Origin of the sequence: Ktedonobacter racemifer DSM 44963, assembly GCF_000178855.1 — a bacterium.
GTDB lineage: Bacteria > Chloroflexota > Ktedonobacteria > Ktedonobacterales > Ktedonobacteraceae > Ktedonobacter > Ktedonobacter racemifer.
This window is the reverse complement of sequence record NZ_ADVG01000002.1, coordinates 2,479,694-2,595,036: the sequence shown is the minus strand read 5'-3', so window position 1 is coordinate 2,595,036 and position 115,343 is coordinate 2,479,694. Positions and strand designations below refer to the sequence as shown.

Genomic DNA, 115,343 nt, shown 5'->3' with positions numbered 1-115,343 from the left:
AGTCAAACCGTCGCGCGTTAACGGGCGCGATCCCGAAGGAACAGCTACTGCGCCTGACTTATCTTTTCTTACTGGCGGTTCACTGCCTGGCTCAGGGGTGTCATTAAGTAGGACCAACTGTGATGCTTGCAGCCATGGCATCGCTCTCTGTGTGTTGGGGTTGCTACTTAATATATCCCATTCATCGCCTGTATACGATTAATGTTTGTTCTATATAGCATAACATGGCTTTGATGGCTCTGTCAAGCTTTTTGACTTTTCGTGCCTGCGGTGCTCATATGGTAAGAAGTATGGGCGTAGATTGTGCGCGTATGCGCACAATCTACGCCCATACTTCTTACCATGTAAAGGGAATTTATCTCTCCAATTCTACTATGGTGTCGACGCTGCTACTCTTCATAGAAGAATCTTCGTTGCGTTGGAGCAGGCGGAAGCTGCGCAGGAAGAAGAAGAGGATGGGACTCAAGAGCAGGCTTGCGGCTGTCAGGGCGGCGCGGATAGAGACGCGCTCGCCGATGTAGCCTACTGCTGGGCCACCGCCGATTTGCCCAATGGCATCGATCATGCCTGTGGCTGAAAAGATGGTGGCGCGTACCCGTGAGTCGCTGTTCTGCGTGACCCAGGTGTTATAGAGCGGGCGGCTCGCGGTACGCATGACGCCGACGCCCCATACTGCGATGAGGGCCAGGTAGAAGTTGCCAGCCAGGGCGAAACTAAGCATGCTTATGAGCAGTAGTGCATTGATGATAGTTAGAGCGCGTAACAGGGAAGGCGCATGATTCAGGTTCAGGCGGCGATTGACCAGCTCAGTTGTGGCGATGCCCAGGAGTGAGCTGACCGCGCTGATGATGCCGAACCAGATGACGGGTGTCAGGCCCCACAGGATCGGAAAGGTGAAGTCCTGTAGAAAGTGTACCTGGTTCAGGCGATCAAAGCCCTCACTGGAGAGGCCCATGAAGAGGGTTGCGCCAAAGATGCTGACCAGCATGGGCTTGAGGCTGACCATGTGCCGGGCGTCTGTGAGCTGGCGTCCCATGGATTGCCAGGAGTTGCGCTCCTCGCGGGGCGTCGGCGTAAAGCCATCCTCGCGCATGATGAAGGGGAGAACCAGTCCCAGGAGCGTGATTAGCAGGGCGCCTGTAACGACGGGGACGTTGAGGCGCAGGCTACCCAGGGCGACGCTGATAGGAATGCCAATCAGACCCATAATCTGGCCTATCTGCGAGCCACGGGTAAAGATGCGGCCGGCATGTTCCTCGCCGACCTCGTCGACAACCCAGGCCTCCTGGGCGCCATCGATGCAGGTTGCGCCAATCCCCCAGAGGATATTTCCCAGCAGGACAGCCGCGAAGGTGGGTACCAGGCCCTCAAGCAGGAAGCCCACTCCCGTCAGGATATAGCCAATGACGACCGAGAGGCGACGGCTATACACATCGGCGATGACGCCGGTAGGAATCTGGGCCAGAAAGCAGGCGGTTTCCAGCGTGGTCCCAACCAGAACGAGCTGTAAGGGATTGAGATGGACGACCTCGGCCTGGTAAATGAGGTTAAGGGTAAACATAATACTACGGGCCAGGGAATCGATCCCGACCATAAGCAGGTATACAGTATAAGCATTGAGCTTCCGGCTCATTGAATACATATGCTCTATTTCTCCTTAATGCCTCTCAGAAACTTGAGCGCGCTTGTCCCCGAATGGGGGAAGCGCTAGCCACGAGAGTGGTGTTAGTTTCTGCATGAGGAGCTAGTGCAAAGAAGCAGACAAAAAACAGCCGGGCGCCATCCTCATGGGTGCCTTTTATAAATGGGCATAAAAAGACCATGAGCGTAGCACTCTGGCTATTCAAGCTAGCTTGCACGTAGGGATGAGTAATAGAGCAGGAATGACTCGCGGGGAGCGTTTACCTGGTGGTGAGTGTGGAGTTTGTTGCCATACATGCATACCCACAACACTCATGCTCATCGCTTACGCGGCCATGTGAGGCTACGGCGCCGAAGAGAGAGAATGTGGTGGCTGACATGTATGACTCCTTTTCTTATGTGAAGAAGATGTATGTATAGCCCAACTATATCATGGCGATCTTGAAAAAGCAAGCGAAATAGAGTAAGAATGATGATATGGTGTTTGGGCATTCGCCCAAACACCATATCATCATTCTTACTCTAGCCAACGCGGGCTGGTTGTGGCGCGGCATTCCATGCCTGTTGTGGTTGCTGTTGGGGCTGTGCCTCTTTGGGTGTGCCCTCGCTGTTTTGTGTGCGCAACCTCCTGGTGACAAAGAGGAGGAAGGCGATCATCAGCGCGGAGAGCACAACATAGACGGGTACAATCGCCCACTCAGGGCTGAGTGAGAAGGTGCCAAGCTGGAAATTGTCCCTGGGGAAGAAGGGCAGCAGCTCCAGCCCGGTTGAGCCGTTCCAGATCGCGTGCTGGAGCACGGCGTATGCGCCACACCCGATGCCTAGCAGGATGCGATTGTATTTCTTCGTGGAGTTTTTATGCGTGAGATAGTACCAGCCTAGCGAGACCATGCCTGCGCCAAAGCCATGCAGCAGGCAGGCGCTACTGCGCAGGAGCGCGACCTGGAGCCAGTCCTGGTAGCCTGTGCTGATATACATCACGGTCTCCACCAGGCCGAAGCCGATACCGCAGCCCATGCCCATAACAAAGGCCTCGGCGGCGCTACGCATGCGTCCGATCATTGTGATCGCGGCCAGGGGCTTGACTCCCTCTTCAATCAAGGGGGCGATTACAGACAGGGTGACCAGCAGGGCGATGATACTGCGAGGATCACTGGGAAGCTGATTAGTATTGTTTAGAATACTACTGGAGGTTCCCAGGACGAGCCTGACTATCACTTCGAGTAGTAGCTCCAGTACCGAGGCTAGCACGATTGAGATGGTGGCGCCGCTGACCATGGCAACGATAAAGCGTCTCCAGGTCGTGGGCCAGGGAGCCGTCTTCGGTTTGTGAATGTGGCGAATGGCCAGGGATACCACGGTAAACGCGGGAAAGATACCCGCCAGGGCGATCAAGAAGAGCGTCAGGGGGATACTGGCGGTCGAGACGCCGGCAATAGACATCACGACCGCGATGCCGATCAAGACCGCGTAGAGAGCCAGGAAGATCCAGAACTGTGGTAGCTTAAAGGCCCATGACTGTTTGCGCAGCAGGGCCATAATGCTGTGATAGCCGCAGGCCGCGCCGCCGATGATGCCCGCGAAGGCCAGGGCCGTGAACAGGCTGAGCGATGCGAAGCGCTGATCAGCGGGCAGGGTGGAGGTCGCCGTCTCTAATGTCGAGGTAAGTACCAGTATGAGCACGCAGAAGAGTCCCCCCAGAAAGGCGAGGACCGATGCAATCAGCGTAATGATGCTTATGGTGAGCTGGTAGGTGCGTCCTGGCTCCTTGACCTCGGGCTGCGCATAGTAACCGTAGGGATAGCCATAGGGGTAGGGATAGCCATATGGCGCCTGCCCATAGTAGTAATGGGGTTGCGCGTAAGTAGCGTGAGTGTACGGATTATAAGATGCATGAGGGGCATAGGGTTGCTGTGCCCCATAGGTTCCATTATGAGCCGCCTGAGGCTGGTATGGCTGATGCACCTGTCCATTGGGTTGTCCAGCCTGCGCAGGAGGGAAGGGAGGCCGGTATGGCGCCCCTAGATAGCCTGAAACATGCTCCCGGTACACCGGCTCCTGGTAGCCATCACCTGGATAGTCGTTATAGTGATGAGAAGAGACCTGGACCGCGGGACGAGGTGTCTCCACCACCTGATTTTTGTTAAAGGGGTGTTGCTCAGGATTAGCCGCGGGCTGTGAGCCTGGTTGGCGTGGCTCATACGGCGGCATATTGCTAGAAGTAGGGCCAGAGACTGGCCTTGAGTCAGTTGGTGACTCGCGATATTCTGCGCCCACGATATTCAAGCCTTCTCTTTTGAACTATTTAGATATGTATATTTTTAGCGATTAATATTTAGTACGAATGGCTAGGGTTAACGGTTGCTACTAAGTATAACGGCTGGGGATCTCGACTGTCAAAGAAGAGGCTTCTATGTCCACTTTTTTCTGTTGCGGGAATCAACCGGCAAGCGTAGCTTCGACTGCGCCCTCTCCCAGAACATCTTCAAGCTTATGGTGCAGTTCTTCGCTGTAGTGCATGGTGTTGTCGCCGGGCGTCAGGCGTACCTGCCACTCTCCATTACTAACCAGAATCTCATAATGGTCGCGCCCTGGACGCTCCTGAATGAAGCGATAGATATCCTGCACCTTGAGCATGTCGTTTTCAATGGCGTGCTGGTCGTTGCCGCTGATCTGGATCGTGAGCCAGACCTGGTAGGGCTTGCGTGGAGTCTCCACCTCTTCAACTTCCAGGACCGCGACGGCGTCGCAGATGATTTCGGGTTCGTCGCGTCGTACCTGAACTCCCCCTTTAATGATCACGATGCTATGCTCTACCCAGCGCTCCCTGGTCTGGGCGTAGAGGCGCGGGAAGACGGTCACGCCGACTGTGCCATACATATCTTCTAGCTGGATGACGCACATATCGTCGCCCTTTTTGGTGGTAATGCGTCGAGCCTCTTTGATCATGCCTCCAACAATGACTTTCTGGCCATTGAGTTCATCTGTGATCTGTCCCAGGTGATGTGTGACGCCTTTGCTCGCCAGAATGTCACTCAGGTGCGTCAGGGGGTGTTGCGTAATGTAGACGCCGATCAGCTCGCGCTCCCAATCCAGCAACTGCTGCATGGGAATTTCCTCAACATTGGTAGCCAGGCTAAAGGCCAGGTCGCCTCCATGCTCTTCAATATCGCCAAAGAGGCTGAGCAGGCCATGCTCCTGGGCCTCGCGCTCGCCCTTACCATACTGCATGGCGCGCTCCAGCGAGGCCAGCAGGATGTGGCGCTGGCCTCGCCCAAGTGAATCCAATGCCCCAGCCTTGGCGAGCGTTTCGAGGGCACCCTTGCCGACCGATTGAGGATTGACGCGGGTACAGAAGTCCGCCAGGGATTTAAAGGGTCCTTTGGCCTGGCGGGCTTCAATGATGGCGTCAATCGGGGCGTCGCCAATGCCCTTGATCGCCAGCAGGCCAAAGCGCACACCGCCCTCTTCAACGGTAAAGCCCTTGCTGCTCTTGTTTACATCTGGACCCAGGATTTTGACTCCCATGCGCTTGCATTCGGCAATGGCGTTGGCGATCTTCCTGGCGTCCGCGGCCTCGGTCGTCATCGTGGCGGCCATAAACTCGGCGGTATAGTTGGCCTTGAGGTAGGCCGTAGAGAAGGCTACAACGGCATAGCTGGCGGCATGAGCCTTGTTAAAGCCATAGCCGCCAAAGGGTTTGATCTGCTCAAATAGCTCCTCGGCGATCTTAGGCGACATGCCATTATGGATACAGCCCTGAATAAAGTCGCCCTTATAGCCCTCGACCTCGTGCATGATCTTCTTGCTCAAGGCCTTGCGGAACTTGTTGACCTTGCCCCAGGAGAAGCCAGCCAGGTTGACGGCGATGAGGAGCACCTGGTCCTGGTAAACGATAATGCCGTACGATTCCTCCAGCCAGGTTTTGAGCCGCTCATCAAGATACTGCACGGCTCGACGTCCATGCTTGGCATCAATGAAGTACGGAATGCTTTCCATAGGACCGGGCCGGTAGAGGGCGATCATGGCCATAATATCTTCGACACTGGTGGGCTTGAGCTGTTTGATATACTCGCGCATCTTCGCGCCCTCAAGCTGAAAGATGCCGGTTGTCTCGCCTGCGGACAGCAGCTCAAAGGCCTTAGCGCGCTTACGATCCTGTTTTGGGTCGCCCGTGAGATCAAGGGGCAGCTTCTCCATGTCGATCTCTTCGCCGCGTGCCTCTTTGATAAACTTGAGCGTGTTATCGACGATGGTCAGGTTAGAGAGGCCCAGGAAGTCGAACTTGACCAGCCCCAGCTCCTCAAGATGCGACTGCTCAAACTGGGTAATAAAGCCCTTGCTGGCATCGCGGAAGTCACGCAGTTGCAGGGGAGCAAATAGCTCCAGCGGCTCCGAGGAGATGATGACACCCGCGGCGTGGATGCCGGTATTGCGCACGGCACCTTCCAGCTCCAGCGCCTGGTCGATGATCTCGCGCGCCTCCGGGTTCTGTTCATAGGTAGAGGTCAGGTCACGCACGCTCTCCAGCGAGCCGCGCAGGGTGATGCGGGGGCCAGTAGGGATGAGGCGCGTAATGCGGTCGCCAACGTCCTGCCGTCCCATGGCGCGCGCAACGTCTTTGACTGACTGCTTAGCCGCCATGGTGTTAAAGGTGACCATCTGCGCCACGTGGTCCACTCCATACTTCTGCGCGACGTAGTTGATAACTTCTTCACGGCGATCATCCGGGAAGTCCATGTCGATATCTGGCATATCCGCGCGCTCGGGGTTGAGGAAGCGCTCAAAGAGCAGTTGGTAACGCAGGGGATCGACGTTAGTGATGCCCAGCACATACGCTAGCAGGCTACCAGCCGCCGAGCCACGCGCGGAACAGCGAATGCCATGCGAGCGAGCATAGTTAACATAGTCCCAGACCACCAGGAAATAGGTCGCATAGCCCATCTGCATGATAATGCTGAACTCGTAGTCGAGCTGGCGCTTGATAGGCTCCGTTAGCTCGCCAAAGCGATACTTCACGCCTTCGAGGCAGAGGGCGTAGAGATAGTCATTGGCGGAGGCATACTGCGGTGGGATCTGCACCTGGGGAAGGCTGGCTTTATGAGCCAGGGGATCGACCTCGCATTGCTCGGCCAGGCGGACCGTATTACTCAAAGCGTCTGGAAGTTCGGGGAAGAGCTGGAGCATCTCCGCTGGACTCTTGAGATAGTACTCGCGACTATCAAATTTGAAGCGTTTCTGGGCATCGATCTGCCTGCCTGTCTGGATACAGAGGAGCACGTCATGGGACTGAGCGTCTTCGGCACGAATATAATGCAGATCATTGGTGGCGATCAAAGGGATGTGGAGGTCCTTGTGCATCTGGTAGAGCATCTGGTTGAGGCGCGCCTGGGGAGAGGGAGTATCGTTATCCCAGACGCCATGGTGTTCCTGAATCTCAAGATAGAGGTTCTCGGGTCCAAAGACATCCTGGTACCAGCGTGCAGCCTGCTGCGCCTCCTGCTGTTTACCCGCCAGGAGCAGCTTGGGAATTTCGGCTGAGAGGCAGCCCGAGGTGACGATCAGCCCCTCGGCATATTGTGCCAGGACCTTTTTATCGATGCGGGGGCGCAGATGATAGCCTTCGGTATTCGCAATCGTCGTCAGCTTCATCAGGTTGCGATACCCGGTATTGTTCTTCGCGATCAGGAGGAGGTGGTAATAGTCATCGCTAAAGCGCTTAGAGTGGTCCTGCATATCTTCCGTGAGATAGGCCTCGCAGCCAATAATTGGATGGACGCCACCCGCGCGACAGGCCTTGTAGAACTCAAGCGCCCCGTACATCGCTCCATGATCGGTGATCGCCAGGTGCTGCATACCTAGCTCTTTTGTCTGCTGTACCAGCTTTTTGATATGGCTCAAGCCATCGAGCAAAGAATACTCGGTATGCACGTGCAAGTGTGCGAAATCTGCCCCCATGGCGCCTCCTCCATGTGCGATTCATATGTGCCTGTGACGGGAAAATATTATACCGTCAATATATTTACTTTATAGAATACGAACATTTGTTCCGCCAGTCAAGAGCCTGTAAGATTGTACCAGTGTACGATATATGCGACCAGGTGTCTATGCATAACATAGTTGTGGGTGTGCTGTGTGCTGGCAGCCTGCAGGCTGCCAGCACACAGCACACCCACAACTATTTAAACACTATGGCGTCCCAGGGTGAAGTAGTGATAGCCTCCAAGCGTGCTAAAGAAGAGGAGTTGGGCATCCAGGAGCAGCGCCAGGGCAAGCGCGCTTCCCGCTGGGATGGGCGCGGCGCTAAAGACAGCGATAAGAATGACTTCACGCAGACCAAAGCCGCAGAGCGAGATAGGCAGGATTGAAACCAGGGTGACCAGGGGCACAGCCACGCAGTAGAAAGCAAGCGGTATATGTATGTCCAGAGCCAGGGCGCAGGTCTGACAGCTAAAGATGGCGCAGAGCCAGGAGAGCAGGCCATAACTAATGGCGAAGAGCAGGGCGCGTGGTCGATTGAGGTTGATACTGAGGGCATTGCCCAGGAGCAGCAGGGCGCGCACCGGGCGATACTCCAGCCATTTGCCAAAGATGATCTCCGGCAGTATCAGGGAGACGAGAAGCGCGCCACTGAAGAGCGCACCAATGCCAAGCGCAAGCAGGACAAACCACATGCTTATAGCGAAGGGAAAACGCTCAGGGCGTAACACCAGCACGGGTACTGCTATCACAAGCATGCCAAGAAAACTGGTGACATGACAAAGCACCGTCGCGCTCGCCACCCCGGTAGGGTTATCGGCGCATTTGCCAACATAGGTAGCCTTAAGCGTATCCCCATCCAGGCTAGTCGGGAGAAAATGGTAGAACGTCAGGCTGACCAGGTGAAGCTTGATAAGGTCCGCCAGGTCAAAGCGAATATGTTCGGCGCGCAACAGGCGATGCCATTGAAAGGCGTAGGCCACGCTACTCATGCCACCCAGGAGGAAAGCGATGCCCAGGAGACCGAGATTTAGCGCATGCAATGCTGTGAACAGAGATGTCCAGGGAACCATAATGAGCAGGTAGCCAAACAGCACCAGGCTCACACTCCCACGCAGGCCGATCATCAGCCAGCGCTTCCGTTGCTCATGCTGTAGCTGTTCTGTATCGGTTGTCACTTTGCTTGTGTCTGTCTGGGTACTCGCTACCTGAGATTGCCTGACCTGGGGGCGATGCGTGGCATACGCCATGGGTTGACGGGGTTCGGGGGCGCCCGATACTGTCACCTGTGTGATTGTCTGGGGGACGTGTTGAAAGGCGCCAAAGTCGCGCAGACTGCGAAAAGGCCGAAAAGGCATATCGGGGCCTGGGTCTGGTAGCGTCGTCATCTCTTACCCTCCCATCCACAAAGCACATCCTTCAATGTTACACGGCTCTCCCCGCTGCTAGAGGCCAGACGCGGAAGCTGTGACTAAAAACGGTTATTTGTCATATCGTTATGAATAAACATTTCTCCCTGGTATTTGCCGCTTTCAAGAAAAGAAACGGCATGAACACATTATAGTAACTCAGAGTAGATAAATGTACCAAAGTAAATCTCCATCAATCTTGTCGCTCTAAGCGAAATGGAGTATCATCTAACAAAAAAGCAGACCTTCTGGAGCTGATATGATTGGTGACAACCAGACAATGTACGCTTCCTATCCCCTGGTGGTAGGCGTTGACCTTGGAGGGACGCAGATTCGGGCGGCGGTATTGCAGGGGGCGACCCTGCTCTCGCGCGCGAATCTGCTTACCGGTGACAATGGTACCCCCGAACGTGTAATCCCACGCCTCTTCCAGGCGGTAGACCAGGCCTTAGCTGATGCTCGGCTCACGCCTGCCCAAATAGCGGGCATTGGCATTGCCGCGCCGGGGCCACTTAATAACCGCACTGGTGTCGTGATCTCACCCCCCAATCTGCCGGGCTGGACCGATATCCCCCTGCGGGACATCTTTGCCGAGCACTACCAGCTACCTATTTACCTGGAGAACGACGCGAACGCGGCTGGCCTGGGCGAGCATCTCTTTGGCGCAGGCCGTGGCAGCAATGAAATGGTCTATCTGACCATTAGTACTGGCATCGGTGGCGGCGTGATAACCAATGGCAAGATTCTGGAGGGGATCGCGGGAGCCGCGGGTGAACTGGGGCATATTACCGTTGACTGGCGTGGTGAGCCATGCGGATGTGGGAATGTTGGCTGCCTGGAGGGCCTGGCCTCGGGAACGGGCATCGCGCGCCGTGTCCTGGCTGCTATCGCCCGTGGCGAGGGTGAAGAACTCCTGAGATTCGCACGCCAGCAACAGCCTGGTCTGCACGTGGACGAAGAGCTACGTGTAGACGCGCGCCTGGTCGCGCAGGCCGCCACTGCTGGTGTGCCCCTGGCTCAGCAGATCCTGGGCGAGGCTTCAGAGGCGCTGGGTGTTGGCCTGGTCAACATCATTCATATTTTTAATCCCGAACTCATTGTCCTGGGTGGTGGGCTGATGCAGATGGGCGCGCAACTGCTGGCCCCCGCGCGTGCCATCGTCCAGCAGCGCGCGATGCAGGTGCCTCGCGAGATGGCGCGCATCGTACTCGCCGAACTGGGTCCCAACGTCGGCCTCGTCGGCGCAGGCGCCCTGATCTACTACAACCAGATGTAGTTAATCCCATAAACGTCACATTTATGGTTCTGCCAGCACATGGTAAAAGGCGCTCAAAACTCGGTAGGGACCGGCTTGGGGAGCGGCCCCGTGTAGCGGTTGCCTCTGGTAGAGCAACATGTCTGGACAGAATATGTCAGTGATGTATCACCAACGCGGTGCTTATGGGATAGGTGACGCTGCGCCTCCGTTTACCCCAAATGGGGGCGAGGGTTGCAGAAATGTGAATCACACTCAGCGCTGAAGAGTCACAGCAAAGATACAGAAAAATAGATTATACTAAACAGGAACATGGTTTACATGGAGTGTGGGAGGATGCACAAGCATTTTTATGGCCGCGAATAAAGAGAGACTCGATGTCGCCCTGGTGAGGCGGGGGCTGGTACCAAGCCGTGAGCGTGCGCGTGCACTGATCATGGCCGGCCAGGTCTTTGTAGGCGAGCGCATGGTTGACAAGGTGGGTTCGATGATACCGCTCGATGTAGAGTGTCGTCTCGCAGAGATCACGCCCGAAATGAAGTATGTCAGCCGTGGCGGACTGAAGCTGGAGAAGGCCCTGGACGCCTTTCATCTCGATCCAACTGGTCGCGTGGCGATAGACGTTGGCTCGTCAACTGGCGGCTTCACCCAGTGCTTGCTTGAACATGGAGCACAGCTTGTCTACGCGGTCGACGTTGGGCATGGCCAGTTGGCCTGGTCTCTGCGCAACGATCCACGCGTGGTCGTGATGGAGCGCACCAATATCCGGCACCTGGAATCACTCCCAGAGCCAATGCAGTGCGCCGTTATTGATGTCTCTTTTATCTCGCTACGCCTCGTGCTACCCGCGCTTGAACCCCTCTTAGCGCGTTCGCCCGAAACCTGGATCGCCTCGCTCGTCAAGCCGCAGTTTGAGGCTGGCAAGGCCGAGGTGGACCGAGGCAGTGGTATTATTAGCGATCCCGAGGTTCACCAACGTGTCCTGCGTGAATTGCAGGAATGGATTCCCCAGCATACAGCGCTACAAGTACTGGAGGTGAGTGATTCTCCAATTTTGGGACGCGATGGGAACCGTGAGTTCCTCTTTCATATACGCTTCCGCGCAGAAGTGTAAGCGCTATTTTATATACGCGTACAGACGCGTACATACGCGTACGGACGCGCAACCGCGTCTCGTAGCTTACCTCCAATCGCCTGGATGTCGTTTGCTTGCCATACGAGACGCGCCCGCGCGCCTGGTTGGCTATCTTTCGAAGATGAAAGAGGTGTGCCAATGCTCTACGCCAAGCCCGTACACGATCCCGCGACGCCACAGGTTATTGTTCCCGATCAGCTCAACGCGACCTCAGTCTTTCTGGATCGTCATCTTGTAGAGGGGCGCGGCGAGCGTCCCGCCATTTATTATGAGGGCCAGACCTATACTTACGCCCAGGTAAGCGAACTGGCGAACCGTGTGGGCAACGCGCTGCTCGACCTGGGAGTAGACCAGGAGCAACGTGTTGCCCTGCTCTTGCTCGATTCTCCTTACTTTGCCGCGGCCTTCTTTGGCGCGATCAAGATTGGTGCGGTCCCTGTTCCCATGAATACCCTGCTCCGCTCCGCTGACTATCTCTATATGCTGAACGATAGCCGGGCGCGTGTGCTCCTGGTTCATGCCTCGCTCTGGCCCACCATTCAGGCCTTACGCCCACAACTGGCCTTTCTGCGCCATATTGTGATCGTTGAAGAGAGTGGCACACAGAGCGCGCTTGATGCCCAGACGCATGCATTTGAGCCGTGGATTGCACGGACCTCGGCGAGCCTGGCGGCGGCAGCAACCAGCAAGGATGATAGCGCCTTCTGGCTCTATAGCTCGGGTAGCACAGGTTTCCCCAAGGGCTGTGTACACTTGCAGCATGATATGTTGTACTGTACCGAGTACTATGCCCGCGCCGTTCTGGGCATACATGAGCAGGATGTCACTTTCTCCGCTGCCAAGCTCTTCTTTGCCTATGGCCTGGGTAATGGTCTCTACTTCCCCTTTGGCGTTGGTGGCTCTGCTATCCACTATCCAGGGCGCGCCGTGGCGGAAGACATGTTCCGCGTGATTGAGCAGTATCGCCCAAGTATCTTCTTTGGCGTTCCCACTTTGTATGCCAGTATGCTGGCGCTACCTGAGGCCGCACGCCGCTTTGATTGTTCCTCGCTACGTGTCTGTGTCTCCGCCGGAGAGGCGCTGCCCGCCGATCTCCTGCGACGCTGGCAGGATGCCTTCCAGGTACCCATTCTCGATGGCATTGGCTCAACCGAGATTCTGCACATCTTTATCAGCAACCGCTTTGACGATATTCGCCCCGGCAGCACGGGCAAGCTTGTTCCAGGTTACCAGGCGCTCCTGGTCGATGAGCAGGGCCAGTCTGTACCCCAGGGGGATATCGGCAACCTCTTGATCAGTGGCGAGAGTATTGCCGCCTCGTACTGGAACAAACATGAGAAGACGAAGGATACAATCAATGGACACTGGATTTCTACTGGTGACAAATATTATCTCGATGAGGAGGGGTACTTTTGGTACTGTGGGCGCTCCGATGACATGCTCAAAGTGAGCGGGCAATGGGTCTCGCCAGTAGAGGTCGAGAACACTCTGATCGCTCATCCCATGGTGCTTGAAGCGGCGGTAGTAGCTGACTTAGATGAGGCGCAGCTCGTCAAGCCCAAGGCTTATGTGGTTCTCAAGCAGGGTATAGAGCCTTCGGAGTCCCTGGAAGAGGAGCTTAAGGAATTTGTGAAGGGGCGACTGGCACCCCACAAGTATCCCCGCTACATCGAGTTCCGCGCCGAGCTCCCTAAGACCGCGACAGGCAAAATCCAGCGCTTCTTATTGCGAGGCACTGGCGAAACGGTTCCGCTTGATATATAGCGTTACTAACGTATGCGCGATCAACCTTCATCTCTACCTACGTAGTGTCGATAGGGATAGAGAATGATAATAACCCATTTGGGGGCGTCGTGTCTTTTGTACCGATGCCCCTGGCGTGTTATCTGTATGTGTTCAGAACTCGTGAGCAAATAACGTCTATCCTTAGACACTAGGCGGAATGAAGGTAGAATATGGCGCAAGACCAGAGCGTGGAGAACAAAGCCCTCAAGGTGATTCTCGTCGTTGAAGATGACGAGGCCATTGGTGAGGTCATGAAAATGGCTCTCTCCGAGGAGCCACAATTTTATACCTTGCTTGCCACAACCCCGCATGAAGCGCTCAACCTGGCGCATAGTATTCAGGTTGATATGTTAATTATCGATTATCTATTGCGCGAAATGACTGGAATCGAACTCTATGACCGCCTTCATGCCATGAAAGATCTCTCTCATGTTCCTACAATCATCACCAGCGCGAGCCTGGGCCAGCGCACCGAGGAACTAGAGGAACGTCACCTCCTGGGGCTAGAGAAGCCTTTTGACATTGATACTCTGACAAATACCATCAACCAGTTATTAAGTCAATAAGCTGCCAATGGAAGCCAGGGCTTTTTAATTCTCATACATATGGGGTTGAGCATCCTTCGCGCCTGCGGTGCTCGGGATAAAGGGGATGTGTGTGGAAAACGGCTTTGCCGTTTTCCACACACATCCCCTTTATCCCGAGGCGAGCGTAGTGAGCCGAGGCTGGTGCCAGAGGAGAATTGGAAGGCTCTCCTGAGAGGTGAGAAACAGTGCTACAATGTGTGTGCAACCATTTTCGTATACTTCTATAGTGAAGGAGAACCCCTGTTTTGAAGGATATGCATGCGCCATGGAAGACGCTATCATCACGGCAGCTTTTAGATACCCCCTATTTGCGGGTGCGTAGCGAGTGCGTAGAGGTACCAGGCGGGCCAATCGTTGAAGACTATTACATCATTGAGAACTTTGGTTGGGCGGGCGTGGTACCCGTTACAGAGGATGGTCGCTTCTTGCTCAATCGCCAGTACAAGCATGGTATCGGCCAGGTGGTGCTAGAGTTTCCGGCAGGGGGAATCGATCCAGATGAGTATGAGAATCCGCTTATGACGGCGCACCGCGAGCTGATGGAGGAGACCGGCTATAGCGTCGCTGTCGCGGAGGATATGGAGTTCCTGGCTCATATGTATGCTAACCCTACGGGGGCGCGCACACGTGTCTGGTGGTACCTGGCGCGGAATATCCAGCAAACAGGAGTCCCCAAGCCTGACCCCTTGGAGGTCATTGAGAACCTGCTGGTCACGCCAGCGGAGCTACTTGAGCTTATTCATCGCGGAGAGTTTCTGGTACAGGGACAGATTGCGGCCGCGTATATGGCCCTGGAGCGTTTGGGATACCTCAAGCCCAGAGAGTAGACTGGAATGTGGCGTGAAGCGGAAAACGAAGCGTAGTATTCTGTTCAAGCTCAATTGAAAAGGAGAGGACGTGGGGAGTGCAGAGGGGCGTCAGCCCCTCTGCGTCCCTTTCCCCCGCCGCCGCAGGCGGCATGAATACCTTTCAAATGAAGTTTAACAGAGTAGTAGCAGTCAGTGCGTAGCTTAAAAAAGCTTTACATATTTCTTAAAGTTCTTTGATGTGCGTCTGCTATAGTAACACCATATTCTTCCAGGGAAACAGGTTGTAGAGAATGATGAAGATTCTCGTCATTGAAGATGAAGCAAATATTGCCCAGTTGCTCCGCCTCTATCTTGAACAGGCGGGCTATGCCGTCGTTACCGCTAACGATGGCATAGCTGGTATTGAACTCCATGCACGCGAGAAGCCAGATCTAGTGATTCTAGACCTGATGCTGCCTATGCTCGATGGCATGGAGGTATGTCGGCGTATTCGTACCTGGGCCAATACGCCTATCCTGATGCTCACTGCGCGCCAGGGCGAAGAGGACCGCATCGCAGGCCTGGATTCGGGCGCGGACGATTACCTGGTTAAGCCCTTCAGCCCCCGCGAGGTCATAAGCCGTGTCAAGGCCATCCTGCGCCGGGCTGGCCTCTATTCCAGTCCCGGTGTGGAGGGCGAGGGACATCACGCCGATGAGAAGAGCGCATCAGGCGAAGAGCTGAGCTATGGCCCCCTATTGATTAATATACCCGCGCGGCGCGTCACCGTCGGCCCGCAGGCGCTCTCGCTGACCGTCAAAGAGTTTGACCTTCTGGCGCTCATGGCGAAGGCTCCAGACCGGGTGTTCACACGCGAGACGCTCCTCAACCAGGTCTGGGGCTATAGCTACCTGGGAGATGGGCGTACGGTCGATGTCCACATTGGCACGCTGCGCAAGAAGCTAGAGTCTACGAAACAGGTGCAACAGGTCATTCAGACGGTCTGGGGCGTGGGATATAAGTTTGTTCCTCCAGGCATGGAGTCGTCCTCTTGAGGAGCCATGCCCACTCTAGCTGGGTATTTGGATGCAGGCAGGTAAGGTGAAGCATGAAGAGGCCTTTCGATATCACACAAGTTGGTCTACGCACCAAGCTTACGCTTAGTCTATTGCTTGTGACCATTGGCGCGATCCTGATTCTCTCCATCGTGATCTCGCTGGCGATACAAAGTTTTTATCGCGAGGCCCAGCACGACAACCTCCGTCAGAAGGCCATCTATTTTGCTGGCTATTACGAGAATAAATACCGCCAGCAGGGCTATACTTGGGGCAATAAATATGGCACCCTGGTCTCTAGTGAGCCTGAGATTCAGAAAATTGTGGATGCCAGTGGGCAGGATATTGTATGTTTCCAGCCTTACGGCTTCGTTTCTTGTAAAGATCCCACGCTCGGTAACGCTCTGCACAAATCGCTGAACGGACAGGAGGATGATGGCTACTTAAACGTCTCCACTGCCAAAGGCTCCTTTCTGTCAATCTATATCAGTGTTCCCATGAGGATTAATGGACAGATCATTGGTGCCCTGTTTATCTCTGATCCCAAAGCCGATTCGGACGCCCTAATCAATCGCATCAATAGTTCAATCGAGCTGACGGCGCTGATTGTGGGCAGCCTGGTCCTGCTCTTTAGCCTCCTGCTCACACGCAGCATGACGCGGCCCCTCAAATGGCTGACTCTCGCCGCGGAGCAGATGAAGCAGGGGAAATACGCCCAGCGTGTGCCCGTCCCCGCGGCCCAGGATGAACTGGGTCTCCTGGCTCAGACTTTCAATGAAATGGCCGATACCATTGAATCCGATGTCAATGAGTTACGGCGCCAGGAGCAGGCGCGCCGGGAGCTACTCGCCAATATCGCCCATGACCTGGCCACACCTCTGACAGCCATCCAGGGCTTTAGCGAGGCCCTGGCCGACGATATGATCCAGGATCCGGCTGCGCGCCAGGAGACCGCGCAACGTATTGGGCGAGAGGTACAGCGCTTGCGTCGTATGGTAGCAGACCTACAACAGATGACCTCCCTGGAGTCTGGTCGTACGCGGCTTGACCTGGCCCCACTCTCGCTCCATGAGCTCATAGCAGAGACCTTAGCGGTTATCGAGCCAGAGTGTGAGCACGCGGGCATTGTCGTCCATAACGAAACGCGGGACGATGTACCTCTGGTACAGGCCGATAGTGATCGCGTTACCCAGGTTTTGTTGAATTTATTGGATAACGCCCGCCGTCACACTCCAGTAGGGGGGACGATAACGGTTGGGGCGCACCCTGGAGAATCAGGGCAGTCTGTGGAGGTCTGGATCGAGGATACGGGTGTGGGCATTGACTCGGCAGACCTGCCGCACATCTTCGAGCGCTTCTATCGTGCCGACCGCTCGCGCACAGGTGCCACTGGTGGTAGCGGCCTGGGCCTCTCCATCGTGCGTGCGATCATCACCGCTCATGGGGGCAAGGTCTGGGCCAGGAGCACACCCGGCAAGGGAACACGTATCAGCTTCTCCCTCCCCATGGCCGAGAAAGTTCTCTTGCCCGCCCAGGTATAGCAGAGCAGAATCGGGTGCCGCTTGAAAAAAGAGATATGCCTGGCTGGTGGGCACAGCCCACCAGCCAGGCATATCTCTTTTTTTCCCAAGCGGAAAAATTCATTGGCAGAATGCTTGACTTCGTATATGACCTGTGGTAGTATTAATGGCGTCGCACGGGTGACTAGCTCAATGGCAGAGCATTCGACTCTTAATCGACAGGTTCAGGGTTCGACTCCCTGGTCACCCACCAGGAAACCCGCTTCTTACAAGAAGCGGGTTTTTTGTCGTTATCGAGGCTTTACTGAGCTTGTAGCTTGCGGCAGTATTGCGCGGCCTGGGCCAACCGGGTGTATGCCTGGCTGGTATTCTCACGCAGCGCGCAGATCAAATGAACCGCGCCCGCCTGCTGATAGTCGTACAGGGCCTGTCCAACCTCCTCAACCGTGCCCACAATAACGCGTTCACGATCAACTTCGGCCGGAACCTTTTCCCCTGCCGCCAGAATATGGACGAACACGCCAACGGTCACCCCTGGCTTGCCAGCCTCACGTCCCACCTTCTGGCGAGCCTCCTCAAGAGGTGCCAGACGTGGAGCAAGGGCTGCCACAGGGCCCAGCCAGCAAGTATTCCAGAGATCAGCGTGACGCGCCGTAAGCTCCAGCATACGCGGCCGCGAGGCGCCGATCAAAATAGGCGGCCCACCGGCGCGAATATTTCCGGGCGCCATCTCGCACTCTTTGGCGCTATAGTACTGACCCTCGAAATCGACCTTCCCCTCGCGCACCAGCGGAACAATAATGTTGAGCGCCTCCTCGAAGCGACCCGCCAGGTGGTCAAAAGGAAGGCCAAAGGCATCGAACTCAGGCTGATGCCAGCCTGCGCCCAGCCCCAGAATCAGGCGGCCTCTGCTGATAGCATCAAGCGTCACCGCCATCTTCGCCAGCAACGCGGGATTACGAAAAGCGGTGCATAGGACTAAAGTACCTAATTCGACACGCTTTGTCGCCTCGGCCAGCGCGCTCAAAAGTGTCCAACATTCCCAGATGCCACGCGTAGGTTCTCCCTGTGAGCGGAAGAGCAAATGATCATAGAACCAGATTGAATCCAGCCCCTCGTCCTCTGCCTGGAGCGCCAGGGCGCGGATCTCGTCGTACTCTACCTGCTGCCCTTCGCGCTCGGCGATAGGAAGTGCTACACCTATTTTCATGAAGATACTCCTTCTATCAGAATATATATTCATTCTAGCAGCAAGAGCAGCCATTGTGCGAATGAGAAAGGGGAGGTGCAGGAGGGTCTCCCTCCTGCCGGGGACTGGTGTGTCCCCAACTTATTTTTTCGGCAGCCCAGGGCATAAAACAGAGAAATCCCTTGTTGATACATAAAGAAATGTTGATAGATGCCTTGACATGTGGGAGAGAGATAGATAAAATATAAATAAAGCTTTATATGTTAAGGCTGGACCTCTCCTAGCCGATAATATAGTTTAGGAGGAGAGCTAGTTGATCGTAAGTGTTGATGAAAGAGAAGCAACTTCTCTGGAGAGCGATAGGCAGTTTATGGAAGACTGGCGCGATCTAAAAATGATGACGAAAGCTCTGGGTGGCGTCGCTCGACTCACCATCGTCTATCACCTGGCCCGCCAGCCTGAGATTTCGGTGACCGATCTGACCGCAATGCTCAACATTAGTCAGCCATTGGTCTCATGGCATCTGCGTAAACTGCGTCGTGCGGGCCTCATTCAGACGCGCCGTACGGGGCGCCAGGTGTATTGTTCTTTAAATCACTCGCGTTTTCAGCAGTGTCTTGAGCGCCTGGGACGGTTAGTAGATCCCTCTCAGATTCTAGAGGTTCTTCCCGTAGGGAGCGCTCTCATCGAGGCTGACGCGAGCATGAATGACTAGATGCATTTAAAAAACTCTACGTTTCGACAACATCATACAGATATGCCACCCTTGCTTCGGCATAACGTGCGTTTCCCAGAGCTTTTTCCGAGGTTGAGTATGTGCAGAAGAGGTAATTTTTTTAACAAAAATTACCTGAGTATTACAAAGTATTACAAAAACTTTGCGCATTTTACCTTGCCTTAAGAGGGAAACTTAACGCATTCATGGTATTGTCTGTAGTGAAATAGTCGGTACGTATGCACTTGTGATACGAAAGGTATAGAAGGAGCTACATGGTTACTCGTGATGGTTACAATGGCACTGGCAATGAGAGCAAAGCACTTAATAGCAACACGATCGCCTCGCTTGGGACCGCAGAGCTGGCGCGCCGCAAACAAATGACATTGCAGCAGGCGCAAGCCGCTGGCAAACATGGCAAAGCCGACGTCCACATGCATAGTACTTATAGCGATGGTAGCGCAACGATTGAGCAGATCCTCCAACATGTCGAGCATAACACCGATCTGGATGTCATCGCGATCACCGATCATGATGTGATTGAGGGATCGTTGCGTGCACGTGACCTCTGGCGCGAGGGATCATACCGCTTCGACTTTATTGTTGGCGAAGAGGTGACCACGAAAGAGGGGCACCTGCTGGGCCTCTTTATCGAGAAGCGCGTTCCCGCTGGTTTGAGCATGGAGCGGAGCATCGATCTAATTCACGAACAGGGTGGCCTGGCAATTATTGCGCACCCCCTGCATCGCTTCTTCCGCCATAGCTGTCAGCGTACCGTCATGGATCGCATCCACGCCGCGCAAGACGTCTGGTTCGACGGCGCGGAGACCTGGAACGCCAGCTTTTGTGGCATCTATGCCAATGGCGTCGCTATGAGCATCAATCGCCAGCGCTATGGCCTGCCCGAACTGGGCAATAGCGACGCGCACTCCTTGAGCGCCATCGCTAGCGGCGTAACCTGGTTTGAGGGAGAGAACGCGACCGACCTGCGCACGATGATCCTGGCGGGTCAGACGGCCCCTGGCGGCAAGCTCTGGAATGTAGGGGCGTACGCGCAATGGGTACGCTACCTGGTGAGCAAGCAAGGGCGTGAGGCCCGTCGCGAGCGCATCAATACCGATATCGCGCAAATCGCCTAGAATAATAAATAAGGGGTGTAGGCAGAGAAAAGGGCAGAGAACGCCCTTTTCTCTGCCTACACCCCTTATCCTTAACTACTGGTACTGCTCCCAAGTTTCTGCTATAATAAGCCGCTTATTGACTGTTGCTATAGAACTGCCCTGTCCACAGAGGTACAAACTTTTCTCCTAAGACTTTTTGGTGGTTAAACAAGATATGAAGGAGCGGATTTCTTCCCTCTATGCACCTGGCCGAAACGAGGAAGCGCGGAACCTGTCAGCCATGGCTGCTAGCCAGGTTCTCCCCAGCTATGCTGCATAGGAAATTTGTCTGCTTGACAACCATTTTTTAGCGAAAGCCCATCTTCTACCAAAAAGAGCTAGTCCCATCGGGGCGAAGTATGATACAATAGATATATGTTTAGTAGGCGCATACAGCAACGAGCCAGGCAACTGGTAATGTACATCGTACAACCCCTGGCCCGCTCGGGTGTCACCCCCAATATGTTGACTGGCATTGGACTAGTGCTGAGCATTCTTACCGCAGTAGTCATTGCGCAGGGATCACTGGTACTTGGGGGATGGCTGGTGCTGTTTGCGGGCATTTTTGACATGTTTGACGGGGCAATGGCTCGCGTCCAAAATGCCGCGACCACCTTTGGCGCTTTTCTCGATTCGACCATCGACCGCTATTCAGAGAGTATCATTCTCTTGGGATTGCTCATCTATGCGTTACAGCATCCCAATGTACATGACGTGGTCTGGCCTGCTCCCTTTGAGCAAGGCTGGATGGTGACTCTGATTTTTGTTTCTGTTGTCGGATCGCTGATGGTCAGTTACACAAAAGCGCGCGCCGAAGGCCTGGGCATCGAGTGCAAGGTCGGACTTCTGGCTCGCCCGGAACGTGTCATCCTACTGGCTTTAGGTCTTATTACTGGTACTGGTATCTGGGCGCTGGCCCTGCTCGCGGTACTCTCAAATGTAACCGCTATAGAGCGGATGCTCGCGGTCTGGCTGTCTGTTCGCCGGTCCGCACATGCTCAGGTCGCGCAATCGTCCCGACAGCAATCTCATGAGCAAAACGATACCAGTAAACCCGAACAGCGTCATTCGATACCTTATACAACCTTGAACACGGGGACGGACAAAAACGTTCAATCGAACCCTCGTCCCTTGCCCTCGAGCGTTTCGCCTCTCAATGAGGGCATAAAACACGAATGATTCTAACGGCATAGACTTTGCGAGATCGGATTAGAGTACAGAGAACACATGCGTGTATAACACGAGGCTATGTACACCTATGGTGAAGGCCTGCGTGCTTTGTTCGTAAAACATCATTCCATAGGGCAGGACTGCTAAGAGTTGATGGAGGGCGGAGACTTGACTACGATGATTCATCAGAAAAGATCTTCACTTCGCCCTGGTACCTTCTTATGCGAAAACCAACTCCCCATGCGGGGTACAGCGCCACTCGCGCCTGCCCCCGAATGGGGGTGACTAGCGCTCACACGCTCAGGTTTTCAAATAGGTAGTATATTCGCTTACGCACAATCGCATAAATGCTGATGACGCACCAGGTAGGTTGTGAAACTGCATCTGATTGATATACTTCTAGAGGCCTTTGTTGATAAGCATCTGCCTCAGGGCTGATAGGCTTATCTGGCCTTCCCATTAGAAGCCATCGTGCAGTGTTTCGCCCACATCCCTCGGTCGTGCTTCCTATGATGATTCCCTGTGCTCTGTCCGTAGTGACTGAGACTGGAGATCTTAGTGGCAACAAAACATTCTCATTCTGATGATCACAATGACGTTGATGCGAACATTGTAGAGCATCCGTCAGACCCCAACTCAACGGTTGAGTCGACCGCATCTGAAACCGCCACTTCTTCTGAGGCCGAGGCTGCGACAGGTCCCTCCTTTCCTGTCGTTGCTGACACTGTTTCTCAGGAGCAGCATGTTGAGGAGGAGGAGGCTCAGCAGCAGGCTGAAGAGCCTACAACTCCAGTAGCATCTTCCTCCACTGATACTGAGGCATCTTTGCCCACGTCGAGTGAGGTTTCTGCATCTGCACCATCCCCTGCGCTGAGCACTGCCTCGTCCGCACACGAGCAGGAAGAGGCTGCACCCGTTGCCGAGAAGGCCGAAAGCGTTGCCGATACCTCTCAGAAGGAGCTACCGACACTCTCAGAAACGGACACAAATCGTGCCGAGGTAACGCAACCGACTGATGCGGAGATCCCCGCTCAAGAGGAGACGGTCGAAGCCCCGCGCGCGACAGAAGAGCAGGCGCAGGAGGCACCCACGACGCCTGAGCAGGAGCCGTTGCCTGTAGTAGGCACCGTAGGCACCAGCGAGGCCGAGACGCCTGAATCCCAGCCCCCAACGGTGATTGAAGTAGATGTCCAGGCCATCGAGGAGAAATTGTCTCCATTTGGTCAGGAAAGCTTTGCCTCGCTACATGCGTCAAAGGAAGACGAGGTTCGTTCCTTTACCTCTTTCATTGAAGAATTTCGCCAGGCCGAGGCCCAGGCGCGCTTTGATGCCTCGCTGCGTGAGTCGCAGCTAGAGGCCTTCGCGCTGCTTTCACCCCTGGCAAAGCGCCAGGTGGAGCGTACGCAGACTGGGCAGGAGCAGGAAGAGAGCCAGGATATGGTGGCAGGAGAAGAGGCGACTGGCTCTACTCCCGTTGCCGAGCCTGAGCGTTTGGACGAGACGATTTCTAGTCCTGCTGATACGCAGGAGACAGTGCCTGAGCGCACGACGGAAGAGGTACCTACAAGCATGAGCGAGAGCGAAGAGAAGAAAAATGTGGAGTCAGAGAAGAGCGAAGAGGAGAGCGCCGCTCAGCCAGTAAAAGAGCGAGCGGTCTCACCTCTCTTGCGCCCGGCCTCGCGCATTCGCTTCCCTCGTCATAGCGCCCGCCACCTGCGCGAGGAGCGCGAAAAGGAGAAAGCCGCCTCAAATGAGGCTGAGGCTCCGGCCCAGCCAGAAGCCGAGGCCCAGCCAGAAGCTGCGCCCGCGCCTGCTGAGAGCACACCGCCACGTCCCGTGCGTCGTTATCGCTTTGACCGTCCCTCTGCCTCAAAAGCAGCAGCGGCTAAGCCGGCGCCTGCCACTAGTGGTGCGCCCAGTGCCACCAACGGGACGACCCCTTCAGCCCCAGCCGTGCGTGCCGAAGAGAGTTTAAAAGAGACCAAAGAGACCCCGGAGATCCGCGCGGTTGAAGCCGAAGCCCAGCCAGAAGTGGCGCCGAAAGCTGCGGAGACCGCAGCGGGTCGCGAAGGACAGACAATCAAGAAAGCTAATCAGGATTCTACTGCCTCCGAAATAGCGACGCCACCCGCCAAAGAGAATGGGCGTCGTCGGGGGCATGAGCGCCAGAAAGAAGTGACAAGCACTATGGCAACATCCCCTGTAGCGCCAAACTTGGATAATACACCAACATATACAACCCTGGCGGCGGCCGTCGAGGAGATCGCTCCTGAAGACCTGCCACCCCTGGAATATTCTGAATTGCAGAAGGCGGCATCTTCACGTCGTCGTCGTCGCCATCGCCCTACGACAGGTAGCACGAGCGTGCCGGTTACCCCGATGCCTTCAGAGCCAACACCCGCACCAGCGCTAGCGCAGCCAACCGCGCTAGCCCAACCAACCGCGCCCGCGCAGCCAACCGCGTCCGCGCGTGGACAGAACAATGAACTCGCGACACCAATGAGCCCATTGCCTCAGTCTCCTTCAGGGATGGCATATTCCATCGTGTCGGGCTACACGATCAACCAGATGAATCATGGCGGCGATCTGCCCGGCCCATTTATGGGACCTGATCCCTCGCCCGCCCGTGGCAGTGTCTTGAGCCGCGATGGGCGCACCATTGCCCGCGCCGAGACTCAGCGTGCGCCTTCCTACCCAGTCTCAACGCCCGGCTCGGGTCGTGGCCAGGAGGGTATGCCCAGCGCCGCCGCGTTTAATCACTTTACCAACTCGATTGTGCAGGCCTTGCAGTTGCAGTCAGACCGCCTGGTGACAGAGATGCGCCGTCAAGCGCAGGCTCCCACCAATGTTTCGGTCACCCTGCCTCCTTTCCCCTCGACCGAGCGCGTAGGCGTCTTCGTCGACGTGGCCAACCTGCTCTACTCAGCGCGTACCCTGCGCATGTCGGTTGACTTTGGCAAGCTGCTGGACTTTCTGCGCGGTAATCGCCGCCTGGTGCGTGCACAGGCCTATTGTCCCACCAGCCCCCAGGCCGGTGATGAGCAGATGTTCTTGCAGGCCGTGAAGGGTCTGGGCTATCGCATTACTACTAAGAACTACAAGACCTTCTCCAGCGGGGCGAAAAAGGCCGACCTGGACCTCGACCTGTGTATGGATGTCGTACGCCTGGTTGAGGGGCGCGCGGTCGACTGCATTGTGCTAGTCAGTGGTGACAGTGACTTTATGCCTATGCTCGACTACTGCTCCGATCATGGTGTGCGCGTTGAAGTGGCGGCCTTTGACGAGGCGATGTCTGCCACCCTGCGCCAGAGCTGCGATCTCTTTGTCAACCTCTCGTTGCTCGAAGAAATTCGCTCGTAGTAATCCCAGAGAAAATATGTTAAAATGGCAGCGGTTTTTAACCCTGCCATTTTTTTGTGCTGATTCAAGATGCATTTTTTTGCTTCACAGCAAGAAGAATGCTATACTACGAAACTGGCAGGCAGTAAAAAAGCATCCATGCTCTCTCAGACCTGTAGGGACCAGCTTTAGCGCGTCCGAATGCCATTCATGGCAGTGCGGCGCTAGCCGGGGCCTTTTATGGGCAACAGACAACTACTGCCAACATGTGCTTGGGAACGTTTTGGGCTGCGCCCACAGGCGATTAATCGCCTTCGGACGCGCTAAAGCTGGTCCCTACCAAGTATGGCGCAGTTCTCAATTTCCCAGCAGAGTCCTTTCTGAGCGCGAGTGTGGAAATAAGCAGGGGAGAGATGTCCTGGTACGGGTCATTTTTCACCCTTCAAAATCTGAGGAATACCAGTTCTATATCAGTGGATCTATATTTGACGATTTTTGTGATCGTACAAGCCACCTGTGATAACTGGTTGCTATGTTCACATTTTTTATATATTTCTCTATCTATAGAGGAGAAAGGACCCTATCGAATGCGTCGCCCGTATTTGCGTGGTAAGTATGGCTGGTTCGTCCAGATTACTCTGCTGCTCTCGCTCGTAGCCATGGTGCTCTCTGCTTGTGGTGGTAGCTCAAATGGTGGTAACAATTCTAATAGTGGTAACACCGCTGCCCCCATCAAGGTCTCCCTGGTAACCGACATCGGCGGCCTGAACGACAATGGTTTTAACCACCTCTCATATGTTGGTTATACCAAAGCCAGGAAAGAGTTGAACTTCGACGAGCGTGTCATCCAGTCGACATCACAGAACGACTATGTCTCAAACCTGACCCAGGCTGCCCAGGCTGCTGACCTCGTCTTCGCCGTTGGCTTCCTGATGCAGACCCCTATCTACCAGGTTGCCAAGCAGTTCCCCAACAAAAAGTTCGCCATCATTGATGGCTGTGCCACGGCTCCAGGTAAGTTTGACTGCACCAACCTGCCAAACGTTGCGCCGCTCTTCTTCAAAGAGCAGGAGGCGGGTTGTCTCGTAGGTGCGATGGCGGGCCAGATGGAGCTTGATGGCAAGAGCAAGCTGCCAAAGCTCTCCGGTTCAAATACCATTAGCGCGGTTGGTGGCCAGGCGATCCCCCCCGTGAACCACTACATCGCGGGCTACAAGTACTGCGCGCAGAAGGTTGATCCCCAGGTCAAAGTCGTGGTTGGCTTCTCCCAGGATTTCGCCAACGTTGCCAAGTGTAAAGACCTGGCTCTGACCCAGATCGACCAGCATAAGTCGGACATCGTCTTCCAGGTCGCTGGTGGTTGTGGTATCGGCGCACTGGACGCTGCCAACCAGAAGGGCGTATATGGTATTGGTGTCGACGCTGACCAGGGTTACCTGCACAGCAATGTCATCACCAGCGCTCTCAAGCGCGTTGATACCGCTGTCTACAGCACGATTGTCAACTTCTCGAAGAACCAGTACACCAACACTCCTCCCGTCTTCGACCTGAAGCAGGATGGTGTTGGGTATGCGACGCCTTCGAGCGATGTTCCTGCCGACGCCAAGGCCAAGGCCGACGAGTTCGCGCAGATGATCAAGAGCGGCACGCTGACGCCGCCTGCTGACATTCCTGCGGACAAATAAACACGATCAAACGCCAAAGTCGAAAGCGGTTACTCTACTCTGGGTGGCCGCTTTCGACTTTTTAGTGTAAATATGACAACATTGGCATAAGTTTGTTTATTATCAATTTTACTGTAGGCCTTATCAGGAAACCTTCGCGCGGAGCGCTAGCCACGAGAGTGGCGCGTGCCCCCGAAAGGGGGTTGGGTTTCGCATAAAAGGTAGGCTCAGGTAAACGTGTGTGCGAGTGAAGATAAAGAAGGGCGTAATCCCTGACTTCAGACGTACAGGCGTCTCTCATGGGTCAAAAATCCTTAGGCCGTCCTGGCACTAACCTCGAGTACTGTATCCATGGCATGAAGCTGCTTGACTACAGGCTGAGAGCATTCCTCAATAAAGGCTCCAAAGAGATTTTTCCATGCTGGCTCATCATTCCAGATTTCTTCGGGATGACATTGGGCCGCGAGCATAAAGCGATGATCAGGTATCTCCAATAACTCCGCCACACCATCCTCTGCCCGTCCACTGATGATGACCCCGGAACCAGGTTCTTTCACCGCCTGGTGATGCAGGCTATTGACGCCCAGATCATACTTGCCCAGGATAGTAGCCATGCGGCTCTCCTCCTGAACGTTGATGCGGTGGACGATCTGATTGCGCGGTAACTCCCAGTTGGGATGCTTCAAGCTCTGGGGATACTGCGCCTCCAGATCCTGGTAGAGGCTGCCACCCAGGGCCACATTTAACATCTGCATACCACGGCAAATACCAATTGTGGGAAGATTCTCCCGCACAACCCAGCGGACCAGCTCCAGCTCCAAATCATCGAGCTGCGGGTTGGTTTTTCCCAGCATGGGATGCGGCTCCTCATTATAGTGGCGCGGATGCAGGTCGATTCCACCTGAGAGTAACAAACCATCGAGGCGAGGCAGAAGCGTCTGGAGGCCCGCGAGATCGTCAAGAATTGGGATGAGAATAGGGACGCCACCCGCTGCTTCCACTGCCCGTATGTATGCTATGTTGTTGTAGAATATGGGCCGATCCGACTCAGCCCCCACGCCTGCATGACAAGGTATACCGATTAATGGACGCATTACCAGTTACTGCCTTTCTAAATGTGTTCAAACTCGTTCACATTGATGATTGCGGTGAAAAGATCCGCAAGAAAGATCTTCTTATCCGAAATCCTGAGCGCGCTTGTCCCCGAATGGGGGAAGCGCTAGTCACGCGAGTGACGTTGGGTTTCGGAATAAAATCATAATAAAAAAAAGCGAAACACCAAACTTGCGTTTGTGCGTTTCGCTAGCGGGTAGCTGCTACTCCCTCATTCCACGAAACGCAATGTTCTTACTACAAACCCTGTAAGCTCCAGCCAATGCTGGAGCTGAATAATCATAAGGGTAAATTTTGTCGCAAGAACACGCTGCTGCTTCATCTGTTGTTACCTGACGTTTAAGCTTGTTATGACATTTCTATACAGATGTTATACATTTATCATACAAGTAATGTCAAGAATTGTACGCTTACAAGAGGACCTTTGGCTTATCGAGATGGTTTAGCCATTGCCAAAGAGGGCCTGCAACCACTCCAGCCAGTAGCCTGAGTCACTCTTCGTGGTCCTGGTGGATGCTGTCCTGGTTGTGGTTGTCGTATCAGCTTGTACGACCACAACAGGCTTCTCGCCTGGACGTACATAGCCTAACTGCTGCCTGGCTTCGCTTTCGATTACGGCTGGATCTTTATACTTGTTTACGTCTTTTTTGAGCTGGTCATTGCGCTGTTGCAGGGACTGCAAGCGCTGTTGCTCGCTCTGTACCGTCCGCGTCAACTGGCTATTGGACCAGGCCTGAGCCAGGGTCCCTAGCAGGAGCACCGCGCAGATCAGCCCCGTAATCCACATCAGCGTTTGCTTGAAGAGAGACTGCCTCCTGGCCCGCTGGTGACCGAAGGTCTCCTCCAGACCTATGGCGGAGGTCACATGACCGTAACTCTCCTCGGGGCGTGCAGGAAATTGTGGCTTCCTTGATCGTCGCTGCACAATCGCTCCTCTCAATCGGCGAGACGCCGCGTAACTGTCTGCGCCCTTGTCTTTAGTACTTAATACGAAATAAACGCGCTAGAAGTAGCATTTTGTCGGTCTCAGGATATGAAGGCTATATTCGAGTCTCTATGTGCCTGGGAAAAGACTTGCTTGTAGGTAAGCTCTGTATCGAAAGTATATTAGAATACGCTGAATACGCTGAAATTTAGTGGTGCAAGTTTTAGCTTGACTTCTCGCACCTGTGGTGCTCGCCTGGATAGGTGGTGTGTGGTGGATCCTGTCAGTCACAGCACTTGCCCAGAAAATAACACTACTATATATACTACAACGTCTCGCGGACCAAAAGTATTTCCAGAAGCGAGAGAAGGAGGAGGGAAAAAGCGCCATCCCTATTCTATGGCCGGGGGCAGCTTTCCCCCTGCACACCGGCGACTAGCGCGTCGTGAGGAGGAGGAGACCCAGGAGATCGAAGCCAAGCAGCACACACAGGAGTCCGAAGCCGATGAGCAAGGCATAGGTCTTCGCGCTTAGCATTCCCAGGGTGGAGAGTAACTTCTGCAACTCGGATGGCACCATCTGTCTCGGTGCCAGCGGCCCGGTGTGGGACAATGGGCGAGACGAGGGCAGCTCCTCAAGCAAGGCGCTGATGCGGCGCATTTCTCCAGAGTTGATGCGCTCTTCCAGCGCTTCCTCAAATGAGCTGTGAAGCTCTTCTTCACTCAATTTGTCGGTTGTAGGGGAAACCCTGGTGGCAGGTACTGGCGCGACCGCAACCATAGGCGCGGTCTCATATCTCTTGTATGCTGCCTCTGATGTGGCCGGAATTTCTTGAGACCACAGGGGCATTTCAATGGCTTCGATTGTGCTGCTCAATGTACAGGACATTGTGTCTCCTCCTTATTCCTACTACACATCTATTCTCTATACGAGTAGAAGTATCGGAAATATGACGAAAAACTTGCCAATATTGGCCAGATTTGACGCACTTTTTGCAGCTTTAAGTAGAATCTAATTTTCTACAAGCTGCCTTTAAGCTTTGATCCAAGGATTTTTAGGGTGAAGACCACGCCCTTTTCTCTGGCTGTCCTTACTCTCCCCTTGCCCATCCGCCCGCTCCAAAAATACTCTGCTTTCTATTAAGACTAAAGTCATGCTGAGCTCTTGTTAGACATGGTGTTCTCAGCGTCTGCGACGCTTCGCAGGGGTATAGGATGTGCGGTGGAGGTGGGTCGGCTTCGCCGACCCACCTCCACCGCACATCCTATACCCCTGCGAGCCACGTAGTGGCGAGAAGTCCTGAATAGTTACCCCTTACAGATATAAAAACTTATGTTCACAATTAGAGCAGCGCTGCTATACTAGTCTTAAAGTACCTAATGTGTTACCATCCTAAGGAGTCCCCAAATGATCTCAATGACCGAGATATCTCCTGCCATAAATTCTATAAATGATGTAGGCATATTTTCTCCTGAGCGGGATATAAATGTGTACCTTGAGCATATCTGGAAGAGTTATTTTGCTGATATTCAACCTGTCAACGAGGTTTGTATTGCCTACTGTTATCCCTGGAAGACGCGCCTGGGGGTGATTCGCATGACGTTAGATGAGAACACATCCTTCATTGGCATTAACTCCTTGCTCCAGGTTGCGCAGGTGCCAGAATGTGTGTTAATCACGACGATCGCGCATGAACTGGTGCACTATGTACACGGCTTCGGCTCTCCACGTCCGCGCCTATATCAGCATCCTCACGCTAATAGCGTTGTTGATAAAGAGCTAGAGCAGCGCTCGCTGGGTGAACAGCTATACCTTTGTAATGAGTGGATTGACAAAGAGTGGTATCCCTTTTATGATAAGCAACAGAAAGCTGGCTGGGTGAGCTGGCTGAGTGCGCGCTATTCTGCGCGTCGTGGTCGTAGGTCGCGCTAGTCCTCTGTGAGTGTAGCCGCTGTTTATATCTCTTCACCCTTCTACGCTCCTGGTCCTGGCAATCAGCCTTGATCACTGCTGCAGTGGATGTGAAGGTAGATATGTACTCCAGCTCTTGACATCTCTTTATACCATATGATATATTCATGCTAGCTCCAAAGATGTGTGCCACGCCACCACTGGTGAACAACCAGGTCCAAGCAAATTCCAGGCACACAAATTCAAATACAAATTCCAAAATTTTACACGCCGACGATGGCTATGTGTTGAGAAGTCGTACATGTTCTTTGGACCATTAGCTGGCACCTCTTACTTCATCAAAGCTACCCGATGCCACAACCACGCTTTACAGGGGAGGTCTGCTCTTCCCGCATGATTGTACTTTCATTAAAAGCTTTGTTTCCATTAAAAGCTTTGTTTCTTTCCCACCAATTTCATCTAGGTTCAACCCAGAAAGGAGAAGGGGCGCTTTCCTCAAGCAATTGAATGCTTCGCCGCCCTACATACCGTGAACATTGCAGAGTTAGAAGTTAAAACGCTGCCGGAGTTACGTGATATCGCTCGCGACCTTGAACTCTCCGGCTACAGCACCCTCAAGAAACAAGACCTCGTTTTCCGACTCCTCCAGGCCAACACCGAACAGCAAGGCAACATCTTTAGCGCAGGGGTATTGGAGATCGTTGAAGATGGCTTTGGCTTCCTCCGTCAAGAGCGCTTCTTGCCCGGGAATATGGATGTCTATGTCTCGCAATCGCAGATTCGTCGCTTTGGCCTGCGTACCGGTGACATGGTGTCAGGCCAGGTTCGCCCACCCAAGGATAACGAGAAGTATTATGGCCTGTTGCGCGTCGAGGCGATCAACGGTGTCGATCCGGAAGTCGCTAAACGGCGACCCCACTTCGAGGTTCTGACGCCGATCTCCCCACGAGAGATGTTCAACCTTGAGACGGGTGCCTCTAACATCTCCGGACGCATCATCAACCTTGTCTCCCCCATCGGTCGTGGACAGCGCGGCCTGATCGTCTCCCCTCCTAAAGCCGGTAAAACCATGCTCCTCAAGTCCATCGCCAATTCCATCACCGCGAACTATGACGATGTGCATTTGATGATCGCCCTGATTGGTGAGCGCCCTGAGGAAGTCACGGATATGAAGCGTTCCGTGAAGGCCGAGGTCATTAGCTCAACTTTCGATGAGCCGACTGAGGCGCATACACGCGTGGCTGAGATGGTACTCGAACGGGCCAAGCGCCTGGTGGAAGGTGGACGCGATGTCGTTGTTCTGCTCGATAGTATCACGCGTCTGAGTCGCGCCTATAACCTGGCCGTGCAGCCAAGTGGGCGTACCCTCTCCGGCGGTCTCGATCCCAGCGCGCTCTTTCCCCCCAAGCGCTTCTTCGGTGCCGCCCGTAAGATTGAAGAGGGTGGTAGTCTGACCATCATCGGCACCTGCCTGGTTGATACAGGCAGCCGTATGGACGATGTGATCTACGAAGAGTTCAAAGGTACCGGCAATATGGAGCTTATCCTGAATCGTAAACTTGCCGAGCGCCGCATCTTCCCCGCCATCGACATTTCCCTCTCCAGCACTCGCCGCGAAGAACTCCTGCTCGACGAGAAGACGCTGCGCGCCGTTGTGGTCATGCGCCGCATGTTCGCGACCCTGTCTGATCAGGCCGGTCGTACGGGTCTGGAGGCCATGGAGGCTCTCTTGCAGCATATGTCGAAGACAGGCAACAACATGGAGTTCCTGGCGACCCTCAAAGGGAGCATCTCGTAACAGTCGTTTGACTGCTTCACAATCGCATATTCCCTGATATATACAGCGCGTCACCTTGCTCTTGCGCCTGACTCGTGGTTTGGCATAGCATACTAAATGCTAGTAGAACCACAACGAGCAGGATACCAGCTAGCAGAACTGGTCTTCTCTCGTCTCATCGCTTGAGCGGTCCAGATGGTGGAGCGCTGTATTTTTTGTCAGGAGGTATTGCATGACGACCACTGTGCAGACGTTTCAAAACTTTATTGGTGGCAAGTGGCAGGCCGCGCGTGAGGGAAGAACCTTTGCCAACTATAATCCCGCCACGGGCGAAGTACTCGGCCATTTCCCGCTCTCGTCCACGGCCGATGTAGATGCAGCCGTTGCCGCTGCCCGCCAGGCCTTTGAGCACTGGCGTCTCGTCCCCGCGCCTAAGCGCGGCGAGATTCTCTTTCGTGTCGGCGAGCTGCTTTCGCGCCACAAAGAGGAATTGGCACGCATCATGACGCGCGAGATGGGGAAGGTACTCAAAGAGACACGCGGCGATGTGCAAGAAGGCATCGACATGGCCTACTACATGGCTGGTGAGGGCCGCCGCCTCTTCGGCTATACCGTGCCCGTGGAGCTACCCAATAAGAGTGGTATGGCTCTGCGCGATCCCGTGGGGGTTGTGGCCTGCATCACGCCCTGGAACTTTCCCATTGCCATCCCGACCTGGAAGATGTTTCCGGCGCTGGTTGCCGGCAATGCCATTGTCCTTAAACCCGCCTCGGATACACCACAGAGTGCCTTGCGCCTGGTCGAGATCCTTCAGGAAGCTGGTCTGCCTGAAGGCGTAGTCAATCTCGTATGTGGCTCTGGTCATGAGGTAGGCGAGGCCCTAATTCATCATCCCGATGTGGCGGTCATTTCCTTTACCGGTTCGACTGAATCGGGACGTCATGTAGCGGTCGAGGCGGCGCAATCGCTGAAACGCGTCTCGCTGGAGATGGGTGGCAAAAACGCCGTTATCGTTCTCGATGATGCCGACCTGGATCTGGCGGTGGAGGGTGTCCTCTGGAGTGCCTATGGTACCACGGGTCAGCGCTGTACCGCCTGTAGCCGCCTGATCGTGCAGCGTGGCGTGCATGATCACCTGCTAGAGAAGTTGCTGCCGCGTATTGAGCAACTGCGCCTGGGTGATGGCCTGGATGAGCAGGTAGATGTCGGACCGGTGATCAATGCCAGCCAGCTTGAGAAGATCCATGCCTATGTCGAGATTGGCCAGGGCGAGGGGGCGACGCTGGTAACGGGTGGAGCGTGTGCTGAAGGCGAAGGACTGACTTCCGGGAATTTCTATCGCCCGACGCTCTTTAAAGATGTGCGCCCGGAAATGCGCATTGCCCAGGAGGAGATCTTTGGCCCAGTGCTCTCCGTGATCGCGGTCGACACCTTCGACGAGGCCATCGCGGTCAATAACCAGACGCCGTTTGGCCTCTCCAGCGCGATTTATACCCAGAACATTAACAATGCTCAGCGGGCCATGCGCGACCTGACCACGGGCATCCTCTATATCAACTCTGGCACGACGGGTGCCGAGATCCAACTTCCCTTCGGGGGCACGCGCGGTACTGGCAACGGCCACCGCGAGGCGGGCATTGCTGGCCTCGATGTCTTCACCGAGTGGAAGGTGGTCTACACCGACTACAGCGGCAAACTGCAGAAAGCCCAGATTGACAGTTAGGATGTAACCGAAGAGAGGGGTCCAGCCCGCAGGTTGGACCCCTCTCTTCAGTACACCAGCGTTGTATGGGATAGTTATCTAACGTTCTGGGCGGCCGCTGGTGCCTTCAACGAGGTTCTTGAGCGATTGCAGGGCGTGATCCAGGCTTTCGTTGATGGTTTTTTCCTGTGAGCTGATGGACTCTTGCATTTCACGGCTGATCTTGGGCGAAGGCTCAAAAGATAGATGGACAGTGACCTCTGTTGGGCCTTTGTTTTCATCGCCTTTGGCTGCAAGCCAGCCGCGATAGCGCTCTTCGCCTTCCGCACCCCATTCCATGCGGTTCTTGCTCTTGTCGACGCGGAAGAAGCCATCAGAGTCATAGTGGTGTCCATGAGCCTCGCCCTCGACGCGTACACGCTCTCCTTGCTGTGGCTCCGCGCGCTTCGTCGTCGGCAGGTACTTGGGCAGATTGCTCACGTCCGACATAAAGTCTTCTACCTGGCGCCTGGGAGCCTGGATCTTAATAGAGCGCTCATATTCTCCCATAGTGAAAACCTTCCCTTCCTGGTGGTGGGCTGATGGACAGCCCCAGTTCTGCTTAATGTGTTATCTCTTCCTGGTGATGCCTGTGCACAGGCTGTGCTGCTCGCCTGTCACTGCTATTATCAACATACACATCACACCAAGCGAACCGGGTCTACCTACATGCCTACAGTATCTTAAAATGATGACACCTATGCCTAGAGGTCATCCGTTCAGACGGCCAGCCGTCTGGGGAGAACTGCGGCTCCCGCTACTCCTCGCCCCACTTGCAAAGGGTCGGAGCTACTTTTGCGTAAGATGTTGTACGATCCGTTGATATCGGCATGAATGAGGCGTCCATCCCTGGCGCGATACCAACTGCGAGTCACACGCTTGCCTGAAAACACCGGCTTCTCAGCAGCGTTGGCCTCATAGGTTGGGATGGGATGGGGTCGTCGTCCAGAAAACTGGCCTTGCTGGTGTAGCTTTCTTCTTGAAGGATGACCCTGATCCCAACCAGGTGCGCTTTGTAGGTCAACTGCTCAATAAAGCGAGCATGGGGAAGCTGCACAAACTGCTGGTTGTTCTTGCGCCCCATGGTCACTTCCTGTTTCCACAAGGGATTCTTGCCAATCACCAGCGTTCCGATGCCTTCGCCCACCAACAGATCAATGATCCGACGGCTGGCCGTGTGCAGATACGCATCCACACGGCGATTGCGCTTCGTCGTCACACGATCCAGGGAGCGCGAGGTGTATAGGTTCTCATGCGCGAGGCGTTGCTGCTGCCTGGCGCGCTCTTTGTTGTTAAAACTAAGCATGAGTGTCACCACTCCTACTCGTCTTCAAAACCGTGCTTGACAGTTTCCCGTCACACGGCTCCTCAGTAACATGGCCTTTGTCGTAGGTACCGTTGGCCTTTTTCGAGTGGCGCTCGTCGTGGCAATGACGATGGAGAGCGAACTTGTTGCTCAATTCCTCTCCGCCTCCTTCACTTTTCGGGGTAATGTGATCGATCTCTATGAGGTCTTCATCTTTGAAGTACAGTCCACACCAACGGCATTTTCCCTCTTGCTTCTGTAAAAGTTTTGCTTTAACTCCGTTAAGAAGCGGGTGTTTCTTGAGTCGCTGGCTCCAGTAAAGAAGATTTCCGTCATATGGGCTGGCAGTTCCTTTCACTTTTACATGACGCCGGATGTATGTTTGTTGGTGGTTTCGTAGTTGTAGGTCGGGGGTTCGGAAGATCCATCCCTTTCCTTCATCCACTTTCCAATACTTTTGCATAATCCAGTGTCGATTTTTGTTTGGGTGCCTGCGATTCGCCCATCTTTCCAATTGTCGAAAAAGTACCATGTCGCAGTGCTTGAATGCCCTTCTTGCACAGATGCTTCGGTAGTAGTTTGCCCATCCGTAAATGACCGGGTTCAACTCTTTAATGAGCTTTTCCTGTTTCATGCTCCGGTGCTCTGCTACCAGACGATGCGTTTCTTTCACATGGTGCGCAATCGCTTCCTTACTGGGTCTGATGAGTGTCTTGAAGCCAAGTGGTTGACCATTAGGCCGCTTTCCGGTGTGTGTTTTCCCCATCGGATACTGGCGTATGGTGAAACCAAGGAAATCAAATCCCGTTTTTCCCTGATATTCCATCAAGGTGTGCGTGATCCGTGTCTTGCTCGGCTTGAGTTCTAGTCCAATGCGCTGTAACCATTCCGAAAGGATTTCTTTTGCTTTTTCGACGCCTTCGAGCTTGGGATGGAAAACCACCAGATCATCGGCGTAGCGGACAAATTTGGGTCGTCCCTCCTTCCACCGGTAGGCCGCTATCAAGTCCGTTTCCATACCATGAAGCGCGATATTCATAAGTAATGGTGAGATGACTCCCCCCTGCGGGGTTCCTTTCCGGGTCTCGTCAAATATGCCATTATCAATGATTCCCGCTTTGAGCCAAGCTTTCACAAGCAGCCTTACTGCGGGATAGGTGTCGAGTTTGGCGAGAAGTGCCTGATGATCAATATGATCAAATGCTCCTTTAATATCGGCATCCAGGACATACTTTGCCTGTGTGCAGATATTGGTGTGAATGGTTTGAATTGCATCATGACAGGAACGTCCAGGGCGGAAACCAAAGCTATTGGGTTCAAATTTGGCTTCCCATTGTGGCTCTAAAGCGAACTTTACGAGGCACTGGTGCGAGCGATCTCGCATGATGGGAATCCCCAAGGGTCTTTTCTCATCCTTTCCAGGCTTGGGAATATAGATCCTTCGCACTGGTTGGGGTTTGTATTGAGACCATTGCTTGGGGTGGATTTGTTCAGCCAGAGTGAAACGCTGGGCCGGTTTGACTGATTTTACTCCGTCAATGCCTGCTGTGCGTTTTCCCTGGTTGTCTTGGGTCACTCGTCGAACCGCTAAAAGCCTTGTCGCTCTGGATTTCATCAGAAGTTTCTGTAGTTTGTGGACTGCTCTTGTGTTGCCACGGCTCTCGGCTTTGAAGATGCGCTTTTGTAGGCGGTAAACATGCTGCTCGAGCTTGCGCCAGGGCAGCTTGTTCCAACTTTCACTCTCAGGGTCAGGTGGTAGCTTGATCTTGGGTGCCTTCGTTTTCACCATACTACTCGTTTCTCTTCATTCCATGTTACCGTGCCTACGTCAGCATATCCTGGGCATTACCCCAGGCATTGGCTTTTTAGGCAATCCTTCTCGGAGGCAGCTTGCGGATGGTTTCCTGCTCATCGTATCGACCTCCAATGAGAGCGTACCTTCGAGTTACTCCGTTCCGATTATCTGTTTTGCGCTGCCGTAGGTTTGTGCTATCCACCGGGTACGCTAGTGAGTGAGGCAGGGTATCACTACACTACCCTTTCACTTTCTCCATTGTTTCGCAGATTGGTACCTTACCTTTTGGTCAAGTCTATCAGCCTGTTTGACTTGTTCAACCTAACGATGGTTCCGTTGCACATTCGCGTTATTCATTCTGTTGAATGAACTGCTAACCATAGCCGCCTGACTCGGAGATGGGTCTGCTTCAGACTAGCAGTTTCCTCTCCTGGATACCGCTTTACGGATTGAGGACCAGTCGCTACCGTAGGGCATCGTCTTTCCGTGCTCACTTCACAGGTGAGGAATTGCACCTCACGTCAGATAATCAGTTATCAAGACATTGATCAATGTCTTGCCAGCCTTCCCCTTACTTATCCAGCAAGTTTCGGCTGAACGGATCGCACGTAGCACTGATTGAGGCTTTTGAGGGGTTTGCCACTCACCAGGCGAGGCACAAAACCAGATTTGTCGCTGGTGATGGCTGCGAGCACATTGACGCCCACATCCACGGCGGCTCGAAGCTGCGGGTTGACCGCAGCCGGTTGGAGCTCCTGCTCATAGACGACCTCCAGCATGTAGCCATCAGCGCGTGGAACGATGCGAACCTGCCTGATGGCCTCCCAGGTGATCTGGGTCGCGATCTCGATGGGCAATCCTGATGGGATCAGCTTGCCCGTGCGCTTGAATGCCCTCTTGCCCAGGGCTTTTTTCTCGTAGATGAGCAGGAAACGGCCCTTGGCCTTGTCTTGATAGCCAGGGAGATTGGGGCGTCCCGTGAAGGCAGAGGGGTCTTCGCGGTAGGCCTCCATCACGCGCAAAAAAGCTGACCCAATTGTGGTGGAGCTGAATGAGGATGGCATTACTGACTTTGCGAGGCAGGGCACAATAGGCCTCATGCTGTTTCAAGCGATGGAAGATGGCAGCGTAGGGCAGATAGGTTCCCTCGTGAATGAAGGCTTGCCGGACGTGGTAATTGGCCTGGTTGTACAGGTTTTTGGAGGCAAAAGCTGCCCGATCAATGACGGCAAAGCGTGCATCCTGGTGACGAATGAGATGTCGTTCGACCAACTGCACCTGGTACCTTCTCCTTTTCCAACAACACGTCCTTCGTGTCGGTGAACCTCTCTTGGCGTTTCACACAAGAACATGCTTTCTAACAAAACTCTACCAGAGACGTCTCCAGTTGTCAATATCCGGCTGGCATGAATCCTTGGAAACGTTTATCACACCCCTCTTATACGCGCCTGATGCGTAGGGCTAGCAGCAGGCCAAAGGAGACGGCGAGCAGGACTACTGCCAGGGCGATAGATTTGTCCAGGTCGTCCTGCGAGGCGAGATAGATGGCGGTGGGCATTGTCTGGGTGATGCCGGGAAAGTTGCCCGCGAAGGTAATCGTCGCGCCAAATTCACCCAGGGCGCGCGCCCAACTCAGGCCAACTCCCGCCAGGAGCGCGGGACGAATCAGTGGGAGGGTCACGCGCCTGAAGGTATACCAGGCGGAGGCGCGCAGCGTATAGGCCGCCTGCTCGTAGCGCCGATCCATCTGCTCCAGCCCGGCCTTGGCGCTATTGATAAAGAAAGGGGCGGCGATAAAGGTCTGGGCCATAATGACGGCAACAGTGGTAAAGGGGATGCTGATGCCAAAGGTGCGCAGATAGCTCCCAAGCAGTCCCATGCGTCCAAAGGTCAGTAGCAGGGCCACGCCCGCTACCACAGGTGGGAGAACGGTTGGCATGGTCACCAGGGTTTCCAGAAAGCCGTGCCCGCGAAAGCTGCCTCGCGCCAGGAGATAGGCCACGGGCAGGCCAAAGACAACGGCCAGGAGGGTGCTCACCGTGGTTGTCAGCAGGCTGATTTGTAGGGCCTGGAGGATATCTGGCTGTTGCAACTCGCTCCAGACGACAGCAGGGGCCTCATGGAAGAGCAGCGCGACCAGGGGGATACCCAGAAAAAGGAGAAAAAGCGCGCTCAGCAGTCCGATGCCCAGGCGAAAGAGGAGGTTTCCCCAGCGCCCTCGCCACTGCCCTGTCCAGTACGTGAGGTGTTGCTTGCTTGACTGCTCCATATGCTCTCCCCTTATGTTCTGCCTTCATCCTTGTAAAGCTAATAGGTATATAGATATAAAATAGGGTAGGTTGGCAACGCCAGCCTACCCTATTTTATATCTATTAACTATTCACGCTGATAAAGTGATAACGTGTGAGAATGGCCTGGCCCTGTGTGGAGAGCACGAAATCGATGAACGCTTGCGCATCCTGAGCATATTTCGAGTCTTTGGTGACAGCGATGGGATACTCGGCGATGACGTTAAAGGTATCAGGGATGTCAATAAGCGTTACCTTCGACGAAACGGCCTGCGTGATATCCGTCAGGTAGACAAAGCCCGCGTCGGCCTCACCCGTTTGCACCTTCTGTACGACGGATTTGACGTTCTCCTCCTGAGAGACGAAGTTGCCCTTGACTGCGTTCTCATAGCCGCTGCCATAGTCGGCGGACTTGCCCATCTTATCCAGGACTTGCAACATATACTTTCCAACCGGGACAGAAGGGGCCGCGACTACGATCTTCTTGCCTTTCTGTGCCAGGTCCTTCAGCACTTGAATTTTGCCAGGATTGCTGGATGGAATAATGACCGCCAGCTTGTTGCGGGCGAAAACCTTGCTGGTGGTGACCAGGCTGGCATCACTGGCCTTCTTCATATTTGTCTGATCGGCCGAGGCAAAGATATCGGCGCTGGCACCATTGGCGATCTGTTGCTCAAGGAGCTGAGAGCCATTGAAATTATATGTGATGGTCACGTTGGGATGCGCCTGCTTATACTGGGTGGCTATATCCTTGAAAGACTCAGTAAGCGAGGCAGCAGCGAAGACATTGAGGGTCACAGGCGAGGCGCTCGCCGTACTCTGTTTGGTGTTCGTCGATGTGTCCGTGCCTCCGCAGGCCATCAGGAGTAGCGTAAATAGTACCAAGAGGATCGATAAGATGCGATATTTGCGCACCATGATGAGGACCTCCTTATCCGAGCACAGGTGTGATACATAGGGATGTTTGTATCTTAGCCCGTCAGCTCGCGTCCAGCTTCTTATACTCAGCAAACAAGTACTCAATGATTGAGTATACGAGCCGGGATTATGGAAGTCAAGGTTAGATTTTTATGTATGTGGCGCTGGCGGGCAGCATTCGCCCGCCAGCGCCACATACAATAATTTGTTTAGAGGTGCTATGAGGATTGCAAGGGATGTATATGCTTGGGGACCCTGGCCCGCCTAAAGCGTCTGGAGTGTCTTCTGGACGGAGGCTATATTCTCTTGTACTGCCAGGGCGTATGTGTTCATGCTGAGGGCTGAGAAGACCTGGAGCGCGTTCTCGTAGCAGGTAATGGCGGCTTGCAGATTGGCGCGGATGTCGCCGACCTGAAGCTCGCGCAGGGTGTTGCCACTGTTATTCTGTGTCGCGGCCCATTCGAGAGGGAAGGTGGTGGGAGTATAGACCTTGTGGGTTGCCTGGTAGAGGGCGATAGCCATCTCCAAATTTTTCTGCCGGTTGCCTTCCTGGTACTCGCGATAGGCGTTGGCCAGGTTGAAGATCAGGGAGGCCCATTCTATGGGAGCCGCCTGGGCGAAGTCGACCTGGAGGGCGGCCTCGTAGTGCAGTATCGCGTGATAGAGATTGCTCTGGTGATCGCCATTGGGTAGCTCAGCATAGGCAAAGCCCAGATTGCTCTGGGTTTTCTGCCAGTCCAGGGGATGCAACTCTGGCTGGTAGATCTTGAGAGCCGCTTCAAAGCTGGCAATAGCATGCTCAAGGTGTTTCTGGCGGACCTCGGGTTTCTCGTCTTGCAGGTGGCAGTAGGAGGTGCCGAGGTTGGTTTGGGTCGCGGCCCACTCCAGGGGTGTGTACTCGCTATTATAGACAAGTAGGGCCGCGCGATAGCAGGCAATGGCCTTCTGAAGGTGCTCCTGGCGCTCTTCTAATAAGGAGCCGTACGCGCCTCCCAGGGAGAATTGTACACGCGCCCAGTCAAAGGCATAGGCCTTACGATTATAGACGGTGAGCGCGGCCTCAAAGTTGCTGACGGCCTGGTGTAGGTGCTGCTGGATATCTCCACTCTCCAGGCGGCTATAGGCCTGTCCCAGGTTGCTCTGTACATTGGCCCAGCCAATAGGAAACTGCTCACGTGTATAGACGCGCAGGGTGTTTTCAAAGCAGGCGATGGCCTGGCGCAGGTTCTCCTGCTCATTCCCATCTGGCATGTCCAGGTAGGTCAGGGCCAGCATATTATTCGTCTTGGCCCATTCGACAGGATGTTCCTCAAGCGTATAGACGTCAAGCGCATACTGGAATTGTTGAATAGCTTTCTCCAGGCGTTCTTGCTCATTGCCCTCCGGCAGCAGGTTATAGGTAATGCCGAGATTGGTCTGCGTGGAGGCCCATTCCAGGGGATACGCCTCGCGAGTATAGACGCGCAGGGCCTGGCTATAGCAGTCAATAGCCTGGCGAAGATTGGCTTCTTCGCCCTCGCCTTCTCCCGGGGGGAGATTACGGTAGGCATTGCCCAGGCTATGCATGATGTCGCCCCAGTGCTCTGGTGTATGCTCATAAGTATTGATTTCCAGGGAGGCGCGATAGTGCTCTATGGCGCGGCGCAGGTGTGTCTGCCTGTCGCCACCTGGGAGAAAGGCATAGACATTGCCCAGGTGCTGGTGTGTCATGGCCCAGTGCTCTGGAGCGCGATCCCTGGTGTAGACTTTGAGCGCGTTCTCGTAGCAGCTAATGGCCTGCTTCAGTGTATCGTAGCGATCTTCGTTTGGCAGGAGGCAGTAGAGATTGCCCAGGCTATTGTTGACCATAGCCCAGGCCAGGGGATAGTCCTGTAGCGTGTAGACTTTGAGTGCGTTCTGGAAGTAGAGCAGGGCCTTCTCCAGGCTCTGGCGCGTATCCTTTCCGGGCAGCGAGAGATGGGCCAGGCCTAATCCATACTGGGCCTGCGCCCACTCGCCTGGCGCTTGCTCACGCGTGAAGATCTCTAGTGAGGCCTGGTAGCAGGCAATGGCCCGCCTGAGATTAAGCTGGCGGTTCCCCCGCTCCAGGCTACCATAGATCTCGCCCAGCGCGTTTTGCGCGCGCCCCCACTCTGTGGGTGTCTCATGGATACTATAAAGCTCCAGAGCCTTTTGCAGGCAGGCTATCGCTTTATCCAGGTAGTCCTGGCGCTCGCCTTCTGCCTGTTTACTATACCATAGACCCTGGGCATAGAGGGCCTGGGCTTCCTCGTGCTGCTGCTTCTCGCTCATCTTCTTCTCTACACTCGATGCACTATCTCTACAGCCTGCGCTACGTGTTGACTCCTACCAATCCGGTAACGTGACTGCCAATATGTGTCTTTTCAGATTGTACGAGTCCACCCCCACCTTGTCAACAAATAGCTTGCTGGGTGAGGTAACTCACCTTTGGCTTATGAGATGTTGCATTGTTGCGCTCGCTGAGGCATGGTATGCTGAGGACACCTTAACGATGCATGTTACCTCGGACAGAAAGATGAGTTTAATAGAGTGAATAGTTTTACTATAGGTATTTTTGAGGAGGCAATCGATGGACAATAGCCAGGCGCAAATGACAGCGTTCTTGACAACGTATTTTATTGTTTTAGGCGTTATTCTACTTGTAAGTATTGCGATTAAACTTTTTGTCTGGTGGAAGATTTTCTCTAAAGCTGGCTACAGCGGGGCGCTGAGCCTGCTGCTGGTCTTTATTCCCTTGGCGGAGCTTGTGTTGCTTTTCTACCTGGCGCTTGCTGAATGGCCAGTGCTTCAGGAACTGGCGGCGTTGAGACGTGGCCCTGGTTTTGGCGGTTACCCGCAGCAACCACCATCTGGTCCTGGCTATCCACAGCCACCAGTCGGCCCTGGCTATCCATCATACCCCCAGCAATAATTCGCCCTTACCCATCAGCACCCTGATGGATGAGCTTCCAGCGAGAGGAGCCAGAACCTTGAAATTAGCTAATTTCAAGGTTCTGGCTCCTCTCGCTGGCTTAATACACATTTTTACCTATCCTTTGCGGTATGTTTACATGTATATAACTTTCCTTTAACACGGCCTCGTTAAAATAAGTATCGTTGAAGGAAACAAACGAGCACATTGAAGCGCGCTAGACGGCGGGTCTGTATCGGTAGACTACTTCTTACGGCACCCCCTATCGCCCTCCTTGTGTTCCTCTCAAGCCATGTTGCCCTGCGGGGTGGCATGCCCCTGTATACGACGCATGCTCTAGCGGTCAAGAGGATGCGCTCGTTAGCGAGCGAGAGGCCTGCCTACTCGAACCTCTCGCTCCTGGTGGTTAGAAGGCGTATCGCTTGTACTCTCAGCTTATCCTCCTCACCTCTTGACACTACCCCTGCCTTGTCATATAGTTTTGACACGTAAGGATGTTCTATTAGAGTCAAGTGCCCCGACAATTTTCCACCTGCTGTAGATCATTATGCCAACTTTAGAGAGGAAGTCATACGTATGCCACGCGGTCAAAGGCGATCAAGTACAGGCGAGGATATAGAAGAGACACGTAATACGATTTTGCGCACAGCGCATCAGCTCTTCATGGAATACGGATTTCGCGCTGTCTCCACGCGTCAGATTGCTGACGCCTGTGGTCTGACACAGCCCGCCCTCTACCACTATTTCTCCGATAAGCAGGATCTGTATTTCGCGGTTGTGAAGGAGAGTATTGCCAAGTCGCGGGCTGGACTTGAGCGGATCGCGCATCGTAATGAAAGCGTGCCTGAACGCCTGCGACTGGTGGCACGTTTCCTGGTGAGCACCAATCGTATCGACATTGGTATGATGCTGCACGATATCGAGCATGAACTGCACGCGCGCGCGCGTGCGGACTTATATCAGGAATTTCACGCGGGTATGCTTATGCCTATTGCCTCTATTTTTGAGGATGGAATCCGTCAGGGCTTCCTTTGCAATGAGCAGACCTATGGCGTTGATGCACTTATGGCCACTGACCTGTTTATGAATATGCTCAAACGCTTTATTCTACGTGCGCCGCGCCTTAGCTCTGCTGGCTTTGAAGCCTCTCCCTCACTGCCTGAGACCTCTTACCAGCCTAACTATCTGGAACAGGCTGAGCAGGTTGTGCCTGTGCTACTCTTCGGCCTGGCCAGCCGCAAGGTTGACGCAAACCTTGCTCTCCCCCCCATACACCCCTCAGAAGGCCTGGTTTCTGAGGCGGAAGAGCCCGCCCAATAAAAGGGTGTGTAGTGGCAGGTTGGAGGAGCCAACCTGCCACTACACACCCTACCTGGTGAGCCACGCAATCACCTATATTAGTTCACTTTGTAGAGATAAATTGTCATGGTAGGTGTCGTTACTTGGTCCTGGTATTGATAGTGGCTGTTAAGCCATTGCTGGGTAGCCTTGACCCGCGCGACCTGGTCATCACTGCTGAGGCGCGCGACAATAAAAAAGAGGCGCTTGTGTTGAGCCATATAGGCCGCCAACTGGGTTGTATCAAGCGCGGATTCCGAGTCCCCTAGCTGATTGGTTGTATCGTAGTGGACCCAGGGAAAGGCGCCAGGTGCATCTTCAGGGAAAGTGACACCGGTGGGATAAGCGCGCAGATAATATTCGATGCCTACCTCACAGCCTTGATCGTTATCGTAACAGACCATGCCATCGCCATCCTGATAGTGATCCTGGAGCCAGGCTGTAGGTGTCTGCCAATCCTCGACCTCGGCGCTCTGATAGTACAGCGGCAGTGCCAGGCTTGCCAGGAGGAGCGCACCCACTATTACGACTGGGCGTATGTAGCGCCAGGGGATAAGCATACAACTGGCCCCCGCCAGTAACATGAGTGGCGGCACAATCGCGACAAGATAGCGGGGAATAAACAGGCGTGTTGAGCCTTGCGAGATGATATAACTGAGCACAAAGGGAATCACAAACCAGCAAGCGAGTACGACAATGACTGGGAAGAATTGGCGTATGCGTGGTTGCTTACCAAGGGACGCGAAGGCTGGAAGGCGTAGAAGCGGCGCGCGTAACCGTTCAAACAGCAAGCAGAGCGCGCCAATTATGCTCAGGAGGCATAAGCCAAGCAGAATTACCTCATAAATTTTTTGTGCGCCACTGATGACGGTGAAGACATGGAGGACGTCATTGAGATGAGGAATGGGAATCCAGCCAGTTTTGTCGTTTCCCCGACTCGCCAACAAAATGGGGACCATCAAGATGCCTACGACAATTCCGCAGAAAAGCAGGGGGCGGAAGCGTTGGCGTGTGCGCTCGCGCCAGGTGGTTGGCAGTACAAGCAGGCAGACAACCGCTATGACCTGGCTCAGCAAGACGAGCAAGCTAAAGATCTGGGTATATACTGAGAGCGTGGCCGTGAGCCCATAGACGACGAGCCAGCGCCAGGACAACTTCTCCTGTGTCAGTATGTTCAAGAGCGCGTACCATGCCAGGCAGAGCAGGAGTAGTTGCAAGCCATATGAACGTGTCTCCTGGGCATAGGTTAACTGCAAGGCATTAACGGCGTAGAGACCAGATGCCAGGAGTGCCACCGAGAGGCTAAGATAGCGACGCCCCATTTGGAACACCACCAGCGCGCTCAATGCCGCGCAAATGGCCGATGGAAGGCGCACAACCGTCTCAGTTGGCGCGAAGCCAAGCGCGTTAGTGACATCCAGCCAGAAGTGGAGGAGGAGATAGTACAAGGCCATATTGGGCTGGGTTGTCCAGATAATTTTCCATACCACAGGTAATGGTTGAAGTGCCCTGGTGACCGAGAGAATCTCGTCAAACCAGAGGCTAGGGTCTCCCAACCGGTAGAAATTAAGCCCGAGAGCGACACACACGACGAGCAGGCCAGGTAGCCAACTCTCCATTATGATGCGTCCAGGCAAGGAGCGCCTGCGAGTCGACACATCATCTTCATTCCGCTGCTTCTCAAGCGATGAAGGCAGCTCTTTACTAAAGGATTGCAAGACTCTCTCCTAAGCATTGTTTTGTGCGGCTACAAAAGAATTCTAAATAATAATTCATCAATGATGAACGACTTTCATATGAAAAGGGTGACAAATTGACCAGAGTGGCTAGTGAATACTCTTTTTCTATAGAGTTGTAATGCATTCATTCTTCAATCCACAACAAATGCTGCTCCCAGGTTGAGGTAATTCAACCTGGGAGCAGCATTTGTTGTCAACCACGCTATTCGCGACGGTGCCCTCTACTGTGGCGGCTTCCGGCTAGGAGCAGTTGCTTGAGAGATAGACCGATGACAGTGTATCGTTGGAAACTGGGCCTGGGGTAAAGTTACCCTTGTGATAGGCTGGCTCTGGTATAGAGTGACCGGTACGATCAACATTCGTATAGAAGGTCACAGACGAGCAGCCTGTGTAGTAGCTACTGGCCTTATTATCCCAACTACCTGCGTCATAAGTATAATAATCTTTCAAGTTGGCGGTGCCGCTTCCAATCAAGCACATATGGTACCCTGATTGATCGGCATCCCAATACAGATCTAATTCAGAGGAGAATTTGCAAAAGAGCGGCTCAGAGATCTGGGGAGTAACGCCACTTGTACGTGATGTGGTCTGTCCATCCAGACAGTTGGTTGTTGCTGGCTGGGTGCCATGCAAGTGAACTTCGAGTGTGTGGCAAGGAGCGTTCGCGCTTCTAGCCACGCTTCTCGATGTTGCTGTCGTCGCCGCAAAAGCGGATGGTGTTGTCAGCGCAAAGAAACTCAAAAGGGCAACACAGGAGAGCAAAATGCAAAATGCTTTTTTCAGCACAACGGGAATTCCTTTCTTCATAACATCCTTGCTCTAAGCAGTAGGCACACATATTTACTGTGACCTCTTGCGAGTAATTATGAGCATCAGTATGTTTTCTCATGATGTGAAACATTATTGTGATGACCACGACTTGCGGCCTTCACAAAGGAAGGGTCATGCGCCTGTGGAGCACTGCTCTGAATGAAAAAGGACTCGGTGGCTATACTTGTGGAGGAAGATCCCAGGAGTGAAAACGACTCCCTTACTAAAGCAGAAGAGCTTGAAAAGGAAGCTGTCTTCGGGCGTCTGGAAGAACCGCTCATTGTTGCTCCGACCCTGGAAGCACGCAGAGGAAACTCTCATTATGGAAAGACGCCTTCTTGGTGATCTTTCTGTGAGCCCATCTCATCAGTTTTCAGGAGGAACAGCGATGGAAGTTGTGTACCCACGATGCAGTGGTCTGGATGTCCATAAGCGCTTTGTGGTGGTGTGCCTAAGTATTGTCGAGTATGGGCAGCGCCACAAAGAATTGCGACAGGTTAGTACCATGACTCACGATATCCTGGCGCTCAAGACCTGGCTTTTAGCTTCTGGCTGTCGCCAGATTGCCATGGAGTCCACCGGAGTCTTTTGGAAACCCATCTATCACTTACTGGAAGACTCCTTTGAAATCGTACTGGTGAATGCCCAACACATGAAAGCCGTCCCTGGGAGAAAAACGGATGTAAAAGATGCAGAATGGCTTGCTGATTTGCTGCAGCATGGCTTGTTGAAGGCCAGTTTCATTCCAAGCAGCGAGCAACAAGCCGTTCGTGACCTCACCCGTACACGCATGCGCTTGATCCAGGAGCGTACCCGTCTGGTCAATCGCATCCAAAAGGTGCTTGAAGATGCCAATATTAAACTGGCAGTAGTAGTTTCGGATGTGATGGGGGTGACCGGAAAAGCGATTCTCACAGCTCTGGTGGCAGGGTAGGAAGATCCTGAGCACCTGGCCCATCTGGCGCGAGGGAGCCTGGTCAGGAAAGAGGACCAGTTACAAGCAGCTTTGCAAGGCAAGCTGACTCCACATCACCGGATGCAGCTCGAAGAATTGCTCCTGTTGATCACGACGCTTGATCACTCGATTGCTCGTTTTGACCGGGAGGTGGCTGAACGCTTACGGAGGTTTGATGCCCTCATTGAACGGGTCGATGCCGTGACAGGACTCTCGCGACGGAGCATCGAGGTGTTGCTTGGCGAACTCGGCTGGGACATGAACCACTTTCCTGATGCGCGGCACCTGGCTTCATGGGCAGGGATGGTGCGCTGTATCACGCACTTGAGTATCCCTGGCGCAGCCAGGAGGAACTCGAAAGGAGGTTCTTGGGTCAATGGCTTACCTTGAGTCGAAAGACAACGGGGACAAGAGCATGCCACTGAAAGCGAGAGGAAACCAGAAGACGCTTATGGAACCGTCTCGCAAGACCCGTGCAATATGGTGAGAGCTACACTGCTCAAATTCCAATCCCCAATCGGTGTATGCCCACACCCATCGCTACAGCGTCTAAGAGCGGTGTCGCCTCATGGAGTGAACTCAGATGCCGACACTCCACCTTTCGTGAGGCGAGATGATGGACAGCGAGTCTCTTGAAGGGGATGAGTGGAACACCTACGTTGTGCTCGTACGTACTCAAGTGACGGAATGCAGGATGACCTAAAAGGGGAGACCCTCATGGTTACGGAGCTTGGATAGTACTCGTCGGAGTCACGCCCGATCAGGGAAGCCAGGAGAGCTGGCCACAGGGGGAAGCCAAGCAGGTGCTTGGAGTCTTCCTCTCAGGGAGGTGCGCGAGATGCGCTTCTGCCATAACTGAAGGAAGACTCACTGGAAACAGAGAAGCACTGGAGAGCGCCGTGCCTGGAAACTCGCATGCGGCGTTCGGAGGAGGGCCGGGGGAAAAGGGCTGTTTATGCAGTACCTCGCCCGCGGCCTATCCTACTGCCCAGGCCAACATGCGCACGGGAGGCAAGCAACAGAGTGGCCGCACGCGTCAAGGCAATCGCTGGGCCAAAACGGTGCTTATTCAGGCGGCTCACGCCGCAGGCCATACTCGAACGTATCTCGGCGAACAGTACCGTCGGATTAGTGCGCGACGAGGAAGCAAGAAAGCCGCAATGGCGGTTGGTCACAGCATTCTGGTGATTTTCGTGTCCCTTGGTCAAAACAGGTGAGCCATATCATGAGAAAGGAGTAGACTACTTTACGACACTCAACAAACAGAAGATCCAACAACGGCTCGTTCGCCAATTGGAACGCCTGGGCAATACGGTCATCTTGCAGCCGAAAGCCGAGATGACTCTCGTCTAAGCGTTCTTACCTAATCTGAACAATTGATAACGAAATTTCAGATCGTGAGGAGACATTTTTTGTCTCTCGTAGCAAGTTTTCAGAGGAAGAGGGTTGAAGGGTTCTTTTTGGGACAGCTTTCCTCTCTCAAAATGAATCAAGTAAGCATCAGCGAGGCATCTCCATTATTACAATGGCATCGATTCTCCACGGAACACAGCTGCATTCCGGCGCGCAAACTCGGCGAACGTTGTAGGGCGAACCCCGAACGCCTTGTGCGCGTCGAGGCAGACCTGTGATTCAGAGCATTTCAGACGCTCGCTAACCTGTTCATCGAGGGCGTCAGCGAAATAGGCGGGTACTCCTCCTTTCGCCAAAAGTGCCTGTCTTCTTTCTGCCGGAGTGACGTTCACATAGCGGATGTTTCTCCCGACTGCCCGAGAGATCTGCTCGGCGACCTCTGTCATTGACAAGGACTCAGGGCCTGTCATGTCGTAACTCTTACCCTCATGCTCTCTACCATTACGCAGCAACGCGCAGACAATTTTCGCGATGTCCTCAATATCGATGGGTGAGAGCCTGGCGTTCTCCATGGGGAGGAAGAGCGCGTCCTGGGCAATGATTGTAGGCGCTTCCCGCAGATACACTTGCATGAATTGGCTGGGGCGCAGATGTGTCCAGGCAAGTCCGGACTGTTCGAGGTAGTGTTCAACGTCTTCGTGCATCCGCGTGAAGCGGAAGTTCCTCTGGTTGAAACCGACGCCCGATTCGGCCCCGGAGAACTTGATAATGTGGCGGACACCAGCCTCCCTGGCAGCGTCGATGAAGGCACATTGAGTCTCCACCATCTGCTGGTCAGCGGTCGAGATTAGCAGTACGCGCTCTGCTCCAGAGAGCGCGTCTGCGAGCGTGCCAGGGCGCAGCATGTCGCCTTCCACAATCTCTACAGTAGGCAACGTCTCCAATGCCTGTGCCTTTGCTCGATTTCGGACGAGCGCCCTGACGGGATACCCCTGGCGAGCAAACTCGCGGATGATTGCGGATCCGCTTAGCCCGCTTGCTCCTGTAACGAGAATCATATTTCAGTCTCTTTCATACTATATCGCTGTTCACCTGGCATCGGCGCCCAGGAAGGTAAAGTGGCCCATTCTTCCTCGAAAGAAGGCCAATGGCATCTCTGCTGTGGCCTAGGCCGTCTGCACTTCGGCCAGGAAGATTGAGTGGGTGCCACCCGAAACGATCTCAACAACGCGGCACTCCATGGTAGCCAGCATATTGTCCAGTAGAGGCACACCGAGTTCTCCATAGGAGATGTTCTGGCCCTCGAACTTGCCTGGCTGAGAGGTGGCAAACCGGCGCGCCAGTTCGCTCTGATCTTCCCGCAGAATGTTGACTGCAAAAGCCTGTGCCTCTGCGATGGCATCTCTTGTGTTCGAGGCCTTGTTGAGGCAGATGAGGAGCAGTGAGAGCGAGGTGACGGCGCTGGCGGTGAGGCCGTAGTCAACACCTGCGTTTCGTGTCGTGATGATGCTCACCCCACTGGCGAAGCGGCTCATCACGCCCCGAAAGCGTTCTTGATCGACCAGCCGTGACTCATTGTGATGTGTTTTCGATGCAGCCTGTTCCATGTTTTCTCCGATGAGCCACACGACCCCAGGGGTTGTACCATCGGGTGTTGCACAAAGCGCGAAAGCGGCCTTGTGAAGGATACCCGATGGCCTTCAATCCTGGTTCCAGCAGATCGCTGCCGGGTCGTGTGGCGCGGGCAAGAACACGTCTAGAGGTAGAGCGTATTCGGGGGAAGGCCAACAAGGACCCGCCCATAGAGTTCAAGATTGGTATTGGGATGCAGCAGGCCGTTCAAGTTCAGCACCTGAACATCGCGCGCGATGCGTTGGATAGGCACGCTGCTGTAAACCGACGATCCTCCGCTGGCTGTGTTGAGTATGTCTACCGCTTCCTTGGCTCTCAAAGCGATCAGAGCTGCGTCGAGACAAACACGGCTGCGCTCCTCCACGCTCCATGTTTCACCGCTCTCGGCCTTTGTGTCCAGAAGGCTTGCCGCGTGTGAGGCATGAAATTCGGCCTCCTCGATCTTTATTGCCGCCTCAGCGACCTGGAGATGGGTGAGTTGTACCTCAGCCTGATTGTCGTAGGTTGTGTAGGCAATGTGTCGACCAGGGAGCCGCTGGAGAAAGGCCTCCAGGGCAGCCTTCGCCAGACCAAGTCCGGTCACGCTGGAAAGTGTCGCGCCCGTTAGAATCACCGGACTGCGGTACAGGGGAGATCGGCGTTTAAAGCACTTTGGGACTGCCCCTGCGTTAAAGCGGTGACCGAAAGCACATGGGCATTGGGGACAAAGACCTCTTTCGCCACGGTGGTGACACTGCCGGTTCCTCGCAGACCCGAGGTATCCCAGTCATCGATGATCTCAAGCTGCGACATTGGAATGAGTGCAAGGATCGGCTCCGGTGTCCCTTCATCTGTGATCGATATGGCATTGACCAGGTCCCAATGGCTGTGTAGCGCGCCGGAATTGAAGTGCCATTGCCCGCTCACGACGATCCCATCCTCTGTGCGCACCGCTGTCGCTGTTGGGCTTAAGAGTGCGCTCACACGGACATCAGGGGTGGAGAAGACCTCCTCCTGGACGGCATCGGAAAATAGGCCAACCATCCATGCGCCATGCAACCAGAGTTGCCCCGTCCACGCGGATGAGCCGTCCCCTCGCCCGATCTCGGTAAGCACATCCACCACGGTCTGGATATCGCTTTCGTAGCCTCCGTAGCGTTTGGGGATGCGCAATTTGAAGACGCCAGCTCGTGCCATCTCCTCGATTGTTTCTTCATGCAAACGCCGATGCTCCTCGTGCCATTGCGCATGTTTTTGGAGAAGAGGTACAATAGCGCTCGCACGGCCCACGAGCTCTGCTCGCGTTGGAAGAGAAGTGATTGTCATTCTATGCTCACTTTCAATGAGGTATCTTACGCTCCTATGAACACAGGTAGCGTTTTCTTAATCTAAAAAACTATGGTAAAGCCTCAATGCCTTTTCCAGAAACCAGGAACACATTTCCCTCTCTGCCACCTGGATTGCTTGCAATTTCTACCACCGCGTTTGCGACATATTCCGGTGATTGCGGAGATGGCATGCCTTTGATGAAGTCCTGGGCAGAAATTCCGAGCGAAGAAGCATAGGCCGAGACCGCGGCTTTTCCAAGGTCCGTTTCTGGCATAATGCTTCCGGGCGCTAGCGCAAAGAAGCGCAAACCAAGTGCCCTGCGATCAGATTCCTTCTGGGCGTAACTGGCGATGAACATCTGTGTACGTTTTGAGCCAGCATAACCGCCCGAAAGTGGAGAACCACCAATGGCCGCACCGCTTGAAATGAGGATAACAGTCGTTCCCGCAGGAAGCGGCCTGGTCAGCGCGGCTTGCGAGAAGAGCAACGACATTTTGACATCAGTATTCCAGTTGCGTGAGACTGCTCCCAACTCTGCTCCGAAAGTGGCACATTATGAGGTATGGCACCTCCGCAGACAATCAGGACGTCTGGCGAAAGCGTTTCAAAGACCTTCGCAGGAGCGTTTTCGTCGCTTGCATCGAGTCCGAGCGTTTGCACGGCTGGATATTCTGCGACGAGCTTCTTGAGCGGCTCTTCCTGGCGTGCTACAGCAAGCACACGCGCACCTTCAGCCTGAGTTGCGGCCACAATGGCGCGTCCCAGACCTCTACTGCCTCCAATGACGACCACGCTCTTGCTATCTAAGCGCCTCGTCTCGGCTGATGTGTTCATATGCGATCCTTCTTCTATGACAATCAATTCACCTAACATGACGTATGGTCATCATGATAAAAGTCCTGAAGTCGAAACGACCGGGATCAGCGTGGATACCATGGGCGATACTTCAGGATAATTTTCGGTAAGCGTCGCTTCTTGTGGACAAAGCTGCCCTGGTATCCTATACTACATAGGCGAGTAAAAACTCGTATTGTCAATAGGTTTGCCAGCGTAAAAAATATACTGATGCTGTTTGGAATGAATGTTTGGAGGATCGTATGGATCAGCAGAAAGACGCACGGCCTGTTCAGCGGCGCGCGCGAGGTTTACAGCGCATTGCTTCCATTCTTAATGCCGCGGAAATTGTCTTTGCGAAAATGGGCTATGATGAGGCAACGACCAATCATATTGCAGCGCAGGCCGGGATCTCGCCTGGCTCTCTGTATCAATTCTTCTCTAACAAAGAAGAGATTGCCCAGGCCCTGGTTGCTCGATATACTGAGGAACTCCAACAGATATATGGCTCTATTTTTTCGCGCGAGGCCGCATCACGTTCCTTCTCTCTCTGGCTGGATCAGGCCATTGATGCCCTGATTGCATTTCACCTGGCCCATCCTGGTTTTTACATCCTTCTCACAATTCCCGATCCATCGATGTCCCTGGCGAGTCTTACGCAAGCTTTGCCGAAAGATATGCAAGCCAACTTTGAGCGGGGTTTTCAGGTACGTGCCCCCGACCTCCCGGTGGCGCAACGCCTCCTGTGCGCCACGATGAGTGTTCAACTCTTCAAGGCTGCCCTCCCACTCATACTCGAAGCAGAGGAGGCTGATCGAAAAACGCTTGTACACGAACTCAAAACCGTGTTGCAGCGTTACCTTGAACCTCTTCTTGGTTGAGCAAAACTTTACCTCTGCATTAGGAAAACGCGGTACAAAAAAGAGAGCCTGTCGCGACAGGCTCTCTTTTTTGTACCGCGTTTCTTCTACGCTTCAAAAAGCTCGTCGACAGCGACGGTATGTTGCGCGTTTGTTACCAGTTCTTCTTCTGGTGATGGTGGCAGATCCTCGGGCGTCTGAGGATTGATAAAGCCGATTGCGATACGAATCAAACCGATAATGGCGATAATAGCGCCTAGCCCAATCAGAAGCCCTGGCGTAGAGTAGTAGACTCCCCGGCTCAGGCTGACGCCAGCTGCGATAAACACGACTCCCAGGACGAATATAAACAGACCACTCCACGTATACTTATTGGCCTTGCTCTTGACCGCCTGGGAAAAGACGCGCAGGCGGTGCATATTGATACCCCGTTCTTGCCCCATCTTGCATTCCTCCCTGCTGGCAGGCTGGTAGACAGCCATGCCCTAAGCAACGAAATTCGCGCGCAAATGCCTATGAAGAGGTGCTGCGAGTTTGTACTATATAGTATACGCCATAACGCGTAGTCAGGCATACCATGTGAAGATGACACGGAAAACGTATCTTCTTCATACTCTGAATACGCATTGCGAGCGAATTCCGATACAAAAAGAGCTTTGCCAGTTGGGCATCATAATCTGGTTATCTGGGAAGGTGCTAAATTTTCCGCAGGCGGACCTCTTCAACGGCATGCTTGCGCCCTTTACGCAGGATAAGATGCGCACGTTCACGGGTTGGGCGAATGTTTTCACGCAGATTTAAGCCATTGATCTGCTGCCAGATGTCGTGTGCGGTGGCGATGGCTTCCTGCTCAGAGAGGCGTGCGTAGCGGGTGAAGAAGGATGAGGGATCGCGGAAAGCCGTCTCACGCAGGGTGAGGAAGCGCTCAACATACCATTGCTCAACATCGCACTCTTCGGCATCGACATAGATCGAGAAGTCAAAGAAATCCGAGATGAAGAGGCGCTGAGCCGAGCGCCCGGTGGGACGCCTGGCCTGCAAGACATTTAAACCCTCAACAATGAGGATGTCAGGCTGGTTAATGGTCTGCACACGGTCGGGAATAATGTCATAAATCAGGTGTGAGTAGATGGGCGCGTTGACCTCTGGCTTGCCTGCCTTCACATCGAGCATAAATTGCAGTAAGCGGCGCTGATTATAGCTTTGGGGGAAGCCCTTGCGCTGCATCAGGTCGCGCTCCAACAGGACACGATTAGGATAGAGAAAACCATCAGTTGTAATCAGGTCAACCCTGGGGCGTGAAGGCCAATCGGAGAGCAGCGCCTGTAAGAGACGGGCGGTTGTGCTCTTCCCAACCGCGACACTGCCCGCGATACCGATAATATAGGGAACCTGGGCGGTATGATGTCCCAGGAAGGTCGACGTTGCGGTATGTAGCTTTTGCGCGGCTGCCACGTACAGGTTGAGTAGCCGGGAAAGTGGCAGGTAGACCTGCTCAACCTCGTTGAGGTCAATGCGGTCATTCAAGCTACGCAGAGCGTTCAGGCGCTCTTCTGAAAGGGTCAAAGGTGTGCTGGCACGCAGGCTGGCCCATGCTTCACGCGAAAATGTGAGAAACCGCGAGTGTCCCTGGGGGGTAGTTTTTGATAGATGCATATCGATATAACGGCCTGGGCGAGGGTGCAGAAAGACTGATTCATTGCTCCCGGCCATCACGGCTCATTGCTTCTGCACACTGCTCCAGGCCGCTTCACTCCTTTGTGGTTATAAAAATACTGGCAAACCTGTTCTATTGTACTACACTTTCCTGTTCCGCGGACATTATGGACACCTTTAACTCCAAGGCTGTTGCAAAGTTCATCAGTCGCTCTCATGCGGCCATGTGTGCCAACGCTTTGTCGAACTGATAGCTAAACGTCCGTTGTGCATGGGGCAGATTGGTTTCGCCCCGACGAGCCATCAAGCCAATGGCCGTGTTGTTGAGTAAAGCGAGCACATGAGGGGCATGGCCCATTCGCAGCTGAGAATGATCTTCTTGAAAGGTCCGGTCTCGGCGATAATGTAAGCCATTCTGAGAGCTAGGCAAGAGGAATCGCTCCCTCCTGCCCGCCTTCAGAACCGGACATGAGAGCTTTCCCCTCATCCGGCTCCTCAATGGGATGGCTCGTGTCATGAGTACCCCAGACATGCTTCTTTGTATGTCGTTGATCGTGGCAGTGCCGATGGAGAGCGAAAAGATTACTGAGTGCATCTGTACCCCCTTCACTGCGGGGAGTGATGTGATCGATCTCAATCAAATCGTTCTCGGTAAAGTGCAGTTCACACCAACGGCATTTCCCTTGTTGCTTGTGCAGCAAGGCCCCCAGTTTACTCCTGTTGAGCGGATGAGATTGTTGTAATCTCTTCGCCCAGTAGAGCAGGTTACCATCGAACGGGCTGGCCGTGCCTTTCACCTTCACATGGCGTTGGATCGCCGTTGCTGCGTGATCGCTGAGATAGAGTCCATCAGGCGTTGCAAAGCGCCAGTGATCTTGTCCCATTGTTCGCCAGTAGCGCGTTCGTATCCAACTCGCAGACTTGCGTGTGTGTCGGCGTTTGGCCCAGCGAAGCAGAAGCGGAAACAGGTGGTAGTCGCAGTCATTGAGAGTTTTCTTGGCGGCGACGCTGCGGTAGTAGCGTGACCATCCACGGATCTTTGGGTTCAGTTGCCCAATGAGCGCGCCTTGAGAAAGCCCTGTGCCTGCGAGCACTACCGCCCGCAGCCCTTCCCGATGCCGTTTGATAGCTTCTTTACTGGGGCGAATGAGTGTTTTGAAGCCAAGCCGTTTCCCGTGCAGAGTTCCTGAATGGTGTTTACCAACAGAGTACTGTCGGATCTCAAAACCTAAGAAGTCGAAGCCAGGGGCTTCTGCCCCAAGCGCTTCGAGCGTGTGAGCGATACGGGTTTTGCTCGGCTTCATTTCTAATCCCATGTCTTTCAGCCAGTCTTCTAGCCTGCTTTTGGCCTGTTCAATCCCCTCGCGAGTTCGATACAGCACCACCAGGTCATCTGCATAGCGAACCAGCCTGGGCTTATCCTTGCCTTTGTAGCCTTGTTGAACAGCTTGCAGCATCCCATGCAGGGCGATATTGGCAAGTAAGGGACTCAGTGGACCTCCTTGCGGAGTTCCGGCTGTCGTTGGCTCGAACACGTTGTCTTCCAGCACTCCTGCTCTGAGCCAGGCTTTGATGGCGCGCCTCATCGCGGGAAAGGTCTGGAGTTTGTGTAAGAGTGTTTCGTGATTGATCTGGTTGAAGCAATTCGCGATATCTGCATCAAGCACATATTTGGGCTGTTTGCAGATGTAAATGAAAATGGCTTGAATGGCATCCTGAGCTGAGCGACCAGGACGAAACCCGTAGCTGTCAGCCTCAAATCGTGCCTCCCATTCGGGCTCCAACGCCAATTTTGTCAGGCATTGATGAGCGCGATCCAGCATCGTCGGGATGCCTAATGGCCTTTTCTCTGCCTTTCCTGGCTTGGGTATCCAGACTCGTCTGGTTGGCTGTGGTTTGATCTGCTTGTGATGACGAAGGTATTTCACCAGCGCCAGGCGTTGGGCTGGTTTGACAGATTTGATTCCATCGACTCCAGCCGTCCGCTTGCCCTGGTTATCCTGCGTCATCTTGCGTACTGCCAGCGTCCGGGCTGCTTTCGACTTCATGAGTAACCGTTGAAGGTTGTGAACTGCTTTGTCATTGCCACGAAGAGAGGCTTGATAGATCCGTTTTTGCAGTCGGTACACCGTTCGTTCTAGCTTACGCCAGGGCGTCTGTGTCCAGTCTTCGATTGGTTGGGGGACAACCATCGCTTCCGTTTCTTTCCTGTGACTCATGGCTCTATCCTCCATCTCACCGTGCCGACGTCAGCGTATCCTCTGGCTTTCCCAGAGGCCTTTGCTTCTTCGGCAATCCTTCTCTCCGAGAACATGCGGTTGGTTGCCTGCTCGCTAGATCGACCACCAGCGAGAGTTCTCGCAGAGTTATTCCGTTCCGATCAAGTGTTTTGCGTTCCCGTAGGTTCGTCTCTATCCGCCGGGTCAAGGGGGTGAAGTCGAGAGCCGCATTGATGTTCTCGACCCCTATGTGACCGTGACCATTTTGGTCAGAGCCTCTTACCTCGCGTTGGCTCTTTCACTGTGACGACGGTTCATCGAGCGTTCGCTTGCGCTAACCGTAGGAACCTGTGTAGCGGAGACCACCTGGTCGAGGTCCAGGCTCTTCCGCATTTCTCCCTGCTTCACGGATTGATGACCAGTCGCTACCGTGAGGGAGCCGCGTTTCCTCTTTCACCCAGAGGATGGGGAATTGCGCCCCACATCACTCGATCAGTTGTCAAGGAGCTTTCTCCTTGCTCGCCATCCTTGAGCTTTCGCTCATTTCGGCGAAACGGATCGCACCAATGCCCCAATGCTCTCGAACAAGTGCCAGGAGGCGTTTGGGGGTCGCCACCGAGGTCGGCAAACTTGTGATTCCATACTGAACCTCTTGCTCCACCTTCCCCAGCGCGTTGATTCGTTGTCGTTCGAGCTTGCGCGACCTGCGAGAGACCAGGCCACTCTGAGTAATGAGAAAGCTCGCTACTCACGGTGATCTGCCGTCTTTCTCGCCGCCCATGCCCTTTGTTGACTGAGGAGGCTGAGCGAAAATCGGTGGGAGGAGCTGACCAGCCAGGACGCACGGATGGTGGCTCAAAGAGTGTTTGCAGATCCTGATACATCTGCTTTTGATTTTCCTTGATCATCCAGAGATAGTCTCCTTTGGCTTGTAAGATCTTCAGACTCAGCTTGCGAGAAGCAAAAATGGCATCTCCACTGACGAGCGTTCCACGCAAATCGAGAGTTGCCAGCAGAAGAGGAGCCGCACTGACCTCACTTCCCGAGGTGCTGACCTGGACTTGTGCCAGGACAACGCCCTCTTTGGGGAGGGAGGCCGCAAGCAGATGGACGCCTTGTGTACTTCCAAGAGGAATCGTGCCTCGTAAGGTTTTGCCGTCTAAGCACAGATGCCTTTCGCCTGGGGCCAGCCTGCGAGAAACCTGATGTGCAAAGAAGTGACCAATAACCTGCTCGACTTCGTCTGGATCAACTGCCGCCGCTAAGATACGACTCCAGGTGCTGTAGTGAGGCATCCTCTGGTGCCTCAAGCCAAACAAGTGGCTCAATTCTCGATGGCGCAACTGAGCCCAGTCGGCGATCGCCCGGCTACTGGTCTGCCCTGCTAGCTTCGCTAGTAGGCCTATCAGCAGAATGTCTGCCAAGGAGTAGCGCACGCCGCGCCGATCTCGATGATCTTTGACGCGTTGTAACTCTCCAGAGAGAACTTCTACATCGAAGAGGAGTGCCTTATTGGGAAGAGCAAGCCGACTGGAACGTGTTGTAATAGTCATGAACAGGCCTTTCGTTGCGAGGAATTGGATGTCTCAACCATTCCTAAAGCTCGAAAGGTTCTGTTTTATTCCTCCTTTTGCCATGTTATTCCCGACTTTGCAACAGCCCTGCCTTTAACTCAGGGGAGAGAGGACGTCTAAGTAGTACGTGGTCATGCTGCGGCTTGTGTACAGGTGGGGCGCTTTCCAACAACCTTCCGACATTTTTGATTGCCTGAACAATGTCTTGTCAGACGATTGGAGCGTAATGAGGTCTGTTTAGGTAGAGCAACATTTGCTTCAACTGTTTTATACTTTGTCTTCCTTTGTCGTCTATATGCTAAATGTTACAATTGTAAATTTGTTGTTTTACAAAGTATAAATTTTCTGGTCATAAAGTGCCTTACACTGCATCCTTTATTTCTACTTGACATGTGTCATACATACTTGACGCACGCCGTACATGATTCTAGAGAGAAGCGTGCCTATTGCAGTGTCGCAAACGATGGTCGAGAGGGCTGAAGGTAGCGCTAGTGCTGAGCCTGGTAAAAAACATCAGGTTCGTCATCTAGTCATCCAGGCTTTCGTCTCGTCTAGGAAGGTCATTGAGAACGCGTCTCCCTGAATTGACTCTTGTCGCCATAAGGATTTGGCAATACGAGTCATTGCCGACGCCAGTCATGGTTGGACTGGCGAATTGAAAAGTAGAAATTAGCCTACCTGAACCACTTTTCAAGGAAGGGGATAAAGAATGCAGATGCTTACACGTTCTGGGAAAAACTATCGTCTTCTGTGCTGTTACGCAGAAGAGGACCGGCTGATCCAGGCCCGGCTTGAAACGTATCTCCTCGATGGTCTCTCGCGCGAGCAGGTGCCCGCTACTTGGCAGGGCTTAAATCTGAGCCCTGGTCGCTACGAGGCGGTTGAGGCCGCGGTCCAGATCACAGAGGCTGACATCATTCTCTTGCTGGTAAGCGAGCACTTCAAGACGCTGAGCCTTGGCAATCCCCGTGAAATACAGCGTATTCTAGAGCGGGAGCAGCGCGGTGATGTCTCTGTCTATCCAATAGTAGTGCGCAAAACATCCTGGGTGACAACAAGCTTCGGCAATCTCTGTCCCCTGCCCTCTCAGGGAGGCGTGCTCCTCAGGCCCGAGAGCGGCAAGTTCGATTCCGCTGTGCTCGCAACTATCCTCGACGAGTTGCGAGCCGTGATGACACATCCTCGTGAGGGTGAGACAGACCCCGAACAACCCGTCCCCCGTTTCCTGTTTGAAAATGAACTCGCTCAACGCGCACCTTCTGGCTGGGCTACGCCAACCCTTACCAGCGAGCAACTGCGCACAACCGATCCCTCGCTCCCCGTAGTGTCTCTTCCTCGTGATTCCCTGGTTGAAGAGCGCGTAAGAGGCGATACGCAAGCATCTGCATCGCCAGGTGAGGCCAAACAATTTTTCCAGGAGACGCTTCAGTTAGACCAGTTAAGCAAGGTAGATGAAAGCAAACATGCAATAGAGCAACGCGATGCGCGTTCGCTCTCAGAGAATATTACGCGTATCATTCGCAGCCACATGTCCCAGAAGAAGGCCACCGTTGTCGTGATCGTCGTTGTGACGATGGCACTCCTGGCGCTGATGAGTGTGTACGCTTTTCCAATCTCATAGGCGCGCAATGAATCCTAGAATGTCTGCGGGCTGCGCTGCTAAAGCACGCGCTTATATATCATGGTATGAGATACCTCGTATCATCATATGTAAGCGCGTGCTTTAGCAGCGCAGCTCCCATCTGGCACCTGTGAAAGAAAAGCAGGCAGGCTGGAGGATACACATCCTCCAGCCTGCCTGCTCTCGCTCTTTGGGGTATTAGGCCGTAACCTCCGAGCGGTATGACTCGGGAGCGGCATTAATTGAGCCGGTCTCGACCATAATCTCGCGCAGTTGTTTGGAATCAATTGTCTCATAGAGGCGGAGCGATTTGGCGATGCGGTCAAGCGCCTCTTTGTTCTCACGCAGCAGTGTGACGGCCTGGTTATGCGCCCAGTTCACGATACGCGTAACCTCTTCGTCGATGATGGTGGCTGTACGCTCGCTATACTCGCGAGAGTTACTCGCCAGGGCCGTGCCCGAGAAGGGATCCTCGCGCTCGCTGTAAGAGATCTGGCCCAGGCGCTCGCTCATGCCCCAGCGTGTGATCATCTGGCGCGCGATAGCTGTCACCCGTTGCAGATCGTTCTCCGCGCCTGTGGTGATACGACCAATCGCGACCTCTTCGGCTGCGCGTCCACCCAGCGCGGTTACTAACTGTGCCTCCAGGACATCCTTCGAGTAGTTATAGCGGTCGTCAAGCGGCGTATACTGGGTAACGCCCAGGGCCTGGCCGCGAGGCACAATCGTCACCTTCGTGACGGGATCGACGCCCTCGGTCAGAATACCCGTGAGCGCGTGCCCCCCCTCGTGGTAGGCAACCACGTTCAGGTCGGATTCGCTCAAGATCAGCGGGCGCTCGGCTCCAAGCAGGATCTTGTCCAGGGCCTCCTCAAAGCAGCGCTGAGTCACGGCATCCAGGTTGCGGCGAGCCGCCAGTAGTGCCGCCTCGTTCACCAGGTTCGCCAGGTCGGCACCCACCATGCCAGGTGTGGCGCGTGCGATGGTAATCATGTCCACATCGGCAGCCAGGGGAACGTCACGTGAGTGTATCTTCAGGATCGCCAGGCGACCATTCCAGTCGGGGCGGTCAACCGTCACGCGGCGGTCGAAGCGTCCAGGGCGCAGGAGCGCTTTATCCAGGCCATCGGGGCGGTTGGTCGCCGCGATCACGACCACGGCCTGGCGAGTATCGAAGCCATCCATCTCGACCAGCAACTGGTTCAGGGTCTGCTCACGCTCGTCGTTGCTGTTGATGCTAGAGCCACGCTGGCGACCAACGGCGTCGATTTCGTCGATAAAGATGATGCTTGGGGCCGCCTTCTTGGCCTGCTCAAACAGGTCACGTACGCGACTGGCACCGACACCTACCAGTACCTCGACGAACTCGGAACCACTCATCGAGAAGAAGGGGACGCTGGCCTCACCAGCGACCGCACGTGCCAGCAGGGTCTTACCAGTTCCTGGAGGGCCTACCAGCAAGACGCCGCGAGGAATCTTACCACCCAGGCGCTGGAATTTCTGAGGTGTGCGCAGGAACTCAACCACCTCAACCAGGTCATTCTTGGCCTCATCTACGCCCGCGACATCCCCAAAGGTAGTGCTGGGGCGATCCTCCAACACCATCTTCGCCCGGCTCTTGCCGAAGCTAAAGATGTTTTGCTGGCTCTGATTGGCCCGGCGCAGGATGAAGAAGAAGACGACAATCAAACCAATCCAGGGACCGACGTTGAGCAGGAAGGTCCAGAAGAGGTTATTATCGCTATTGGGCTTCGACGAGAACGTGACGTTATGCTGTATCAGCAGTTGTGTCAGTTGCTGGTCCCCATTGGGGAGCTGGGTAAAGTGAAAGTCCTGGCCGGTCTTGCTTTGCCCATTGGCATCAACAATCGTGATCGCGTTTTTGAATTTGCCAAAGGCATCCTGTCCCTGGAAGGTTACAGAACTAACGTTATCATTCTGTACCTGCTGGTAGAACTTACTGTAGGGGACCTCAATCGCATTGGCGCTGGCGCCGCCAGAACCAGAGACGAAGAACTGGAAGAAATACCAGACTCCCAGCAAGAGGACAACGAGCAAAACGACGCGAATCAAGAGCGAGGAACCGCTATCGCGGGGGCCTCCTGGAGTATTCCCATTACTACCGTTATCCGGCTGAGGGTTGCCAGGAGTGCGTTGATCATTTGAGTTATTGTTCTGGTACATATATATAGCCTGAGCGTCCATATGTTCAGACCTGCTTTCTTTGTCTGACGACATGTCTTTGATAGGATGAAGCCGGATGCTTCCTACGTCTTCAAAAGAAGACGTCTGAAAGAGTAATTGTATGTAAAACGATACGTGGCAAAATTTCGTATCGTGTGTGCAAGAAAGTAACCTCTTACTTTGTGATACGTCGTGAGTAAGGAAAGGTTACACCGCAGAGTTTGGCAGTCCTGCCCCTGCCATCTCTAGGCCATATCTAAGAATACACCTGCCTCTCGAAAACCTGAGCGCGGAGCGCTAGCCACGAGAGTGGCGCTGGTTTTCGTCTTTGGTTTTTGCCTAAGAATGTCTAAGAATATAGAACAATCTGGTGATGTGCATATTGTATTCCCTAAGAGCTTGCCTGTCCATAACATTTTGGGCTATAATAGTTCAGTGCAATTGAGTTCCTTATCGGCAAGCATCATGATGGCCCACACAAATGAGAAAATCTAGATACTTGACAGGAAACAAAGATTGTAGTATTATGTAAACAACGACGCGGGGTGGAGCAGTGGTTAGCTCGTTGGGCTCATAACCCAAAGGTCGGAGGTTCAAGTCCTTCCCCCGCTACCAGGTCGCAAGACCTTAATAAATTGACGCGGGATAGAGCAGTGGTTAGCTCGTCGGGCTCATAACCCGGAGGTCGCAGGTTCAAATCCTGCTCCCGCTACCAAAGAAAGTTCACTGCATACGTGCAGTGAACTTTCGTAAGCCGTCCAATATACCTGCTTGACAGCCTATGGTAATATGATGGACGAAACATATGGCGGCTTAGCTCAGGTGGTAGAGCAAGGGACTCATAAGCCCTGTGTCACTGGTTCGAGTCCAGTAGCCGCTACCCAGTAGCCCTCGATCTGCTTCTGAAGCGGGTTGAGGGTCTTTTCTTTGTGTAGCGTCAGTGCCAAGTTGCCCCAAATATTTTGCAGATCCCTGTGTCAGTAGGCGGGTTTCCCTTTGTCAGTTGTAGCTTTACTCACATAGGGACATATGAGCTAGACGCCGCCATATGTTTCGTCCATGTATTTGCCCCTACTCTCCACATCGGCTCTTTTGCTCCCTACGTGACTTCTGCTTGTATTCTACACGGGAACTGCACAAAAGAAAAGAGGCATCCCGAAGGACCCACCCCCGATTTGATTTGACTGATTGGATTATTAGCAGGTACATTCGATGCACTCGTACTCGTTGCCTGTATATGTTCCGCCAGACACCTCTACCTCATCCGTTGTCGTGGGTACCTGGTGAGCAAGACAGCAGAGACAGCCGAAGAAGAAATACTCCTCGCTGGAAACGACAGGTGAGGGAGATAGACACAAAGTGTGGCTGATTAAGGACGTTACCGGGTGCGGCGTTCTGTTTGCTGGGTAAAAGGTGATTGTCTGTAGTAGTTGATTTCTTGGTATTCATTAGAGAGGGCTAGCGTGGTTGCCAACCTTCTCCACCTCTCCTTACCTTCATCAGGCTAAAAGGGCGTGCCTGGTAGCGTTTAAAGTCGCGCTGTATCTTTTCCTCGACCCAAACATAGGACTTTGTGTGAAGAGAAGCCTGGATGCGTATGTCAGGCAAGGCAGAGCTGTGGAGGTGAGTAGCCGAAGATATAAGTTGCTTGAGAAGAGGAGCTAGTGAGAGGCGATAGAACTAATTGGAGGGAGCTATCTTAACTTTGAGGAGGCCCCTTGCTTCGGCGCTCGGCTTCTAGGCGGGAGCATTGCGGCAGTTGCCTCACAAAATAACCTCCCACATCGGCACTCGACGGCTTGATATGGTAGACCTAACCTGTCTGCGCATCCAGCCTACGTGCTTCAGTCGCCACCTCTACCTTGGACACTAAGTAATTACCTTGGATACTAAGTAATCAATGGTATTCTTCATGGTGATAAGGTGCGCAAGTATAATTTCCGTGCTTTCATCGTAGCTTGCTTTGTCTGGTTGGGCGTCGGCGTACCGGAGAGCCGCTTCGATGCTTTGTAGCTCACTCAGGAGAAAGTAATACTTCTTCCAGCACTCATCGTTCCAGCACTCATCGTTAATCATGTGTCCACCTCCTTTCGTGTCTAGTATATTCCTATTATGCCAATCTCCACCCTTGCCAAGTAGCTCAGCGGTAGAGCGGGGGACTGTTAAGCGATTAGCCGGAAGTTCGATCCCTCCTTTGGCAAGACATCAAACTAGCTGTCTTTCCCACATAGTTCAGTTGGCAGAGCAGGCGATGTCGGGCCGTAAGATGAGCAGAAGCCTGATAGCTTGATCACTGGTTCTAGTCCAGTCGCTGGATTCTCACCACTTCTTCCCATATCTTGTCTCTACAGCCAGTACGTTGCTCGCAGTACGGGTTAAGTATCCATGTTTCACTGAAGCGTCCTGTGATGCCCTGCGTCTCCGAGCGATAGGCTAAACCACAGTTTGTCGGCGTTCCGCAGACGCTACAGGGAAGTTCTTTATCAAATATAAGTTCAACCCATAACTCATCCATATCTTTTCCTTCCTTCCTTCCTTCCTTCCTTCCTTCCTTCCTTTAGAATACAAACCAGGGAAAGATGATCCTATTTGGCCTCATGGTGTAACGGTTAGCATAGGAGACTTTCAATCTTCTGACGAGGGTTTGATTCCTTTTGAGGCTATTCGTGTGCTGTGGAGCTTTGGACGGGATGGGTCTAGTCTCGGCGGCGCACAAAATTCCTCCTGCTGAAAGGCAACTAGTGTGATCAACCAGGGGGGCATGGCGGTGGAGCACATACATCTGGACATGTGCAATTCCCCCATAAGGAGAAGAGGGTGGGTTCAATTCCCATTGCTGCGACCAGGTGTAAGCCGTTTGTATACGGTTGGCAAGATATCAAACTAATCTGAGCTGAGCTGTTGGCCTCCCCGCCAATAGACCTATTTCTGGACAAAAAGAAAGGCCAGCCGGAGATAGCTGACCTTTCCCGATCTTTTCAATCATGCGTTGGTTTGAGGTTCTTGCTGTCGGGTCAAACGCTCGGTAAGTCTCCTCACGCCTGCCTCCACTCCACAATACCCTCCTACCATCCAAACAACCTGCGTAAACAAGGAAGTATCATTCTTGTAGAGAGAAAGCACAAAGCATAGCACAACTACAATAAGTATCAGCATTGATTTATGTATTTGTATTAATGGCTTTGGTGCATCTTCTTGAGATTGAGCCTTCCGCTTGCCTGTGCGAGTTCCCTTTGTTGCCTGGACCGCTGGCTGACTGATCAGTGTTGTTTGCGACTCAGAACACGTCTTCGACCTCGTGCTCTTATCGCTTGCCGTTCTTTTGGAAATCATGATTTTACTCCTGATCTCCGAACGGAGGAATAGACTTATATTAACACACCTAAATGCGTAATGCACCAAACGAGCAGCTAAAAGCAGTATTCCTCCTTTCCCCGTTTCATCCTATTTCAAACTAGTCGGGGAATCTCCACATGACATTGAATAAAAAATTCGGCGACTGAATAAAAAATTCGGGCATCCACGCCTTTATGTTGTGATGCTAAATGTATAGTTGCCGTTCTATAGTGTTTCTGGCGCGGTAGATGGTGCGTACCGGATCTCTATAGACTTGGCTTCCTATAAATCGGATGACTGTCCAACCCCACTGCTCTAGCTGATCCTGGCGGCGCTGGTCTCGTGCTACCTGCTCAGGAGTAGAGTGATAGGCTTTCCCATCAATCTCAATTACTACATGGCTTTCAGGGTGCGCAAAATCTGCATAGTAGGGGCCTATCTGGTATTGCCGGATAAGCTGATAGGGGATGTCATGTTTCTGCCAGAAGGAAAAGAAACGATCTTCGATGTAGGAGGTTGGAGGCGTGAAGGGGGCTGTAGACATGATGCGATAGACCTCTCGTGGGGAGTATATTGGGGGGGGGTAATGAGGAGCATGGAGGGGACGGAAAGGCCGTGGACATAAAAATGAGGAGATAGATGTGTAGCGTGTGGCTTCGAGGCGGGATGAGGAGAGCTGGAGCGATTGATTGAGGGGGATCAGCAGACAAGGAGTGGTGCAATGTTGGTGTAGTACTACATCAGCCTTCAATCGGCCTGTAGACTGCTTTTATGGCTATTTTGGACACCATACCGGTTGTTGTGTAAAGTCCAACCTATTCAAAGAGGGGTATTTGAGATGATACTACAGGCATAGGATGTCCTTAGTAGACACAGAACTCATTTCCAGAAAAGGAGAAGACTATGCCTGTATCCAAGAAAAAGCCTACTACATCGACTTCTGAAGGTTCAACTCAGCAATCCTCATCACCGACGCTGCCAGAGCAGGACGAGTTTCGTCAGCATCTGCGCCACCTGGCCGTAAGCGCGGTCCAAGTGTTGATTGAACAGGTAATGTGTGAAGAGTTAGAGCAGTGTATTGGTGCCTCGTGGGGAGAAGTCACTCCAGAGCGTCGTGGCTATCGCAATGGCTCGTACACCCGCGATTTGGTCACCTCGACCGGATGTATTGAAGACCTGAAGGTCCCCAGAGATCGAGAAGGCGTGTTTCACAGCCAGGTGTTCGAGCGTTACAGTCGTTATGAACCAGAGGTGGCCGAAGCGCTCACCCAGATGTTTGTCAGCGGTACCAGCACTCATAAAGTCGGAGAGGTTGCTGCCACCTTGATGGGCGTGGCCCCAAGTGCAAGCAGTGTGAGCCGGTTGAACCAGACCTTGACTGAGCAATATGAAACGTGGCGAAAGCGCCCTTTGTTGGCCCATTACCGCATCCTGTACCTGGATGGTATCCATTTCAGTGTGCGGCATGGAACTCAAACCGACTCGACCATCATCTTAACCGCGCTCGGTGTGGACCTGGACGGAAACAAAGATGTGCTCGCATTGCGAGCCTGTGCAGGGGAAGACAAAGATGGGTGGAGTTGTCTCGTGCAAGACATCCGCACCCGTGGGGCCACGCAGATAGACCTGATGGTGACCGATGGGCATGAGGGTCTCCTCGCTGCTGTCTCTGCTCTCTTTACTGCGACGCCACGACAACGCTGTGTCGTGCATAAACAGCGCAATGTGCTCAATGCCATTCCTCATCGGGAGCGCAAAGAGGTCAGCACGGAATTAGCTGGGATCTTCAAGCAGGAGAAGAAAGAGGACGCGCTGCTCAATTTGGCCGCTTTTAAAGCCAAATACCAAAAGCGCTACCCAGAGGCCATCCGCAGCCTCTGCGAAGATGAGGAGCATCTGCTGACGTTTTACGCTTTTCCCAAAGTCATGCATCGATATATTCGTACGACCAATGCCATTGAAAGCTTCTTTAGCAACGTTCGCCAGCGAACGGATCAAATTGATGCCTTCACCACGGAAACCAGTTGCATGACCATCGTCTGGGCGGCCATGCAGGATATACACTTGCCCAGGATACCTGTCTCGTAAGCGAGGCTTTGGATCGAGGTCCGTGCCAAACAACCAGCCTCCATTGCTGGGCCAGGGAGAGCTTGTTTGGGCGCTTGATCCTGTGTAACACGAGCACACGTCCAAGAATTTTTTCTGCTCATCTCGGGCCCTTGAGTACGAATAGACCTTATTGCTTGATTTCCCCGTATCCCAACGCTGCCTCATTATATGCCCAAACATCCAGCGAGGGCGGCTGAATGCCGAGCTGGGTGAGAGTCGTGCAGATCTGGGAGCGGTGGTCGATGCCGTGATCAACGAACTGGATGACCGTGACCAGGAGCGGCGCCCTGTAGATGCCTTCAAACAGGAGTTGGATCACTTGGAGTTGTTCCGGCGTGACCTGCTCGGTGAAGGCGATCATGGCCTCGCCGGAGCGACGGGCGCGCTCGCGCAGTTCGGCGAAGGAGCGCGGGGCCTCCTCATCCTCGAGTAGAGGCGGCGTGGTCGGGAAGCCGCCCGTCGAGCTGGCCGCATAGTCTTCCTCAGCGCCTAGCATATGCTTGAGGGTGACGCGGATGCTGCCATGGGTGCCAGGGAAAACGGCATCGAGCTGGGTATCCGTAAGCTGCTCGCAGGTGTCGAGCAGGCGCAGGTTGGCCCAGAGGTTGTATTTGAAGAAGTCGGAAAGTCCGGTTGCCATGAGTATACTTTACCTTTCAGTGTTGAATTACTACTTTCATCTCACAACGACATAATCGCGCATCAGTAGCATGAAGTTAGCACACCACTGGCGTCATGGTCGGACAATCCCCCTTTGCGATGATGTCATCGGCACTTATCATAGCTTGACAAGAGGCGATTGTCAAAGCTTCAGTGCTGTCCGATCAGGGCTTGTGAATTATTGCTGAGAGCAGGAGACTCCAAGATCTGCTACGATAGACATTCCAAACCGATCTATCGAGAAGAAGGAGCCTCCGATGTCTTATTCTACTGCATTGTCACTGACCTTGCCTTCACTGACGAGTGATGCTCGCCACCAGTTATTGGAAAAGCAACCATTGCTGAGTTTGTACGAAGTGTTTGCCACCATCCCAGATCCCCGTTCCAAGCATGGATTGCGCTATGAATTGGCGTACGTGCTGACCTGCCTGGTAGCGGGCTTCCTCTGCAATTGTGACTCGACCCTGGCAGTTGCAGAGTGGTGTCGTGATCAACGTCTTCTGCTCATCCGACTCTTCGGACCACGTCGCTTCCTGTGCCCCAGTGATTCACTCTACCGCAAACTCCTCCCGCGCCTGGATGCCGAACAGATCGAGTGCGCCCTGGCGGACTGGATACGTCGGACTCTGCAAGCCACCCTCGATGATCCCATTGCCTTAGATGGCAAGACGGTTCGTGGGGGAAGATCGGACAAACATTCTGCTCCCCATCTGCTCTCCTTTCGCACACATCACAGCCAGGAAACACTGCTGCAAGTTGCCGTTTCCGAGAAGACGAATGAAATCCCAGTCGCACAGGCCCTCTTGCCCTGCTTGCCTGTCGATGGACGCGTCTTCACCGCAGACGCTTTGCACACGCAGAAGGATTTCATGAGGTGCGTGGATGCCTTGGGTGGCAAAACCGTTCTCACCGTCAAAAACAATCAGCCGACCCTCTACGCAGATCTCACCGCCTATTTCGCCGATCCACATGCTTCTTTTGCGCAAGACTCCACGCTTGATCAGCATCGAGGACGGATTGAAAAGCGTTCTATCCGTGTGAGCACCGAAATGAATTCCTACCTGGCTGACTGGCCACTCATCGAGCAAGTGGCCGAACTGACACGAACCGTCACGGTTCGCAAAACGGGAAAAACCAGCCACGAAGTGGTCTATCTCATCACGCCTTTGACTGCTCTTGAGGCCAGCCCCCAGCGCTTACTTGCATTAGTACGGGGACACTGGAGTATCGAGAACTCCTCCCATTATGTCCGCGATATGACCTTTGGTGAGGATCGTTCTCGCTTGCGCTCTGGGCAGGCACCTCAGATCCTGGCAACGTTCCGCAATTTGGCGATCACCCTTATTCATCGTCAAGGGTCTTCTCAGATTGCTGCGACCAGACGCCACTTTGCTTCTCATCCTCATCTTGCTTTTCGCTTCTTGCTTCCCAGGAGCGTCGCTCAGCAATAATTCACAAGCCCTGGCTGTCCGATCTTTTTGACTATCTTCAAAATCGATGCCAGTTAAGAGGGCAGCTAACCAGCAAATACCTCCCACACATCTTTCCTCGCTTGTTCCCCACTGATCTTTACACAACAATCGGCATGGCACCCTATTGAATGGCAATTACTCAAACCCAATGAAAAGCATACGTGGATTACAGAAGGTATACAATCAGAGTTTGAAGCCTATCTTTTAATGGGAAGCAAAGAAGCTCGTGCTGTGCGCCTTACCGTTCCGATAGATGCTCAGCCCAAAGTTTTGTTCAAGACCTATTCCCTTGGTGTTCGTACTAATCGCGATGACTGGCTTTATGGCTTTAACAAAGAAGAGTTAGAACAAAGGGTACTGCGCTTTATAGATGTGTACAATGGAGAAGTTGATCGCTGGGCACGAAGAGGTAATAGTTCCACCTCTGTAGATGATTTTGTACTCTACGATGATACTAAGATCAAATGGAGTGAAGGTCTTAAATTGAATCTTCAGCGTCATCAGTATGCAAAATTTTCCAAAGAAAAAATGCGCACGGCACTGTATCGCCCGTTTGTGAAGAAGTGGCTATTTTCTGATAGGCTTCTTAATGAGCGTGTATATCAATTTCCTCAACTTCTTCCCACCCCTTCCTGTGAAATCGAGAATAGAGTCATTGTTGTTAGCGATATTGGTTTTCGTTCGCCTTTTAGCACGTTAGCTACTAATCTTATTCCAGAGTTGCATTTACTAGCCTCGACAGATGGTTTTCAATGCTTCCCTTACTATACCTATTTGGAAGATGGTAGCAATCGCCGCGAGAACATAACAGATTGGGCGCTGAAGCAGTTTCAGGAGAAGTATGGTGCTGAAGTTACAAAGTGGGATATCTTCCACTACATCTACGGCATGCTGCATCATCCGCAGTATCGGGAGTTGTACAAGGAGAACCTGAAGCGCGATCTGCCGCATATTCCCCTGCTACTGAACGAGGATGGCTTTGAGGCATGTGTGAGTGTGGGCAGACAGTTGATGGACTTGCATGTGAACTATGAGCAGGCGGGTGAGTACCAATTGAAGGCTGTATCTAACACTGATATTCCTATGCTCCAACGTCTTTACGTTAAGAAGATGAAGCTTTCGGCGGATAAAACAGCGCTGGTGATGAGTGAGGCCTGACTCTGGAAGGAATCCCCCAGGAGTGCTTTGAGTATCGGCTCGGCAACCGTTCGGCGCTGGAATGGGTGATCGACCAGTATCAAGCCTCGACCGACAAACGTAGCGGCATTGAGAGCGACCCCAACCGCCTGGATGATCCCCAGTACATCATGCGCCTGGTCAAGCAGGTTGTGACGGTGAGTGTGAAGACGGTGGAGCTGGTAAGGGAGTTGACGGAGGCGGTGACGGCGGAGGACTGGCTGGGGGAACAGACAGGAGAAATAGAGGCTAGCGTGTAGAAAGAACTGTTAGAAATAACTTTAGGAGGCCGGAATGAGCACGAATTATACACAACCTTTATCTATTCCTATTTTGGGAATGACTCCCCGCCCAGCTTACCCAGCTAACAAGAATGGGCAGTCTAACCTAGAGAATTGGCGTAAGTTCATAGTGCGTCAGGCTAGGGCCAAATATGACAAAAGTCTGATCCAAGGTGTAGGGCCAAAAACTGAGTTCAAAGTTACAATGCAATTTAGGCTTACAAAAGCTAATTTTGGGGCAGACCTAGATAATTTAGTCAAGCCGGTACAAGATAGTCTGTTTACTCACCGTTCGCTTAAATTTCAGGCGGTTTTTGAGAATTACCCTCACAGTCGCCCGATTTCTGAGTATGTGAACGACAATCAATCCTCACTTTGGAAAAGAAGCCTGATTTTAATCTCAAGCATTACTGCCACGTGGGGAATAAGCATCGTTTTATAGGCGTTTTTTGGCCCTAAGTGGGGAATAAATTCATTTTTATGCCCAAAAATTTAAGCGAACGGTAAGTGTTTAAAGAACACGGACAAGAACAAGTAGCAGATATTGCCGCAGCTTTATTTGATGTTGATGATGAAAGAGTTACCCGGCTAATCCTTGAAAAGGTGGTGGTTTCTACGATGGCGGATGAAGGAGTAGTTGTAGATATAACATGGGCATGATGAGGAGAGTTAGAAGTTCAGTGTTTTTAAGTATTAGCGAGGACTAAAGAGCCTATAGATCAATAGATCTTTAGGCCCTTTAATGTTCTGGTTGTTTACTTTAGATTATCTAAGACTGATAGCCCCCTCCTGGCGTCTCTCTGCTTCATCGACCTCACATACCGTTCTGTTGTACTGACTGACGTGTGACCCATGATACGACTGAGCTTGTAGACATCGCCGCCGTTGAGAAGATAATTGACTGCAAAGGTATGGCGGAACTTGTGAGCGCCAGCGGAGACACTGAGCTTGGCGTGGTCGCGTAGTCGGTAGAGAAGCTGATCGAGGCCGTTGATGGTGAGCGGTTGCTGCCTCTGGCTTATGAAGACCACCTCCTTCTCTTCGGCCCCTTTGCGGTAGAGGCGGATATATTTCTGGATCTGGATGCGTGCCTGTTTTCCAAGTCCTATTTCCCGCTCTTTCCGCCCCTTGCCCATAACGCGGATATAGGCATCGTCGCGTGTGATGACGACGTTCTCAAGAGTGAGGGTGCATAGCTCACTAGCACGTACCCCTGTGTCAAGGAGAAGCGAGAGAATGGCTATATTTCGCTGGGGCATGTCCGAGAGACACCAGCCACAGCAAAAAGCGCCCTCAATTCGTCTTCTGTGAACGTTTCGATGACCTTCTGCTCAACCTTTGGCCTGGCAATCAGCTTGACGGTTCGCGCCTTGACGTGTTGTGAGTACTCTTCATCTTCGGCACACCATCCCAGGAATAGCTTGACGACTTTGATGTAGCCGTGGAGAGTATCAGAGGTGATTGGCTTCTTCGTGCGAGGGTTGATGCGTGTCTTGAGATACCCCAAGAAGGTCAGGACGGTTTTAGGCGTGATCTCTTCCAGCTCGATCTTCTGTTCTTTGCACCAGGCCGCGAACACCTTGAGCTTGTTGTGATACCAGATAAGTGTCTCGCCGGAGAGGTTGCTGTTCGAGACTTCGTAGACTTCAATGGCTTCTTCGATGGTGGTTTTGGTGACTGGTTTCTTCGGCATGTGTCGTCCCTTTCTCAGTGATGCCGGGAAACCGCCTGAAGCCGCTCTACAGGCCGATCCGAGAGAGCAAGGGACTCATAAGCTCTGTGTCACTGGTTCGAGTCCAGTAGCCGCTACCCAGTAGCCCTCGACTAGCTCTTAGAGCAGGTCGGGGGCGTTTTTATTGCCATTGCCTGTAAATGTCTGCACTACCGTCCATTTAGGCGCGACAGTTGGGGTCGGCGAGGGCGTTGGTTTGGGCTTAGTCGTGGGTGTGGGCGTAATAGCTTTCTGGTTTTGTGTCGATGTAGCGCCCTGGCTGGCGTGTGTCGCGGCAGGCGTGACCGACGTAGAGGAACCCCGCGCGCTCGCGCTTGTATTGGCAAAAAGTGAGACGATAAAGAAGAAAAGCGCCACCACGGACCCACTGATCATACCAATCTTAGCGCGCCGCTTGGCAGGCTGAGGCATATTCCACTCTTTTGTGAAGAGCCGGTCCTGACCCGTAAAGGCTTTGAAGCCAGCCCGAATCGCATAGATAAAAGCAAATATTGGATAGAAGAAGAGAAATAGACAGCCTATACTGAGGCGTCTGTTAGGGCTCATCTGGCGCCATTGCAGAAGTCCCTCCAGGTTAAAGAAGCCTCGCCAGTCGACGACGAATACGCAGACAATGATGCCTATTAAAAGAGATATACCCAAACCCACTGAGGGTGGTGTGCTTTGCGTCGTTGTTGTTTCTGGAGTGGAACCTACCAGTATGAAGGAGAATAGAAAGGTCGCTGCGAGTCCCAGAAAGAGCTTTTTGCCGTAGGGGCTGAGCGCGCCTGGTGGCGGAGGCGGGGTTGGCAGGTAGGGATTGGGGGCGTAGGAACCTGTGAAGTGCGGAGGTGTTCCATAGTTATTGGCTTGATAGGGGTCGCTGGGTACCGGCGCCCCATAGCTGGGAGTCGAATAGGGATCGGTAGCCATGGTCGGCGCGGGAATGTAGGGTGGCTGGGTAGAAGCCTGGTTGGGCTGCGTTGACTTATACTGTGAGGGGTCAGCCGTGGGTCGATATTGTGTCGGATCATAGTAACCCCGGTTCACGGTTGGGTCATATTGATAGGGATCATAAGGTGGCTGGTTATTGGTATTCATAGATAACTCCGAATGTGTAAAGTGTCAATATTGACCTACAATTGAGTCTCATAGGAGATGGGACAGAAGAGAATTTCAGGATAGATATATGAGCCTGTATAAGCTCGTCAATTATGCGGAAAACTGGGGTCTTTGTCAAGAGATTGACGAGAATCTGGGGAGGAGATTGCGAGAACTGATCTGGCGCAGTAGGAGAAAAGAAAAAGAGCGACCTCTCTGATCTCAGAGAAGTCGCCCAGGACTGGAACTAGATGCTCAGGTCCCAGACGGTCTGGCCCGAGGAGAGAAGGTCGGCTTCAAAGGCGAGCGTGAAGCTCTTCTGGCTGGCAGAGACCTGGTAGGTCAGATCGCCCTTGGATTTATCACCAGCGGCAATCTTGCCATTAGGCGCGGGTGTGACTCCGCTGGTGAGGAGGGCGTCTTTCCCTTCTGTTCCATCCTTATCCTTCAGTTTGAAGTTGAGCAGGCTGCTGATATTCTGCTCTTTGCTGCTGATATTTTTGACCGTGACGTTGACAATCAGGAACGTGTTGCCTGCGTCGGGTTTAATGATATCGTCGCCATTTGAGGTTTTGACGCTGTTGACGGTCACTTCCCATGTATCACCCACTTTGACAGTTTCGCCAACTTTAAAGTGCTTGACTTGCTGCGAAGTTTGCGAGGTAGTGCTGCTGGAGGTTGAGGTGCCGGTGTTATCGGAGCTGGCGCCACAGGCTAACAACGCGCCCAGGATAACGAAGAGACCAGCGAGGAATACGAGAGTCTTTTTCATGTCTTTACCTTCCACGTCTAACATATTTTTATGTGCTCTGTGAGCAAGGTGTAGTATAAGCTCAGCTGGCTCCCTATGCTGTGAGATAGCTCATCATTATTGCGTGATCTATTTCAACCTGGGCGAGTGAAGCATTCTGTTTCTCCAGGGATAACATTATGTATCAAAGCAGAATGTCGTTCTTCAACTTTTGTGGATAAATATGTGGATAAGTTGTGGATAAGTTTTTTAACTAATCTATTGGGAATGGCGTATTCTCGCGCTTCATGCGTGATTTTCGCCACGTATACCAACCCCATGCCAACGCATATGCCAGCGTTAGCCCTACCAGGTCTGTTGCCAGGTCGCGCCAGTCGTCCCAGGCCAGCCACCTGTGCTTAAAAAGGAGTTGTGCTGCCTCCTGGATTACTCCTACGAGAAGCAAGCAGAAATATAAGAGTAGCTTTTTGCGCAGTTCAGGGAATACATATATTGTGCCTAGCCCTAACAAAAGAAACAGACCTATGTGTCCTATCGCATGCTCAGTGTCGTTAGCAAAGATCGTAAAGAGCACATGCCCAAAGGCGGCCCATTTCAGACCCAGCCATTCTTCGGGAAAGATGATCCAGGCAACCAGGAGTAATAACGGCCATAGACGTGTCAACCTCTGGACATGTTCTCTCTGCATTTCTCACCTTTCCCTATCTTAAGATCTTATTCCGAAACCCAACGTCACTCTCATGACTAGCACTTCCCCCATTCAGGGACAAGCGCGCTCAGGATTTCGGATAAGAAGTAAGTAAATTTAGCATCTTTTGACAGAGCTTACACGTTCATTTCAGGTTCATCAAGGACGCGCGAGCACTTCACGCGGCACCTGAGACAATGAAGGTGTGGGAAATGATAGATGAGCGAAGTAGTGGCAATGGGATTCGAACCCATAACCCCCGTCTTATAAGGACGATGCTCTCACCATTGAGCTATGCCACCAGGAAGCGCAGGAACTGAATATATCGCTATGTTATATTTAGTCACAAAGCTAATAGTATGTATTTTCTTCGATGTTTTGCGTTGAGAGAAATGGTGCGTTGTTACTGCTTTTATATTTGACAAATTAACATTATATTTGCGTTTTGTCAACGTTGTTTTCAGGTTTTATTGGTTAAAGAAAATACAAAAATCTCTAATGGGTGGAAGGGGATAAAAAAGGAGGAGTAGCCGCGTACGTCTGTAGCAGCTATACTGTGCTATATGGGGCGATGAATAAAGAGAGGTTGTATCTGCATGGACGAGAAGAAGGAAACATCGAGGGTCGAGGCCTTTAGCGATGGCGTGTTTGCTATCGCTATTACATTGTTAATTTTAGATGTAACGTCTGCGTTTAGTGATGCATCAAAGCTTAAGCTCTTTGAATTACTTTGTCAGCAGTGGACGGTGCTGCTGGCATTTTTGCTGAGTTTTGCTACCATAGGCATTATGTGGCTAAATCACCATAGACTATTTGCGCTGATCGTGCGTGTCGATCATACCTTGCTGGTGCTCAATATCCTCTTGCTGCTGGCCGCGACCGTGGTACCCTTCCCCACGGCTTTACTGGGCCGGTATGGCGCGGATATGGTGAATGGCGTGGATGTGAAGAATAATGGAACCAATTTTTGGCTGGCGACGATTTTGTATAACGGTGTATTTCTCTTTGTGGCGATTGTCTATAACCTCCTCTGGCGTTATGCGACGCATAAGCGACGCTTGCTGAGCAGGGATGTGGATATGGAGGCGGTCAAACGCATTGATCGACAATATCTGTTGGGGCCGCTCTTTTATGCCATTGCCTTCATCCTGGCGTTCTTTAACTCCCAGCTTAGCCTGGCGGTGAATATCTTACTGGCGATCTTCTTCCTGCTGCCAGGAATCGCACTTTCGACAAGCCAGAAGCCAGCATAAACGATAGTGGAGGGTGCGGTCAGCCCATAGGCTGACCGCACCCTCCACTATCGTTTATGCTTATTGTACGCCGGCGACGGTGTAGCCTGCGTCGTCGAGGGCGGTCTCGATCTTCTCCATGGAGACCTGCTCGGGCTGGTAACCAAAGGAGACGGTTTTTGTGGAGAGGCTGACGTTGATGTCTTTGACGCCATCTAGTCCGGTGAGGGCCTTGTTGATGGCATTGACGCAATGCTCGCAGCTCATATCAGGCACTGAAAGCGTAATTTCCTTCATGCTGTTCTCCTCTATGTTTAATGCGGAATAAGGTGAGTTCACTTGTTGCCGGCGACGTTGTAGAGTTGGAGCAGCTCATCGATAACCGCCTCTTCCCGTCCCTCCTTGATGCCCTCCACAACGCATGATTCCAGGTGTCCGCTGAGAATTAATTGCTCAAGCTTCTCAATGGCCTTGCGGACAGCATGCGTCTGACGCAGCACGTCGACACAGTATTTGTCTTCTTCGACCATCTTGCGAATACCCGCGATATGACCTTCAATGTAATTGAGTCGCTTCAGGACATCTTGCTTTTCGGCTTTCATTCCCCTTCTCCTGCTTTTCATCTCAGCAACACGACTGGTCAAACTCGCCGCCGGCCTGCTTGATCTGTTTTGTCTGTACCCCTTACCGGGGGGTATGGGGTATATTATAACATGTGTTGCTTGTATCTACAAGCGGAGTCCGCTACTTGCATATGTGGCTAATGAGAGAGCTTCCCAGTCCCTACCGGGTATAGAGCGTCTCCCCGCTTTTCAGCGAATGCGCAAAACATGGATTGCACTGACCCTCCGGGTGGGGGTTGACTTGTCTTGTTTTGTGGGGTATAGTGTCTGCTATACCCCTACCGGGGGGGTGTGGATAGTAATGCGTATGCTATGTGTAGGGTCCATGCTGGCATGGACTCCGAGCGAAGCGACCTTGCGGACATACCTAAGATAAATCGTGGGTCTTGAGTCCATGCCAGCATGGACCCTACAGGTTTCCAGCATGGACCCGCGATATTATAAATTTGATGTGATTTGATTCGTTTGTTTAGAACGAGGTTCGTTCTTATGAATATGAAAATGCATACGCCGCTTGAGAGTCCCTCTCAGACGACATATACATCCGAGCAACTCGCCTTCTCGGTGGAGGGGATGACTTGCGCCGCCTGCGCGATGCGTATCGAGAAGGGTTTGAAGAAGCTGCCAGGCGTGAATGAGGCCAGCGTCAACCTGGCCTCTGAGATGGCGAGCGTGGCCTTCAATCCCCAGCAAGTCGATTTTGCGCAGATGGCGCAGAAGGTAGATGCTCTGGGGTATAAGGCTATTCCACCTGTGGCCGCTGTAACGGCCGCACCGCAGGAGGCACAGATCCTCTTCGCGGTGGAGGGGATGACCTGTGCCTCTTGCGCGATGCGTATCGAGAAGGGCTTGAAGAAGTTGCCAGGGGTGCATACGGCCAATGTGAATCTGGCATCTGAGCAGGCAACGGTGGCCTATGATCCCACGCAGGCGCAGCCGGAGCAGATGGTGCAGAAGGTAGATGCCCTGGGGTATAAGGCTATTCCTCGCGTCGGTGAGGCGGTTCGTCCAGCAGACGAGGAGGAGCAGGATCAGGAGGAGGGCGAGGCCCTCGATCCTTTGCAGTTCATTGCCAAGCGCCAGGAAGAGCAGAGCGCGCGTCACCGCGCCGAGCTTGAGCGCAAACGCAGCCTGCTGATTGTAGGTGTCATCCTGAGCGCTATTGTGGTCTTCTTCAACATGTTCTTTATGGGTGCTAGCATACCCGGCATGGGCAATATGAATACCATGCTGCTGGCGTTTACCGCGCCGGTCTGGGGCATGGTAGGCTGGGAGTTCCACCGCAACGCGCTGAAGAATCTACGCCATCTGAGCGCCACGATGGATACCCTGATCTCCTTTGGCTCGACGGCAGCCTTTGCTCTCAGTATCGCAATCACCTTTAATCCCTCGCTGGGAACTATGACCTTTTACGATACGACCGCGCTAATCATTACTCTGATCTACCTGGGTAAATATCTGGAGGCACGTGCTCGCCTGCGCACGAATGATGCTCTGAAGAAGCTTATTGGCTTACAGGCTCATGTGGCCCACGTTGTGCGCAAGGGCCAGGAGATGGATATTCCTGTGGCGCGGGTCCGCGTGGGCGATATCCTGCGCGTGCGCCCTGGTGAGAAGATCCCCGTGGATGGCGAGGTTTTGGGGGGCCAGTCCTCTGTCGATGAGTCGATGCTGACTGGCGAGAGTTTGCCTGTCGAGAAGGCTGAGGGCGACACGATCATTGGGGCAACCCTCAACCAGCAGGGTCTGTTGCAGGTCCGGGCAACCAGGGTGGGCGCGGATACCATGCTGGCCCAGATCGTACGCATGGTAGAGCAGGCCCAGGGATCAAAGGCTCCGATCCAGCGCCTGGCCGATACCGTCTCGGGTATCTTTGTTCCAGCGGTGCTCGTAGTTGGCCTGCTCACCTTCGTTGGTTGGTTGATCTATGGCAACCTCTTCTCTCTGCCCCCCATGATGATGCCGATGTATATGGGCGGTCATCTGATGAATATGCTCATGCATATGGACCCTACAGTCAATGCCCTGGTAACGGCGATCACGGTCATCGTGGTGGCTTGTCCCTGTGCGCTGGGTTTGGCGACCCCGACGGCGATTATGGTAGGGACGGGCAAGGGGGCGGAGCAGGGTATTCTCATTCGTGGTGGTGAGAGCCTGGAGCGCATTCAGGCCATCGAGGCCGTCATGCTCGACAAAACTGGCACGGTTACGCGGGGTAAGCCTGAGTTGACGGATGTCCTGGTTCTGGATGAGACCCTGGACGAGGAGACGCTGCTACGGCTGGTCGCGCAGTCCGAGCAGGGATCAGAGCACCAGCTGGCGGCGGCCATCGTCGAGGGCGCGAAGGCGCGGGACCTTGCCCTGGCACACTATCCCACGCGCTTCGTCGCGCTTCCAGGGCGGGGCGTCGAGGCCCTGGTTGAGGGGCGTGAGTTGCTGATTGGGAATCGGCGCCTCCTCCAGGAGCGCGGGATTGCCTTTGACGCGCTATTGTCACAACTTGAAGCCCTGGAGCAGGCGGGCAAGACAGCAATGCTGATCAGTGTGGATGGCAGGCTGGCGGGTCTCGTCGCCGTCGCGGATACGGTCAAGGAGAGTTCGGCCGCAGCCATTGCCGAACTGAAGCAGCGCGGCCTGGCAGTCTGGATGATTACCGGCGACAACGAACGCACGGCCCGGGCCATTGCCGAGCAGGTGGGCATCGATGCCGAGCATGTACTGGCCGATGCCCTGCCCGAGGAGAAGGCCAGGCAGGTCAAGAGCCTGCAAGACCTGGGCATGGTCGTGGCCTTTGTGGGCGATGGCATTAATGACGCGCCCGCCCTGGTGCAGGCCGATGCCGGCATCGCCATGGGGACTGGAACCGATATCGCCATGGAGGCGGCGGACATTACTCTCGTGAAGGGCAATCTGCAAAGCGTGGTGAGCGCGCTGGAGCTTTCGCGGGCCACGATGCGTACGATCAAGCAGAACCTCTTCTGGGCCTTCGCCTACAATGTGTTCTTGATTCCTACGGCCATTCTCTCGCCGCTGATCCCCTTCCTACAGACCCAGGCCCCCATCTTTGCCGCCGGCGCAATGGCGCTCTCTTCTGTCACAGTAGTGACAAACTCCCTGAGGCTGCGCGGCTTCCATCTGAAATAAAGTTATGATGGTGGTGGCTGGACGGCGGAGCCGTCCAGCCACCACCATCATAACTTTATTTCATGATATGCTATAATCTTGCGGAGTATTTCTATTTTGTTTCCGCTTTTGCCCCGCTGAGCAAGAAAAGCAAATTGGGAGAGTTTGATCGTCTGTGTCGTTTGTTGGGAAGGCTGGCTGACCTGCAATGCTCATTACGCGTATTGAGTTAGAGAATATCAAGAGCTACCGTCATTTTAGCGTAGATTTTCGCCGTGGGACGACGGCCATTAGTGGCGAAAACGGGGCTGGCAAGACCACTTTGGTTGAGGCTATTGGTTTCGCTCTTTTTGATTCCCTTCCCTACAGCCAGGCGCGTTTCGTGCGCGAGGGCGAGAAGTGGGGCCGGGTACTTGTCCATCTGCTGGGCGGAGATGAGCGCCCGTATGTCGTGGAGCGTCGCTGTGGCTCCGGCTCGCGCTGGCTGATTCACGATGAAGAGGCCAATATGCGCATCGAGCAGGGCGCGGATGTGCTGGATAAGCTGCATGAGCTCTTCGGCATTGATCGCGAACGTCCGCTCGACTCGCTCTTCCGCGATGCCCTGGGCGTCCCCCAGGGAACCTTTACCTCCATCTTTCTCGAGGCGGCGAGCAAGCGCAAGCAGACCTTCGATGCCCTGCTCCAGATCGAAGATTACAAGGCCGCCGCCGAGTATCTGTTGGATTCTCAGAAAGATTACCGCGAGCAGATGCAGCAGCGTCAGAGCCGCATCGACCAGCTTGAGTATGAGACGCGCGAGCTTGAGCAGTGGCGTGAGCAGTTGAAGCAGTCTCGCCAGGAGGACGCGCAGCAGAAGGTGCGTAATGCCGAGCTTACAACAACATTGGCACAGCTGGAGAAGCGTGAGCAAGAGCTGAATGCGCAATATAACCAGCTCCAGGATCTACGCCGCTCTTCCGAGGCGCGTGCGAGCCAGTATGATTCCGCGCGTAGCATCCTGGCAAACTATCAGCAGGCCCTGGCACAGGCCCAGGCCGCCGAACAGATCGCCTGCGAGACAGAAACTGGCTACCAGCAGTATCTTCAGGCTGAGGGTGCGCTTGAGCAACTGCGTCAACAGGAGCAGCAGCGCAATCGCTTGCTCAAGGAGCAGGCGCGCCTGGGCAATAAACACGCCTCGATTGAGATGAAGGCGAAGGGGTTGCATACGCGTTTGCAGGAGGTAGAGCAGGCGCGTCAGCGTATCGAGACGCTTCAGCCAGATGTACAGCGCCAGCAAGAGTTGGAGGAGCGACGCGACGAGCTACTTCAGAATGTCAAGCTCTATAAGTCCATCTGCGAAGAGGGGAAGAACCAGCGCGAACGCCTGGAGAGCACCAGGAAGACTGGCGGGGTGCTGGAGCAACGTATCACGGCGATTGAACCACTGGTGGACCTGGCGCAACGCCTGCCAGAGCTTGACCTGGCGCGTTCGCGTTTGCAGGTGCAGAGCGTCGAGCGCAAGAACAAGTTCCAGCAACTAAATGAGAAGCGGCGCGCCTTGCAGGAGCGACGCGATCAGCATGTGCCCCTGCTCACCAAACTCCAAAAGGCCGAGCGTAATGTCCAGCTTATCGACGAGAATCGTGCTGAAGCGGAAGAGATGCCTAAGCTTCAGGAGCTCTTGAACGAAATCAACGCCCGCCTTCATCGCCTGGATGGCAATATCGAGGCCTATAGCGATTCCCTGAAGCAGTCGGCGGGCGGGCAGTGTCCCCTCTTGCGCGAACCCTGCCTCAATATCAAGAATCGGGGTATGGTCAGCCTGGAATCCTATTTCGAGAACCTGCTCGTCGAGGAGCGTGCGCAGCGGCAGCAGGTTCTCACTGAGCGCAAGGACGTTGAGGCTCGCATCGAGCAGATCAAAAAATATGCCGATGCCCTGGGGAAATATAGCCTCTATGTCGAGAAGCGCGATGATCTCAAGCGGCAGATGCAGCAGCTTGAGAGCGAAATGGAGCAGCTTGAGGAGGCATGTGCTGAACTGGAAGCCCAGCTTGAGATGCTCAAAGAGCATGATAGTCGGGTGCGTGAAAACGAAGAACAGTATAAAGAGAGTAAGCTGGCAAGCGAGAAGGTCGCCACCCTGCCAGGGCTGCGCGATCAGCTCCAGCAAAACGAGCAGCTCATCACGCAGTACGAGACCGATATCCAGACGATGCGTGAACGCGCCAATCAGTTGCGCGATAGTGAGCCGCGTCTACAGCAGGTCAACGAGCAATTGATCACCCTCAACGATCCACGCGCGCAATTGCGTGAGCAGCGAAATATCGTCGCCCAGGCTGCCCAGTTTCAGAAGGAAGTGGCCGAGGCGGAGCAGGAGCTTGCGGAACTAAACACCCAACTCGCTGCCCTGCATGAACAGCTCGCTGTCTATCACGAGCTTGATGAGAGTATCAAGGGACAGGAGGAGCTACGCCAGCGCTCCCAGGGCGCGCATCAGAACTACCTCAAGCACATCGAGCAGGCGCGAGCCTTGCCTGAGCGCGAGCGCGTCTTCCGCCAGCAGGAGCAGGAGACCGAGCAGGCCCACCAGCGTATGCGTGAGGCCGAGCAGGCATACATACAGGCCCGAGCCACCTTCAATGAGCAGGAGCTTGACGAGGTGCGCAGGCAGCGACGCGACCTGCACGGCGAGATTAGCAGCCTCGCGGAGAAGATGCAGCAGATCCAACGCGCCATCAACGAGGCCGAGCAGCGTATCCAGAACGCTGAGCAGCAGTTGCGCGAGCTGGAGGGGACGCGCCAGGAGTACCGCGAGTTGGAAGACTTGCATACCATGATGGAATACTTCCGTAAGGTGATCAAGGAGGCCGCGCCTTACGTCCTCAAGGCCATGCTCAACGACATCTCGGCCGAGGCTAATCGTATCTTTGGCGAGATCATGGGCGACCGCAGCGCCCAGCTCTCCTGGCAGAATGATTACGAGGTTGTGCTACGCCGCCAGGGCGTATCGCGCACTTTTGCGCAATTGAGCGGTGGTGAGCAGATGAGCGCTGCCCTTGCTGTGCGTCTGGCCCTGCTCAAGAAGCTCTCGACACTCAATCTCGCGTTCTTTGATGAGCCAACGCAGAACATGGACGAGCTACGCCGCATGAACCTCGCCGAGCAGATCCGCCGTGTCCGTGGCTTTGAGCAGTTGATCGTCATCAGTCACGACGATACATTTGAGCAGGGGCTGGATAGCCTGATTCGCTTGCGCAAGGCCAGCGGCGAGACCCAGCTGCAACAGGAGGGATTATCCGAGTCATCCTTTAGCGACGAAGCGCTCTACCCCAATGGGTCCAACGAGCCTTCCATGGAGCATGTTTAATCTGTTGGTGTGTAGAGGACCCTGGCGGCCTAGGTCGCCAGGGTCCTCTACACACCAACATCACACTTAACAAAAAAGGAGTTTGCTCATGCTGCACAAAGGCAAGCTGCTCGCTGCCCTGAACTTGAAGCGCGGTCAGTTCTCGCTCTATGACGGCAGCTTTGGCGACCAGCTCAAGTCCTATCGCCATGTGCTGGAGAACCTCTATCATCGCTATCCCTCCAGCGCCGCGCTGGAGCAGATCCTGCCGCCCGCCGAGCCGGGGATGCCCTCTGCTGGTGCTCGCCCAACCATCGAGTTTGACCACTGGTTGGCTGAGGCCGCTTTGCGTGAATATCGCGCGCCCCACTATCCCTTTGGTCAGGCCTTTGCCAATCATGAACAGGCCAATCAGTGGGCCGAGTGTATCGAGGGCGTCACCACGATTGCCGTGGATGGCAGCCAGTTGCTTCCCTGGCGCGATGCCTCGATTCCAGTCGCGCTGGTCCAGGTGGGTTTCTTTGTCAATCCGCATGGGCACAACCGCCCCTACACGAAGGATGTGCGCCTTGAAGTGTTGGCCCCGGATGAGATCATGGAGGATGCGCGCAAAGAAGGGGACGATCCCGATAGCTATCCCTACTCCGATATGCAGGTGACGCTGCGCCGCTATCTGCTGGAGATTGAGACGCTTTGTAACCTGATGGAACAGCAGGCGCGTAACCGTCGCGTCGATGATCCTGCGCATAGCCCCGTGGTCTTCTTCGATGGCTCGCTGGTGGTTTCGTTCGCCTTGACCATGCTTCCGCAGTATCGCCAGAAATATGTTGATTCTGCCGTAATGCTCCTAAAGCTCTCCGAGGATCTGCGCGTTCCCTTGATTGGGTATATCGATACCAGCTATGCTCGCGATATGATTACCATGCTGCGCCGTGTGGATGGGGCCGACCGCCAACCTATTCTGCGGGATACCAAGAAGATCCACGACGCCCTGCTCTGGCAGGGACATATGAACTGGGGTGATCGCACGCCTGCCATGCTGTGTGCGCGTAACGATATCCTCGATAGCTATGGGCCCTATCGCGACCGTGTCGCTTTCTCGTATCTGCAAACCTCCTCTACGCGTCCGCCTGCCCGCCTGGAGTTCCCGCGCTGGATGCTTGATGACGGACTTGTAGAGCCAGTGATGGATGTAGTACGTGCCGAGATTATTATTGGCAAGGGCTATCCCTATGCGATTGAAACCGCCGACCAGGTCTCGGTCATTCGCTCGGTTGACCGCGACATCTTCTACAATCAGTTTCAGGAGTTTATCCAGCACCAGGGCATGAAGTTCACCTACTCACAGAAGTCTATGAGCAAGGGACGCCGCCGCTATCCTTAATTCACCCCTCTTTGAGGAAAGGTTCTCCCTCGCTCATGTGTTATACTAACTTACAATAGAGAGAAGAGTCATTAACCAGAGTCAAGTGTGTGATGGAGGTTGGCAGATAGAGCCAGGCAACCATCGCATACCTTATCCGAAGAAACCCATCACACACGTAAACCAGAGTCGGGTGTGTGATATGGTTTGGCAGCCGAAGGCTGCCAAACCATATCACACAATATAACTAGCGCCGCAGGCGCGAGAAGTGAGAAACAGAACCTAACACATATGTCTCGTTCAACAACACACACTTTCACTTGCCCCTGTGGCGAAGTGTTTTCCAGTTCAATATATGAGTATGTCAACGTCGCTAAAGACGCCGGTCTCCGCTATACCGTGCTCGCGGGCCTGCTCAACGTCTCTGTCTGCCCCAACTGTGGAGGGAAAGCGGCCATCTCGACGCCTTTCATATATTCAGACCCGGCCCACAATTTGTTGGCCTATGTCCATCCACGTGGCGACGCACCCCAGGAGGCGCGATTGCTCATCTTAGAGAATCTGCGCTCGGCTTATGAGAACGTCGAGGCGCTGCTCGTGGCTCGTGACGGAGCCGATGGGGCTGGCGATCATATCGCGACGCTCTCCCCTCGACAGGCCCAGGACCTGCCCCCATTGCAGGTGGTCTTCGGCCTGGATCAGCTCTCAGAACTTATCAGTGGAGTGCTCACGCCGGAAGAGCGCCTGGGTAAGCTCGCACTGAGCACTCAGAGCCGGAACGATGCGGAGCGCAGCCAGTTTTACAGTATCGCTCGCAAGCTTGCCAGCGAGATGGACTGTAGCGTGGAGGTGGAGAGTCTCCCCGACGAATACGTTGTCTGGCTCTATGGCTCACGACGCCAGATCGGTGCCCTCATGCGCGAACTCGCCCCTGGAGGGTAATAGTAAAAACATAATTGATGGTGCTGACCACGAGGCAAAGCCTCGTGGTCAGCACCATCAATTATGTTTTTACAGGATGGAGTAGGATAAATACGATGATTACTATTGGTGTACTGACGATCAGCGATGGTGCCTCGCATGGGCAGCGGGAGGACCTGAGCGGGGCGCGCATTCGTTTCCTGGTGACGCAGCTCCCAGAGGCGGTTATTCAAGCGGGCGCCATCGTGCCAGATGAGCGCGACCAGATTTCAGCCCTGCTACGCGAGTGGTCCGATGAGAAACGCCTGAACCTCATCTTGACGACCGGTGGAACTGGCCTGGCGCCACGCGACGTCACCCCCGAGGCCACACTTGACGTTATCGAGCGCGAGGCCCCTGGCATCGCCGAAGCCATGCGCTTCAACAGCCTACAATATACGCCCATGGCGATGCTCTCCCGAGGCCTGGCAGGCGTGCGTGGCAACTCGCTCATCATCAACCTTCCAGGCAGCCCTAAGGCCGTCAAAGAATGCCTGGAATATATCCTGCCCGTCCTGCCCCACGCCATCAATCTGCTTATAGAAGGCCCAAAGGAACATTAATGTTTGTGGGGAATGTGCTATGGGTTGGTCGCCGAAGGCGACCAACCCATAGCACATTCCCCACAAATGAGAATAAAAGGTGGCTATATGCGTAGGTTGCTTGATGCTCACAGTGATAATATCTTTGCTGTGGCCTGGTCTCCTACAGGTGAATTCCTGGCCTCCGCTGGCCGTGACAGCAAGGTGCATCTCTGGCATTTCACCTCGGGACGGCTCCAATATACCTATCATGAACCCTCGACCACCTGTTTCCTCTCCCTGGCCTGGTCGCCAGATGGGCGCTACCTCGCGGCTGGCTCGACCACTGGCCCGGTTTTTCTCTGGGATGCGGCGACAGGATCCGACAAACCCCAGCTAATCTATCGTGGACATCGGCGCTTTGCGCGCTGCCTGGCCTGGTCGCCAGATGGGCGCTACCTGGCCTCTGGCGGTGACTTTGGGGATAATACGGTGCAGGTCTGGTCAGCCACGTCGGGGAAGCTACTCACAACGTATACCGCTCAATATCGCATCTTCTCGCTTGGCTGGTCGTCAGATGGAGTCTATCTGGCCTCGGCCAGCTTTGATGGCAGTGTGCATGCCTGGTCGGCACAGGATGGAGCGCCCGTGTTCATCTATCGCGGCCATAGTGGCCCAGTCTATGCGCTTGACTGGTCGCCTGTTCATGGCTACCTGGCCTCGGCTGGGGAGGATGCAGAGGTGCATATCTGGAGCGTGCCAGGGATCGGCCATCAGCCTGCTCCGGCCCCAGCAATCATTGAGCCGCGTGTCCTGTCCATGCATACGCGCCCCGTTAAAACGTTGGCCTGGTCGCCAGGCGGCGAGCGACTTGCTAGCGCGGGCGAGGACAAGCTGGTGAATGTCTATGAGCCGTTCGCGACCGAACCCGGCACGACGCTGCGTAGCTTTACCGAGCATCGCGCCTGGGTGAGAGCGCTGGCCTGGTCACCCGACGGCTCATGCCTGGCCTCGGCCAGCGCCTCTGATATTTATCTCTGGTACTGATTGTGGGTGTGGTGGGTGCTGGCAGCCGCAGGCTGCCAGCACCCACCACACCCACAATCAGTACTTACTAAACTTCTGCCAGGAGTTCCTCTTCGTTCAGGGGACCAAGCGCGGTGAGCACCTGTTTCTCCTGCAAGGGGAAGCTGCGCAGGGCGCGCATGACGTCCTCTGGCGTGACCTTCTCGATGCGCTCAATCTCCTCTTCGACGCTTAGCAGGCGGCCCTCGATGACCCAATCGCTGGCCAGGGCCCGCATACGGACAAAGGTGGACTCATTGCTGATGACGATGCTGCTGATCAGCTTATCCTTGGCTCGCCGTAGCTCGTCCTCGTGGACGCCGTCCGCCAGCAGGCTGTTTAGCTCATCGCGGAGCATCTTTAGTACGCGGGGGGCGCTATCAGGAGTCGTGTTGGACTCCATGATCATAATTCCGGTGCCCTCCATGGACCAGATGCCCGCGCTGGCCGACTCGGCCAGGCCGCGCTGATAGATGTTCCAGAAGAGGCGTGAGCCATCGCTATCGCCCAGGATGCTACCACCCAGCATGGCTGCGTAGTAGTCGGGATGTTTGACGTCGACGGTGGGCATGGCCAGGATCATGATCTGCTGCTTCAGCTTGGGATCGACCACGATATTATTGATGGGCTGCGTGGGCTCATAGTGGGCTGCGTCACGGCTGGCATCGCCTGTGCGCCAGCCCGAGCAGTGCTTCTCGGCCATTTCGACCAGGTGATCCCAGTCGAAGTTACCGGCGACGGTGAGGACCAGATTATTGGCCGCGTAGCGCCGCTGCCAGTACTCGCGCATCTGCTCAATGTGCATCCCGCGAATGCTCTCGCGTGTGCCCAGGACATCGTGCCCAAGGGGATGCTCCCCGAAATACGTCTGCATCATGCGACGGTAGGTCAGGTTATAGGGCTGATCCTCTGAGCGAGCGATTTCGTTGACGATGACCTCTTTCTCCATATTGAAATCGTTCTCGTCCAGGCGTGGATACATCATGTCGCTTAGTAGCTCCATGGCGCGATCCAGGTACTCGCCGAGTACACGAGCATAGTATACGGTCGCTTCGTGGGAGGTAAAGGCGTTGATCTCCGCTCCAATTTTATTGAATTCCAGCGTGATCTCCTGCCAGTCCAGGTGTTGGGTTCCCTTGAAGACCATGTGCTCCAGGAAGTGCGAGACGCCCGCGACCTTTGGATCGTACTCATCGCGTGAGCCGGTGCGGACATAATAGGCGATTGCCACCGATTCAAAGTCTGGCATGGGCTGGCCCACGATCTGTAGACCATTGCTCAGCCGGTGCGTATGAAACACAGCGCCATTATTCTGGCTCTCTGACATCGAATGCTCCTTTCACAATTCGGCTGCGCCACCCCCACTACACGTGAAGCCTCGCCTCCGAAAGATGTACTGTTTGTGCCTTCTCTCTTCAACAGGCAAAAGGACATATTACTAGCATGATAGACCTGCTGTGTCATGGTTGTCAAATGAGTGCTTACCTCGACTCGCTACGCTCAGGGGTAGGGGGTGTGGGCGGAAAACGGCTCTGCCGTTTTCCGCCCACACCCCCTACCCCTGAGCGCCGCAGACGCGAAAGGTCTCGTATCATTATATGTATGCGCGTGCTTTAGCAGCGCCGTCCCCCTGCTTATGAGGTGATATTGGGATGGCTCACTATTTCATCGATGGCCTGGCTGGCCTGGGGGCTGGTGAGGGGCAGGTCGGGCCAGATCTCGTGCGCTTTGGCGTTTCCGGCGAGCAGGACGTTGAAGCGCGTTAAGAGATAGGCGTCGGCGTTGCGTAGCTCGCCCTGGGTCGAGGTCCGGGAATAGTTGATATAAAACTGCGCCGCCGCCAGGCAACCGCGTGCCCCCCTATCGCCTGTCGCAAACTGCCAGTCCGCGTCCTGCTGCTTCTGGGTAATCTGTCGATAGCGGGTATCGCCAAAGATCGTTCCCATGGTGAGTGTACAGGCAGGGTTGTTAAAGCCACTATATCCTTGAGGCAGAAACGCGATCTGCCAGCTATCCTTGACCCTGCTAATACGGAGCAAGACCAGGGTCCGGTGATTGGCGCGCGATTGCTGGCCGGTATTGTCACCCTGAAAGTTCCAATGCTCGCGTACCACAACGAAGGTGTCCCAGTAATGCTGACTGTTCGCTTGATGATTATTGCCTACCGGGACTGTGCAGAAGAGGCGGCAGTCTTGTTGTTGCAGCGTACAGCCTGGTCCGACGGTTGGTCCATCACAGGCGCCGAGTCGTTGCGTATCGGTATCCAGGAGAAAGCTCTGCGTTGCCTGGAGACGTTGGCGCGCGGTGAAGGTCTCTTGAGCGCCATAGTCCAGCTTATACTGTTCGCCGGGCTGCACATAATCGCTGCTACCTTGTTTGTCCAGGAAGTTCTGGACCGCTTGCTTAAGCTTCGTCTGCTCATCACCTGGAAGGCTTGTCAGATTGACGGCACGCGGAAAACTAATGACACTGGCTTTGTACTGAGCCGTGTTGGCGCTCGTGGTGAGGCAGGCCTGCCCCCTGGCTGGAGGCACGCTGCCTGCGCCTGGCACGATAAGCTGGCAGGTGAGAGGTGCAAAGGGCTCGCCCTCCCAGGTGAGCGTATGGACTCCACCGGCCAGGTGTATGGGTTGCTCATTGAGGACTGTCGGCAGAGGGCTATTAGAATTATTATACGGCTTACCATCAACGCTGAGCCGTCCCCAGCCGGGCAAGAGTTGCACAAAATACAGGTTGCGCGCATTGGGGCCAGGAGTGTTGTTCCCTGAGAAACTCTCGCCGATAAGCACGCGTACTGGAGCCAGGCTTGCCAGAAGACCAAGCAGCGCCAGGACGATAAGTGCGCTTGTCCAGAAAAGGCGCCGCCGCTTCTGCTTGCGTGTCAAGCGTGATCCAAGCCAGAGCCTGCGCACTCCGCCCTGCTTCTTCATGCCTGGCAGATCGCTGACTTCAATCGTCTTATCGTCAAATTCGTGTTCGGGTAACTGGTGCATACGCCTGGCTTCCTCGTGTCTAGTGTTGAAAATGATGTGCCACTAGCAATGATAGCGCAGAAAAGCAATCCTGGCACATCTCTTTCCAGGGGAAAGAGAGTGGAGCGTGCTGGCAGCTCTCGGGCTGCCAGCACGCTCCACTCTCTTTAACTACATTTGTGAACCCATCAAATTTCCACTTTCATAGCGGCGTAAACCAGCTTCGAACAGGCCAGTGGCAGCCAGGATGAATATGGCTACTGCACTGATAAGGATGCCCAATAGTGACCATGAAAAATGGCGAAGGAGCTGTAATGGCACAAACGAGATAAAACCAGCAGGTAGGACGGTGAAGAGCAGCACACGCACAAATCCGTTGAAGATATCCATCGGGTATGTGCTGAATGAGATCAGGGCGCCAAACAATTGCTGAGCCATCCCTTCGGTGTTGCCGAAGAAAAATGCAAGTGAGTTAAGCAACACCATAAAGGCGGTATAAATGAGTGAGACCAGCAATACCAGGAGAATAAAAAGTCCGATATGACCTATGTCTGGTCGCACTAAGAGCAGGTAGGCGCCAATGGCAAAGATGATATCCCCCCATGCAGTCGGGTCAGTCGCGGCAATACACACATGGATCAGTGCATAGCGAGGCATCCCCAGGTACGCATCCAGACCTCCATTCATCACCAGAGCCGAAATCTGGCGGGCATTGCCAAATATGGCGACACTGATGCCAAATCCACAGGCTGAGACGGCCCATAAAATGGCAATATCGCTCCCTTGCCACCCATTCACGAGAGGAAATTGTTGGAAGTAGTTCCACCAGAAGAAGAGCCAGAGCGAGTCGTTTGCGAGCATAGCAACGACCTGTACAATAAAGGAGGAACGATATTCGAGCGCCGCTTGCGTATTCGCGATGGTATAGGCATGGATCAAGCGGACCTCAGAAAAGCAACGTTTAAGCCAGGTCATAGCCATGTTTCTACCCTCCATTGATGTTGACGCGACGCACCGCGGCATGATAAATGCTCAGCATAATAATTATGCCAACTCCCAGTGTCGCGAATTGTTGCACGAGCAGGCTTGTAAAGCGAGCGGTTTCAAAATGTACCAGAGTGCGTGATGGCCCATAGAGAATGGTGCTAAATGGTAAGACCTGGGCGATACTGCGTAATGGCTGGGGAAAGATCTCAAGCGGTGCCAGTACGCCTCCCAGTACTAGAGTGAGCCGACTCAAAATGAGTGAAAACGATTGTGTTTCCTCGCTCCAGAACGCCATTAAACCAATGCTAAAGTGCATGACGAAGTCAATGCTAAGCGCGAGGAAGGCGACAAGCGGCCAGGCCAGTACTCCTTGCCAGGTGAAATGGGGAGGACCGGCCATAATAAAAGCCAGCACCGTCCCTATCAGCGCATTCATTAGCAGACGAACCAGGCGCTCCCCCAGGTAGTGAGCATAATTGTAAAGCACGTAACTGCTGGGACGTCCCAGCAGGTAGGCCAGTTGTCCAGAACGGACCTCTTGATCAATGCGCCTTGTTAAGGCGGGCAGGCTCATGGCAATGGCCTCACCCGCGACGAGATACCAGATCATATCCGCGATACCAAAACCGCTCAGGACGCTGGTTCCACGCAGGGCAAAGGTCGTTTTCCAGAGTTGGGTGAGAACAAAGACCAGTACGACCAGCAATAATGCGCGAAAGAAGACCTCCATGATGTATGCCAGATTATTTAAGATACTCACCCGTAAGACGGCCAGGTATTTGAGGGTAGAGAGGCGGCCTCGCCTCCGGATGCGCTCAACGATTCCCCTTGCTGGCTCCCTCTCGCTATACATCTTCATAGAGTAGTTCTCCTTCCGCTCTTGCTTGCTGCTGTCCGACCTCTTCAACCTGGGTGTGAGTGGTACTGCTTGCTTTCTCCCTCTGTTCCCCATAGATTGAGGCGATAATTTTCTCCATCGGCGGGTCCGAAATGGTCATATCCAGAATATGTTGTTGCTGCATAATGCTTGCAATGACTGGCTCTAGTGGGCAGCGAGAAGTATCGATCTCCAGTGTGAGACTGTGCCCTTGCGCCTTCAAAACCTGGATGCCTTCCTGGGCGAATGCGGGCGTAGCTAACTTCATTTGCAACCGGGATTGAGGATCATGATCGGTAGTGGTCAAACTCTCAACATTCTCAGCCAGTTGTAGATCAATGGTTTTCGCCTTCAGGTAATCGCGCTTCAAGATGGCAACCGACTCGTCCAGGATAATCTCCCCATGGTTGATAACCACAGCCCGGCGGCAGACCTGCTCGACATCGCCAGCATCATGCGAGGTGAGAAACACGGTCACGCCTTCCTCCACATTCAGCAGACCTATGAGGTCTCGAATGCGCTGCTTGGCAATGACATCCAGGCCAATCGTTGGCTCATCCAGAAAGACGATACGTGGCTTATGCAGAAAGGCTGCCGCCAATTCACAACGCATTCGCTCACCTAGACTCAATTTCCGTGCTGGTGTGTGAATATAGTCAGCAATATCAAAGACCTCAATCAGAAAGTCTCGTCGCTTGCGGTACTCAGCCATATCCAGCTCATAGATGCGTGCCAGAAGATTGAAGGTGTCTTGTGGTGGAAGGTGATACCACAACTGTGATTTCTGCCCAAACACACTGGAGATGTGGTAAGCCAGTTGTCTCCGCTGTTGCCAGGGGGTGAACCCAAGCACCTGTGCCTTGCCTGCCGTAGGGTGGAGAATACCGGTCAGCATCTTAATGGTCGTGCTTTTACCAGCTCCATTGGGACCAATAAATGCCAGCACTTCACCCGCTTCAAGGGAAAAGCTAATATGCTTCACGGCCTCACGTGTCCGATAACGCGGCGCCACAAACGATTGGAGGCTCTGAGCGAGACCCGAAGCCCGCTCCCGACTCCTGAAGGTCTTGGCTAACTGTTCCACTTCGACGATTGGCATACATACCCCTCCTTTGCCTGGGAAACTGTACCATGTGCACTGGTAGATCCAGAGTAAAAAAAGAGAGAGGCGCAGGTGTGTCGCCTGCGCCTCTCTCTTTATCTCATTCTGTCTACCGACAGCTACGTTGTAACGGTACGCTTACTGATGGAGAATGAGCTAGAGGACAACGACACCTTACCCGAGAATATTCCACGTGGGAATAACAACGGGTAGTGGAGGCAAGCATGGTAGTGGTAAACCATATGTTCTTCGCCTGCATGGTGGTTATCGTAGCCCTTCTACTCTCAAGAAATTATTATGTCTAACAATAGAAAAATTGTACAGGTAAAATGCATGTTTTGTCAAATAAATAATTGCCCAATGCATGTGGTGGCGCACTGGCGGAGCCAGTGCGCCACCACATGCATTGGGCAATTTCTCTCTCTATTCCTGGTTGTTCTGGACTTTGGCCAGGGCCTCTTTGAGCTGCTGGTAGACGGTATCGATGTGTTCAGGCATGACTTTGATATCGGCCAGGACGGGCATAAAGTTGGTGTCGCCGTTCCAGCGCGGAACGACATGGAAGTGAATATGTTCCGCGAAGCCCGCGCCCGCGACCTTCCCCTGGTTAAAGCCCATATTAAAGCCATCGGGATTCATGGCCAGGCGCAGGGCCTTGATGGCGAGTTGAGCCAGGGCCATCATCTCGGCCAGCGTCGCGGCGTCAAGCTCCTCTAGTGAGCCGATATGCTGGTAGGGCGCGACCATCAGGTGTCCATTGCTATAAGGATAGAGATTGAGCATTACAAAGCAGTGCTCGCCGCGCTGGAGGATATGATATTCCTCGTCGCGCCCTTCGGCTGGCTGGGTACAGAAGATACAGCCGGACTTGGGTGGAGTTTTGGGTTGAATAAAGGCCATGCGCCATGGCGCCCATAAATTTTCCATAGACATCCTCTACAGTGTGCAAGTTGAAAATTTTTGTTCTCGTGAAGAGCTGCTCTTAGAGAGAGTATCACATCACAGCGAAGCCTGCTATGTTTGGGAGTAGATGCTGTAGGTATTGGAGAGGGGAAAAGAAACGTGCCGCGAAAACACGTTTTCGCGGCTACATTTGTATGGACTCTTCTGGTTGTTCTTCCAGCGCGGGACAGCCTTCGGCTTCTGTACGCAGTGGAATCCAGTCTTCGGCCCATAGATGGATCGCATCAACGACCGGTTTAAGGGCGTGCCCTTTCTCTGTGAGCTGGTACTCGACGCGCACAGGAATTTGTGGGTAGACAACGCGTTTAACTATGCCCTCGCTCTCCAATTCGCGTAAGCGGTCACTCAATACGCGGTCAGAGAGTCCTTCGACGACTGTGGTCAGCTCACCAAAGCGACACGGGCCATTAAGGAGCGTGTTCAATAAGAGACCTGTCCAGCGTTTGCCAAGTATCTGAACCGCGTGCTCATAGCGAGGACACATGCGCGCCGGTGAGTCTTGCGCTGATGCTGTTGAGGTTGTAGGCTTTGTAGCCATAGATTCACCTACCTGCCATTTCACAGGTACCTTGATTGTACCAATAGGGATAAAAAGCGCCTGTTTAGAATTACTTGTAAGTATACCATGTTTTATTCTCTAAGGCAAGGATGGATACAGCTAAAAAGTAAGTGAAAAGCTTTTTTCTGTACTCTTACTTTTTATATGCCATGGTCACTTCCCTGAGCGCCGCAGGCGCGAAGTTTCTCCTATAAGGCCAGCTTGTAAGCCTTCAGGGGGGATTTGTGCTACACTAGCGGTATGCTGGATATCTCCCTCTCAACACAACTGGATACCTTTACGTTGGATGTAAGCTTCGCCGTGCCACAGGGAACAACGACGGTGCTGCTTGGAGAGAGTGGCGCGGGGAAAAGCACCGTTCTGCGTTTACTGGCGGGCCTCTTGCAGCCTCAGGCAGGCCATATCATCCTCGATAAGCAGGTTTACTACGATAGCAAGCGTGGCTTGGCGTTACCGCCCCAGGCGCGCCCCTTTGGCTATGTCTTCCAGGAGTATATGCTCTTTCCGCACCTGACGGTCTTTGAGAACATTGCCTTTGGTTTACGAGCGCAGGCAGAGGCGCGCTCGCGCATACGCTTGCGGGTTGCTGAGGCGCTGGCACAGGTACATCTGGAGGGCTATGCCCAGCGTTATCCTGCCCAGCTCTCGGGGGGGCAGCAGCAGCGTGTGGCGCTGGCACGTGCCCTCGTTCTACAGCCTCAGCTACTGCTACTGGATGAGCCGCTCTCTGCCCTGGACGTACAGACGAGGCGTGAGGTACGCCAGGAACTACGCCGTATCTTGACTGAGGCAGGTATTACTACGGTCTTTGTGACGCACCAGTATGTGGATGCGCTGGTCTTTGGTCAGCATATCCTGGTGCTGGATCAGGGACAGGTCTTGCAGCAGGGGTCGCAGCTTGACCTGGCGCAGCAGCCGCGCTCAGCCTATGTGGCCGAGCTGGTCGGCATGAACTTTCTACATGGTCGCCTGCTACGTACCGAGGACGATGGCTCTTGTGTTGTGCGTATCGCGCAATCTCAGCCAGCATTGGACCTGACGGTCATGTTTGAGGAGCGCCAGGGAACACCCCCGAGCGAGAGTGAGATTTATGTCGTGGTGGAGCCGCGTGACATCACGCTGCACCCTGGCCCTCCCGAGAGTTCGGCGCGCAATAGTTGCAAGGGGCGCATCGTGCAACTGCTCCATCTGCCCTCGCCCTCTGAGGGGCGCGTCCGTGTCAGTATGGCCATCGACGGTGTGGCTTCCGCGCCCATCCCCCTAACGGCTGAGATCACGGCCTCCTCCGCTGCGCGCCTGAACCTGCACGAGGGCCAGGAGATCTACGCCTCCTTCAAAGCCTCTGCCGCCCACGCGTATATGTAAGTTTTGGGCGCGGGTCAATGCATGAGGGCTGCCAGCCGCAGGCTGGCAGCCCTCATGCATTGACCCGCGCCCAAATGGCTACTCATGAACGGTTTCGCTCTCCCACTGGCAGGTGTCGGGATGATTCTGTTTGAGGGCTTCTGCCAGGCCATCGAGGTCGGTGACATCGTCGCGGTAGACCGCCCAGGCCTTGGCCTTCATACCAGGCTCGGTTACCTTACGGTAGGCGATGACGCTGATGCGTTTGCCATTGGGAAAAAACTCCTCTTTGATTTTGGTCAGGTTCTCCCAGGGAATGACAACGTCCTCGCCATTTTTATTGCGTCTGACCAGGGCATCTGGCTCGAGCGAGATGGTAAAGGGGATGGGGGCGACGATGCGCAGATAGATTGCGAAGCCCAGGATAAACAGGACGGCGATAATGGTGCTGGCCAGTACCGACGCGCCCTGATGAATAGCGATCCAGAGCACTAAAGCTGTAATAGCAATAATGCCTATGACGGTCACAACGAGCTTAAAGCGGCTCAGGCCGGGTCCTATAAAGACCTGCTTAGAGGAGGCAGGAGATGATGCCATGGAAAACTGCTCCCATAAATTTATAAATACAGGCGGACGTATGTTAACGCAGTATAGTAGTAACAGGTATTGTAACAATAGGGCGAAAACAATGCAACATGCCAAAACTGGGACAGGCATCCTAGCACCTTTGCGTTGCCCGACCAGTATGATATACTGAACACGTTGTCCCGGTAGGGTAGTATGCCTTGTTGCCCGGTAGCACCTGTATTAATCAGCCACAAGGGGCCTTAGAGAAGACCGCCCTGCGTCGCTTACTCGGGAAAATTGTTAGGCGCGTGGGCGAAGGGTCGCGTGAAAGGGAGAACCGCCGTGTCTATACAGCACTCTTCCGATATGTCAACCGAATCTTTTTCCACAGGGCTGGTGCATCCACAGCGCGTTACGGACAAACTGCTTGCCACTCATGGCTATGTCGTGGGCATCGAGATTAGCAGTAGTGGTCTGCGCCAATCGGTAGCATTAGCCAATTTGGATGGAGACATTCTCTTCCGTATCAGCCGCCCGCTGGAGGTCGTTCCTGATAGTGCGACTGTCTTGCAGCAGCTGGAGGCGATACTGGCCGAGGTCACCTCGCCTGAGCGCCTTGTGGATGGACGCATCTTACGTGTAGGGATTGCGGTCGGAGGGTTGGTAGATGCTTCGCGTGGCATGGTGCGAAGGCTGTATCACGCTCATGGATGGAGCGATTTTCCGCTTCAGGATTATTTCACTGAGCGCTTTGATGCTCCTTGTATTATTGATAATAACGCCAATGCCGCGGCCCTGGCTGAGTATCATCGTGGGGCTGGTATTGCCGAGCGTGTGATACTCTATGTTGGCCTGGGGCGAGGTATCGGCGGGGGACTGATCATTAACGGGAAAATTTATCACGGGGTGAACTCGATGGCCGGAGAGATTGGCCATATGCTGGTGAAAGAGCAGGGTCCCCGTTGCTCCTGTGGTGGTTATGGGCATCTTGAGGCCATCGCGTCGGCGCGAGCGATTATCAGTACCACGCTTGGCCTCTCGGTTGAGGCGACAGAGACGCATGCCGCGATTATGCGCCTCACACATGACCGGGCGGAGCGCCTGACAGTTGCCCAGGTCTTTCAACTGGCCGATGAGGGCGACCGGGTTGCACAGCGCACCGTATCGGATGTGCATACCTCACTTGGCATCGCACTTGCTAATATCGTGCATCTAGTCAATCCGAGTGTGATTATCCTGGGAGGATCGGTCGCCCAGGCTGGCGATCTCCTCGTGAAACCAGTGGAGCAGCAGATACACCAGTTGTGTCTGCCCGAGGTGTGCCAGGATCTAAAGGTCGTGCAAGGGCATCTAGGAGTGGATGCCAGCCTGGTTGGAGCCGTCACACTGGCTCTCCAGGATTTATGATATGTAGGGAATAATGCAGAATCTCGAGGGGCTTATGGTAGAAACAGGTCGAGTCATACAAAGGCGCTACCTGCTGCAACGTCTGGTGAAGCAGGGCCAGGTCTGTGCTGTTTATCAAGGATTCGACCAGGTACTGCAGCGTGTGGTTGCAGTCAAGGTTGCTCCTGCTGAACAGATTCCCGCATATCGGGCCTCGCTTCGACTGACATCTCAGTTCTCACATCCTAATATCATTGGTGTGTATGATGTGATTCCTGAAGCTGATGGCCTCTATATTGTGCAGGAATATGTGGACGGCGATGACTTTGCTACGCTGCTCCAGGCTCAGCCATCTATCTACCAAATTGCTGACCTCGGTCGTCAGATCTGCCAGGCGCTCATGTACGCCAATACCTCTTCGCGCAAAGTCTGTCATGGAGATCTGACGCCCGCCACTATTTTACGTGACCGTCGTGGCAGTGTACGCTTAAGCAATTTTGCCTCTCCTCCTGACATGGCTTACTTTAATGCCTGGAGCATTGTAGGGGCCGATGGAGTTGCCCTGCTCGATGCCGAGACCCCCTGGGGACAGATGAGCGAGAATCGGCTTGCGGATGACACACGCGCGGTCGGTATCCTGCTCTACCAGTTGCTCTCGGGTCGACCCCAGGGCGCGACCTCCGTTGAGCCGCCCACTGATGGCCGCCTGCGTTTCCACCGCAATGTGCCGCCTGAGGTCTGCGATGTGATTGCCCGGGCGCTCATTCGCAAGCACCCTCAAAATATCGTGACCCCAGATGCCCTCTATAGCGAACTCAAAGCGATTGCCGACGCCCTGGAACCCTATGAACCCGTGTCCACCTTCAAGCCAGAGGATGTCTTAAAGCCACACCAGGTCTTGCCTACTAGCACTGGCAAGCTAAGCTCAGCCTCTGCTGGGGTCCGCCAGGAGCGCTCCCAGCCAGGTCTGCTCTCCAACTATCGCTCTGAGCCTGGCGCCCTGGCTGTTTCAGACGCTCCCGCGGCTGTCCTGGCTGATCCTCAGCTAGCCCAGTCTCCCATGACGGACCAGGCGCTTCCCTATCCCGAAGCCCAGCAGGCTCCCAGCCGCGTGAATATGCCAGTCTTGATCGTCGCTGGTCTGCTACTGTTTGCCCTATTTTTTGTCATTGGCTACTTCCTGGCCCAAATGGTATTAAAGTAAAGAGAAAGCGAGGGGCGCCATCCTGCGGATGGCGCCCCTCGCTTTCTCTTTATGTACCTATTTGTTTTGCGCGGAGCCGCGCATCATGTTCTCGCTGTTCCAGGTGTGGCCAATGTTGCCATGTTTATCGACGACGATGACTCCCCCGGTCTCTTTTGTCTGAGTTCCCAGGAAGGCGATGACCTCGTCGGCCGCTTCCTGGGCCGTTTTGCCTGTGCCTACGGCGTCCGCGATACGTTTGGCGATCATCAGGCGCGTGAAGTCTTCTCCATAGCCTGTGCAGGAGATGGCCGCGTTTGCGTCCGCGTAGAAGCCGCAGCCGACCAGGGGCGAGTCTCCAACACGCCCGGGATGCTTGTTGATGATGCCACCTGTGGAGGTCGCGGCCGCGAGATGCCCATGGCTGTCGACGGCGACCGCGCCCACAGTTCCATGTTTTTTCTCCTCGAAGAGATCTTCGGCCTCGGTCGTATGCTGGGCCTGGGCGCGCTTCCAGTTGTTATACTGGCGCTCGGTGAGCAGGTCTTCAGGCTGGCAGAATGCGACACCCTGCTCTTCGGCGAAGAGGCTGGCCCCCCGGCCAATAAGCATGGCATGAGGACTCTGGAGGACCAGGCGTGCCAGCGCAATCGGGTTCTTCACGCGCTCGATACCTGCGATTGAGCCAACCTGGAGGGTATGTCCCTCCATGATGCCGGCATCCATCTCGATATTGCCCTCAGAGGTCAGGCAGGAGCCTGTGCCTGCGTTGAAGTTGGGATTATCTTCCATTGCGCGCACAGCGGCCTCAATGGCATCCAGGGCCGTGCCCCCTTGCTCAAGAATGCGCATTCCGATCTGCGCCGCCTCGTGGCAGCCCGCCATACCGGTACCAATCCGCTCCGGGCTAATGGTTCCCGCCCCACCATGAACAACAATTGCTACTGACATGCTTGCCATCTCCAATTTGCAAATAAGATAATTAGACGCTCATCCATTTTATCACGAAACTATCAAGAGTTTGGGCGGCCCTCATCCCGCAACTCTGCGGTCAATTCCGTGAGCCAAGCCAGAAGCGAGCGTGTCTGATAGATACGGCTGCGTAGTACTACATGGGCTAAGAAGTGTTCTGGGTCCTGCCTATCATCGATACTGGCCTGCTGGCGCAGCTCCAGGTGCTGAAGGAAGCGCTCACAGGCCTCGGCCTGGCGCTGTACGAGCGCGATGGTCTGCTCGGACGCGTATGGCCGCAGAAAATAGAGTTTGATTAAAAAGTGGATGCGAATATCGCGCGGCTTCTCCACTGGCTCTAGCAGCCAGGTATGAAAGAGCGCCCTTCCCTCCTCGCGCAAGTGATAGACCTTGCGCGGCGGGCGGCTTCCCTGCTCCTTTACGGTGGCCTCGATATATCCCAGGCGCTCCAGTTTCTTGAGAAAGGCGTATAGCTGGCTCATCTCAAGATGAATTATCTCGCCCAGCGTGCCTCGCTCAAACTCCTGGAACATTTCATAGCCGTGCATTGATCGCGCTTGCAAAAGCCCCAGCAGCGCGTATTCTGCCGGTTCACTGATCTGCATGCGTCTCATCCTCCCTCCAACAAGAAATAGCTAAGCTTGCCGCCTATTATAACATTATCCTTCCTTCGCGCCCGCGGCGCTCAGGGTAAGGATGTGTGGCTGAAAAAATGGGCAAGGCCCATTTTTTCAGCCACACATCCTTACCCCCGCGGCGAGCTTGCGAGCCAAGGTCTTGTTGCGTTAAGGTAGCAAATATGCTACATTTCCAGTGCTCTATGAGCGGCAATATGTCATTTGATTATATTTTTGGGAGCACCTTTGTATCATGTCTCAGCTACCGATTGTGCTGGCCTTTATGCAGGCCAGGGAACTGCGCACAGCCTATAAAAGCGGCCAGGAGCAGGCAAGCATTTCGCCTGACCTGGGCCTCTCGCATGTGACAGTTCAACTGTCAGATAGCGAGGTAGTCTTTCCTGGCGGAGTGCATCTAAGCTGGACTCAGGTAGAGAAGATTGCCGCCTCCGAGGTGAACTGCTTTGTGGTGGAAGAGAATGAGATCCGCTCCATCCAATATTTCTCTGAGGATACTAACCGGATGTGTAGCCTGATGCCCACGCGTGGCGCGCCTACCATGCTAATTGCTGGCTTTACCATGCACCGCATTGTGGGTATCGATCCCATGGAGGATACGCGCAAGAAGATGGCCACGTTGACGCCTGTGGTGGGGCGCGTGCTGGATACGGCGACTGGCCTGGGTTATACGGCGATTGCTGCCGCCAAAAGCGCCGAGCAGGTGACGACAATTGAGTTTGATCCCGGCGCGCAGCATATCGCGCGCCAGAATCCCTGGTCCCACGAGCTCTTTGATAATCCGAAGATTCGCCAGTTGATGGGGGATGCCTACGAGGTCGTGCCGACCTTTGACGATAACAGCTTTGACCGCATCGTCCACGATCCCCCGGTCTTTAGCCTGGCAGGCCAGCTCTACTCAGCTGTCTTCTACCGTGAGCTTTACCGTGTGCTGAGAAAAGGCGGGCGGCTCTTCCATTACATTGGGAATCTGGAGAGCAAGTCGAGCGGGACGGTGGCCAAGGGCGCGTTTAAGCGCCTGCAAGAGGCCGGTTTTAAGCGCGTCATCAAGCGACCCGAAGCCTTCGGCATCCTGGCGTATAAGTGAAGAGAACATGGGATATGGGGCGGCATCAGTCGCCCCACATCCCATGTTCTCTTTATTTGTCGGCGAACTCGCAGATGGCGCGCACGCCGTACTCCACGTCCTCGTCGGAGGCGGCGAGCGAGATGCGTACAAACTCGGCCGAGGTGGCGCCAAAGCTGTTGCCGGGCGCGATCATGACGTTATATTCGCGCAGGAGGTCGAGCGCGAACTGGTTATCCCGGCGCGAGACACGCCCCGTCCGGTCGCGGACGTCGATCAGAGCGTAGAAGGCGCCATGGGGTGTATAGATATAGCGATCATGCTCTTTGAGCAGCCGCGTCGCCAGGTCACGCCTGCGGCGATAGGCCTCGCGCATGGTGGTGACGCAGTCCTGTGGTCCAGTGAGCGCGGCGGCGGCGGCGCGCTGGCTAATCAGGCTCACGTTGGTGTGACTACCAGCCAGGACCTCGCTGATGGACTTGATTAAGGCCTTGCTGGCCACAGCATATCCCACGCGCCAGCCCGTCATGGCATAGGTCTTGGAGAAGGTATAGACTCCGATAAAGTGTCCCTGCTCTAGCTCGCCCTCACCCAGCAACGTGGCGGGACTGACATGTTCGCCCTCAAAGACGATCTGGTCATAGCATTCGTCCGAGAGGAGATAGAGGTCATGGCGCAGGGCGAAGGCCAGCAGGTCAGCGATCAGCTCGCGGGGGAAGACCGCGCCCGTGGGGTTGCCCGGCGTATTGATGAGCAGCATACGCGTGCGCGGTGTGACTAGTTGCTCCAACTCGGCGACTGAGGGCAGCCATTCGTTGGCGGGATCGAGATGGTAGGGAACGACGGTCGCGCCACAGGCCAGGAGCTGTGTGTAGTAGACCGGCCAGCAAGGATCGGGAATGAGCACCTCGTCGCCAGGTCCCACGGTAGTGTGAAAGATAGATTGCAGAGCGTTGGTGCCGCCCATCGTGGCGACGACGTTCTCGACGCCGACGTGATAGCCATTGACGCGCCTGATCTTCTCCGCCAGCAGATCACGGAACCAGGGCCAGCCTGGCGGTGGGCCGTAGGGAATGACCTCGCGTTCCAGTGCTTCAATGGCGGCCTTGCGGATGTGCGTGGGCGTAAGGAAGTCTGGCTCTCCCATCTGGAGAGGGCGCGGGGGGAGAAGGGCCTCTCCGCGCTCCAGGGCCTCGCGTTGTAGCTGGCGCGCATAGGCGCTTACCGCGCCGAAGCCGCCTGCTGGCTGGTTATAAATACTCTCTTTGCCAATTTTCATGCGTGGTGCCTCTCGAAAACCTGAGCGCGCAAGCGCTAGCCGCGAGAGCGGCGTTGGTTTTTGTCTAAGGATATGCTCCTGAATGCTTTCTGTCTACAAATGCGCCCGATCAGCCCGCTGAGCAGGGCGATACGCTCTGGTAGATACTCAAGTTCGACATACTCGTCCGGGTTATGCGCCAGGCCACCACCTGCTCCCAGGCCATCGAGCGTGGGAACTCCTACGGGTGAGGTGTTGTTGGCGTCTGAGGCCCCGCCGCTGGCGACGTCATGGATCGCTATGCCCAGTTCTGCCCCGGCCTCCTGTGTCATACGGATCAGGGGTGCGTTGACCTCTGAATGCTCAAAGGGGAGGCTGCGCATCGAGCCGCTTACCTGAGCCTGCGTCTCGGGAATATGCTGCTGGCGTACGGCGCGCTGCATGGCTTCTTCGATCTCGTGAATGCCCCGCATGTTGCTGGCGCGTACGTCCATATCACAGTAGGCATAGTCTGGAATGACGTTCTTGCGGTCGCCACCCTGGATACTGGTCACGTTGACTGAGACGCCAGGGAAGCTCTCATGGAGCGCCTGCATGGCCTGGACCTGGTGCGAAAGCTCGATGATGGCGTTGCGGCCCTTTTCTGGCTCAACACCCGCGTGGGCTGAACGCCCCCAGACCTCGACACGATACAGCCCCGAGCTTTTGCGTGCCGAAACCACTGTCTCCAGGGTACGACCAGGCTCCAGCACCAGGGCCGCATCCGACTTTCTTGCCCACTCTGTAATCAGCTCCTTGCTGGCGGGCGAGCCAATCTCCTCGTCGCTATTAAAGACAAAGGTGATGCTCTGATACTCGTTCCAGTCCTCCTGGAGCAGCATGTCCACGCTATACATACCCATAAGCAGGCCAACCTTCATGTCCAGTACGCCAGGCCCCTTGGCGATCTCCCGGCCATCTAGCACTGTCTGGGTATAGGGACGCTTCTCGACTTCGCCATCGGGAAAGACCGTATCCATATGGCCGATCAGGAGCACGCGCGCCCCCTGAGGATTGCCTCCCTTGCGGGTCGCGATCAGGTGGTTGCCATACTCCTGTTGGGGATCAAACGAGGTGGAGAAGCCCAGCTCCGTGAAGCGCTTTTGTAGGTATGCGCCGACCTGATCTACGCCTGCTTTATTATATGTTCCTGAATCGATATTTACGATGGCTTCCAGGTCTTTGAGCAGCTCGGGAAGTAGCTGCCGGGCCTGGTCAATGCGTGGGTGGTGCTCCGTCATGCGATGACTCCTTCTTCGCGTAAACGTTCTATCTCTTCGTTACTATAGCCGGCCTCGCGCAAAATCACGCCGGTATGCTCGCCCAGTGTGGGCGGCGCGTAGCGCTGCTCAATCTGAACCCCCGAGAGGCGCGGGAAACTGAGCAGGGATTGAAAGCGTGCTCCGCCCTCGCCATGTTGTAAGGCGACACCCCTGGCCTGTATGTGGGGATCCTGCATGGCCTCCTCTGGTGTGTATACTGGCCCGACACAGGCATCGATGTCGGCGAATTCCGCCAGCCACTCGTCACGTGTCTTCGTCTTAAAGATGTTTGTGAGTATCTCAATGGCCTGGTCACGCTCCCCGCGCCCAACGGGCGAGTGAAACGGCAGGAGTTCGAGGTGCCCTATTCTGGTGCAGAAGGCATGCCAGAACTTGGGTTCCAGGGCCGCCAGGGTAATATGTTTGCTATCCCGCGTCTCGTAGATATTGTAACAGGGAAGTCCACCATCGAGTGAGGAGTGACCGGGTATCGGCACCTTGCCCGTATTTAAATATGCCGTCATCGCCAGGGGCATGAGTGACATCACGCCCTCGGTCATGGCCACGTCGACAAAGCGACCCTCTCCGCTGCTGGCGCGCCCCACCAGGGCGGTAAGAATACCCATGACCGCCATAAAGCTCCCGCCTGCCAGGTCACCCATTTGCGTAGGTGGCATAAGTGGGCGTCCCGACTCATCGCGCTGGTAATGGAGCAGCCCCGCATAGCCTACATAGTTGAGGTCATGGCCCGCGCGCTGCTGATAGGGACCATCCTGTCCATATCCACTGACCGCGCAGTAGATCAGGCCCGGTTGCTCCTGTTTCAGCCGCTCATAGCTCAGACCCAGGCGCTCCATGACGCCTGGCCGAAAGCTTTCTAGCAGCACATCCGCCTCTTTGATCAGGCGCAGGAAGAGGGCTTTTCCCTGCTCACTCTTCAGGTTAAGGGCGATGCTCCGCTTGTTGCGATTGACCGCCATGAAATAGAGGCCCATGTTGCCAGGTCCATATGGCGGCAGGCTGCGTGAGTAGTCGCCGCTCTCCGGATCTTCGACCTTGATCACATCGGCACCAAAGTCCGCCAGGATCTGGGAGGCATAGGCGCCTGGGAGGAGGCGAGACAGGTCCAGGACGCGTATCGATTGTAGAGGCAAGCCCATGATTCTCTCTCCTTTTTCTCTGCTCTCAGTATACCTCAGCCTGAGTGGTATGTTTCGAATGGGAAATTGTTGTGGGAACTGGTTTCACCTCCTCTTCCCTTATGGGTAATGGGTGTGGTGCATGCTGTTGGCCTGCGGGCAACAGCATGCACCACACCCATTATCAAGGCATTTATGCCGAGGCGGCGTTGCTCTCCTGGAGGCGAAATTGCGGGTTATAGTGTTTATCACAGTTGCTACAGGAAACCGGGCGGCTGTAGCGGCGGGTCCGCGGATACTGCTTGCCACAACTGGGGCATTCATAGATGTAGCGGATGGGGCGGCGTGCGCGGCGCATCTCTTCGCGGCGTTTGCTCTCTTCAAAGAGGAGCGCGCGTAACTCTTCCAATCCATAACCAGTCACAGCCGCCTCGTCGGCGGCGATTGAGTCATAGCCGTGGTGCCGGTGTTTGCGGGGCGTGCCATTGACACGATCCGCCAGGTGGATGAGCTCATGGGCGACCGTGACCTCGATTGATTTGGGTTGCAGATCTGGCTCAATAAAGATCAGGTGCCAGTACTCCTTGCGCAAAGCCTGCGCCATAGTGACATAGCAATAGCAGCCCAGTGTCATGAGGTTGAGGCGTTTCCCAGTCCAGCGCATAAACTCCTGCCGGTCCTGGGTAATAGCCAGGTGAGTCAATTCATGTTCGGGAAGTTGGAGCTTCTGCCAGTAGTGCTTGAGCCAGTGCTGTAAGATTGTTCGATCTCCATAAATGCAGGGGGCACCCATCAATGTGGGGGGAACGGGAGCAATGCTTCGTCGCGTCCGCGTGTTTTTGCTCTTCTTTGTCGTGGTCATATATCCTCAGGTGGTCTAGAGCCGCGTTACTTACTGCCTGCTCAAGGTAATTTCGGGTTACACCAGAGTCTCCCATCCATACCAGGCGTTGAGTTTTCGTCGGTGGAGATGAGAGTAGTGATAGAGAAGAATTCTTCTTTTCGCCTATTTTTGCGGAAGTACTGTTCAATCCTTTTGAGTATACCAGTCATAATCTGCCATCGCAACTATTTTCTCTGTTTTCCTCTGCTTGACACCGCTCCTTATCAGTCGTAAGATATTGATTACATATTTTCATGGAACGTATACGTAAATCTCCGTATTGCTAAGGAGCCGTTCTATGGCATTGCAGATCTCTATTAAAACGCACCAATCATTGCAGCAGCTTGCAACGGAGATACGTGCGCTTCTTAATTTACCCCCCTTTACCGATAAATCTTTCGCAGGCTCACCCTATTGTCAGTTTGAGACGCTGGGTATGATTGTGCTTGTGCAATGCACTGAAGAGGAGGAGCGGGATCCTGAAGTTATAGAGTATCCCTATTGCTTTAATATTCAGTTCTCGTTCAACGAACATACACTGGATACAGATGAAATGGAGTATAACTTGCAACCATACTATGCGCAGTTGCTGGCATTTCATCTCAACGTTGTGACCGCTTGCTATGAGAAGAAGCAAGTGGGGCGGCATTGGCAGGTGCGCTATCGCTATTTCCATAAAAATCCTACCTGGGATGGCTCGATCCTTTATGGTGAAATAGGCTGGGAACCAGCCGTCATTGCCTCACCACCTACTCCCTGGCGAACGATGATGCCCTCTGCCTTCTCACAGTAGGGTCCATGCTCGCATGGACTCTGGGGCCCGCAGGCCGATACCTTGCCGCAGGGGTTCGTCGCTTCGCTCGGAGTCCAAGCTAGCTTGGACCCTACAGCTTGTATCTTCCCCCTGGATAGAATAAATACATCACTAAGTCATATGGGATTGGATTCTGCTCCGCCACTCAGGCCTGGATTGATATAGTGATATATAGATGGGTCTATGTGTGACCTCGGAGTGCCTGCTGCCGTCTCTTGCACGATATAATCCACGACATCACGCAGTTCCTGGCGCTGGCGATAGATCCGCCTCTGCCTCATTGCACCATTGCCCTCACGCAGCGTTTTCTGGACCAGCGTCGAAGCCTCTTGCCAGTCGTTAGACGCCTCCAGAGATGGGCGCAGGAAGGTCAGGAAGCGCTCAATCATGACTGGCGCGGGCACGGTCTCTTGCGCGTGCACATCCAGCAGGTCGCCCTCCAGGCCGTAGCGCGCGGCGTGCCAGTGGGCCATGCGTAAGAGTTCCATACGGATTGGCTCCGCTTGCTGGCGCTGGATTACCTGCTCGTGACAGGCGCGAATCAAGGCGCGTATGAGGGCGGTGGCCATGACCGCTTCATCAATAGTCAGGCAGACGTCCGCAACGCGTACCTCAATGGTAGGATAGCGTTCAGAGAGGCGAATATCCCAATAAATCTTGGTTGGATCATCGATACTGCGCGTCTTGACCAGGAGTTGGAGCAGATTATCATAATCTCGCAGCGAGGAGAAATGCTGTGGCAGGCCCGACTGTGGCCAGCGCCCCCAGTGGGGGATGCGATAGCTGGCATAGCCTGTATCCAGGCCGCACCAGAAGGGCGAGTTCGCGGTAAGCGCGATCAGCGGTGAAAGCCAGGTACGAGCCTGGTTCATGATTTGGAGTCCAAGCTCACGCTGACTGATGCCGACATGCACATGACAGCCAAAGATGGCCTGTTCGCGTGCCAGCTGTTGGTAATCGCGTTCAAGAGCCAGGTAGCGAGCACGAGGCGTGAAGGGCTGCTCTTGCCAGAGGGAGAACGGGTGCGTCCCCGAAGAGGCAATGCGTTTATGAAAGACGTGGGCTACGTCTATGACCGTGCCACGCAAACGCGTAAGCTGATCTCTGACTTCGGCCAGGCTCGCGCATACGGGAGTTGCGACCTCGACCTGCGACAGCTGAATTTCGAGTTGTACATCCTTGCCCAGCGTTTTTTGCGCTTCCTGCACAATTTCTTCCGCTATCGAATCCAGTTCTCGACTGGTTGGGTCGACAATTTGATACTCCTCCTCAACCCCCAGCGAGAATACTTCGGTAGTGGACATGGGTTTGTCTCCTTATGTGAAGGATGAAGTACGTTTCATTTTGGGGGATAGTGTTGTATTGAGTGGGGGCGAACGAAGCCCCCACTCAATACAACACTGCCTTTCTCTTGTCGATTTCTAGTGCCACATGATAGAGTGAATACTACATACAAACTTTGAAGAAAGGGCAAGGTCGAGACTCTATGTTATCCGCGATAGTGTTAATCAATGTAGCGCGTGGGCAGGTCAATGAGACCGCGCAACGACTGTTAGAGATCAACGGCGTCTCTGATGTGTACTCTGTTACTGGCGAATATGATCTGGTCGCGCTGGTGCGTGTGGCGCAGTACGATGATCTGTCAACGGTGGTGACGACGCATATGCAGAAGATCTCCTCCATCGAAAAGACCCATACGCTGATGGCCTTTAAGTGCTTTTCGCGCGCAGACCTGCAACAGGCCTGGGATATTGGTATCGAGTAAGGATAAGGGATCGTTGCATGCTTCTCTCTACCGCTCGTCTCCAACTGCGTGAATTCGAGGAGGACGATTGGCAGGCCGTACAAGCCTATCAGAACGATCTACTCTATCTGCGCTATACTCCCTGGACGTACCGCACAGAAGGGGATGCGCGCGATTTTGTGCAGATGTTTATTAACTGGCGTGAAGAGCGCCCTCGCTATCGCTACCAGTTCGCTGTGATCTTGCCAGAGAGCAGTACACTGATCGGTAATGGCGGTATTCGCTCAACGCATGCGCAACCCTGGGAGTCCCATATCGGCTATGAATTTGCCTCCACACACTGGGGCCATGGCTATGCTACCGAGGTTGCGCGCGCGTTGCTCGACTTCGGTTTCAACGAGTTGCGCCTGCATCGTATCTATGCGCAATGCGTCGTCGAAAACACTGCTTCAGCGCATGTCCTGGAAAAGATAGGTATGCGCCTGGAGGGGCACTTGCGCGAAAATGGCTGGATGCAAGAACGCTGGTGGGACACCCTCGTCTATGGCATTCTCGCCAGCGAATGGCGTGCCCAGCAAGCAAGTGACTCAACTTCCATATAAGTGGCACCGGATATACTACACCAGGATATACTACGCATGTTACGAGAACCCGTTGACAATGTTCAATAAGTGGTAGGTCAGCCACCAGCCGTAGCCTAGCATGGCCACCATGGCCACATAGGCTACGGCTATTATGACTTTCGTGCGCCCACGAACAGGGAGCACCCGGTAGGGTGGCTTGCGCATATTGACGACGGTTAAGGCCACGCTGACAATAACCAGTACCAGGGTAATCAGGCTAAAGACGCTCTCCAGGGGCGACCTGGTTGAAAATGAATCAAAGAGTAAGAATATACCCAGAGGAATGCCCAGCAAGAAGAGCCACTTTGAGATCAGCGGCGCGACCCGCCCTCCATCCAGCGGGTGCAGAGGCAAGAGGTTGAGTAGATTCAGATAGAAGCCAACATTTGCCAGTACCAGCCAGAAGTGTCCCCCATCGAGCAGAAAACAGAGTCGAGGGATAAGCGTATTGATACTCGTAAAGACGGGGCCGTAACAACTACGCGCGCTCACATACCATGATATTCCATAGCAGAAAATCGCTCCCAGCCCTCCCAGAAAGGGGCCTGCCAGCGCGACAAAGGTAATATCTGCGGGCTTGCGTAGCCTGGGCATGGCCACGAACGCGCCAATAAGCGGAATGAAATATGGCCCACGCGCGGGCAATTTCTTGATGCGTAGCGCCAGCAGATGCCCCAGTTCATGGGCCAGGAGCAGCAGCATAAAGGCAATCGCCAGGGGCCATGAGCGAAAGATCAGGCCCAGCACCAGGGTGCTAACGATCAAAGAGAGGATCGCAAGCGTTTGTTGGAGCCAGAAGCGCGCTTGAGGCGAGAGAGGACGTTTCTGCACTGTTCTCCGTTTCTCAGATTAGCTTTTTGTGTTTATTCTCATTTAATTATAACCCGCTGACCCGGCAAAAAGTAAAGGTGTGTCGGTGTGGGTTTCGGGCATCCGCCCGAAACCCACACCGACACACCTTGATTCTATAAAGGGTATGCCACCGCCAGTAGCCGTGTACGCTAGTAGCGGGCTATAGCTCGATGGTGCGTTTCTGCTCGACTGATTGGTAGGCGCCGAGAATGATCTTGAGGACGTTGATGCCATCCTCGTGGTTGTTGATGGGGCGGCGCTGCTCTTGCAGGCATTTGACGAAGTCGGCGATCTCCGCGTCAAAGGTATTGATGCCCGAGAGTTTCACCGTGTTCACCACGGGCGGCTCGCTCATACGCATCTTGTAGGTGATGTCGCTACCCTTGCTATAGGCATAGCCGCGCTGACCGACGATGCCAAATTTTTCCGTGTTGTCGCCTGGCTCATAGGCCCAGCTGGTGACGATGTTGCCGACCACACCATTCTCAAAACGGACCAGGACCTGGGCCGAGTCTTCACCATCCATAAAACTCAGGCGATGGTTACTCGTCATAGCGGTGACCTCGATGGGCTTGCTATCAGCCAGGTAGAGCAAGAGATAGGAGGGATGATAGCCCGTATCGATCAATTCACCACCGCCAATGAATTGGCGCTGACCACGCCAGCCAATGGTCTTGGGATCAAAGGTGTGATAGAACGAATCCGTGGTGCGGATTTCATAGATATCGCCAATCGTACCACCAGCGATCAGGCGCTTGGCATACTGGACCGCGGGAATGTAGAGCTGGTTATGCGCGCACATCAGCGTGATCCCATTGGCCTCTACGGCCTGGCGGATCTCGTCGGCCTCTTGCAGCGAGAGACAGAGCGGCTTCTCGCAGAGAATGTGCTTACCTGCCTGCGCGGCGGCAATGATCGCGCCTTTATGCAGGTGATGGGGCAGGCAGATGTCTACAGCATCGATGTCTGCCTCCTGGAGCATTTTGCCCATATCGGTATAGACATCGGCTCCGCCGGCCTCCTCAGCGCGAATACGTGCGCTCTCCTCTACGACATCGCAGACAGCCACTATTTTTGCATCAGTCAATTTATTATAGCCACCGACGTGAACGGCGGCGATACCACCACAGCCGATCAGTCCAACTTTAATCGTCATTTTTCTTTTCTCCTCTATAGAAACAAATCCCCACTAGATTCTTTACAACGGATGAGCACGCAAAATTAACAGGGGTCGTGGTACCCATTAGCCAACGTTTGCTGTTGGCGCTGGCGGTACTGTGCCGGTGTCATACCCAGGCGCTTCTTAAAAACGTAGTGCAGGTAGCTACCGCTTGAGAAGCCGTGGTTGTATGCTAGCTGCTCAATCGTCTGCTCAGAGTGTGTCAGGGCCTGGCACAATTGCGCCAGGCGATAGCGCTCCAGGTAGCCGCTGAAGGTCTCGTTAGCGTACTGGTCTAGAATGCGCTGCAGCTGGCGTCCACAGATATGCAGGCTCTCCGCGACCTCGCTGAGCGTCAGGGGGCGTGCATAGTTGTCGCGTATATACTGTGTCGCGAGCTGGTAGCGATACGTGTTCATATCGCGTGAAGGGAGCGACGGTTGATGTTGCGACGTATGCTGGACGCGTGCTGTGCGCAGCAAGATTTGAATGATGGATTGACGAATCGTGGTAAAGGCACCAAATTCGCCTTCCTGCCACGCCTGGTAGGCCGTAAGAAACCAGTTCATGGCACTATACTGGTCAAGCACTGGCCTGGCCTCCATAGTGCTTAGCTGCTGGATACAGGCATCGGCTTCCACAATCTCCCATTGCTCACCCCATTCCATGCTGGTGTCTGGCTCCTCCAGGGGCACGATGTCCAGGTGCAGGCAGAGTTCGTACATGGCCTCACGAGGTCCCGCCTCCTGCTGGTGAAGTACCTGTGGCCCGGTAAGGTAGAACATCCCTGCGTGCAGGGGATAGCTTCCATCCTCCAGGATTAAGCGCCCCTGTCCGCGCGGAATGAAGTGAAACTCGTAGTTATGGTGCTTGTGATAGGGAATAACATGCCCCGCCTGAAAGGCGATAAGGTGACAACGGAGTATACGAATGCCATAATGACCCCAGCGGAAGCTGATATCAAGCCGGTCAAGCGCATCAGGTTCCGCCTGCATGGGCGCAAAGAGAAAAGGACCGCCCTGCTTGCGCAAGGCCTGGATGGAACCTCGGTCCAGTTCTCGAGCCGCTTTTGCCACGAAAGCCTCCTCCTGCTCTGCGAATCTGTCAACCCTCAAAAGGCGCGCCGGATCGGTCATGGTTTTGCTGACCACTCACCACCAGCGCGCTTTGCGTCTAGTGTGTCAGCTCGGAAATTTTGATGGCGTGCCCCTCTTGCGCGGAGCGATTGGCCGCCTCCATCAGCGTTGTCAGGTCAATGGCTGCTTGAATGTTCTCGGAGGCGAGCGTGTCTTCCTCGATATGTTTGACCCATTGCTGGAAGGGCAGTGGGGTGTCCTCGGGCAGGTCTGTGATCGTATTCCACTGCTGACCCTCTGCAAAGAGGCGGCTACGAATCTGGAGCTGCTCCTCAGGCGTGCCAAAGAGCAGGCTGCCCTCCGTCCCATGCAGCTCGATGGTGAAGGGCGAGTACGGATTGACAAAGCCCGCCTCGACAACACCAATCGCTCCGTTCGCGTAGTGGAGCGAGACCAGCGCGTTATCCTCGACCTCTTTCCCGGTCACATAGCCGTAGTTGGCGCTGACGCTCTCGGGCATGCCCAGGAAGAGGCGCGTCAGATACATGGGGTGGCATCCCAGGTCGATCATGGCTCCGCCACCACATAGCTCTTTATTGAAGAAGTGTTCAGGCAACCAGCCGAGAGGCGAACGCTCGTTGGGAAGTGCCCCGTTGTGTGAGAGGCGTACACGTGCCAGGGTCAACTGCCCAAAAGCGTTGAGCTGGATGAGGCTCTGGATGGCCTGGGTATATCCTGCGCTAAGGCGTGGGAGGGAGACCGTGAGCTTGACAGAGGCCTCTTCAACTGCCTTAATGATAGCGTTACATTCGTGAAGCGTGGGCGCAATGACCTTTTCGGTAAAAATATGCTTGCCCGCGCGTGCCGCGGCCAGGAGCACCTCATGATGCATGCTGGTTGGGGTATCGACGATGATGGCATCGATATCGGGCTGGCTCAGTAGCTCATTGAGATTCTCATAGAAAGGGACGCTTAACTCTGTTGCCCAACGACGCCCTCGTTGGACATCTTCGTCCCAGACCGCGACTATTTGTGTTGATGGATGCTGCTGGGCCTGGCGCTTATAGTCGTTTGCATGCACATGCCAGAAGCTTACCATGGCAACTCGAATCATAAATCTGCGTTTCCTTTCAGTGTATGGAGTGGTGCGCTTAGAATGTTGTGTGCTCTAGACAGCAAGCCCCACCAATCTGCG

At 54.2% G+C, this 115,343-nt stretch carries 101 protein-coding genes, 7 tRNA genes and 1 pseudogene; 50 read left to right on the top strand and 59 right to left on the bottom strand.

What is annotated here, in order from left to right; translation table 11 throughout:
- Positions 1-355: 355 nt before the first annotated feature.
- From KRAC_RS27525 to KRAC_RS27510, 4 genes are all read right to left on the bottom strand, one after another.
- Positions 356-1,642 carry an MFS transporter gene (locus KRAC_RS27525; protein WP_007912921.1) on the bottom strand — a complete coding sequence of 429 codons (1,287 nt, stop codon included), beginning with the start codon at positions 1,640-1,642 and terminating at the stop codon, positions 356-358.
- 521 nt (positions 1,643-2,163) lie between these two features.
- Positions 2,164-3,918, bottom strand: a complete 1,755-nt coding sequence (locus KRAC_RS27520; protein WP_007912917.1) for a PrsW family intramembrane metalloprotease — start codon at positions 3,916-3,918, stop codon at positions 2,164-2,166.
- A 162-nt stretch (positions 3,919-4,080) separates the two neighbouring features.
- Entirely contained in the window at positions 4,081-7,599 is a 3,519-nt protein-coding gene (locus KRAC_RS27515) for a DNA polymerase III subunit alpha (protein ID WP_007912915.1), read from the bottom strand.
- A 224-nt stretch (positions 7,600-7,823) separates the two neighbouring features.
- Positions 7,824-9,008, bottom strand: a complete 1,185-nt coding sequence (locus KRAC_RS27510; protein WP_007912913.1) for a lysylphosphatidylglycerol synthase transmembrane domain-containing protein — start codon at positions 9,006-9,008, stop codon at positions 7,824-7,826.
- 280 nt (positions 9,009-9,288) lie between these two features.
- Between KRAC_RS27510 and KRAC_RS27505 the strand changes: the two genes are divergently transcribed.
- From KRAC_RS27505 to KRAC_RS27470, 8 genes are all read left to right on the top strand, one after another.
- Positions 9,289-10,305, top strand: coding sequence for an ROK family protein (locus KRAC_RS27505; RefSeq protein WP_007912911.1), 1,017 nt, complete (start codon positions 9,289-9,291; stop codon positions 10,303-10,305).
- Positions 10,306-10,636: 331 nt separating this feature from the next.
- Positions 10,637-11,398, top strand: a complete 762-nt coding sequence (locus tag KRAC_RS27500) for a TlyA family RNA methyltransferase (protein ID WP_007912909.1) — start codon at positions 10,637-10,639, stop codon at positions 11,396-11,398.
- A 159-nt stretch (positions 11,399-11,557) separates the two neighbouring features.
- Entirely contained in the window at positions 11,558-13,183 is a 1,626-nt protein-coding gene (locus tag KRAC_RS27495; protein WP_007912907.1) for a benzoate-CoA ligase family protein, read from the top strand.
- 191 nt (positions 13,184-13,374) lie between these two features.
- Positions 13,375-13,770, top strand: a complete 396-nt coding sequence (locus tag KRAC_RS27490; RefSeq protein ID WP_007912905.1) for a response regulator — start codon at positions 13,375-13,377, stop codon at positions 13,768-13,770.
- Positions 13,771-14,045: 275 nt separating this feature from the next.
- Positions 14,046-14,618 carry an NUDIX hydrolase gene (locus tag KRAC_RS27485; protein WP_244422307.1) on the top strand — a complete coding sequence of 191 codons (573 nt, stop codon included), beginning with the start codon at positions 14,046-14,048 and terminating at the stop codon, positions 14,616-14,618.
- 272 nt (positions 14,619-14,890) lie between these two features.
- The gene (locus KRAC_RS27480) at positions 14,891-15,634 is read left to right on the top strand and encodes a response regulator transcription factor (protein ID WP_007912901.1); all 744 of its coding nucleotides are present in this window, start codon (positions 14,891-14,893) and stop codon (positions 15,632-15,634) included.
- A 53-nt stretch (positions 15,635-15,687) separates the two neighbouring features.
- Entirely contained in the window at positions 15,688-17,175 is a 1,488-nt protein-coding gene (locus tag KRAC_RS27475; protein WP_007912899.1) for a sensor histidine kinase, read from the top strand.
- Positions 17,176-17,332: 157 nt separating this feature from the next.
- Positions 17,333-17,407 (top strand) — tRNA-Lys (locus KRAC_RS27470).
- 48 nt (positions 17,408-17,455) lie between these two features.
- Here KRAC_RS27470 and KRAC_RS62620 read toward each other — a convergent pair.
- Positions 17,456-18,364 (bottom strand): LLM class flavin-dependent oxidoreductase, encoded by a 909-nt coding sequence (locus KRAC_RS62620; RefSeq protein ID WP_007912898.1) that lies wholly within the window; start codon positions 18,362-18,364, stop codon positions 17,456-17,458.
- 292 nt (positions 18,365-18,656) lie between these two features.
- Here KRAC_RS62620 and KRAC_RS62615 point away from each other — a divergent pair, with 292 nt between their 5' ends.
- The 5 genes from KRAC_RS62615 to KRAC_RS27440 all read left to right on the top strand — a co-directional run bounded on the left by KRAC_RS62615 (position 18,657) and on the right by KRAC_RS27440 (position 26,412).
- A complete protein-coding gene (locus KRAC_RS62615) occupies positions 18,657-19,058 on the top strand; it encodes an ArsR/SmtB family transcription factor (protein ID WP_007912896.1) in 402 nt (133 codons plus the stop codon).
- 275 nt (positions 19,059-19,333) lie between these two features.
- Positions 19,334-20,197 carry a PHP domain-containing protein gene (locus KRAC_RS62610; protein WP_007912894.1) on the top strand — a complete coding sequence of 288 codons (864 nt, stop codon included), beginning with the start codon at positions 19,334-19,336 and terminating at the stop codon, positions 20,195-20,197.
- Between the two features lie 396 nt (positions 20,198-20,593).
- Positions 20,594-21,397 (top strand): CDP-alcohol phosphatidyltransferase family protein, encoded by an 804-nt coding sequence (locus KRAC_RS27450; protein ID WP_007912893.1) that lies wholly within the window; start codon positions 20,594-20,596, stop codon positions 21,395-21,397.
- A 549-nt stretch (positions 21,398-21,946) separates the two neighbouring features.
- Positions 21,947-24,748: a LabA-like NYN domain-containing protein gene (locus KRAC_RS69265; protein ID WP_007912891.1), complete on the top strand. Its 2,802-nt coding sequence runs from the start codon at positions 21,947-21,949 to the stop codon at positions 24,746-24,748.
- Between the two features lie 566 nt (positions 24,749-25,314).
- Entirely contained in the window at positions 25,315-26,412 is a 1,098-nt protein-coding gene (locus tag KRAC_RS27440) for a BMP family lipoprotein (protein WP_040444222.1), read from the top strand.
- A 293-nt stretch (positions 26,413-26,705) separates the two neighbouring features.
- On the opposite strand, the gene KRAC_RS27435 is transcribed toward KRAC_RS27440, so the two are convergent.
- The 3 genes from KRAC_RS27435 to KRAC_RS27425 form a co-directional block, all read right to left on the bottom strand.
- The gene (locus KRAC_RS27435; RefSeq protein WP_007912885.1) at positions 26,706-27,485 is read right to left on the bottom strand and encodes a gamma-glutamyl-gamma-aminobutyrate hydrolase family protein; all 780 of its coding nucleotides are present in this window, start codon (positions 27,483-27,485) and stop codon (positions 26,706-26,708) included.
- A 461-nt stretch (positions 27,486-27,946) separates the two neighbouring features.
- Positions 27,947-28,429: an FtsB family cell division protein gene (locus KRAC_RS27430; RefSeq protein WP_007912882.1), complete on the bottom strand. Its 483-nt coding sequence runs from the start codon at positions 28,427-28,429 to the stop codon at positions 27,947-27,949.
- Between the two features lie 435 nt (positions 28,430-28,864).
- A complete protein-coding gene (locus tag KRAC_RS27425) occupies positions 28,865-29,317 on the bottom strand; it encodes a hypothetical protein (RefSeq protein WP_007912881.1) in 453 nt (150 codons plus the stop codon).
- 600 nt (positions 29,318-29,917) lie between these two features.
- Here KRAC_RS27425 and KRAC_RS27420 point away from each other — a divergent pair.
- The 3 genes from KRAC_RS27420 to KRAC_RS27410 all read left to right on the top strand — a co-directional run bounded on the left by KRAC_RS27420 (position 29,918) and on the right by KRAC_RS27410 (position 33,840).
- On the top strand, positions 29,918-30,361 hold the full coding sequence (locus KRAC_RS27420) for a hypothetical protein (RefSeq protein ID WP_157507109.1): 444 nt from the start codon (positions 29,918-29,920) through the stop codon (positions 30,359-30,361).
- A gap of 508 nt (positions 30,362-30,869) precedes the next feature.
- Positions 30,870-32,138 (top strand): transcription termination factor Rho, encoded by a 1,269-nt coding sequence (rho, locus tag KRAC_RS27415; RefSeq protein WP_007912879.1) that lies wholly within the window; start codon positions 30,870-30,872, stop codon positions 32,136-32,138.
- A gap of 211 nt (positions 32,139-32,349) precedes the next feature.
- Positions 32,350-33,840: an aldehyde dehydrogenase family protein gene (locus KRAC_RS27410; RefSeq protein ID WP_007912877.1), complete on the top strand. Its 1,491-nt coding sequence runs from the start codon at positions 32,350-32,352 to the stop codon at positions 33,838-33,840.
- A 78-nt stretch (positions 33,841-33,918) separates the two neighbouring features.
- Here the strand turns inward: KRAC_RS27410 and KRAC_RS27405 are convergent, their stop codons facing one another.
- The 5 genes from KRAC_RS27405 to KRAC_RS66560 form a co-directional block, all read right to left on the bottom strand.
- Positions 33,919-34,368: an SRPBCC family protein gene (locus tag KRAC_RS27405; RefSeq protein WP_007912876.1), complete on the bottom strand. Its 450-nt coding sequence runs from the start codon at positions 34,366-34,368 to the stop codon at positions 33,919-33,921.
- Positions 34,369-34,577: 209 nt separating this feature from the next.
- Positions 34,578-34,751, bottom strand: coding sequence for a hypothetical protein (locus tag KRAC_RS76300; RefSeq protein ID WP_244421913.1), 174 nt, complete (start codon positions 34,749-34,751; stop codon positions 34,578-34,580).
- A complete protein-coding gene (locus KRAC_RS27400; RefSeq protein ID WP_052568616.1) occupies positions 34,730-35,164 on the bottom strand; it encodes an IS200/IS605 family accessory protein TnpB-related protein in 435 nt (144 codons plus the stop codon). Before KRAC_RS27400 ends, KRAC_RS76300 begins: the two co-directional genes overlap by 22 nt.
- The gene (gene ltrA / locus KRAC_RS27395) at positions 35,157-36,953 is read right to left on the bottom strand and encodes a group II intron reverse transcriptase/maturase (protein ID WP_007905969.1); all 1,797 of its coding nucleotides are present in this window, start codon (positions 36,951-36,953) and stop codon (positions 35,157-35,159) included. The genes KRAC_RS27400 and ltrA (KRAC_RS27395) overlap by 8 nt, the downstream gene beginning before the upstream one ends.
- A 581-nt stretch (positions 36,954-37,534) precedes the next feature.
- Positions 37,535-38,047 carry a hypothetical protein gene (locus tag KRAC_RS66560; protein WP_244422253.1) on the bottom strand — a complete coding sequence of 171 codons (513 nt, stop codon included), beginning with the start codon at positions 38,045-38,047 and terminating at the stop codon, positions 37,535-37,537.
- A gap of 10 nt (positions 38,048-38,057) precedes the next feature.
- On the opposite strand from KRAC_RS66560, the gene KRAC_RS76295 reads away from it, so the two are divergent.
- Positions 38,058-38,282, top strand: coding sequence for a hypothetical protein (locus tag KRAC_RS76295; RefSeq protein WP_244422251.1), 225 nt, complete (start codon positions 38,058-38,060; stop codon positions 38,280-38,282).
- A 115-nt stretch (positions 38,283-38,397) separates the two neighbouring features.
- On the opposite strand, the gene KRAC_RS27380 is transcribed toward KRAC_RS76295, so the two are convergent.
- The 3 genes from KRAC_RS27380 to KRAC_RS27370 all read right to left on the bottom strand — a co-directional run bounded on the left by KRAC_RS27380 (position 38,398) and on the right by KRAC_RS27370 (position 42,457).
- The gene (locus KRAC_RS27380) at positions 38,398-39,228 is read right to left on the bottom strand and encodes an ABC transporter permease (protein ID WP_007912875.1); all 831 of its coding nucleotides are present in this window, start codon (positions 39,226-39,228) and stop codon (positions 38,398-38,400) included.
- 103 nt (positions 39,229-39,331) lie between these two features.
- Positions 39,332-40,165 (bottom strand): molybdate ABC transporter substrate-binding protein, encoded by an 834-nt coding sequence (modA, locus tag KRAC_RS27375; protein ID WP_007912874.1) that lies wholly within the window; start codon positions 40,163-40,165, stop codon positions 39,332-39,334.
- A gap of 264 nt (positions 40,166-40,429) precedes the next feature.
- A complete protein-coding gene (locus KRAC_RS27370) occupies positions 40,430-42,457 on the bottom strand; it encodes a tetratricopeptide repeat protein (RefSeq protein WP_007912873.1) in 2,028 nt (675 codons plus the stop codon).
- 298 nt (positions 42,458-42,755) lie between these two features.
- Between KRAC_RS27370 and KRAC_RS70275 the strand changes: the two genes are divergently transcribed.
- Together KRAC_RS70275 and KRAC_RS27360 are read left to right on the top strand one after the other, a co-directional pair.
- Positions 42,756-43,097: a hypothetical protein gene (locus KRAC_RS70275; RefSeq protein WP_007912872.1), complete on the top strand. Its 342-nt coding sequence runs from the start codon at positions 42,756-42,758 to the stop codon at positions 43,095-43,097.
- Between the two features lie 576 nt (positions 43,098-43,673).
- Positions 43,674-44,417 (top strand): TetR/AcrR family transcriptional regulator, encoded by a 744-nt coding sequence (locus tag KRAC_RS27360; RefSeq protein WP_007912871.1) that lies wholly within the window; start codon positions 43,674-43,676, stop codon positions 44,415-44,417.
- A gap of 77 nt (positions 44,418-44,494) precedes the next feature.
- Here the strand turns inward: KRAC_RS27360 and KRAC_RS27355 are convergent, their stop codons facing one another.
- Both KRAC_RS27355 and KRAC_RS27350 read right to left on the bottom strand, forming a co-directional pair.
- Positions 44,495-46,153 (bottom strand): glycosyltransferase family 39 protein, encoded by a 1,659-nt coding sequence (locus KRAC_RS27355; protein WP_007912870.1) that lies wholly within the window; start codon positions 46,151-46,153, stop codon positions 44,495-44,497.
- A gap of 261 nt (positions 46,154-46,414) precedes the next feature.
- Positions 46,415-46,981: a hypothetical protein gene (locus KRAC_RS27350; RefSeq protein WP_007912869.1), complete on the bottom strand. Its 567-nt coding sequence runs from the start codon at positions 46,979-46,981 to the stop codon at positions 46,415-46,417.
- Between the two features lie 391 nt (positions 46,982-47,372).
- Here KRAC_RS27350 and KRAC_RS62600 point away from each other — a divergent pair, with 391 nt between their 5' ends.
- From KRAC_RS62600 to KRAC_RS73865, 4 genes are all read left to right on the top strand, one after another.
- On the top strand, positions 47,373-47,918 hold the full coding sequence (locus tag KRAC_RS62600; protein WP_052568612.1) for an IS110 family RNA-guided transposase: 546 nt from the start codon (positions 47,373-47,375) through the stop codon (positions 47,916-47,918).
- Between the two features lie 72 nt (positions 47,919-47,990).
- Positions 47,991-48,329 (top strand): transposase, encoded by a 339-nt coding sequence (locus KRAC_RS62595; protein WP_157507106.1) that lies wholly within the window; start codon positions 47,991-47,993, stop codon positions 48,327-48,329.
- A 509-nt stretch (positions 48,330-48,838) separates the two neighbouring features.
- Positions 48,839-49,156: a hypothetical protein gene (locus tag KRAC_RS27335; protein ID WP_040444216.1), complete on the top strand. Its 318-nt coding sequence runs from the start codon at positions 48,839-48,841 to the stop codon at positions 49,154-49,156.
- A complete protein-coding gene (locus tag KRAC_RS73865; RefSeq protein ID WP_169460948.1) occupies positions 49,140-49,292 on the top strand; it encodes a hypothetical protein in 153 nt (50 codons plus the stop codon). Before KRAC_RS27335 ends, KRAC_RS73865 begins: the two co-directional genes overlap by 17 nt.
- A 167-nt stretch (positions 49,293-49,459) precedes the next feature.
- On the opposite strand, the gene KRAC_RS27330 is transcribed toward KRAC_RS73865, so the two are convergent.
- The 5 genes and pseudogenes from KRAC_RS27330 to KRAC_RS74660 form a co-directional block, all read right to left on the bottom strand.
- The gene (locus KRAC_RS27330) at positions 49,460-50,350 is read right to left on the bottom strand and encodes an SDR family oxidoreductase (protein ID WP_007912867.1); all 891 of its coding nucleotides are present in this window, start codon (positions 50,348-50,350) and stop codon (positions 49,460-49,462) included.
- A 108-nt stretch (positions 50,351-50,458) separates the two neighbouring features.
- Positions 50,459-50,899, bottom strand: a complete 441-nt coding sequence (locus KRAC_RS27325; RefSeq protein ID WP_007912860.1) for a flavin reductase family protein — start codon at positions 50,897-50,899, stop codon at positions 50,459-50,461.
- 149 nt (positions 50,900-51,048) lie between these two features.
- A pseudogene (locus KRAC_RS79720) lies at positions 51,049-52,229 on the bottom strand (acyl-CoA dehydrogenase family protein).
- A gap of 70 nt (positions 52,230-52,299) precedes the next feature.
- On the bottom strand, positions 52,300-52,725 hold the full coding sequence (locus tag KRAC_RS74665) for a Rossmann-fold NAD(P)-binding domain-containing protein (protein ID WP_211221324.1): 426 nt from the start codon (positions 52,723-52,725) through the stop codon (positions 52,300-52,302).
- A complete protein-coding gene (locus KRAC_RS74660; RefSeq protein WP_211221323.1) occupies positions 52,695-53,066 on the bottom strand; it encodes an SDR family NAD(P)-dependent oxidoreductase in 372 nt (123 codons plus the stop codon). The genes KRAC_RS74665 and KRAC_RS74660 overlap by 31 nt, the downstream gene beginning before the upstream one ends.
- A gap of 263 nt (positions 53,067-53,329) precedes the next feature.
- On the opposite strand from KRAC_RS74660, the gene KRAC_RS27310 reads away from it, so the two are divergent.
- On the top strand, positions 53,330-53,947 hold the full coding sequence (locus KRAC_RS27310; RefSeq protein WP_007912859.1) for a TetR/AcrR family transcriptional regulator: 618 nt from the start codon (positions 53,330-53,332) through the stop codon (positions 53,945-53,947).
- 86 nt (positions 53,948-54,033) lie between these two features.
- On the opposite strand, the gene KRAC_RS27305 is transcribed toward KRAC_RS27310, so the two are convergent.
- From KRAC_RS27305 to KRAC_RS27285, 5 genes are all read right to left on the bottom strand, one after another.
- Entirely contained in the window at positions 54,034-54,369 is a 336-nt protein-coding gene (locus tag KRAC_RS27305) for a hypothetical protein (RefSeq protein ID WP_007912858.1), read from the bottom strand.
- 253 nt (positions 54,370-54,622) lie between these two features.
- Complete coding sequence (gene coaA, locus KRAC_RS27300; RefSeq protein WP_040445073.1) at positions 54,623-55,582, bottom strand: type I pantothenate kinase; 960 nt, start codon at positions 55,580-55,582, stop codon at positions 54,623-54,625.
- Positions 55,583-55,796: 214 nt separating this feature from the next.
- A complete protein-coding gene (locus KRAC_RS27295; RefSeq protein WP_040447465.1) occupies positions 55,797-56,012 on the bottom strand; it encodes a hypothetical protein in 216 nt (71 codons plus the stop codon).
- Positions 56,005-57,801 carry a group II intron reverse transcriptase/maturase gene (gene ltrA / locus KRAC_RS27290; RefSeq protein WP_007905481.1) on the bottom strand — a complete coding sequence of 599 codons (1,797 nt, stop codon included), beginning with the start codon at positions 57,799-57,801 and terminating at the stop codon, positions 56,005-56,007. Before ltrA (KRAC_RS27290) ends, KRAC_RS27295 begins: the two co-directional genes overlap by 8 nt.
- A gap of 425 nt (positions 57,802-58,226) precedes the next feature.
- On the bottom strand, positions 58,227-59,354 hold the full coding sequence (locus tag KRAC_RS27285) for an ISAs1 family transposase (RefSeq protein ID WP_007912856.1): 1,128 nt from the start codon (positions 59,352-59,354) through the stop codon (positions 58,227-58,229).
- A gap of 730 nt (positions 59,355-60,084) precedes the next feature.
- On the opposite strand from KRAC_RS27285, the gene KRAC_RS27280 reads away from it, so the two are divergent.
- The gene (locus tag KRAC_RS27280; protein ID WP_007912855.1) at positions 60,085-60,996 is read left to right on the top strand and encodes a hypothetical protein; all 912 of its coding nucleotides are present in this window, start codon (positions 60,085-60,087) and stop codon (positions 60,994-60,996) included.
- A 198-nt stretch (positions 60,997-61,194) separates the two neighbouring features.
- Here the strand turns inward: KRAC_RS27280 and ftsH are convergent, their stop codons facing one another.
- A complete protein-coding gene (ftsH, locus tag KRAC_RS27275) occupies positions 61,195-63,201 on the bottom strand; it encodes an ATP-dependent zinc metalloprotease FtsH (RefSeq protein ID WP_007912853.1) in 2,007 nt (668 codons plus the stop codon).
- Positions 63,202-63,719: 518 nt separating this feature from the next.
- On the opposite strand from ftsH, the gene KRAC_RS27270 reads away from it, so the two are divergent.
- The 3 genes from KRAC_RS27270 (at position 63,720) to KRAC_RS27260 (ending at position 64,060) form a co-directional block, all read left to right on the top strand.
- A tRNA-Met gene (locus tag KRAC_RS27270) sits at positions 63,720-63,795 on the top strand.
- A 24-nt stretch (positions 63,796-63,819) separates the two neighbouring features.
- Positions 63,820-63,895 (top strand) — tRNA-Met (locus KRAC_RS27265).
- Positions 63,896-63,987: 92 nt separating this feature from the next.
- Positions 63,988-64,060, top strand: a tRNA-Met gene (locus tag KRAC_RS27260).
- Positions 64,061-65,049: 989 nt separating this feature from the next.
- On the opposite strand, the gene KRAC_RS27255 is transcribed toward KRAC_RS27260, so the two are convergent.
- Positions 65,050-65,256 (bottom strand): hypothetical protein, encoded by a 207-nt coding sequence (locus tag KRAC_RS27255; RefSeq protein WP_007912851.1) that lies wholly within the window; start codon positions 65,254-65,256, stop codon positions 65,050-65,052.
- 515 nt (positions 65,257-65,771) lie between these two features.
- On the opposite strand from KRAC_RS27255, the gene KRAC_RS27245 reads away from it, so the two are divergent.
- A tRNA-Glu gene (locus KRAC_RS27245) sits at positions 65,772-65,843 on the top strand.
- Positions 65,844-65,943: 100 nt separating this feature from the next.
- Positions 65,944-66,025, top strand: a tRNA-Met gene (locus KRAC_RS71710).
- Positions 66,026-66,721: 696 nt separating this feature from the next.
- On the opposite strand, the gene KRAC_RS62590 is transcribed toward KRAC_RS71710, so the two are convergent.
- Positions 66,722-67,060 (bottom strand): endonuclease domain-containing protein, encoded by a 339-nt coding sequence (locus tag KRAC_RS62590; protein ID WP_007912837.1) that lies wholly within the window; start codon positions 67,058-67,060, stop codon positions 66,722-66,724.
- 359 nt (positions 67,061-67,419) lie between these two features.
- Here KRAC_RS62590 and KRAC_RS27230 point away from each other — a divergent pair, with 359 nt between their 5' ends.
- Positions 67,420-68,604 carry an IS256 family transposase gene (locus tag KRAC_RS27230; protein ID WP_007912833.1) on the top strand — a complete coding sequence of 395 codons (1,185 nt, stop codon included), beginning with the start codon at positions 67,420-67,422 and terminating at the stop codon, positions 68,602-68,604.
- A 148-nt stretch (positions 68,605-68,752) separates the two neighbouring features.
- On the opposite strand, the gene KRAC_RS27225 is transcribed toward KRAC_RS27230, so the two are convergent.
- Complete coding sequence (locus KRAC_RS27225; protein ID WP_007912831.1) at positions 68,753-69,265, bottom strand: DinB family protein; 513 nt, start codon at positions 69,263-69,265, stop codon at positions 68,753-68,755.
- 277 nt (positions 69,266-69,542) lie between these two features.
- Here KRAC_RS27225 and KRAC_RS27220 point away from each other — a divergent pair, with 277 nt between their 5' ends.
- The 5 genes from KRAC_RS27220 to KRAC_RS71705 all read left to right on the top strand — a co-directional run bounded on the left by KRAC_RS27220 (position 69,543) and on the right by KRAC_RS71705 (position 72,874).
- The gene (locus tag KRAC_RS27220) at positions 69,543-70,736 is read left to right on the top strand and encodes an ISAs1 family transposase (RefSeq protein ID WP_007912830.1); all 1,194 of its coding nucleotides are present in this window, start codon (positions 69,543-69,545) and stop codon (positions 70,734-70,736) included.
- Positions 70,737-70,964: 228 nt separating this feature from the next.
- Entirely contained in the window at positions 70,965-71,915 is a 951-nt protein-coding gene (locus KRAC_RS27215; RefSeq protein ID WP_052568608.1) for a type ISP restriction/modification enzyme, read from the top strand.
- Complete coding sequence (locus KRAC_RS78455; RefSeq protein WP_169460958.1) at positions 71,912-72,193, top strand: type ISP restriction/modification enzyme; 282 nt, start codon at positions 71,912-71,914, stop codon at positions 72,191-72,193. The genes KRAC_RS27215 and KRAC_RS78455 overlap by 4 nt, the downstream gene beginning before the upstream one ends.
- 34 nt (positions 72,194-72,227) lie before the next feature.
- Positions 72,228-72,656, top strand: coding sequence for a RusA family crossover junction endodeoxyribonuclease (locus KRAC_RS27210; RefSeq protein ID WP_007912829.1), 429 nt, complete (start codon positions 72,228-72,230; stop codon positions 72,654-72,656).
- A 65-nt stretch (positions 72,657-72,721) separates the two neighbouring features.
- Positions 72,722-72,874 carry a hypothetical protein gene (locus tag KRAC_RS71705; RefSeq protein WP_157507103.1) on the top strand — a complete coding sequence of 51 codons (153 nt, stop codon included), beginning with the start codon at positions 72,722-72,724 and terminating at the stop codon, positions 72,872-72,874.
- 95 nt (positions 72,875-72,969) lie between these two features.
- Here the strand turns inward: KRAC_RS71705 and KRAC_RS27205 are convergent, their stop codons facing one another.
- The 6 genes from KRAC_RS27205 to KRAC_RS27180 form a co-directional block, all read right to left on the bottom strand.
- Positions 72,970-73,473: a tyrosine-type recombinase/integrase gene (locus KRAC_RS27205; RefSeq protein ID WP_040444212.1), complete on the bottom strand. Its 504-nt coding sequence runs from the start codon at positions 73,471-73,473 to the stop codon at positions 72,970-72,972.
- The gene (locus KRAC_RS27200) at positions 73,455-73,907 is read right to left on the bottom strand and encodes a phage integrase SAM-like domain-containing protein (RefSeq protein WP_040444211.1); all 453 of its coding nucleotides are present in this window, start codon (positions 73,905-73,907) and stop codon (positions 73,455-73,457) included. The genes KRAC_RS27205 and KRAC_RS27200 overlap by 19 nt, the downstream gene beginning before the upstream one ends.
- 138 nt (positions 73,908-74,045) lie before the next feature.
- Entirely contained in the window at positions 74,046-75,026 is a 981-nt protein-coding gene (locus KRAC_RS27195; RefSeq protein ID WP_007912828.1) for a hypothetical protein, read from the bottom strand.
- A 247-nt stretch (positions 75,027-75,273) separates the two neighbouring features.
- Positions 75,274-75,798 (bottom strand): DUF4352 domain-containing protein, encoded by a 525-nt coding sequence (locus tag KRAC_RS27190; protein ID WP_052568605.1) that lies wholly within the window; start codon positions 75,796-75,798, stop codon positions 75,274-75,276.
- 232 nt (positions 75,799-76,030) lie between these two features.
- Positions 76,031-76,465 (bottom strand): hypothetical protein, encoded by a 435-nt coding sequence (locus KRAC_RS27185; protein ID WP_007912822.1) that lies wholly within the window; start codon positions 76,463-76,465, stop codon positions 76,031-76,033.
- Positions 76,466-76,694: 229 nt separating this feature from the next.
- Positions 76,695-76,767: transfer RNA gene (locus KRAC_RS27180), tRNA-Ile, on the bottom strand.
- A gap of 294 nt (positions 76,768-77,061) precedes the next feature.
- Between KRAC_RS27180 and KRAC_RS27175 the strand changes: the two genes are divergently transcribed.
- The gene (locus KRAC_RS27175) at positions 77,062-77,718 is read left to right on the top strand and encodes a TMEM175 family protein (RefSeq protein ID WP_007912821.1); all 657 of its coding nucleotides are present in this window, start codon (positions 77,062-77,064) and stop codon (positions 77,716-77,718) included.
- A 60-nt stretch (positions 77,719-77,778) separates the two neighbouring features.
- Here the strand turns inward: KRAC_RS27175 and KRAC_RS27170 are convergent, their stop codons facing one another.
- Together KRAC_RS27170 and KRAC_RS27165 are read right to left on the bottom strand one after the other, a co-directional pair.
- Entirely contained in the window at positions 77,779-77,994 is a 216-nt protein-coding gene (locus KRAC_RS27170) for a heavy-metal-associated domain-containing protein (RefSeq protein ID WP_007912816.1), read from the bottom strand.
- Between the two features lie 38 nt (positions 77,995-78,032).
- The gene (locus KRAC_RS27165) at positions 78,033-78,299 is read right to left on the bottom strand and encodes a metal-sensitive transcriptional regulator (RefSeq protein WP_007912814.1); all 267 of its coding nucleotides are present in this window, start codon (positions 78,297-78,299) and stop codon (positions 78,033-78,035) included.
- 510 nt (positions 78,300-78,809) lie between these two features.
- On the opposite strand from KRAC_RS27165, the gene KRAC_RS27160 reads away from it, so the two are divergent.
- The 6 genes from KRAC_RS27160 (at position 78,810) to KRAC_RS27135 (ending at position 88,668) form a co-directional block, all read left to right on the top strand.
- The gene (locus KRAC_RS27160; RefSeq protein ID WP_007912812.1) at positions 78,810-81,464 is read left to right on the top strand and encodes a heavy metal translocating P-type ATPase; all 2,655 of its coding nucleotides are present in this window, start codon (positions 78,810-78,812) and stop codon (positions 81,462-81,464) included.
- A gap of 187 nt (positions 81,465-81,651) precedes the next feature.
- Positions 81,652-84,798 carry an AAA family ATPase gene (locus KRAC_RS27155; RefSeq protein WP_007912810.1) on the top strand — a complete coding sequence of 1,049 codons (3,147 nt, stop codon included), beginning with the start codon at positions 81,652-81,654 and terminating at the stop codon, positions 84,796-84,798.
- A gap of 88 nt (positions 84,799-84,886) precedes the next feature.
- Entirely contained in the window at positions 84,887-86,161 is a 1,275-nt protein-coding gene (locus KRAC_RS27150) for a DNA double-strand break repair nuclease NurA (protein ID WP_007912808.1), read from the top strand.
- Between the two features lie 270 nt (positions 86,162-86,431).
- Positions 86,432-87,082, top strand: coding sequence for a CpXC domain-containing protein (locus tag KRAC_RS27145; protein ID WP_007912806.1), 651 nt, complete (start codon positions 86,432-86,434; stop codon positions 87,080-87,082).
- A gap of 95 nt (positions 87,083-87,177) precedes the next feature.
- The gene (gene mog / locus KRAC_RS27140; protein ID WP_007912804.1) at positions 87,178-87,663 is read left to right on the top strand and encodes a molybdopterin adenylyltransferase; all 486 of its coding nucleotides are present in this window, start codon (positions 87,178-87,180) and stop codon (positions 87,661-87,663) included.
- A gap of 87 nt (positions 87,664-87,750) precedes the next feature.
- The gene (locus tag KRAC_RS27135; RefSeq protein ID WP_007912802.1) at positions 87,751-88,668 is read left to right on the top strand and encodes a WD40 repeat domain-containing protein; all 918 of its coding nucleotides are present in this window, start codon (positions 87,751-87,753) and stop codon (positions 88,666-88,668) included.
- Positions 88,669-88,735: 67 nt separating this feature from the next.
- On the opposite strand, the gene KRAC_RS27130 is transcribed toward KRAC_RS27135, so the two are convergent.
- The 7 genes from KRAC_RS27130 to KRAC_RS27100 form a co-directional block, all read right to left on the bottom strand.
- Entirely contained in the window at positions 88,736-90,013 is a 1,278-nt protein-coding gene (locus KRAC_RS27130; protein WP_007912800.1) for a M16 family metallopeptidase, read from the bottom strand.
- A gap of 307 nt (positions 90,014-90,320) precedes the next feature.
- A complete protein-coding gene (locus KRAC_RS27125; RefSeq protein WP_007912798.1) occupies positions 90,321-91,679 on the bottom strand; it encodes a hypothetical protein in 1,359 nt (452 codons plus the stop codon).
- Between the two features lie 150 nt (positions 91,680-91,829).
- Entirely contained in the window at positions 91,830-92,639 is an 810-nt protein-coding gene (locus KRAC_RS27120) for an ABC transporter permease (protein WP_007912797.1), read from the bottom strand.
- A gap of 4 nt (positions 92,640-92,643) precedes the next feature.
- The gene (locus KRAC_RS27115; RefSeq protein WP_007912795.1) at positions 92,644-93,504 is read right to left on the bottom strand and encodes an ABC transporter permease; all 861 of its coding nucleotides are present in this window, start codon (positions 93,502-93,504) and stop codon (positions 92,644-92,646) included.
- Positions 93,491-94,621, bottom strand: coding sequence for an ABC transporter ATP-binding protein (locus KRAC_RS27110; RefSeq protein WP_007912794.1), 1,131 nt, complete (start codon positions 94,619-94,621; stop codon positions 93,491-93,493). The genes KRAC_RS27115 and KRAC_RS27110 overlap by 14 nt, the downstream gene beginning before the upstream one ends.
- A gap of 426 nt (positions 94,622-95,047) precedes the next feature.
- Positions 95,048-95,551, bottom strand: coding sequence for an HIT family protein (locus KRAC_RS27105; RefSeq protein WP_007912791.1), 504 nt, complete (start codon positions 95,549-95,551; stop codon positions 95,048-95,050).
- 160 nt (positions 95,552-95,711) lie between these two features.
- Positions 95,712-96,125: a winged helix-turn-helix transcriptional regulator gene (locus KRAC_RS27100; RefSeq protein WP_007912790.1), complete on the bottom strand. Its 414-nt coding sequence runs from the start codon at positions 96,123-96,125 to the stop codon at positions 95,712-95,714.
- A gap of 261 nt (positions 96,126-96,386) precedes the next feature.
- Between KRAC_RS27100 and KRAC_RS27095 the strand changes: the two genes are divergently transcribed.
- Entirely contained in the window at positions 96,387-97,511 is a 1,125-nt protein-coding gene (locus tag KRAC_RS27095) for an ABC transporter ATP-binding protein (protein WP_007912789.1), read from the top strand.
- A 78-nt stretch (positions 97,512-97,589) separates the two neighbouring features.
- On the opposite strand, the gene KRAC_RS27090 is transcribed toward KRAC_RS27095, so the two are convergent.
- On the bottom strand, positions 97,590-98,087 hold the full coding sequence (locus tag KRAC_RS27090; protein ID WP_007912788.1) for a hypothetical protein: 498 nt from the start codon (positions 98,085-98,087) through the stop codon (positions 97,590-97,592).
- Positions 98,088-98,399: 312 nt separating this feature from the next.
- Between KRAC_RS27090 and KRAC_RS27085 the strand changes: the two genes are divergently transcribed.
- The gene (locus KRAC_RS27085; RefSeq protein WP_007912787.1) at positions 98,400-99,464 is read left to right on the top strand and encodes an ROK family protein; all 1,065 of its coding nucleotides are present in this window, start codon (positions 98,400-98,402) and stop codon (positions 99,462-99,464) included.
- A 34-nt stretch (positions 99,465-99,498) separates the two neighbouring features.
- Complete coding sequence (locus KRAC_RS27080) at positions 99,499-100,647, top strand: protein kinase domain-containing protein (protein WP_169460947.1); 1,149 nt, start codon at positions 99,499-99,501, stop codon at positions 100,645-100,647.
- Between the two features lie 57 nt (positions 100,648-100,704).
- Here KRAC_RS27080 and KRAC_RS27075 read toward each other — a convergent pair whose 3' ends face one another.
- Positions 100,705-101,577, bottom strand: a complete 873-nt coding sequence (locus tag KRAC_RS27075) for an isoaspartyl peptidase/L-asparaginase family protein (RefSeq protein ID WP_007912785.1) — start codon at positions 101,575-101,577, stop codon at positions 100,705-100,707.
- Positions 101,578-101,639: 62 nt separating this feature from the next.
- Positions 101,640-102,203: a PadR family transcriptional regulator gene (locus tag KRAC_RS27070; protein WP_007912784.1), complete on the bottom strand. Its 564-nt coding sequence runs from the start codon at positions 102,201-102,203 to the stop codon at positions 101,640-101,642.
- A 265-nt stretch (positions 102,204-102,468) separates the two neighbouring features.
- On the opposite strand from KRAC_RS27070, the gene KRAC_RS27065 reads away from it, so the two are divergent.
- Complete coding sequence (locus KRAC_RS27065) at positions 102,469-103,320, top strand: class I SAM-dependent methyltransferase (protein ID WP_007912783.1); 852 nt, start codon at positions 102,469-102,471, stop codon at positions 103,318-103,320.
- 52 nt (positions 103,321-103,372) lie between these two features.
- Here KRAC_RS27065 and KRAC_RS27060 read toward each other — a convergent pair whose 3' ends face one another.
- From KRAC_RS27060 to KRAC_RS27045, 4 genes are all read right to left on the bottom strand, one after another.
- Complete coding sequence (locus KRAC_RS27060) at positions 103,373-104,578, bottom strand: pyridoxal phosphate-dependent aminotransferase (protein ID WP_007912766.1); 1,206 nt, start codon at positions 104,576-104,578, stop codon at positions 103,373-103,375.
- Positions 104,579-104,613: 35 nt separating this feature from the next.
- On the bottom strand, positions 104,614-105,837 hold the full coding sequence (locus KRAC_RS27055) for a M20 family metallopeptidase (protein WP_007912764.1): 1,224 nt from the start codon (positions 105,835-105,837) through the stop codon (positions 104,614-104,616).
- Positions 105,834-107,018: a CaiB/BaiF CoA transferase family protein gene (locus tag KRAC_RS27050; RefSeq protein ID WP_007912758.1), complete on the bottom strand. Its 1,185-nt coding sequence runs from the start codon at positions 107,016-107,018 to the stop codon at positions 105,834-105,836. Before KRAC_RS27050 ends, KRAC_RS27055 begins: the two co-directional genes overlap by 4 nt.
- Before the next feature lie 172 nt (positions 107,019-107,190).
- The gene (locus KRAC_RS27045; RefSeq protein WP_007912756.1) at positions 107,191-107,859 is read right to left on the bottom strand and encodes a hypothetical protein; all 669 of its coding nucleotides are present in this window, start codon (positions 107,857-107,859) and stop codon (positions 107,191-107,193) included.
- Between the two features lie 319 nt (positions 107,860-108,178).
- Here KRAC_RS27045 and KRAC_RS27040 point away from each other — a divergent pair, with 319 nt between their 5' ends.
- On the top strand, positions 108,179-108,673 hold the full coding sequence (locus KRAC_RS27040; protein WP_007912754.1) for a hypothetical protein: 495 nt from the start codon (positions 108,179-108,181) through the stop codon (positions 108,671-108,673).
- A gap of 137 nt (positions 108,674-108,810) precedes the next feature.
- Here the strand turns inward: KRAC_RS27040 and KRAC_RS27035 are convergent, their stop codons facing one another.
- Positions 108,811-109,998 carry a carboxylate-amine ligase gene (locus KRAC_RS27035; RefSeq protein ID WP_007912752.1) on the bottom strand — a complete coding sequence of 396 codons (1,188 nt, stop codon included), beginning with the start codon at positions 109,996-109,998 and terminating at the stop codon, positions 108,811-108,813.
- A 182-nt stretch (positions 109,999-110,180) separates the two neighbouring features.
- Between KRAC_RS27035 and KRAC_RS27030 the strand changes: the two genes are divergently transcribed.
- Entirely contained in the window at positions 110,181-110,459 is a 279-nt protein-coding gene (locus KRAC_RS27030) for an Lrp/AsnC family transcriptional regulator (protein ID WP_007912750.1), read from the top strand.
- A 17-nt stretch (positions 110,460-110,476) separates the two neighbouring features.
- Positions 110,477-111,040, top strand: a complete 564-nt coding sequence (locus KRAC_RS27025) for a GNAT family N-acetyltransferase (protein WP_007912747.1) — start codon at positions 110,477-110,479, stop codon at positions 111,038-111,040.
- Between the two features lie 39 nt (positions 111,041-111,079).
- On the opposite strand, the gene KRAC_RS27020 is transcribed toward KRAC_RS27025, so the two are convergent.
- The 4 genes from KRAC_RS27020 to KRAC_RS27005 form a co-directional block, all read right to left on the bottom strand.
- The gene (locus KRAC_RS27020) at positions 111,080-111,892 is read right to left on the bottom strand and encodes a site-2 protease family protein (RefSeq protein WP_007912744.1); all 813 of its coding nucleotides are present in this window, start codon (positions 111,890-111,892) and stop codon (positions 111,080-111,082) included.
- A 181-nt stretch (positions 111,893-112,073) separates the two neighbouring features.
- Complete coding sequence (locus KRAC_RS27015) at positions 112,074-113,069, bottom strand: Gfo/Idh/MocA family protein (RefSeq protein WP_007912742.1); 996 nt, start codon at positions 113,067-113,069, stop codon at positions 112,074-112,076.
- Between the two features lie 65 nt (positions 113,070-113,134).
- On the bottom strand, positions 113,135-114,148 hold the full coding sequence (locus KRAC_RS27010) for an AraC family transcriptional regulator (RefSeq protein ID WP_211221322.1): 1,014 nt from the start codon (positions 114,146-114,148) through the stop codon (positions 113,135-113,137).
- A 97-nt stretch (positions 114,149-114,245) separates the two neighbouring features.
- Positions 114,246-115,262: a Gfo/Idh/MocA family protein gene (locus tag KRAC_RS27005; protein WP_007912734.1), complete on the bottom strand. Its 1,017-nt coding sequence runs from the start codon at positions 115,260-115,262 to the stop codon at positions 114,246-114,248.
- Positions 115,263-115,343 lie beyond the last annotated feature (81 nt).

Excerpts from the sequence above, each read along its gene's own strand:
- KRAC_RS27525 (WP_007912921.1), bottom strand. The coding sequence starts at position 1,642 with ATGTATTCAATGAGCCGGAAGCTCAATGCTTATACTGTATACCTGCTT.
- KRAC_RS27515 (WP_007912915.1), bottom strand. The coding sequence starts at position 7,599 with ATGGGGGCAGATTTCGCACACTTGCACGTGCATACCGAGTATTCTTTG.
- KRAC_RS27510 (WP_007912913.1), bottom strand. The coding sequence starts at position 9,008 with ATGACGACGCTACCAGACCCAGGCCCCGATATGCCTTTTCGGCCTTTT.
- KRAC_RS27505 (WP_007912911.1), top strand. The coding sequence starts at position 9,289 with ATGATTGGTGACAACCAGACAATGTACGCTTCCTATCCCCTGGTGGTA.
- KRAC_RS27500 (WP_007912909.1), top strand. The coding sequence starts at position 10,637 with ATGGCCGCGAATAAAGAGAGACTCGATGTCGCCCTGGTGAGGCGGGGG.
- KRAC_RS27495 (WP_007912907.1), top strand. The coding sequence starts at position 11,558 with ATGCTCTACGCCAAGCCCGTACACGATCCCGCGACGCCACAGGTTATT.
- KRAC_RS27490 (WP_007912905.1), top strand. The coding sequence starts at position 13,375 with ATGGCGCAAGACCAGAGCGTGGAGAACAAAGCCCTCAAGGTGATTCTC.
- KRAC_RS27485 (WP_244422307.1), top strand. The coding sequence starts at position 14,046 with ATGCATGCGCCATGGAAGACGCTATCATCACGGCAGCTTTTAGATACC.
- KRAC_RS27480 (WP_007912901.1), top strand. The coding sequence starts at position 14,891 with ATGATGAAGATTCTCGTCATTGAAGATGAAGCAAATATTGCCCAGTTG.
- KRAC_RS27475 (WP_007912899.1), top strand. The coding sequence starts at position 15,688 with ATGAAGAGGCCTTTCGATATCACACAAGTTGGTCTACGCACCAAGCTT.
- KRAC_RS62620 (WP_007912898.1), bottom strand. The coding sequence starts at position 18,364 with ATGAAAATAGGTGTAGCACTTCCTATCGCCGAGCGCGAAGGGCAGCAG.
- KRAC_RS62610 (WP_007912894.1), top strand. The coding sequence starts at position 19,334 with ATGGTTACTCGTGATGGTTACAATGGCACTGGCAATGAGAGCAAAGCA.
- KRAC_RS27450 (WP_007912893.1), top strand. The coding sequence starts at position 20,594 with ATGTTTAGTAGGCGCATACAGCAACGAGCCAGGCAACTGGTAATGTAC.
- KRAC_RS27440 (WP_040444222.1), top strand. The coding sequence starts at position 25,315 with ATGCGTCGCCCGTATTTGCGTGGTAAGTATGGCTGGTTCGTCCAGATT.
- KRAC_RS27435 (WP_007912885.1), bottom strand. The coding sequence starts at position 27,485 with ATGCGTCCATTAATCGGTATACCTTGTCATGCAGGCGTGGGGGCTGAG.
- KRAC_RS27425 (WP_007912881.1), bottom strand. The coding sequence starts at position 29,317 with ATGTCCTGTACATTGAGCAGCACAATCGAAGCCATTGAAATGCCCCTG.
- KRAC_RS27410 (WP_007912877.1), top strand. The coding sequence starts at position 32,350 with ATGACGACCACTGTGCAGACGTTTCAAAACTTTATTGGTGGCAAGTGG.
- KRAC_RS27405 (WP_007912876.1), bottom strand. The coding sequence starts at position 34,368 with ATGGGAGAATATGAGCGCTCTATTAAGATCCAGGCTCCCAGGCGCCAG.
- KRAC_RS27400 (WP_052568616.1), bottom strand. The coding sequence starts at position 35,164 with ATGCTTAGTTTTAACAACAAAGAGCGCGCCAGGCAGCAGCAACGCCTC.
- ltrA (WP_007905969.1), bottom strand. The coding sequence starts at position 36,953 with ATGGTGAAAACGAAGGCACCCAAGATCAAGCTACCACCTGACCCTGAG.
- KRAC_RS76295 (WP_244422251.1), top strand. The coding sequence starts at position 38,058 with ATGCTGTTTCAAGCGATGGAAGATGGCAGCGTAGGGCAGATAGGTTCC.
- KRAC_RS27380 (WP_007912875.1), bottom strand. The coding sequence starts at position 39,228 with ATGGAGCAGTCAAGCAAGCAACACCTCACGTACTGGACAGGGCAGTGG.
- modA (WP_007912874.1), bottom strand. The coding sequence starts at position 40,165 with ATGGTGCGCAAATATCGCATCTTATCGATCCTCTTGGTACTATTTACG.
- KRAC_RS27370 (WP_007912873.1), bottom strand. The coding sequence starts at position 42,457 with ATGAGCGAGAAGCAGCAGCACGAGGAAGCCCAGGCCCTCTATGCCCAG.
- KRAC_RS70275 (WP_007912872.1), top strand. The coding sequence starts at position 42,756 with ATGGACAATAGCCAGGCGCAAATGACAGCGTTCTTGACAACGTATTTT.
- KRAC_RS27360 (WP_007912871.1), top strand. The coding sequence starts at position 43,674 with ATGCCACGCGGTCAAAGGCGATCAAGTACAGGCGAGGATATAGAAGAG.
- KRAC_RS27350 (WP_007912869.1), bottom strand. The coding sequence starts at position 46,981 with ATGAAGAAAGGAATTCCCGTTGTGCTGAAAAAAGCATTTTGCATTTTG.
- KRAC_RS62600 (WP_052568612.1), top strand. The coding sequence starts at position 47,373 with ATGGAAGTTGTGTACCCACGATGCAGTGGTCTGGATGTCCATAAGCGC.
- KRAC_RS27330 (WP_007912867.1), bottom strand. The coding sequence starts at position 50,350 with ATGATTCTCGTTACAGGAGCAAGCGGGCTAAGCGGATCCGCAATCATC.
- KRAC_RS27325 (WP_007912860.1), bottom strand. The coding sequence starts at position 50,899 with ATGGAACAGGCTGCATCGAAAACACATCACAATGAGTCACGGCTGGTC.
- KRAC_RS74665 (WP_211221324.1), bottom strand. The coding sequence starts at position 52,725 with ATGTCGTTGCTCTTCTCGCAAGCCGCGCTGACCAGGCCGCTTCCTGCG.
- KRAC_RS74660 (WP_211221323.1), bottom strand. The coding sequence starts at position 53,066 with ATGAACACATCAGCCGAGACGAGGCGCTTAGATAGCAAGAGCGTGGTC.
- KRAC_RS27310 (WP_007912859.1), top strand. The coding sequence starts at position 53,330 with ATGGATCAGCAGAAAGACGCACGGCCTGTTCAGCGGCGCGCGCGAGGT.
- KRAC_RS27305 (WP_007912858.1), bottom strand. The coding sequence starts at position 54,369 with ATGGGGCAAGAACGGGGTATCAATATGCACCGCCTGCGCGTCTTTTCC.
- coaA (WP_040445073.1), bottom strand. The coding sequence starts at position 55,582 with ATGCATCTATCAAAAACTACCCCCCAGGGACACTCGCGGTTTCTCACA.
- ltrA (WP_007905481.1), bottom strand. The coding sequence starts at position 57,801 with ATGAGTCACAGGAAAGAAACGGAAGCGATGGTTGTCCCCCAACCAATC.
- KRAC_RS27285 (WP_007912856.1), bottom strand. The coding sequence starts at position 59,354 with ATGACTATTACAACACGTTCCAGTCGGCTTGCTCTTCCCAATAAGGCA.
- KRAC_RS27280 (WP_007912855.1), top strand. The coding sequence starts at position 60,085 with ATGCAGATGCTTACACGTTCTGGGAAAAACTATCGTCTTCTGTGCTGT.
- ftsH (WP_007912853.1), bottom strand. The coding sequence starts at position 63,201 with ATGGACGCTCAGGCTATATATATGTACCAGAACAATAACTCAAATGAT.
- KRAC_RS27255 (WP_007912851.1), bottom strand. The coding sequence starts at position 65,256 with ATGATTAACGATGAGTGCTGGAACGATGAGTGCTGGAAGAAGTATTAC.
- KRAC_RS62590 (WP_007912837.1), bottom strand. The coding sequence starts at position 67,060 with ATGTCTACAGCCCCCTTCACGCCTCCAACCTCCTACATCGAAGATCGT.
- KRAC_RS27230 (WP_007912833.1), top strand. The coding sequence starts at position 67,420 with ATGCCTGTATCCAAGAAAAAGCCTACTACATCGACTTCTGAAGGTTCA.
- KRAC_RS27225 (WP_007912831.1), bottom strand. The coding sequence starts at position 69,265 with ATGGCAACCGGACTTTCCGACTTCTTCAAATACAACCTCTGGGCCAAC.
- KRAC_RS27220 (WP_007912830.1), top strand. The coding sequence starts at position 69,543 with ATGTCTTATTCTACTGCATTGTCACTGACCTTGCCTTCACTGACGAGT.
- KRAC_RS27215 (WP_052568608.1), top strand. The coding sequence starts at position 70,965 with ATGGGAAGCAAAGAAGCTCGTGCTGTGCGCCTTACCGTTCCGATAGAT.
- KRAC_RS27210 (WP_007912829.1), top strand. The coding sequence starts at position 72,228 with ATGAGCACGAATTATACACAACCTTTATCTATTCCTATTTTGGGAATG.
- KRAC_RS27205 (WP_040444212.1), bottom strand. The coding sequence starts at position 73,473 with ATGCCCCAGCGAAATATAGCCATTCTCTCGCTTCTCCTTGACACAGGG.
- KRAC_RS27200 (WP_040444211.1), bottom strand. The coding sequence starts at position 73,907 with ATGCCGAAGAAACCAGTCACCAAAACCACCATCGAAGAAGCCATTGAA.
- KRAC_RS27195 (WP_007912828.1), bottom strand. The coding sequence starts at position 75,026 with ATGAATACCAATAACCAGCCACCTTATGATCCCTATCAATATGACCCA.
- KRAC_RS27190 (WP_052568605.1), bottom strand. The coding sequence starts at position 75,798 with ATGAAAAAGACTCTCGTATTCCTCGCTGGTCTCTTCGTTATCCTGGGC.
- KRAC_RS27185 (WP_007912822.1), bottom strand. The coding sequence starts at position 76,465 with ATGCAGAGAGAACATGTCCAGAGGTTGACACGTCTATGGCCGTTATTA.
- KRAC_RS27175 (WP_007912821.1), top strand. The coding sequence starts at position 77,062 with ATGGACGAGAAGAAGGAAACATCGAGGGTCGAGGCCTTTAGCGATGGC.
- KRAC_RS27170 (WP_007912816.1), bottom strand. The coding sequence starts at position 77,994 with ATGAAGGAAATTACGCTTTCAGTGCCTGATATGAGCTGCGAGCATTGC.
- KRAC_RS27165 (WP_007912814.1), bottom strand. The coding sequence starts at position 78,299 with ATGAAAGCCGAAAAGCAAGATGTCCTGAAGCGACTCAATTACATTGAA.
- KRAC_RS27160 (WP_007912812.1), top strand. The coding sequence starts at position 78,810 with ATGAATATGAAAATGCATACGCCGCTTGAGAGTCCCTCTCAGACGACA.
- KRAC_RS27155 (WP_007912810.1), top strand. The coding sequence starts at position 81,652 with ATGCTCATTACGCGTATTGAGTTAGAGAATATCAAGAGCTACCGTCAT.
- KRAC_RS27150 (WP_007912808.1), top strand. The coding sequence starts at position 84,887 with ATGCTGCACAAAGGCAAGCTGCTCGCTGCCCTGAACTTGAAGCGCGGT.
- KRAC_RS27145 (WP_007912806.1), top strand. The coding sequence starts at position 86,432 with ATGTCTCGTTCAACAACACACACTTTCACTTGCCCCTGTGGCGAAGTG.
- mog (WP_007912804.1), top strand. The coding sequence starts at position 87,178 with ATGATTACTATTGGTGTACTGACGATCAGCGATGGTGCCTCGCATGGG.
- KRAC_RS27135 (WP_007912802.1), top strand. The coding sequence starts at position 87,751 with ATGCGTAGGTTGCTTGATGCTCACAGTGATAATATCTTTGCTGTGGCC.
- KRAC_RS27130 (WP_007912800.1), bottom strand. The coding sequence starts at position 90,013 with ATGTCAGAGAGCCAGAATAATGGCGCTGTGTTTCATACGCACCGGCTG.
- KRAC_RS27125 (WP_007912798.1), bottom strand. The coding sequence starts at position 91,679 with ATGCACCAGTTACCCGAACACGAATTTGACGATAAGACGATTGAAGTC.
- KRAC_RS27120 (WP_007912797.1), bottom strand. The coding sequence starts at position 92,639 with ATGGCTATGACCTGGCTTAAACGTTGCTTTTCTGAGGTCCGCTTGATC.
- KRAC_RS27115 (WP_007912795.1), bottom strand. The coding sequence starts at position 93,504 with ATGAAGATGTATAGCGAGAGGGAGCCAGCAAGGGGAATCGTTGAGCGC.
- KRAC_RS27110 (WP_007912794.1), bottom strand. The coding sequence starts at position 94,621 with ATGCCAATCGTCGAAGTGGAACAGTTAGCCAAGACCTTCAGGAGTCGG.
- KRAC_RS27105 (WP_007912791.1), bottom strand. The coding sequence starts at position 95,551 with ATGGAAAATTTATGGGCGCCATGGCGCATGGCCTTTATTCAACCCAAA.
- KRAC_RS27100 (WP_007912790.1), bottom strand. The coding sequence starts at position 96,125 with ATGGCTACAAAGCCTACAACCTCAACAGCATCAGCGCAAGACTCACCG.
- KRAC_RS27095 (WP_007912789.1), top strand. The coding sequence starts at position 96,387 with ATGCTGGATATCTCCCTCTCAACACAACTGGATACCTTTACGTTGGAT.
- KRAC_RS27090 (WP_007912788.1), bottom strand. The coding sequence starts at position 98,087 with ATGGCATCATCTCCTGCCTCCTCTAAGCAGGTCTTTATAGGACCCGGC.
- KRAC_RS27080 (WP_169460947.1), top strand. The coding sequence starts at position 99,499 with ATGGTAGAAACAGGTCGAGTCATACAAAGGCGCTACCTGCTGCAACGT.
- KRAC_RS27075 (WP_007912785.1), bottom strand. The coding sequence starts at position 101,577 with ATGTCAGTAGCAATTGTTGTTCATGGTGGGGCGGGAACCATTAGCCCG.
- KRAC_RS27070 (WP_007912784.1), bottom strand. The coding sequence starts at position 102,203 with ATGCAGATCAGTGAACCGGCAGAATACGCGCTGCTGGGGCTTTTGCAA.
- KRAC_RS27065 (WP_007912783.1), top strand. The coding sequence starts at position 102,469 with ATGTCTCAGCTACCGATTGTGCTGGCCTTTATGCAGGCCAGGGAACTG.
- KRAC_RS27060 (WP_007912766.1), bottom strand. The coding sequence starts at position 104,578 with ATGAAAATTGGCAAAGAGAGTATTTATAACCAGCCAGCAGGCGGCTTC.
- KRAC_RS27055 (WP_007912764.1), bottom strand. The coding sequence starts at position 105,837 with ATGACGGAGCACCACCCACGCATTGACCAGGCCCGGCAGCTACTTCCC.
- KRAC_RS27050 (WP_007912758.1), bottom strand. The coding sequence starts at position 107,018 with ATGGGCTTGCCTCTACAATCGATACGCGTCCTGGACCTGTCTCGCCTC.
- KRAC_RS27045 (WP_007912756.1), bottom strand. The coding sequence starts at position 107,859 with ATGACCACGACAAAGAAGAGCAAAAACACGCGGACGCGACGAAGCATT.
- KRAC_RS27040 (WP_007912754.1), top strand. The coding sequence starts at position 108,179 with ATGGCATTGCAGATCTCTATTAAAACGCACCAATCATTGCAGCAGCTT.
- KRAC_RS27035 (WP_007912752.1), bottom strand. The coding sequence starts at position 109,998 with ATGTCCACTACCGAAGTATTCTCGCTGGGGGTTGAGGAGGAGTATCAA.
- KRAC_RS27030 (WP_007912750.1), top strand. The coding sequence starts at position 110,181 with ATGTTATCCGCGATAGTGTTAATCAATGTAGCGCGTGGGCAGGTCAAT.
- KRAC_RS27025 (WP_007912747.1), top strand. The coding sequence starts at position 110,477 with ATGCTTCTCTCTACCGCTCGTCTCCAACTGCGTGAATTCGAGGAGGAC.
- KRAC_RS27015 (WP_007912742.1), bottom strand. The coding sequence starts at position 113,069 with ATGACGATTAAAGTTGGACTGATCGGCTGTGGTGGTATCGCCGCCGTT.
- KRAC_RS27005 (WP_007912734.1), bottom strand. The coding sequence starts at position 115,262 with ATGATTCGAGTTGCCATGGTAAGCTTCTGGCATGTGCATGCAAACGAC.